This window comes from Pantoea sp. Tr-811, from assembly GCF_011752535.1.
Taxonomy (GTDB): Bacteria; Pseudomonadota; Gammaproteobacteria; order Pseudomonadales; family Pseudomonadaceae; genus Aquipseudomonas.
Window position 1 is genome coordinate 1 of record NZ_VWXJ01000018.1, and the last position, 115,343, is coordinate 115,343.

89 protein-coding genes and 7 tRNA genes (1 of these 96 running past the window's edge) are annotated in these 115,343 nt (G+C 61.2%); 64 read left to right on the plus strand and 32 right to left on the minus strand.

Features of this window, described 5'->3' with window-relative positions; genetic code table 11:
* Positions 1 to 154 precede the first annotated feature (154 nt).
* A complete protein-coding gene (locus F3J44_RS22980) occupies positions 155 to 1,324 on the minus strand; it encodes an MFS transporter (RefSeq protein WP_167276358.1) in 1,170 nt (389 codons plus the stop codon).
* A 111-nt stretch (positions 1,325 to 1,435) separates the two neighbouring features.
* Between F3J44_RS22980 and F3J44_RS22985 the strand changes: the two genes are divergently transcribed.
* Both F3J44_RS22985 and F3J44_RS30140 read left to right on the plus strand, forming a co-directional pair.
* A complete protein-coding gene (locus tag F3J44_RS22985; protein WP_167059710.1) occupies positions 1,436 to 2,329 on the plus strand; it encodes a LysR family transcriptional regulator in 894 nt (297 codons plus the stop codon).
* A gap of 124 nt (positions 2,330 to 2,453) precedes the next feature.
* On the plus strand, positions 2,454 to 2,582 hold the full coding sequence (locus F3J44_RS30140; RefSeq protein ID WP_255431996.1) for a PA1414 family protein: 129 nt from the start codon (positions 2,454 to 2,456) through the stop codon (positions 2,580 to 2,582).
* Between the two features lie 167 nt (positions 2,583 to 2,749).
* Here the strand turns inward: F3J44_RS30140 and F3J44_RS22990 are convergent, their stop codons facing one another.
* Both F3J44_RS22990 and speB read right to left on the minus strand, forming a co-directional pair.
* Complete coding sequence (locus tag F3J44_RS22990) at positions 2,750 to 4,129, minus strand: sodium:solute symporter (RefSeq protein ID WP_167276360.1); 1,380 nt, start codon at positions 4,127 to 4,129, stop codon at positions 2,750 to 2,752.
* A 146-nt stretch (positions 4,130 to 4,275) separates the two neighbouring features.
* Positions 4,276 to 5,226 carry an agmatinase gene (speB, locus tag F3J44_RS22995; protein WP_167059716.1) on the minus strand — a complete coding sequence of 317 codons (951 nt, stop codon included), beginning with the start codon at positions 5,224 to 5,226 and terminating at the stop codon, positions 4,276 to 4,278.
* Between the two features lie 227 nt (positions 5,227 to 5,453).
* Between speB and F3J44_RS23000 the strand changes: the two genes are divergently transcribed.
* The 3 genes from F3J44_RS23000 to F3J44_RS23010 all read left to right on the plus strand — a co-directional run bounded on the left by F3J44_RS23000 (position 5,454) and on the right by F3J44_RS23010 (position 8,885).
* A complete protein-coding gene (locus F3J44_RS23000) occupies positions 5,454 to 6,347 on the plus strand; it encodes a LysR family transcriptional regulator (protein ID WP_167059719.1) in 894 nt (297 codons plus the stop codon).
* Positions 6,348 to 6,480: 133 nt separating this feature from the next.
* Positions 6,481 to 8,040, plus strand: a complete 1,560-nt coding sequence (locus F3J44_RS23005) for a PAS domain-containing methyl-accepting chemotaxis protein (protein WP_205300089.1) — start codon at positions 6,481 to 6,483, stop codon at positions 8,038 to 8,040.
* Positions 8,041 to 8,285: 245 nt separating this feature from the next.
* On the plus strand, positions 8,286 to 8,885 hold the full coding sequence (locus F3J44_RS23010) for a tRNA-uridine aminocarboxypropyltransferase (protein WP_167276363.1): 600 nt from the start codon (positions 8,286 to 8,288) through the stop codon (positions 8,883 to 8,885).
* A gap of 126 nt (positions 8,886 to 9,011) precedes the next feature.
* Here F3J44_RS23010 and F3J44_RS23015 read toward each other — a convergent pair whose 3' ends face one another.
* From F3J44_RS23015 to F3J44_RS23025, 3 genes are all read right to left on the minus strand, one after another.
* On the minus strand, positions 9,012 to 10,364 hold the full coding sequence (locus F3J44_RS23015; RefSeq protein ID WP_167276364.1) for an HlyD family type I secretion periplasmic adaptor subunit: 1,353 nt from the start codon (positions 10,362 to 10,364) through the stop codon (positions 9,012 to 9,014).
* Positions 10,365 to 10,446: 82 nt separating this feature from the next.
* Entirely contained in the window at positions 10,447 to 12,582 is a 2,136-nt protein-coding gene (locus F3J44_RS23020) for a type I secretion system permease/ATPase (protein ID WP_167276547.1), read from the minus strand.
* Between the two features lie 76 nt (positions 12,583 to 12,658).
* Positions 12,659 to 13,966, minus strand: coding sequence for a TolC family outer membrane protein (locus F3J44_RS23025; protein WP_240158489.1), 1,308 nt, complete (start codon positions 13,964 to 13,966; stop codon positions 12,659 to 12,661).
* Positions 13,967 to 14,501: 535 nt separating this feature from the next.
* On the opposite strand from F3J44_RS23025, the gene F3J44_RS23030 reads away from it, so the two are divergent.
* Complete coding sequence (locus F3J44_RS23030) at positions 14,502 to 20,876, plus strand: retention module-containing protein (RefSeq protein WP_167276368.1); 6,375 nt, start codon at positions 14,502 to 14,504, stop codon at positions 20,874 to 20,876.
* 173 nt (positions 20,877 to 21,049) lie between these two features.
* On the opposite strand, the gene F3J44_RS23035 is transcribed toward F3J44_RS23030, so the two are convergent.
* Together F3J44_RS23035 and F3J44_RS23040 are read right to left on the minus strand one after the other, a co-directional pair.
* Positions 21,050 to 21,415, minus strand: coding sequence for a YbaN family protein (locus F3J44_RS23035; protein ID WP_167276370.1), 366 nt, complete (start codon positions 21,413 to 21,415; stop codon positions 21,050 to 21,052).
* Between the two features lie 7 nt (positions 21,416 to 21,422).
* Positions 21,423 to 22,010: a YecA family protein gene (locus F3J44_RS23040; RefSeq protein ID WP_167059747.1), complete on the minus strand. Its 588-nt coding sequence runs from the start codon at positions 22,008 to 22,010 to the stop codon at positions 21,423 to 21,425.
* A 245-nt stretch (positions 22,011 to 22,255) separates the two neighbouring features.
* Between F3J44_RS23040 and recQ the strand changes: the two genes are divergently transcribed.
* Positions 22,256 to 24,403 (plus strand): DNA helicase RecQ, encoded by a 2,148-nt coding sequence (gene recQ, locus F3J44_RS23045; RefSeq protein ID WP_167059752.1) that lies wholly within the window; start codon positions 22,256 to 22,258, stop codon positions 24,401 to 24,403.
* A gap of 139 nt (positions 24,404 to 24,542) precedes the next feature.
* A complete protein-coding gene (locus tag F3J44_RS23050; RefSeq protein WP_167059759.1) occupies positions 24,543 to 24,980 on the plus strand; it encodes a MarR family transcriptional regulator in 438 nt (145 codons plus the stop codon).
* Between the two features lie 164 nt (positions 24,981 to 25,144).
* Here the strand turns inward: F3J44_RS23050 and F3J44_RS23055 are convergent, their stop codons facing one another.
* Complete coding sequence (locus tag F3J44_RS23055) at positions 25,145 to 27,331, minus strand: patatin-like phospholipase family protein (RefSeq protein ID WP_167059783.1); 2,187 nt, start codon at positions 27,329 to 27,331, stop codon at positions 25,145 to 25,147.
* Between the two features lie 68 nt (positions 27,332 to 27,399).
* Here F3J44_RS23055 and F3J44_RS23060 point away from each other — a divergent pair, with 68 nt between their 5' ends.
* Positions 27,400 to 27,681: a SelT/SelW/SelH family protein gene (locus F3J44_RS23060; RefSeq protein WP_167059786.1), complete on the plus strand. Its 282-nt coding sequence runs from the start codon at positions 27,400 to 27,402 to the stop codon at positions 27,679 to 27,681.
* Here F3J44_RS23060 and F3J44_RS23065 read toward each other — a convergent pair whose 3' ends face one another.
* Complete coding sequence (locus F3J44_RS23065; protein WP_167276372.1) at positions 27,682 to 28,566, minus strand: DMT family transporter; 885 nt, start codon at positions 28,564 to 28,566, stop codon at positions 27,682 to 27,684. It lies immediately after the preceding gene.
* 169 nt (positions 28,567 to 28,735) lie between these two features.
* Entirely contained in the window at positions 28,736 to 29,500 is a 765-nt protein-coding gene (locus tag F3J44_RS30260) for an AraC family transcriptional regulator (RefSeq protein ID WP_167276375.1), read from the minus strand.
* Positions 29,501 to 29,625: 125 nt separating this feature from the next.
* Here F3J44_RS30260 and F3J44_RS23075 point away from each other — a divergent pair, with 125 nt between their 5' ends.
* Entirely contained in the window at positions 29,626 to 30,438 is an 813-nt protein-coding gene (locus F3J44_RS23075) for a UDP-2,3-diacylglucosamine diphosphatase (RefSeq protein ID WP_167059795.1), read from the plus strand.
* A gap of 18 nt (positions 30,439 to 30,456) precedes the next feature.
* On the opposite strand, the gene F3J44_RS23080 is transcribed toward F3J44_RS23075, so the two are convergent.
* A complete protein-coding gene (locus tag F3J44_RS23080; RefSeq protein ID WP_167276378.1) occupies positions 30,457 to 30,768 on the minus strand; it encodes a DUF962 domain-containing protein in 312 nt (103 codons plus the stop codon).
* 155 nt (positions 30,769 to 30,923) lie between these two features.
* On the opposite strand from F3J44_RS23080, the gene F3J44_RS23085 reads away from it, so the two are divergent.
* Positions 30,924 to 31,988 (plus strand): AraC family transcriptional regulator, encoded by a 1,065-nt coding sequence (locus tag F3J44_RS23085; RefSeq protein ID WP_167059801.1) that lies wholly within the window; start codon positions 30,924 to 30,926, stop codon positions 31,986 to 31,988.
* On the opposite strand, the gene F3J44_RS23090 is transcribed toward F3J44_RS23085, so the two are convergent.
* Complete coding sequence (locus tag F3J44_RS23090) at positions 31,945 to 33,399, minus strand: TrkH family potassium uptake protein (protein WP_167276380.1); 1,455 nt, start codon at positions 33,397 to 33,399, stop codon at positions 31,945 to 31,947. The genes F3J44_RS23085 and F3J44_RS23090 overlap by 44 nt on opposite strands.
* 102 nt (positions 33,400 to 33,501) lie before the next feature.
* Here F3J44_RS23090 and F3J44_RS23095 point away from each other — a divergent pair, with 102 nt between their 5' ends.
* Complete coding sequence (locus F3J44_RS23095; RefSeq protein WP_167276384.1) at positions 33,502 to 34,059, plus strand: NAD(P)H nitroreductase; 558 nt, start codon at positions 33,502 to 33,504, stop codon at positions 34,057 to 34,059.
* Positions 34,060 to 34,150: 91 nt separating this feature from the next.
* On the opposite strand, the gene F3J44_RS23100 is transcribed toward F3J44_RS23095, so the two are convergent.
* The 5 genes from F3J44_RS23100 to F3J44_RS23120 all read right to left on the minus strand — a co-directional run bounded on the left by F3J44_RS23100 (position 34,151) and on the right by F3J44_RS23120 (position 37,922).
* Positions 34,151 to 35,485: a HAMP domain-containing sensor histidine kinase gene (locus F3J44_RS23100; protein WP_205300091.1), complete on the minus strand. Its 1,335-nt coding sequence runs from the start codon at positions 35,483 to 35,485 to the stop codon at positions 34,151 to 34,153.
* 66 nt (positions 35,486 to 35,551) lie between these two features.
* Entirely contained in the window at positions 35,552 to 35,968 is a 417-nt protein-coding gene (locus F3J44_RS23105; RefSeq protein WP_167059813.1) for a Spy/CpxP family protein refolding chaperone, read from the minus strand.
* A gap of 251 nt (positions 35,969 to 36,219) precedes the next feature.
* Complete coding sequence (locus F3J44_RS23110) at positions 36,220 to 36,897, minus strand: response regulator transcription factor (protein ID WP_167059816.1); 678 nt, start codon at positions 36,895 to 36,897, stop codon at positions 36,220 to 36,222.
* Between the two features lie 130 nt (positions 36,898 to 37,027).
* A complete protein-coding gene (locus F3J44_RS23115; RefSeq protein WP_008091826.1) occupies positions 37,028 to 37,327 on the minus strand; it encodes a YciI family protein in 300 nt (99 codons plus the stop codon).
* Position 37,328: 1 nt separating this feature from the next.
* A complete protein-coding gene (locus F3J44_RS23120; RefSeq protein ID WP_167059819.1) occupies positions 37,329 to 37,922 on the minus strand; it encodes a septation protein A in 594 nt (197 codons plus the stop codon).
* A 67-nt stretch (positions 37,923 to 37,989) separates the two neighbouring features.
* Here F3J44_RS23120 and F3J44_RS23125 point away from each other — a divergent pair, with 67 nt between their 5' ends.
* The 6 genes from F3J44_RS23125 (at position 37,990) to F3J44_RS23150 (ending at position 44,440) form a co-directional block, all read left to right on the plus strand.
* Entirely contained in the window at positions 37,990 to 38,850 is an 861-nt protein-coding gene (locus F3J44_RS23125; RefSeq protein ID WP_167059822.1) for a PHP domain-containing protein, read from the plus strand.
* Between the two features lie 13 nt (positions 38,851 to 38,863).
* Positions 38,864 to 39,493, plus strand: coding sequence for an L-threonylcarbamoyladenylate synthase (locus tag F3J44_RS23130; protein ID WP_167059825.1), 630 nt, complete (start codon positions 38,864 to 38,866; stop codon positions 39,491 to 39,493).
* A 5-nt stretch (positions 39,494 to 39,498) separates the two neighbouring features.
* Positions 39,499 to 40,344, plus strand: a complete 846-nt coding sequence (locus tag F3J44_RS23135) for a ScpA family protein (protein WP_240158495.1) — start codon at positions 39,499 to 39,501, stop codon at positions 40,342 to 40,344.
* Entirely contained in the window at positions 40,331 to 41,071 is a 741-nt protein-coding gene (scpB, locus tag F3J44_RS23140) for an SMC-Scp complex subunit ScpB (RefSeq protein WP_167059831.1), read from the plus strand. The genes F3J44_RS23135 and scpB overlap by 14 nt, the downstream gene beginning before the upstream one ends.
* A 217-nt stretch (positions 41,072 to 41,288) precedes the next feature.
* Entirely contained in the window at positions 41,289 to 42,353 is a 1,065-nt protein-coding gene (gene rluB, locus F3J44_RS23145; protein ID WP_167276390.1) for a 23S rRNA pseudouridine(2605) synthase RluB, read from the plus strand.
* Positions 42,354 to 43,021: 668 nt separating this feature from the next.
* A complete protein-coding gene (locus F3J44_RS23150; protein ID WP_240158490.1) occupies positions 43,022 to 44,440 on the plus strand; it encodes an amino acid permease in 1,419 nt (472 codons plus the stop codon).
* A gap of 156 nt (positions 44,441 to 44,596) precedes the next feature.
* Here the strand turns inward: F3J44_RS23150 and F3J44_RS23155 are convergent, their stop codons facing one another.
* Positions 44,597 to 45,481: a LysR substrate-binding domain-containing protein gene (locus tag F3J44_RS23155; RefSeq protein ID WP_167276392.1), complete on the minus strand. Its 885-nt coding sequence runs from the start codon at positions 45,479 to 45,481 to the stop codon at positions 44,597 to 44,599.
* Positions 45,482 to 45,632: 151 nt separating this feature from the next.
* On the opposite strand from F3J44_RS23155, the gene F3J44_RS23160 reads away from it, so the two are divergent.
* Positions 45,633 to 48,653: an FAD-binding and (Fe-S)-binding domain-containing protein gene (locus F3J44_RS23160; protein ID WP_167059840.1), complete on the plus strand. Its 3,021-nt coding sequence runs from the start codon at positions 45,633 to 45,635 to the stop codon at positions 48,651 to 48,653.
* Positions 48,654 to 48,743: 90 nt separating this feature from the next.
* On the opposite strand, the gene F3J44_RS23165 is transcribed toward F3J44_RS23160, so the two are convergent.
* From F3J44_RS23165 to phhA, 4 genes are all read right to left on the minus strand, one after another.
* Positions 48,744 to 49,940 (minus strand): MFS transporter, encoded by a 1,197-nt coding sequence (locus F3J44_RS23165; protein ID WP_167276395.1) that lies wholly within the window; start codon positions 49,938 to 49,940, stop codon positions 48,744 to 48,746.
* 92 nt (positions 49,941 to 50,032) lie between these two features.
* Positions 50,033 to 54,220, minus strand: a complete 4,188-nt coding sequence (locus tag F3J44_RS23170; RefSeq protein WP_167276398.1) for a deaminase domain-containing protein — start codon at positions 54,218 to 54,220, stop codon at positions 50,033 to 50,035.
* 545 nt (positions 54,221 to 54,765) lie between these two features.
* On the minus strand, positions 54,766 to 55,122 hold the full coding sequence (locus F3J44_RS23175; protein ID WP_167059849.1) for a 4a-hydroxytetrahydrobiopterin dehydratase: 357 nt from the start codon (positions 55,120 to 55,122) through the stop codon (positions 54,766 to 54,768).
* A gap of 38 nt (positions 55,123 to 55,160) precedes the next feature.
* Complete coding sequence (gene phhA / locus F3J44_RS23180; protein ID WP_167059852.1) at positions 55,161 to 55,949, minus strand: phenylalanine 4-monooxygenase; 789 nt, start codon at positions 55,947 to 55,949, stop codon at positions 55,161 to 55,163.
* Between the two features lie 254 nt (positions 55,950 to 56,203).
* Here phhA and F3J44_RS23185 point away from each other — a divergent pair, with 254 nt between their 5' ends.
* Positions 56,204 to 57,763, plus strand: a complete 1,560-nt coding sequence (locus tag F3J44_RS23185) for a sigma-54-dependent transcriptional regulator (protein ID WP_167276400.1) — start codon at positions 56,204 to 56,206, stop codon at positions 57,761 to 57,763.
* Positions 57,764 to 57,902: 139 nt separating this feature from the next.
* Here F3J44_RS23185 and F3J44_RS23190 read toward each other — a convergent pair whose 3' ends face one another.
* Positions 57,903 to 58,157 (minus strand): DUF2790 domain-containing protein, encoded by a 255-nt coding sequence (locus tag F3J44_RS23190; RefSeq protein WP_167059858.1) that lies wholly within the window; start codon positions 58,155 to 58,157, stop codon positions 57,903 to 57,905.
* A 419-nt stretch (positions 58,158 to 58,576) separates the two neighbouring features.
* Here F3J44_RS23190 and acs point away from each other — a divergent pair, with 419 nt between their 5' ends.
* The 22 genes from acs to mgtE all read left to right on the plus strand — a co-directional run bounded on the left by acs (position 58,577) and on the right by mgtE (position 80,547).
* Positions 58,577 to 60,538, plus strand: a complete 1,962-nt coding sequence (acs, locus tag F3J44_RS23195) for an acetate--CoA ligase (RefSeq protein WP_167059861.1) — start codon at positions 58,577 to 58,579, stop codon at positions 60,536 to 60,538.
* Between the two features lie 544 nt (positions 60,539 to 61,082).
* Positions 61,083 to 61,868 carry an ABC transporter substrate-binding protein gene (locus tag F3J44_RS23200; protein ID WP_167059864.1) on the plus strand — a complete coding sequence of 262 codons (786 nt, stop codon included), beginning with the start codon at positions 61,083 to 61,085 and terminating at the stop codon, positions 61,866 to 61,868.
* Positions 61,869 to 61,959: 91 nt separating this feature from the next.
* Positions 61,960 to 62,649 (plus strand): ABC transporter permease, encoded by a 690-nt coding sequence (locus F3J44_RS23205; protein WP_167059867.1) that lies wholly within the window; start codon positions 61,960 to 61,962, stop codon positions 62,647 to 62,649.
* Positions 62,646 to 63,344: an ABC transporter permease gene (locus tag F3J44_RS23210; protein WP_167276403.1), complete on the plus strand. Its 699-nt coding sequence runs from the start codon at positions 62,646 to 62,648 to the stop codon at positions 63,342 to 63,344. Before F3J44_RS23205 ends, F3J44_RS23210 begins: the two co-directional genes overlap by 4 nt.
* 22 nt (positions 63,345 to 63,366) lie before the next feature.
* Positions 63,367 to 64,131: an ABC transporter ATP-binding protein gene (locus tag F3J44_RS23215; RefSeq protein ID WP_167059874.1), complete on the plus strand. Its 765-nt coding sequence runs from the start codon at positions 63,367 to 63,369 to the stop codon at positions 64,129 to 64,131.
* A gap of 101 nt (positions 64,132 to 64,232) precedes the next feature.
* Entirely contained in the window at positions 64,233 to 65,213 is a 981-nt protein-coding gene (gene argR / locus F3J44_RS23220) for a transcriptional regulator ArgR (protein ID WP_167276405.1), read from the plus strand.
* A gap of 388 nt (positions 65,214 to 65,601) precedes the next feature.
* Entirely contained in the window at positions 65,602 to 66,822 is a 1,221-nt protein-coding gene (locus tag F3J44_RS23225; protein WP_167276408.1) for an aspartate aminotransferase family protein, read from the plus strand.
* 138 nt (positions 66,823 to 66,960) lie between these two features.
* The gene (aruF, locus tag F3J44_RS23230; RefSeq protein WP_167059883.1) at positions 66,961 to 67,980 is read left to right on the plus strand and encodes an arginine/ornithine succinyltransferase subunit alpha; all 1,020 of its coding nucleotides are present in this window, start codon (positions 66,961 to 66,963) and stop codon (positions 67,978 to 67,980) included.
* 79 nt (positions 67,981 to 68,059) lie between these two features.
* Positions 68,060 to 69,088: an arginine N-succinyltransferase gene (gene astA, locus F3J44_RS23235; RefSeq protein ID WP_167059886.1), complete on the plus strand. Its 1,029-nt coding sequence runs from the start codon at positions 68,060 to 68,062 to the stop codon at positions 69,086 to 69,088.
* Complete coding sequence (astD, locus tag F3J44_RS23240; protein ID WP_167276410.1) at positions 69,089 to 70,552, plus strand: succinylglutamate-semialdehyde dehydrogenase; 1,464 nt, start codon at positions 69,089 to 69,091, stop codon at positions 70,550 to 70,552.
* 23 nt (positions 70,553 to 70,575) lie between these two features.
* Entirely contained in the window at positions 70,576 to 71,925 is a 1,350-nt protein-coding gene (gene astB / locus F3J44_RS23245) for an N-succinylarginine dihydrolase (protein ID WP_167059892.1), read from the plus strand.
* Positions 71,926 to 71,939: 14 nt separating this feature from the next.
* Complete coding sequence (locus tag F3J44_RS23250) at positions 71,940 to 72,230, plus strand: topoisomerase II (RefSeq protein ID WP_167276413.1); 291 nt, start codon at positions 71,940 to 71,942, stop codon at positions 72,228 to 72,230.
* Positions 72,231 to 72,240: 10 nt separating this feature from the next.
* Positions 72,241 to 73,248 carry a succinylglutamate desuccinylase gene (gene astE, locus F3J44_RS23255; RefSeq protein ID WP_167059898.1) on the plus strand — a complete coding sequence of 336 codons (1,008 nt, stop codon included), beginning with the start codon at positions 72,241 to 72,243 and terminating at the stop codon, positions 73,246 to 73,248.
* Between the two features lie 323 nt (positions 73,249 to 73,571).
* Complete coding sequence (gene alaS, locus F3J44_RS23260; RefSeq protein WP_167059901.1) at positions 73,572 to 76,196, plus strand: alanine--tRNA ligase; 2,625 nt, start codon at positions 73,572 to 73,574, stop codon at positions 76,194 to 76,196.
* Positions 76,197 to 76,281: 85 nt separating this feature from the next.
* Positions 76,282 to 77,517 (plus strand): aspartate kinase, encoded by a 1,236-nt coding sequence (locus tag F3J44_RS23265; RefSeq protein ID WP_167059903.1) that lies wholly within the window; start codon positions 76,282 to 76,284, stop codon positions 77,515 to 77,517.
* A 164-nt stretch (positions 77,518 to 77,681) separates the two neighbouring features.
* Positions 77,682 to 77,870: a carbon storage regulator CsrA gene (gene csrA, locus F3J44_RS23270; RefSeq protein ID WP_003254503.1), complete on the plus strand. Its 189-nt coding sequence runs from the start codon at positions 77,682 to 77,684 to the stop codon at positions 77,868 to 77,870.
* A gap of 72 nt (positions 77,871 to 77,942) precedes the next feature.
* Positions 77,943 to 78,033 (plus strand) — tRNA-Ser (locus F3J44_RS23275).
* Between the two features lie 106 nt (positions 78,034 to 78,139).
* Positions 78,140 to 78,216, plus strand: a tRNA-Arg gene (locus F3J44_RS23280).
* A 73-nt stretch (positions 78,217 to 78,289) separates the two neighbouring features.
* Positions 78,290 to 78,366, plus strand: a tRNA-Arg gene (locus tag F3J44_RS23285).
* 74 nt (positions 78,367 to 78,440) lie between these two features.
* A tRNA-Arg gene (locus F3J44_RS23290) sits at positions 78,441 to 78,517 on the plus strand.
* A gap of 73 nt (positions 78,518 to 78,590) precedes the next feature.
* Positions 78,591 to 78,667: transfer RNA gene (locus F3J44_RS23295), tRNA-Arg, on the plus strand.
* Between the two features lie 437 nt (positions 78,668 to 79,104).
* Positions 79,105 to 80,547: a magnesium transporter gene (gene mgtE, locus F3J44_RS23300; protein ID WP_167059906.1), complete on the plus strand. Its 1,443-nt coding sequence runs from the start codon at positions 79,105 to 79,107 to the stop codon at positions 80,545 to 80,547.
* Positions 80,548 to 80,752: 205 nt separating this feature from the next.
* On the opposite strand, the gene F3J44_RS23305 is transcribed toward mgtE, so the two are convergent.
* Positions 80,753 to 81,079, minus strand: coding sequence for an Arc family DNA-binding protein (locus F3J44_RS23305; protein WP_003254499.1), 327 nt, complete (start codon positions 81,077 to 81,079; stop codon positions 80,753 to 80,755).
* Positions 81,080 to 81,424: 345 nt separating this feature from the next.
* Between F3J44_RS23305 and phnN the strand changes: the two genes are divergently transcribed.
* The 3 genes from phnN to F3J44_RS23320 all read left to right on the plus strand — a co-directional run bounded on the left by phnN (position 81,425) and on the right by F3J44_RS23320 (position 82,387).
* Positions 81,425 to 82,012 (plus strand): phosphonate metabolism protein/1,5-bisphosphokinase (PRPP-forming) PhnN, encoded by a 588-nt coding sequence (gene phnN, locus F3J44_RS23310; protein ID WP_167276416.1) that lies wholly within the window; start codon positions 81,425 to 81,427, stop codon positions 82,010 to 82,012.
* Between the two features lie 118 nt (positions 82,013 to 82,130).
* Positions 82,131 to 82,234, plus strand: a tRNA-Arg gene (locus F3J44_RS23315).
* 81 nt (positions 82,235 to 82,315) lie between these two features.
* Positions 82,316 to 82,387 (plus strand) — tRNA-Arg (locus F3J44_RS23320).
* Between the two features lie 550 nt (positions 82,388 to 82,937).
* Here F3J44_RS23320 and F3J44_RS23325 read toward each other — a convergent pair.
* Complete coding sequence (locus F3J44_RS23325) at positions 82,938 to 83,402, minus strand: helix-turn-helix domain-containing protein (RefSeq protein ID WP_167276418.1); 465 nt, start codon at positions 83,400 to 83,402, stop codon at positions 82,938 to 82,940.
* Positions 83,403 to 84,184: 782 nt separating this feature from the next.
* Between F3J44_RS23325 and F3J44_RS23330 the strand changes: the two genes are divergently transcribed.
* From F3J44_RS23330 to F3J44_RS23375, 10 genes are all read left to right on the plus strand, one after another.
* Positions 84,185 to 84,748: a hypothetical protein gene (locus tag F3J44_RS23330; RefSeq protein WP_167276421.1), complete on the plus strand. Its 564-nt coding sequence runs from the start codon at positions 84,185 to 84,187 to the stop codon at positions 84,746 to 84,748.
* A 79-nt stretch (positions 84,749 to 84,827) separates the two neighbouring features.
* Complete coding sequence (locus F3J44_RS23335) at positions 84,828 to 85,556, plus strand: metallophosphoesterase family protein (protein ID WP_167276423.1); 729 nt, start codon at positions 84,828 to 84,830, stop codon at positions 85,554 to 85,556.
* 57 nt (positions 85,557 to 85,613) lie between these two features.
* Positions 85,614 to 85,985: a hypothetical protein gene (locus tag F3J44_RS23340; protein ID WP_167276426.1), complete on the plus strand. Its 372-nt coding sequence runs from the start codon at positions 85,614 to 85,616 to the stop codon at positions 85,983 to 85,985.
* A gap of 23 nt (positions 85,986 to 86,008) precedes the next feature.
* Entirely contained in the window at positions 86,009 to 86,350 is a 342-nt protein-coding gene (locus F3J44_RS23345; RefSeq protein WP_205300097.1) for a hypothetical protein, read from the plus strand.
* A gap of 63 nt (positions 86,351 to 86,413) precedes the next feature.
* A complete protein-coding gene (locus F3J44_RS23350; RefSeq protein WP_167276428.1) occupies positions 86,414 to 86,698 on the plus strand; it encodes a hypothetical protein in 285 nt (94 codons plus the stop codon).
* Between the two features lie 1,583 nt (positions 86,699 to 88,281).
* Positions 88,282 to 88,983: a hypothetical protein gene (locus F3J44_RS23355; RefSeq protein ID WP_167276431.1), complete on the plus strand. Its 702-nt coding sequence runs from the start codon at positions 88,282 to 88,284 to the stop codon at positions 88,981 to 88,983.
* An 802-nt stretch (positions 88,984 to 89,785) separates the two neighbouring features.
* Positions 89,786 to 91,192 carry an FAD-binding oxidoreductase gene (locus F3J44_RS23360; RefSeq protein WP_167276434.1) on the plus strand — a complete coding sequence of 469 codons (1,407 nt, stop codon included), beginning with the start codon at positions 89,786 to 89,788 and terminating at the stop codon, positions 91,190 to 91,192.
* Positions 91,193 to 91,211: 19 nt separating this feature from the next.
* Complete coding sequence (locus tag F3J44_RS23365) at positions 91,212 to 91,559, plus strand: cupin domain-containing protein (protein ID WP_167276436.1); 348 nt, start codon at positions 91,212 to 91,214, stop codon at positions 91,557 to 91,559.
* A 44-nt stretch (positions 91,560 to 91,603) separates the two neighbouring features.
* Complete coding sequence (locus F3J44_RS23370) at positions 91,604 to 92,965, plus strand: MFS transporter (protein WP_167276440.1); 1,362 nt, start codon at positions 91,604 to 91,606, stop codon at positions 92,963 to 92,965.
* A 141-nt stretch (positions 92,966 to 93,106) separates the two neighbouring features.
* Positions 93,107 to 94,609, plus strand: coding sequence for a PucR family transcriptional regulator (locus F3J44_RS23375; protein WP_167276443.1), 1,503 nt, complete (start codon positions 93,107 to 93,109; stop codon positions 94,607 to 94,609).
* Between the two features lie 511 nt (positions 94,610 to 95,120).
* Here F3J44_RS23375 and F3J44_RS23380 read toward each other — a convergent pair.
* The 5 genes from F3J44_RS23380 to F3J44_RS23400 all read right to left on the minus strand — a co-directional run bounded on the left by F3J44_RS23380 (position 95,121) and on the right by F3J44_RS23400 (position 101,914).
* Entirely contained in the window at positions 95,121 to 97,250 is a 2,130-nt protein-coding gene (locus F3J44_RS23380; RefSeq protein ID WP_167276445.1) for a methyl-accepting chemotaxis protein, read from the minus strand.
* 73 nt (positions 97,251 to 97,323) lie between these two features.
* Entirely contained in the window at positions 97,324 to 97,899 is a 576-nt protein-coding gene (locus tag F3J44_RS23385) for a dimethylsulfonioproprionate lyase family protein (RefSeq protein WP_167276448.1), read from the minus strand.
* Between the two features lie 26 nt (positions 97,900 to 97,925).
* On the minus strand, positions 97,926 to 99,029 hold the full coding sequence (locus F3J44_RS23390) for a polyamine ABC transporter substrate-binding protein (protein WP_167276451.1): 1,104 nt from the start codon (positions 99,027 to 99,029) through the stop codon (positions 97,926 to 97,928).
* Positions 99,030 to 99,484: 455 nt separating this feature from the next.
* Positions 99,485 to 99,844: a cupin domain-containing protein gene (locus F3J44_RS23395; RefSeq protein ID WP_167276453.1), complete on the minus strand. Its 360-nt coding sequence runs from the start codon at positions 99,842 to 99,844 to the stop codon at positions 99,485 to 99,487.
* A 9-nt stretch (positions 99,845 to 99,853) separates the two neighbouring features.
* Positions 99,854 to 101,914 (minus strand): FAD-dependent oxidoreductase, encoded by a 2,061-nt coding sequence (locus tag F3J44_RS23400; protein ID WP_167276456.1) that lies wholly within the window; start codon positions 101,912 to 101,914, stop codon positions 99,854 to 99,856.
* A 1,360-nt stretch (positions 101,915 to 103,274) separates the two neighbouring features.
* Between F3J44_RS23400 and F3J44_RS23405 the strand changes: the two genes are divergently transcribed.
* From F3J44_RS23405 to F3J44_RS23445, 9 genes are all read left to right on the plus strand, one after another.
* Positions 103,275 to 103,823 carry a helix-turn-helix domain-containing protein gene (locus F3J44_RS23405; RefSeq protein WP_167276458.1) on the plus strand — a complete coding sequence of 183 codons (549 nt, stop codon included), beginning with the start codon at positions 103,275 to 103,277 and terminating at the stop codon, positions 103,821 to 103,823.
* 331 nt (positions 103,824 to 104,154) lie between these two features.
* Complete coding sequence (locus tag F3J44_RS23410; RefSeq protein WP_167276461.1) at positions 104,155 to 104,904, plus strand: electron transfer flavoprotein subunit beta/FixA family protein; 750 nt, start codon at positions 104,155 to 104,157, stop codon at positions 104,902 to 104,904.
* Positions 104,904 to 105,833, plus strand: a complete 930-nt coding sequence (locus F3J44_RS23415) for an electron transfer flavoprotein subunit alpha/FixB family protein (RefSeq protein ID WP_167276463.1) — start codon at positions 104,904 to 104,906, stop codon at positions 105,831 to 105,833. The genes F3J44_RS23410 and F3J44_RS23415 overlap by 1 nt, the downstream gene beginning before the upstream one ends.
* Positions 105,834 to 105,910: 77 nt before the next feature.
* Complete coding sequence (locus F3J44_RS23420; protein WP_370526776.1) at positions 105,911 to 107,581, plus strand: electron transfer flavoprotein-ubiquinone oxidoreductase; 1,671 nt, start codon at positions 105,911 to 105,913, stop codon at positions 107,579 to 107,581.
* 32 nt (positions 107,582 to 107,613) lie between these two features.
* Positions 107,614 to 109,038: a gamma-aminobutyraldehyde dehydrogenase gene (locus tag F3J44_RS23425; RefSeq protein ID WP_167276469.1), complete on the plus strand. Its 1,425-nt coding sequence runs from the start codon at positions 107,614 to 107,616 to the stop codon at positions 109,036 to 109,038.
* A 95-nt stretch (positions 109,039 to 109,133) separates the two neighbouring features.
* On the plus strand, positions 109,134 to 110,540 hold the full coding sequence (locus tag F3J44_RS23430) for an APC family permease (RefSeq protein WP_167276472.1): 1,407 nt from the start codon (positions 109,134 to 109,136) through the stop codon (positions 110,538 to 110,540).
* Positions 110,541 to 110,605: 65 nt separating this feature from the next.
* Positions 110,606 to 110,947, plus strand: coding sequence for an ethanolamine utilization protein EutQ (locus tag F3J44_RS23435; protein WP_167276475.1), 342 nt, complete (start codon positions 110,606 to 110,608; stop codon positions 110,945 to 110,947).
* A 37-nt stretch (positions 110,948 to 110,984) separates the two neighbouring features.
* On the plus strand, positions 110,985 to 112,946 hold the full coding sequence (locus F3J44_RS23440) for an FAD-dependent oxidoreductase (protein ID WP_167276477.1): 1,962 nt from the start codon (positions 110,985 to 110,987) through the stop codon (positions 112,944 to 112,946).
* Positions 112,947 to 113,031: 85 nt separating this feature from the next.
* A complete protein-coding gene (locus F3J44_RS23445; RefSeq protein WP_167276479.1) occupies positions 113,032 to 114,393 on the plus strand; it encodes an MFS transporter in 1,362 nt (453 codons plus the stop codon).
* Between the two features lie 291 nt (positions 114,394 to 114,684).
* On the opposite strand, the gene F3J44_RS23450 is transcribed toward F3J44_RS23445, so the two are convergent.
* Positions 114,685 to 115,343, minus strand: the 3' portion of a protein-coding gene (locus tag F3J44_RS23450; protein ID WP_205300099.1) for an MFS transporter. The gene runs 541 nt beyond the window's last position; the window shows 659 of its 1,200 coding nt (coding positions 542–1,200); its start codon lies beyond the right edge, outside the window — the gene reads right to left on this strand; its stop codon occupies positions 114,685 to 114,687.

A 115,343-nucleotide genomic window follows, 5' to 3' on the forward strand; every position in this document is an offset into this window, starting at 1 on the left:
GATGATGGCCAGAAGCGAATAGCTTCCTCGAACAGGCCTGATACATAGATGCAACCGGGTAACCATGTTCAAAAGCAGCTAGACAATGTTGGCGAGTCCATACATAGGAGCGGGCTTGCCCCGCGAAGGGGCCGGCACTGGCAACCTCAAAACCTCAGGCCACCCGGGTGGCCGCCTGGCAACCCTGAATCCCCCGCCCACTCACCAGGACCAGCACCCCCGCCACCCCCAGCCCGGCCGCCGCCAACACCAGCGCCGCTTGCAGGCTGCCACTGTAATGGTTGCTCAACGCCGCCAGCAATGGCCCGCTCAACTGCCCCAGGGCAAAGCACGCGGTCAGCAGCCCGGCATTGCGCTGCGTGGCATGGGGCCCCAGTTCCCGTGAGCGCTGCATCACCAGCATCATGCAGGCCAGGAACGGCCCGCCGCACAGCACCACGCCCAGCGCCAGGCCCACGCCACCGCCCATCAGGCAGGCCAGCACGCCCAGGCCCTGCAACCACAGGGTGGCGGTCAGCCAGGTGGCGGTACTGCCGGCGCGGCGCACGCTCACCAGCACTACGCCCAAGGCTGCCGCCAAGCCGAATGCCGGCCAGAACAGGTCGGCCATCCAGTTGCCGCGAAACTGCTGGCTGGCCATCTGCGACAGAAAGGTGGCCGGCAGAATGTAGCCCACACCGTACAGGCCGTAGACCACGCCCAGGCGGCCTATGCCAACACTGCGGCTCGGGCCTTGTTGCCCGGCAGCGGGCACCACCGCCGGTTGCAGGGCACGGGGCAGCCAGGGGCGCACCGCCAGCAGCATCACCAGTGCTGCAACCGCGTACACCAGCCACAGCGCCGCCGAACCAAGCCCCAGCACGTGGGCGCCCAGGGCCAGCAAGCCGGTGAGGGCAATGCCCAGCCCGGGCCCTGCGAATACCAGTGCGCCGCTGCGTGGGCGACTGTGGGCACTGGCCACCTGCTGGCTCAGGCTGGTGAGCATCACCAGCACCCAGGCACTGGCCACGCCGGTGCCAAAGCGCAACAGCAAATGGCTCCAGAAGCCCTCCACCGCCGCCGATGCCAGGGTCAGCAGCACGCACAGCCACAGCCCGCCATGCAGGCGCACCTGCACCTGGCCAGGCCGCCGGGCATGCATGGCGTCTACCGCGCCAAGGAAGTAACCCAGGTAGTTGGCCGCTGCCACCAGCCCGGCGGCGGTCAGGTCGAACTGGTGTTCGGCGATCAATTGCGGCAATTGCGGGGTGAGGGCGAAGCGGCCGATGCCCATGGCCATCATCAGGGCAACGGCGCTGGCCAGCAGTTGGGCGAGCGGCGACATGAGAACTCTCCTGCGCAGGTGTAAGGGAAGCGATGGATGGCAGGTTAGGGCAGGTTGACTTTCAATAAAATTGAATAATGATGATGAAGTTGTTCTGTTTTGGAGAATATCATGGAGTTCAGCCAACTGCGCATCTTCCAGGCCGTGGCCGAGGAAGGCTCGATCACCCGCGCTGCCGAGCGCCTGCACCGGGTGCCTTCGAACCTGTCGACGCGCCTGCGCCAGCTCGAAGAGCAGCTGGGCGTGGAATTGTTCCTGCGTGAGCGCCAGCGCCTGCAGCTGTCCCCGGCTGGCAAGGTGCTGCTCGATTACGCCAACCGCCTGGCGGCGCTGCGCGATGAAGCGGTGGCGGCGGTACAGGGCGGGCAGCCGGCCGGCGATTTCGTGCTGGGCACCATGTACAGCACCGCCGCCATTCACTTGCCGGCGCTGCTGGCGCGTTACCACCAGCAATACCCGGCGGTGAACCTGCAAGTGCAGGCGGCGCCGAGCGGTGACTTGCTCGAAGGCCTGCTCAGCCACCGCCTGGATGCTGCCCTGATCGACGGGCCGCCCAGCCTGGCTGGCCTGGATGGCGTGCCGTTGTGCGATGAAGTGCTGGTGCTGATTACCAGCCCCGAGCACCCGCCGGTGCGCACGGCCAAGGATGTGGCCGGCAAGGCCGTGTTCACCTTCCGCCAGGGCTGTTCGTACCGCATGCGCCTGGAGGCCTGGTACGCCGATGCGCACACGCCGATGGGGCGGGTGATGGAGATTGAGTCGTACCAGAGCATGCTGGCCTGCGTAATCGCCGGGGCAGGGGTAGCGCTGATGGCACAATCGATGCTCGACAGCCTGCCGGGGCGTGACCGGGTGCGCGCCCACCGCCTGCAGGCGCCGTTCGACCAGGCGGTGACCTGGCTCATGTGGCGCCAGGGCATGCGCGGGGCGAATCTGCAGGCCTGGATCGATATGCAACAAAGCGAAACGATTAACCAATCGTCGGAATACGCCGTTTCCGCTTGATCCGCGTCAAACTAGCCCATATCTGTAGGATTAAGGGCATGCGTAGTACAGGACATCGGGCTATGATCTGTATGAAACATCGCAGGATTGAATTGCCGTGAGGCTGACCCGTCAAGGGGGCATTATGAAAAACCCACTGTTCAACTGGCTCCACGACCTGGCCGTCGCCTTGGGGCTGATTCCACCACCCTTGCAGCCGGTGCCGATCCCGACTGATGAAGAACAGCGCAAGCGCCAGCCGCGCCGCCGCTGATACGCGAAAAGGCCGCAGCATCTGAACAGATGCTGCGGCCTTTTTGATTCTGTTGCTTTTGCAGTGTCTGGGCCGGCCTCTTCGCGGGGCGAGCCCGCTCCTACAGGGATAACGCGCCTTTGTAGGAGCGGGCTTGCCCCGCGAAGAGGCCGGCACAGGTCAGCCGATCAGGCCAGCTTCACCTCACCCACCGGCTTGCGCGACAGCAGGCTCACCAGCACGAAGCTCACCAGGCCAACCGCCAGGCTGTAGTAGATCGGCGTATTGGCATCCAGCCCATCCTTGAACATGAACAGCAGCGCGGTAGCAAAGCCCAGCGACATGCTGGCAATGGCGCCGGCAGTGCTGGCGCGTTTCCAGAAGATCGCACCGATCAGCGGAATCAGCATGCCGCCCACCAGCAGGTTGTAGGCCAGGGTCAGGGCGCTGATCACATCGTTCACCGCCAGGGCGATGCCCAGCACCACCAGGCCGGTGAGCAGGGTGAACAGGCGGTTGATGCCCAGGCTCGACTGCTTGCCGCCACGCAGCTTGGGCAGCAAATCTTCGGTCAGGGTGGTGGAAGACGCCAGCAGGCCGGCGCTGGCCGTGGACATCATGGCGGCCAGTGCCGCGGCCATCAGCAGGCCGCGAATCCCTTCGGGCAGCTGGCCCTTGATCATCTCGGCGAAGGCATTGTTCGGGTTGACCAGGTCCGGCATCAGCACATGCGCGGCCATGCCGATCAGGGCGCAGGCCAGGCCGTACAGCACGCAATACACACCGGCGGTGGTGCCAGCGCGCTGGCAGACCTTATCGTCACGGGCGGTGAACACCCGCTGCCAGATGTCCTGGCCGATCAGGATGCCGAAGAAGTAGATCAGGAAGTAGGTGATGATGGTGTCCCAGCCGATGGTGGTCCAGCTGAAGCTGGAGGCCGGCAGCTTGGCCACCAGCATGTCCCAGCCACCTGCCTTGTACAGGCACACCGGCAACAGGATGAACATCAGGCCAACGGTCTTGATCACGAACTGGACGATGTCGGTAAGGGTCAGCGACCACATGCCGCCGATGGTCGAGTACACCACCACCACGCCGCCACCGAGCAGCAGCGACACCCAGAACGGCAGGTCGAGCAGCACCTGCAGCACGGTGCCCATGGCCAGGGTCGAGGTCACTGCGATCATCAGCGCGTAGGCGAGCATGATCGCCGCGCTGGCCTGGCGGGCCATCGGGTTGTAACGGCGCTCCAGCACCTGGGTAACGGTGAAGATCTTCAGCCGCAGCAGCGGTTTGGCGAGGAACAGGTTGAGGGCGATGATGCCCAGGCCCAGGGCTGCGCAGAGCCAGAAGCCAGAAATGCCGTGGACATAGCCCAGGCGCACGGTGCCAACGGTGGAAGCACCGCCCAGTACGGTGGTGGCCATGGTGCCCATGTACAGGGTCGGGCCCAGGTTGCGCCCGGCCACCAGGTAGTCCTCGTGGGTTTTTGCCCGGCGCATGCCGTACCAGCCCAGCCCGAGCATGCCGGCGGCATAGATCATTACAACGATGATGTCCAAGGCCATTGGGGGTCTCCCGATTATCTTTATTATGGCGAGATCGGCCGCGCGGGCAGTGCACGGTGCCCGGCGGTCTTGTCTTGTGTTGGCGGGCCTCTATGGCCCTCCCTCATGGCTCCTGCCCGGGTGTAGCAATTGGCAAGGCGAAGGCGTCAGCGACGCACCACACCCGGCAGCACGCAGAGCATTTCGAACAACAGGTTGGCACCGAGCAGCGAGGTGTTGCCGGTGGTGTCGTAAGGTGGGGAGACTTCGACCAGGTCACAGCCGATCAGGTCCAGGCCGTGGCAGCCGCGAATGATCTCCATCGCCTGGATGGTGGTCAAGCCGCCGATTTCCGGGGTGCCGGTGCCAGGCGCCCAGGCGGGGTCGATGCCGTCGATGTCGAACGACAGGTACACAGGGCCGCCACCCACTTTTTCCCGCACTTCGGCCATCAGTGGCTCCAGCGACTTGTGCCAGCACTCCTCGGCCTGCACCACGCGAAAGCCCTGGCGGCGGCTCCAGTTGAAGTCGTCGGCGGTGTAGCCCTGGGCGCGCAGGCCGATCTGCACCACGCGGTCGCAGTCGAGCAGGCCTTCTTCCACGGCGCGGCGGAAGGTGGTGCCGTGGGCGATTTTCTCGCCGAACATGTGGTCGTTGACGTCGGCGTGGGCGTCGATGTGCACCAGGCCGATCTTGCCGTGCTTCTTGTGCAGGGCGCGCAGGATCGGCAGGGTGATGGTGTGGTCGCCACCCAGGGTCATCGGGATGATGTTGTGTTCGAGGATTTCGTCGTAGGCTTCTTCGATGATGCGCACGGCGTCGAGCAGGTTGAAGGTGTTGATCGCCACGTCACCGATGTCGGCCACCGACAGCGAGTCGAACGGGGCGGCGCCGGTGGCCATGTTGTAGGGGCGGATCATCACCGATTCGGCGCGGATCTGCCGTGGGCCGAAGCGGGTGCCGGAGCGCAGCGAGGTGCCGATGTCCAATGGCACGCCGATAAACGCGGCATCCAGGCCTTCGGCGCTTTGCAGGTGGGGCAGACGGAGCATGGTGGCGATGCCGCCGAAACGCGGCATTTCGTTGCCGCCCAGTGGTTGGTGGAGAATCTTGTCCACGGTGGGCCTCATCAGTCGGTCGATTGTTCTGGTTGTTCGAACCTGTTCCGCCGCGCGCCTTGAAGTGGGGGTCATGCCGGCGGGCAGGGACATTTCGGCCAAGTCTGCTGAAGGTAGTGCGTAGGAAAAATCGCTACCGGCAAATACTTACTTCAGGAATTTCTGAACTAATGGCCGCAGGAGCAGGTAGACTGCGCGCACTTGCCCCTCCGTGGAACCGTTGCACCATGGCCTCGACCCTGCCCGACCTGAAACTGCTGCGCATCTTCGTCAGCGTGGTGCGCCACCAGGGCTTCGCCAATGCCCAGCGCGAGCTGAACCTGTCGACGTCGGCCATCAGTACCTACATGAGCCAGCTCGAAGGTGCCCTGGGAATCGTGCTGTGCCACCGCGGCCGGGGTGGCTTCAGCCTCACCAGCAAAGGCGAGCTGTTCCACCAGGAAACCCTGCGGCTTTTGGCCGAGCTGGACGGTTTCGAGCAGTACGCGGCGGCGCTCAAGGGCGAATTGCGCGGCACGCTGAACCTTGGCGTGATCGACTCCACCGTCGGCGACCGCGCCTTGCCCCTGGCCGAGGCCATTGGCGCCTACAGCCAGGAACACCCGGCGGTGCACCTGCACCTGTCGGTGTCCAGCCCCTACGAATTGCAACTTGGGGTGCAGGACAACCGCCTGGACCTGGCCATCGGCGCCTTTTCCTCGCGCATGAGCGGCCTTTTGTACCTGCCGCTGTACCGCGAGCAGCACTGGCTGTATTGCAGCAGCCGCCACCCGCTGTTCAGCGAGCGGCGCATCCCCGAGCAGGTGGTGACCCAGCAGCGCATGGTCGGGCGCGGCTACTGGAGCCAGGCCGAATTGGCCCGGCACGGCTTCAAGCACAGCGCGGCGACGGTGGAGAGCATGGAGGCGCAATTGATACTAATTTTGTCTGGCGCCTACATTGGCTACCTGCCCGAGCACTACGCCCAGGCCTGGGTCGACAAAGGCGATTTACGGGTGTTATCGCCGGCAACATTTGGCTATCAGGCACCATTTTCGCTGATCGTGCGCCGTGGCCGCAGCCGCGAACCGTTGATTCAAACCTTCCGCGACCTGCTCAAGAGCCAGCTTAACGTGGGCTAAGGCATGCAGCCCGTCGGAAGGCAGCATTTACGGCGAAAAGCTGACGTCCTGGGTGATGGCGTTCTGCTAAACCTCTACTTGCTTTGATGATTCCCCTTTCATCTAGACAAGCCAGGGACAGCCCAAGATGCGCATGAATTTGCCCGTCACCGAGCACGAGAGAACCTTCTCCGTCGATCAGCGCCTGATCTCCACCACCGACCTCAACAGCCATATCACCTACTGCAACGACGCCTTCGTGGCGATCAGCGGCTTTACCTACGACGAGTTGGTAGGCCAGCCGCACAACCTGGTGCGCCACCCAGACATGCCCCCGTCCGTGTTCGGCCATATGTGGGAAACCATCAAGCAGGGCAAGCCGTGGATGGGGGTGGTGAAGAACCGTTCGAAGAACGGTGATTACTACTGGGTCAGCGCCTACGTCACGGCCATCTACGAGAATGGCCGCATCAGTGGCTACGAGTCGGTGCGCTCGGTGCCCAGCCGCGAGCAGATCCGCCGCGCCGAGGCGCTGTATGCGCGCCTGCGTGCGGGCAAGCCGGCAGTGCCCTGGGTAGCGCGGTTGGTACACAGCCTGGGCTATGGCTGGCCGTTGATCGGCACGGGGCTGCTGTCGGCCGCGGCCGACTTCTGGCTACCGCCCTTTGCCGCGCTGGGCGTGTTGGCGGTGAGCCTGCTGGTGGCCTGGTACTTGATCGAGCTGCGGCGCAACCAGGCGATCCGCCGCACCCTTGGCGAGCACCCCAAGGCGTTCACCAGCCCGTTGGTGGCCCTGACCTACAGCGATAACCCGGGCCTGCAAGGCCAGCTGGACCTGGCGATCCTCAGCGAAGAGGCACGCCTGCAGACCGCCTTGACCCGCCTGGTGGATGCCGGCGTCGGGGTCAAGTCGCGGGCAGCCCAGTCGGCTGACCTTTCCGATGCCCAGGCGCAGATGCTCGACCGCCAGCGCAGCGAAACCGACCAGTCGGCCACGGCCATCGCGCAGATGGCCGCGACCATCCAGCAGGTCACCCACAACGTGCAGAGCACCGCCCACGCCGCCGGTGACGCCGACCAGCTGGCCCAGCAGGGCAGCGAGCTGGCGCAGCAGAGCCTGAAGGCCATGGGCAGCATGAGCGAGGCGGTGAGCGACATCGGCCAGGCGGTCAATGCCCTGGCGGAGCAAACCCAGTCGATTGGCAGCGTGGTGGATGTGATCACCTCGATTGCCGAGCAGACCAACCTGCTGGCGCTGAACGCCGCCATCGAGGCGGCGCGGGCCGGCGAGCAGGGCAGGGGGTTTGCCGTGGTGGCCGATGAAGTGCGGTCGCTGGCCCAGCGCACGCGCTCGTCCACCGATGAAATTCACCACATCATCGCCTCCTTGCGCGCTGGCGCCGAACGCGCGGTGAGCAGCGCCAGCCGTGGCGAGCAGATCTCCCGCGACAGCGTGCACAGTGTCGAGGCGGTGCAGTCGGCGCTGGCCGGCATCGCCCAGGCGGTAAGCCGCATTACTGGAATGAGCCAGCAGATGGCCACGGCTTCGGAGCAGCAGAGCCATGTGGCCGAGGACATCAACCAGCAGATCGTGCGCATTGCCCAGTTGTGCGACCAGACGGCGGGGCAGGCCAAGCAGGGCGCCGAGATCAGCCAGGACCTGGAGCGCATGGCGGAGTACCTGCATAGCCTGGCCGAGCGCTTCAACCGCTAGGGCCAGGTTTGCAGGCCTATTCGCGGGGCTTCAGGTTTGCGCGGTCCCTGTAGGAGCGAGCCTTGCTCGCGATGGGCTGCAAAGCAGCCCCGGCAATACTGGCTGCGAAGCTGAAAACCTGGGGCCGCTACGCGCCCCATCGCGAGCAACGCTCGCTCCTACGATATTGAGTGCCCGCGAATGGCCCACAAAGCAGGTCCAGAATCTCGGCCTGTGGCAAAATCCCTCCGCCAACGGAGACCCCCATGCCCAGACCTCGCTGCGAGCGCTGCCAGCGCCCGCTCGACCATTGCCTTTGCCCACTGATCCCAACGCTCGCCAGCCGCACCCGCGTGGTGCTGCTGCAGCACGCCAGTGAAGCCAGCCACGCCTTGAACACTGCCCGCCTGGCCGCCCTGGGCCTGGTCAATGCCGAGTTGCGCATTGGCGAAGTGTTCGAGGGCCTTGCCGACCTCCTGGCGACGCCAGGCTATCGGCCGGCGCTGCTGTTCCCCGGCGAGCAGGCCAAGGTGCTGGCCGCCTACGGCGAAACCGACGATACCCCGCTGTTGTTGATCGTCCCCGATGGCACCTGGCGCAAGGCACGCAAGCTGTTGTACCTGAACCCGTTGCTAGAGGCATTGCCGCGGGTGACGCTGGCCGACGTGGCACCGTCGCGTTACCGCCTGCGCAAGGCGCCGGAGCCGGGGGCGGTGTCGACCATCGAGGCGGTGGTGCAGGCGTTGAATGTGCTGGAGCAGCCTTTGAATTTCGATGGCCTGTTGCGGCCGTTTGAGGCGTTGATCGAAGGGCAGATCAGGGCGATGGGGGATGAGACCTTCAACCGCAATCACGGTGAAGGTTAAAGACATGTTTTTCGTGTGCCGGCCTCTTCGCGGGCAAGCCCGCTCCCACAGGTACAGCGCAGCATTCAAGGCAGTTCATATCCCTGTAGGAGCGAGCGCAGCTCGCGATAGGGCCGTCACAGGCCATCACCGCTCGCGCAACGCCTCGGTCCGGGCCTTGAGCACCGGCTTGAGCAGGTAATCCAGCACACTCTTCTGCCCGGTGATGATATCCACCGTGGCCACCATCCCCGGGATAATCAGCAACGGCTTGTTATCCCCGCCCAGGTGGTTCTTCTCGGTACGCACCTGAATCAGGTAGAACGCATTGCCCTTGTCATCGGTGACGGTGTCGGCGCCAATCAGCTCCAGCTTGGCCTTCAGCCCGCCGTAGATGGTGTAGTCATAGGCACTGAACTTGACCATCGCCGGCTGCCCCGGGTGCAGGAACGCCACGTCTTGCGGGCGCACCTTGGCTTCGATCAGCAGGTTGTCCTCGATCGGCACGATTTCCACCAGGTCGCTGCCCGGCTGCACCACGCCGCCGATGGTGTTCACCTTCAGCAGCTTGACGATGCCACGCACCGGCGACACCACCGTGGTGCGGTTGACCCGGTCGTCGATGGCGATGCTGGTGGCGGTGATCTTCGACAGCTCCGTGCGCTTGTCGTTGAGCTCCTTGGCGGCGTCGGAACGAAAGCCCGCGTCGGACTCCTGGATCTTGCTCCTGATCTCGGCCACCGCCGCCTCGGCGCGGGGAATGGCCAGGCTGGTGGCGTTGAGCTGGCCACGGGCCTCCACGGTACGCTGCTTGAGGCGCAGGATTTCCACCGGCGAGATGGCGCCCTTGCTCACCAGCGGCGCCGACATGTCGGTTTCCTGTTGAAGCAGGGCCACGGCCGAGCGGTACTGCTCGACCTTGGAACGAAACTCGGCCAGTTCCTGGGTTTTTTGCCGCAGCTGTTCGTTGAGGGTCTGCTTCTCGCTGGCCAGGCGCCGTTGGCGCGAGTCGTACAAGGCCTGCTCGTCCTCGGCCACCTGGGGCGCCTTGGCACGCACTTCCTCCGACAGCACGAACGGGCGCCCCTCGGCCTCGGCAGACAGGCGCTCGACCTGCGCGGTCAGGGCGTAGCGGTCGGCTTCGCTCTCGCCTTTGTTGGACTTGAAGCGGGTGTCGTCCAGGCGCAGCAGGGTGGCGCCTTTTTCCACCATCTGCCCTTCGCGCACGAAAATCTCGGTGACGATGCCGCCCTCAAGGTTCTGCACCACCTGCACCTTGCTCGACGGAATCGCCTTGCCTTCGCCCACGGTCACTTCGTCGAGCACCGCCAGGTTGGCCCAGACCAGCGCCACCAGCAGCAACGCCGCCGCCAGCCACACGGTCAGGCGCGACAGGCGCGGCGAGTCCTGCAAGGTGGCGCCGGCCAACTCCGGCATGTAGTCGCGCTCGGCACGTTTGTCGGTGCCGTGGGGGCCGCGGATGTTCTGGCTCAGGGACATGTCCTACCTCGCTTGAGTCATGGACCTCGCTCAATTTCCAACAGCTGGCGCAATCCCTGTGGGAGCGGGCTTGTGTGTTGGCCTACAAAGCGGCGCCAATGCGCCCTTTGCGCAGGGCATCGATGACCGAGTCCTTGGCCCCGTCTGCCACCACCTTGCCGTTGTCCAGCACCACCAGCCGGTCCACCAGGCTGAGCATCGACGTGCGGTGGGTGACCAGCAGCAACGTCTTGCCCGGCACCCAGGCCAGCAGGCGTTGGCGCAGTTGCTCCTCGCTGCTGTTGTCCATGTGGCTGGTGGGTTCGTCGAGGATCATGATCGGCGGCTCCAGCAACAGCGCCCGAGCCATCAGCACCGCCTGGCGCTGGCCACCGGACAGCAACTGGCCGCGCTCGCCCACCGGGCGGTCGAAGCCTTGCGGGTGCTGGCGCGCCAGTTCGCTGACCCCGGTCAGTTCGGCCACCTCCAGCATGCGTGCATCGCTGATGTGGCGTGCACCGAGGGTGAGGTTGTCGCGCAGGCTGCCGGCCAGCAGCGGCAGGTCGTGGGCAACGTAGCCCAACTGGCTGCGCAGGTCGGCGATGTCCAGTTGGCGCAGGTCGAGGTTGTCCAGCAGCACCTGGCCTTCATCGGGGTGATGAAAGCCCATCAGCAGCCGGCCCAGCGTGCTCTTGCCCGAGCCGCTGCGGCCGATGATGCCGATGCGCTCGCCTGGCTTGATGCTCAGGTTCACATCGTGCAGGGCCGGGGTGGTCTGGCCCGAGTAGCGGAAGGTCACGTGGCTCAGCGCCACCCCGCCCTTGAGGGTGGTGTGCTCCAGCGCCTGCTGGTCGGCCTGGCGCTCCTGGGGCAGGGCCATCAGGGCGTCGGTGCTGCGCATGGTCAACTGTGCCTGCTGGTAGCGGGTGATCAGCCCGGCGATCTGCCCGAGCGGGGCCAGCACCCGGCTGCCGAGCATGTAGCTGGCCACCAGGGCGCCGACGCTGAGGTTGCCGGCAATGATGCTGTACACCCCGGCGACGATGGTGGCCATGCCGCAGAACTGCTGGATGAACAGCGTGCCGTTGCTGGCCAGCGAGGACAGGTTGCGGGCATGGGCGTCGAGGCGGGCGATGGCGCCGTTGGTATGCTCCCACTGGTACTGGCGCTCGCTCTCGGCGCCGCAGGCCTTGAGGGTTTCCAGGCCGCCGAGGGTTTCGATCAGCAGCGCCTGGCGCACCGCGCCCAGGCTCAGGCTTTTCTGCACGGTGTCGCGCAGGCGTGCCTGGATGAACAGGGCAAAGCCCACCGCCACCGGGAAGGCGAGCAGCGGAATCAGCACCAGCCAGCCGCCAAGCAGGCCGATCACCAGCAGCATCAAGGCCACGAAGGGCAGGTCGATGATGCTGGTCAGGGTTACCGCGGTGAGGAATTCGCGCAGGCCCTGGAAGTCGTGGATGCTCTGGGCGAAGCCGCCGATGGTGGCCGGCTTGGCCTTCATCGCCATGCCGGTGATGCGTTCGAACAGGGTGGCGGAGAGAATCAGGTCGGTCTTCTTCCCGGCCTGGTCCAGCAGGTGTGCGCGGACCATGCGCAGCACCAGCTCGAAGGCGGTGCCCAGGAACAGCCCGGCCACCAGCACCCACAGGGTCGACAGCGCCTGGTTGGGCACCACCCGGTCGTAGGTCTGCATGACGAACAGCGGCACCATCAGGCCCAGCAGGTTGATCAACAGGCTGGCCAGCAAGGCATCGCCGTAAAGCTTGCGGGAATGGCGCAGGGTATCGCGAAACCAGGCGTTGACCCGTGGCAGCAGCGGTGAACGCAGGTCTTCCAGGGTATGCCGGGGGCGGGCAAACAGGGCATGGCCGCTGTAGGCCTGTTGCAGGGCCTCGCGCTCCACCCACTGCTCACCGCCTTCGGCTTCGCTGGGCAGAATCAGCGCCCGGCCATCCTCGCCCCAGCGCTGCAGCACGGCGCTGCGGCCATTGCCGAGCAACAGCAGCACCGGCAGGTTGAGCGGCGAGATGTCGTCCAGCGCGCGTTCCAGCACCCGGCCTTGCAGGCCGGCGCGGGCCGCCGCCCTTGGCAGCAGGTCGGCGCCCAGGCGCTGGCGGGCCAGCGGCAGGCCGCTGCACAGGCTGGCCCGGCTGGCCGGGCGCCCATGCAGGTGACACAGAATCAGCAAACCATCGAGCAGCGGGTCCTCGACATCGGAGCGCGGTTGCGCACTTTGCATACTGGTCACGTTGGCCTACTCCCGTCGCGGTGGATGGAGTGAGTTACCGGACGTACGTGCCTTGGGTGCCTATCGGTCAGCGCATCTCGGGCAGTTTCGCCTGGTTACGAACTTCGCTTTGGGCAACGGCTTCCGGCGGCAGCGAAATGTGCTGCTTGGTCAGCAGTTCACCCATGTTGGCCAACACCCGGTACATCGAGAACTCCTCGGTGTAGCGCACCTCGGCGTAACGGCGGTTGGCGTTGTACAGCTCGTTTTCACTGTCGAGCACGTCGAGCAGGGTACGTTGGCCGAGGCCGAACTGGTCCTGGTAGGCGGCGCGCACGCGCTGGGTGGTTTCGGCGTATTCACGCGCGGTCGGGGTTTGCTTGCGCGCGTTGTTCATGGCGTTCCAGGACAGGCTGAGGTTCTCGTTCAGCTCGCGCAGGGCATTGTTGCGAATGTCCATGGCCTGGTTGATCTTGTGCGCGTCGGACTGCAGGCGAGCCTTGTCACTGCCACCGCGGAACAGGTTGTAGTTGAGCTCCACGCCAGCCTGCCAGTCGTTGTTGGCATGGCCTTTCTGACCGCTGAGGTTGTTGTCGGCGCCGGTGGCCAGCACTGCGTCGAGGCGCGGGTAGAAGGCCGACTTGGCCACTTCGTACTGCTGCTCGGCGGCATTGATGTCGGCTTGGGCCGACTTCAGGTAGGGGTTGTTTTCCAGCATGCCTTGGCGTGCGTCGGCGATACCTTCAGGTACTTCACCCTTGATCGTCACCGGGGTTTCCAGTTCGTCGGGCATGCGCCCGATGACGCTGAAGAAGTTGGCCTCGGCATCGGCCAGGTCGACTTCGGCGGTGTCGAGGTTGTTTTCCGCCAGGGCGCGACGGGCGCTGGACTGGTCAAGGTCGGCGGTGCTGCCCACGCCGCGCTCGCTGCGCAGGCCGATCTGGTCGTTGACCCGCAGGTGGGCTTGCAGGTTGTTCTTGGCCAGGGTCACCAGTTCACGGCGCTTGAGCACTTCCAGGTACACCTCCACCGCACGCAGGGCGACGGTTTCGGCCGTGGCCTGGGTGTAGTAGGCGCGCGAGTTGGCGATCGCCTGGGTACGGCCCACTTCATTGGGGGTGTTGAAGCCGTCGAACAGCATCTGCCGCAGGCGCAGCTCCGACTGGGTGTAGTTGAGGGTTTCCTTGTTGTGGTTGCGCGTACCGTCGGCGTTCAGGCCCCGAGTGTTGAGGTTGTCGGAGCGTTGACGGCCGTAACCTGCGATCAGGTCGACGGTGGGGTAGTACCCGCCACGGGCGAATTTCACATCCTCGTCGGCCGACAGTCGGTTGTTACGGCTGGCGCTGATTTCTGGATGGTGGTCCACGGCGTTCTGGACGGCTTCGTTGAGTGACATCGCCTGCGCGTTGGCGCACGCGAAAGCCAACAGCATTGCACTGGTGATGGGGTTTAAAACGCGCATCGGTTACTTCTCCCTGGTCACAAAATTGTCCTGCTTATTCGTCAATTAAATGACGTTATTCTTGAGTCTAACCGTATCAAGTTTGTAACAGTTGAGCTAAGAACATTTAAGGCGCGAGCTAAGACGATTTTTTCATAAGTCATATGCGAAAAAAAACTTATGCGGTCTAACGAAAGCAAGACATTGTTTCATTCAAGTGAATTGCCAAGCCGCTGTATTGCAAGCTTCGCAAGCACTTTAGCGAGTTCCACAGTTTTTTTCAGCTATGACGCGGGACGGTTAGGTAAACGTACTATTTGGCGACAAAAAATTGGCGACTCACGGGTGGCCAATTCAAATCAGGAACTTTCGCCAAATGCAGTGCCTGAGAGAACGAATCTCACCGTTGAGACAGCCGAACTCTTTGCCCTGAACCGCCCCTGGCCAGTCATTGGCTGAATTGCCAATCGGTGAGGGGAGGCGTGCGCGCATGGCTAAGTTAATCGGTGTGGTCAGCAAGGTGATCGGGCAAGTGTTCGCCGTTGGCAGCGATGGCAGCCGGCGGCCACTGATCGAGGGCGACCGGCTGTATGCCGGCGAACAACTGGAAACCGCCGCGACAGGGGCCGTGGCAGTTCGCCTGCAGAACGGCGGTGAGCTGACCCTGGGGCGCGACAGCAGCCAGCTGCTGAGCGCGGACCTGCTCGGCCACCCGGCCCACCCTGGGCATGAGGTGGCGCCCAGCGACAACCAACTGAGTGATGTCGAGCGCATCCAGCGGGCGATCGCCAGCGGTGACGACCCAAGCCGCTCTGCCGAGCCGACGGCGGCCGGGGCCGCCAACGGCAACGCGACCGGGGCACTGGGCGGCGGCCACAGTTTCGTGCTGCTGAGCGAAGTGGGGGCGCGGGTCGATCCGCACATCGGCTTCCCCACGGCGGGCTTCAACGGCATTCCCGAATTTGCCCAGCGTGAAGTGGGTGCGTTGAGTACCGCCCTGGATAACGGCAACCCCGATGCGCCCAATGGCGGCAACGTGCCCGATGGCGGTACGCCCCCCGAACAGCCCCAGCCACCGATACCGGTCAACAACCCGGTTACCCTGATCGGCCTGGACCTGAGCCCTGCCGAAATCAGCCTGAACGAGGCCAACCTGCCCCTGGGCTCGGCCAGCGACCCCGCTGCGCTGACCCAGCGTGGCAGCTTCACCGTGGTGGCGCAGGATGGCGTGTTCAACCTCAACGTTGGCGGTATCAACGTGGTCACCGGTGGCGTGGTGACCGGTGTTGGCCAGTCGATCACCACCGGGCTGGGCAACACGTTGACAGTCACCGGTTACAATCCCGCCACCGGCGAGGTGAGCTACAGCTACACCCTGACCGACGCCGGGCAGCATATCGAAAACGATGGTGCCAAGACCCTCAGCGAACAACTGGTGGTGCGCGTCAGCGACAGCAACGGCGACGTGGCCCAGGGCTCGCTGGACGTGGTGATCCATGACGATGCCCCCACGGCGGTGAATGACACCAACCCCGTGGCGGCGACCGAGCAGCACACCGAACTGACCGGCAACGTGCTGACCAACGATGTGCAAGGCGCCGATCGCGTGGCCGGTGGCCCCGTGCTCGCCGGCACCTTCACCGGCACCTACGGCACCCTGGTATTGGCAACCGATGGTTCCTACACCTACACCCTCAACAGCGACGGCGCCGCCTTCAAGAACCTCGGCGGTGGTGGCAGTGGCGAGGAGCATTTCACCTACACCATCAAGGACGCCGACGGTGATACCAGCAGCGCAACCTTGACCCTGAACATCAGTAACCTCGACGACCCGGTGACCCTCGACGGCCTGGGCAAGCAGGGCGGCGAACTGACTGTCTACGAAAAACACCTGGCTGACGGCTCCGCGCCGGATGCCACGGCACTGACCCAGCAAGGCACCTTCAAGGTCACCGCCGCCGATGGCTTGCAAACCCTTACCGTGGGCGGCATCAGCGTGGTGAGCGGTGGCGTGTCGGCAGGCTTGCCGCAGTCGACGGTGACCCCCCAAGGCAACACCCTGACCATTCTCGGCTTTGATCCCGCTACAGGCACCGTCACCTACAGCTACACCCTGACGGGCAGCGAAAGCCACCCGAACGGCGACGGCAGCAACGTCATCAGCGAGCACTTCGAGGTGGTGGCCAAGGACATCGACGGCAGTACCGCCAGCGGCAGCCTGGATGTGAATATCGTCGATGACGTGCCCAAGGCGGTGGACGACAGCAATGCCGTCACGGCCACCGAGCAGCACACCGAACTGACCGGCAACGTGCTGACCAACGATGTGCAAGGCGCCGATCGCGTGGCCGGTGGCCCCGTGCTCGCCGGCACCTTCACCGGCACCTACGGCACCCTGGTATTGGCAACCGATGGTTCCTACACCTACACCCTCAACAGCGACGGCGCCGCCTTCAAGAACCTCGGCGGTGGTGGCAGTGGCGAGGAGCATTTCACCTACACCATCAAGGACGCCGACGGTGATACCAGCAGCGCAACCTTGACCCTCAACGTCAGCAACCTCGACGACCCGGTGACCCTCGACGGCCTGGCCCAGCAGGGCGGCGAGCTGACCGTCTACGAGAAAAACCTGGCCGCAGGTTCCTCGCCCGATGCAGCGGCGCTGACCCAGCAAGGCACCTTCAAGGTCACCGCCGCCGATGGCCTGCAAACCCTTAGCGTGGGCGGCATCAGCGTGGTGAGCGGTGGCGTGGCGGCAGGCTTCCCGCAGTCGACGGTGACCCCCGAAGGCAATACTCTGACCATTCTCGGCTTTGATCCCGCCACAGGCACCGTCACCTACAGCTACACCCTGACAGGCAGCGAAAGCCACCCGAACGGCGACGGCAGCAACGTCATCAGCGAGCACTTCGAGGTGGTGGCCAAGGACATCGACGGCAGCACCGCCAGCGGCAGCCTGGATGTGAACATCGTCGACGACGTGCCCCAGGCGGTGGCCGACTACACCGGCGTTGCCAAGGGCGACGTGGTGCGCGGCAACGTGATGTACAACGACGTGGTTGGTGCCGATGTGCGCAGCGACGGCAACTACGTGGTTGGCGTGCGCGCCGGCAGCGACACCTCCACCTCGGCCATCGGCCAGCTCAACACCCAGGTGCAGGGCCAGTACGGCTACCTGACCATCGATGCCCAAGGCAACGCCGAATACCACTCCAACCCTAATGTCGTGGCGCCGCAGGATGCCGTGGACAGCTTCGTCTACACCATTCGCGATGCCGATGGCGATGAAAGCACCACCACGGTCAACATCACCGTGCACAACTCGCTGATGGCCTGCCAGGACCGTGATGTCACGGTCTACGAGAAGGCGCTGGCGACCGGCAGCGATCCCGACTCGCCTGCCGAAACCGCCAGCGGCACCCTGGCAGATTCGGCCAGGGGCGGGGTCGGCACCCTGACCTTCAGCCTGGTCGGCGATGCCACGGGCCAGTATGGCCAGCTGCACCTGAACCCGGACGGCACCTACACCTACACGCTGACCTCGCCGGCCAACTCCTCGCCCCACGCCAATGACGGCGCCAACACGGTCACTGAAACCTTCACCTACCAAGTGCAGGATTCGCTCGGCAACACCACCACCAGCACGCTGGTCGTCAGCATCGTCGACGATGTGCCCCACGCCAACGCCGACTACGTCAGCGTTGGCAAGGGTGACGTGGTGCGCGGCAACGTGATGTACAACGACGTGGTGGGCGCCGACACGCTCAGCGACGGCCATTACGTGGTGGGTGTGCGCGCCGGCAGCGATACCTCCAGCTCGGCCATCGGCCAGCTGAACACCCAGGTGCAAGGCCAGTACGGCTACCTGACCATCGATGCCCAGGGCAATGCCGAATACCACGCCAGCCCCGACGTGGCGTCGCCCCGCGATGCCATCGACAGCTTCGTCTACACCATCCGCGATGCCGATGGCGATGAAAGCACCACCACCATCACCATCAGCGTGCATGACCCGCGCCTGGAAGCGTGCGAAAGCCCCACGCTGACGGTGTTCGAGAAAGCCCTGGACCTGCACAAGGACGGTAGCGACCTGGCAGCCGGCACCGTCACCGGCAGCGACCCCAGCTCGACCGGTGAAACCGCCTCCGGCACCCTGGTGGGCTCGGTGGTGGGTGGGGTAGGGGCGTTGACCTACAGCCTGGTGGGCGATGCCGTGGGCCACTACGGCCAGATCAGCATCAACCCCGATGGCACCTACACCTACACCCTGACCTCGCCCGCCAACACCCCCGGCGCGGATTCGGCCATCGAGTATTTCACCTACCAGGCCACCGACACCCACGGCAACAGCGTCACCAACAGCATTGCCATCACCATCGTCGACGATGTTCCCCAGGCGGTGTGCGCCGAGCGCAGCATCAGCCCGGGCCAGGTGGATACCAACATCCTGCTGGTGATCGACGTGTCCAGCAGCATGGCCTCGGCCTCTGGCGTGCCGGGCCTGACCCGCCTGGACCTGGCCAAGCAGGCGATCAGCGCGCTGCTCGACAAGTACGACGACATGGGCGACATCAAGGTGCAGATCGTCACCTTTGGCACCGGCGCGCAGGTGCAGGCAGCGCAGTGGCTGACCATCGACCAGGCCAAGGCCATCGTCAGTGGCTTGCACGCCAGCGGGGTGACCCACTACGACGCCGCCACCACTGCCGCGCAGACGGCGTACGCCGAGGATGGCAAGCTGGCGGGTGCGCAGAACGTCAGTTACTTCTTCTCCGATGGCGCGCCCACCAACGGCCACGCGATCAGCGGGGCGCGCGAAACCAGCTGGGAATCCTTCCTCGACAGCAATGGCATCAAGTCCTACGCCATCGGCCTGGGCAAGGATGTCAACGAGGGCAACCTCAACCCGCTGGCCTATGACGGCACCACCCACACCGATACCGATTCGGTGGTGGTCACCGACCTCAGCCAGCTCAATGGCGTGCTCTCGGGCACCGTGCTGGGTGCGTCGATCACCGGCAGCCTCATGAGCGGCGGCACATTCGGTGCCGACGGCGGTTTCATCAAGGTGCTGTTGGTGGATGGCACCAGCTACACCTACGACCCGAAAGCCAATGCCGGGCAGGGCGGCTACCAGGCCAGTGGCGGCGTGGACAAGGCCAGCTTCGACACCACCGGCAACACCCTCACCATCAAGACCAGCCTGGGCGGCAGCCTGGTGGTCGACATGGACAACGGCGACTTCACCTACACCGGGCCCAAGAGCAGCGACAGCAACCAGGTTGAACGCTTCGGCTTCACGGTCAGTGACAACGACGGTGACACCAGCAGCGCCAGCCTGGTGGTGCGGGTCAACGCCAACAACGCGCCGGTGGCCGTGGCCGATCACATCATCACCAACATCAGCGGCCCTGCAAGCATCAGCGTGGCGGCCGACGTGCTGCTGGCCAATGACAGCGATGCCGACCATGACCGCCTGAATGCCTCGCCCATCACCTTCACTACCCACTACGCCGACGACAAGGCCGCCGACTTCACCCGTGGCGGTGCGATCAAGAGCATCGTGTTCGACGGCCATGGCAACACCCTCGACAACCAGTTCAAGGCCCTTGACCGCAGCGCCTTCACCACCACCACCGGCACCATGACCGCGGCGCTGATGGTGCTGGGTTACCTGGGCAACGTCACCACCGCCAATGCCAACGGTGAGGATGTGATCACCGTCAGCCTGCGCAAGGGCGAAACCCTGCAGCTGGACCACGACCGCCCCGCGGGCAACCTGGGCCTTGAGTGGAAGGACGACCACGGCAACTACCAGCCAATTGCCGATGGCGGCAGCTTCACGGCCAGCCACGATGGGGTGTACAGCATCCATGTGACCAACCAGGTCGACCCCATCGGCAACAGCAAGGCCGCAGAAAACTACAAGCTGAGCCTGGTGCTGGACTACAGCAATGCGGTCAACGAAGTGCACCAGGCCAGCTACACGGTCACCGATGGCCACGGCGGCAGTGCCACCGGCATCGCAGACATCAGCTACCAGTCCGGCCAGACCCTCAACGGCACCTCAGGCGCTGATGTGTTGATGGCCAACAACGCCGACACCGTGCTCAACGGCGGGGATGGCAACGACGTGCTGGTGGCGGGGGCGGGCAACAACCAGCTGTATGGCGGCAATGGCGATGATTTGCTGATCGGCGGCCCTGGCAATGACCTGCTCGATGGCGGTGCTGGCAACGATACCGCCAGCTACAAGGCGGCCACCGCAGGGGTCACGGTCGACCTGAGCATCAGCGGGCCGCAGCATACCGGCGGCGCTGGGGTCGATACCTTGGTCAGCATCGAGAACCTGATCGGCTCGGACTACAACGACACCTTGATCGGCAATGCCGGCGACAATGTGCTCAATGGCGGCCTGGGCAATGACGTGCTCAAGGGCGGTGATGGCAACGACATCCTCATCGGCGGGCCGGGCGACGACACCCTGACCGGTGGCAATGGCAACGACACCTTCGTCTGGCAGAAGGGCGATACCGGGCATGACACGGTCACCGACTTCACTCCGGGCAGCGACCACCTGGACCTGTCGCAACTGTTGCAGGGAGAGAATGCCACGGCGGCGTCGCTGGACGACTACCTGCACTTCAAGGTCAGTGGCACGGGTAGCCAGGTGGTGTCGACCATCGAGGTCAGCAGCGTCGCCGGTGCGGCGCCGACCCAGACCATCGACCTGGCCGGGGTCGACCTGGCCCAGCATTACGGGGTGACGGCAGGGGCGGGCGGGGTGATTGCGGCGGGGCACGATACCGCGACCATCATCAACGGCATGATCAATGACCATTCGTTGAAGGTGGATACGGTCTGAGTGGCCATCAGGCACCCCTCTCCAGGCCTACGCCGCCCTGGTAGGAGCGAGCGTAGCTCGCGATGGGGCGCGTAGCGGCCCCAGGGTTTCAGCTTCGCGGTTCATGATGCCGGGGCTGCTTTGCAGCCCATCGCGAGCTGCGCTCGCTCCTACGGGGGGCAGTGTCCGTGCTTTTAACCCGGCCTGCGCAGGGTTTTCTGCTTGAGGATGTAGGCGCTGACCAGCACCGCGCTGGTGAGCATGAACACCCTGGCCCAGAACAGCGGCACCAGGTAGCACGACAGCCCGATGCTCGCCCACATCAGGCCGATGGCATACACCTTGCCCTTGAGGGGAATGCCCTCGCCACTGAGGTAATCACGTATCCACGGCCCGAGCCTGGGGTGGTTGACCAGCCAGTGGTGAAAGCGCGGCGAACTGCGGGCAAAGCAGGCGGCCGCCAGCAACAGGAACGGGGTGGTGGGCAACACCGGCAGGAAGATCCCCAACACCCCCAGCGCAACGCTGAGCCAGCCGATGGCCAGCAGCAGGTAGCGCACCGCTGGCTCAGTGGTGGCGTGGCTTGAGCAGCGCCGGCTTCTCGTCTGGAGCGTGCAGCAGCAGGAACAGCGCGCTCAGCGCCTCTGGAATCTGCACGATCATGTCGTCCTGCAGGTTGGCGTTGCTGGCGATGTCGGCGAATTCAGGCTGCTCGTCGAACAGGCCGGAACCTACCATGATCGGCAGCAGCATCTCGCTGACTTCTTCCTCGGCGTTCTCGAACCAGGCCTCTTCACGCAGGAACACGCCCTCCATGAAGCCGATGCACCAGCCGCGCAGGTCGGAATCGTCCGGCTCGTCGGTCAGGTCCAGCTCGCAGGGCAGGTCGAATTCCTCGTCGCTGGCCAGCTGGCGGGCGATGTGGCCCTTGAGTGCCACCAGGGTCGCTTCGATTTCGGTGCGCTGGGCATCGCTTGCGTAATGGGGTTCTTCGGCGAACAGCGCGTCGATCCATTCACGCTCGGGCACCTCCTCCGAGCAGATCGACAGCGCGGTCAGGTAGCCGTGGGCGGCGACGTAGTCCAGCGCTTCTTCGTGCAGCTCATCGGCGTCGAGGAAGGCTTGCAGGCGGGTCAGTTGCTCGGCGAAGGACATTACAGGGCTACCTTGGGGAATAAACGATAATGAATTCTAGCACCAAGCGGACGCCAGCGGGGCAAAGGGAACGTCTGTCACCGGGCATCCTGCGCGGCGCGGCACTGGGGTATACTCCGGCGTTTTTCATCCAGGGGCGGCGCTTGCCGGCCCGCTGGCAAAAGCCGCTTACGCTTTAGGCGTGTGCGGGGCGGTCTTTTCGTCCAGCCTGTGTCCAGGATGGTACGGCGATTTTGGAGTTGCACATGCTCGAACAGGCTCAGCGCGTTCTCAAGGATATCTTCGGCTACGACAGTTTCCGTGGGCGCCAGGCTGCGATCATCGAATGCGTTGCCAATGGCGGCGATGCGCTGGTGCTGATGCCCACCGGCGGCGGCAAGTCGCTGTGTTTCCAGGTGCCGGGGCTGCTGCGCCCGGGCCTGACCGTGGTGGTGTCGCCGCTGATCGCGCTGATGGACGACCAGGTCGCCACCCTGGATGAACTGGGTGTGGCTGCCGCAGCGCTGAACTCCACCCTCACTGCCGAGCAGCAGCGCGACCTGGCGGGGCGCCTGCGCCGGGGCGAGGTGAAAATGCTCTACCTGGCCCCCGAGCGCCTGGTGCAGCCGCGCATGCTGGATTTCTTGCGCGACCTCGACATTTCCCTGTTCGCCATCGACGAAGCCCACTGCGTGTCGCAATGGGGCCACGACTTCCGCCCGGAATACCTGCAGTTGGGCCAGCTCGCCGAGCTGTTCCCGCACGTGCCGCGCATCGCCCTGACCGCCACCGCCGACATGCGCACCCGCGAGGAAATCGTCCAGCGCCTGCACCTGCAGGGCGCCGAACGCTTCCTGTCGAGCTTCGACCGGCCGAATATCTTCTACCGCATCGTGCCCAAGGAATCGCCACGCAAGCAGTTGATGGCATTTCTTGGCGAGCGCCGCGGCAACGCCGGCATCGTCTATTGCCTGTCGCGCAAGAAGGTCGATGAAACCGCCGCGTTTCTCTGCGACCAAGGCTTCCCGGCGCTGCCGTACCACGCCGGCCTTGCCGCTGAAACCCGCGCCGCCAACCAGCACCGCTTCCTCAACGAAGAAGGGCTGATCATGGTCGCCACCATTGCCTTTGGCATGGGCATCGACAAACCCAACGTGCGCTTCGTCGCCCACCTCGACCTGCCCAAGTCGCTGGAAGCCTACTACCAGGAAACTGGCCGTGCCGGCCGTGACGGCCTGCCTTCGGATGCCTGGATGGCCTACGGCCTGCAGGACATGGTGATGCTCAAGCAGATGCTGCAGAACTCCGAGGGCGACGAGCGCCACAAGCGCATCGAGCAGCACAAGCTCGATGCCATGCTGGCGCTGTGCGAGGAAACCCGCTGCCGTCGCCAGTCGCTGCTGGCCTACTTCGACGAAACCCTCGAACAACCCTGCGGGCACTGCGACAACTGCGTTGACCAGGTGCAAACCTGGGACGCCACCGAGCCTGCACGCCAGGCCCTGTCGGCGGTGTTCCGCACCGGCCAGCGCTATGGCGTCGGCCACCTGGTCGATGTGCTGCTGGGCAAGGACACCGAGAAGGTGCGCAACTTCGGCCACGAAAAACTCTCGGTGTTCGGCGTTGGCAAGGCGCTGGCCGAGGCCGAGTGGCGCTCGCTGTTCCGCCAGTTGGTGGCACGCGGCCTGGTGGACATCGACCTGGAAGGCTACGGCGGCCTGCGCCTGTCCGACAGCTGCCGGCCGTTGCTGCGCGGCGAGGTGAACCTGCAGTTGCGCCGCGACCTCAAGCCACAAACCGTGGCCAAGTCGTCCTCCAGCAGCGGTGGCAGCCCGGCCAGCCAACTGGTGCGCGGCGAAGAGCGCGAGCTGTGGGAGGCGCTGCGCACCTTGCGGCGCAAGTTGGCCGAGGAGCACAGCGTGCCGCCTTATGTCATCTTCCCCGACTCGACCCTGCTGGAGATGCTGCGCAGCCAGCCGACCAGCCTCAGCGACATGGCCCAGGTCAGCGGCGTGGGGGCGCGCAAGCTGGAGCGCTATGGCCAGGCCTTCCTCGAAGTACTCAACGGCGCCGGCGGCACCGAGGAGGCGCCGAAGGTGGTGCTCGACCTGCGCCACGAGCTGGTCAGCCTGGCCCGTGCCGGCATGACCCCGGCGCAAATCGCCGGCCAGCTCAATTGCAGCGAGAAGAATGTCTACAGCCTGTTGGCCGAAGCCCTTGGCCGCCAGGAACTGAGCCTGGAGCAGGCGCTGGATCTGCCCGAAGACCTGTTGATGGAAGTGCAGGACGCCTTCCTGGACGGCGAGGGCGAGCTGCCGCCGGTGTCGGCCATTGCCCCGCTGTTCGCTGGTCGGGTGCCGGAAGGCGTGCTGTATTGCGTGCGCGCGGCCTTGGCGGCGGAGTTCGAACTCTGATCGAAGCCATTTCGGGCAAGCGCTGGCCGTTGTCATCCTTTTTGACGATTATCGGACGTTTCCGGGGCTGGCAGCCTTGCTTGAAGGGCTGGAGCATGGTTAGCTAACTAATAATTAGTTCTATTCAATTGAGTTGCTTATGCCCTTGACCGACAACCAACACCGCTTCGGCATGCAGCTGGCCCAGATGTCCCGGGGCTGGCGCGCCGAGCTGGACCGCCGCCTGGCCGGGCTCAACCTGTCCCAGGCGCGTTGGCTGGTGTTGCTGCACCTGGCCCGCTTCGACGAGGCGCCGACCCAGCGTGAGCTGGCGCAGAGCGTGGGTGTCGAGGGCCCAACCCTGGCGCGTTTGCTCGACAGCCTGGAGAGCCAGGGGCTGGTGCGGCGCCAGGCGGTGCTGGAAGACCGTCGGGCGAAGAAAATTCAGCTGTGCCCACCGGCCAAGCCGCTGATCGAGCAGATCGAAACCATCGCCAATGCCTTGCGCCTGGAGCTGTTCACCGGGGTGGACGAGGCAGACCTGGAAGTGTGCATGCGCGTGCATGCCAAGATTCTCGCCAACCTCGAGAAGACCTGAAGCATCCGTTGGCGGTGCCCCGGTAGGAGCGAGCAGAGCTCGCGATGGGGCGTGCAGCGGCCCCGGGCTTTCAGCCTCGCAGCACATGATGCCGGGGCTGCTTTGCAGCCCATCGCGAGCTCTGCTCGCTCCTACCCGCCCATCTCCTGCCCGGAGCGCGCGAGCTAGAAGGTATGCCCCAGGTTCAGGTACACCGCATGCTCATGGGCACTGTTGGCCCCATAGCTGAGGTTCAACGGCCCCAGCGGCGTCTCCAACCCCAGGAATACGCTGGCTGCGTTGATATAGCCACTGTCGAATTCGTTGTCGTTGTTCCACGCCCGCCCACGCTCCAGCGAGCCGCCGATGTAAAGCGGGAAGTCCAGCGGCAGGTACGCCCGTGGCGTCAGCCGCCGGTAGTACACCATCCGCACCAGGCTGATGTTCTGCCCTGACACCGAGTCCTGGCGGAACCCCGACAGCTCCCGCGCGCCCCCCATCACGAAGCTCGATGTCACCACTTCGGAGTCGTCCAGCGTGCGCCCGTAGCGCCCGCCGAGCACGAAGGTGTCCGGCCCGCTGCTCAGGGCCTTGTCCAGGTTCAGCAGCCACTGGCGGTATTGCTGGTCGGAATCCAGCGACTTGTCGTACTTGCGCAGGGTCAGGCTGATGTCTTCGCCGCTGTGGGGGAAGTACACGTTATCGAAGGTGTCGTAGGAGTACTTCAGCTCATAAAAGCCCTCGTTGAAGCTCACGCTGGGCGCGTTCTGGTCGCCAATGCGCACATCGGCCTTGCCCCAGGCCTTGCCCACGCCCAGGCGCACTTCGCCGTAGGTGCTGATCTGCCGGCCCACGTTAAGGCCGAAGCCGTAGCGTTCCAGGCGGTACTCGGCGATGGGGTCGTTGTCCAGGGTGGCCTCGATGTTCTGCGAGCCGAAGTCCAGGTAGGGGGCAATGAAGTAGCGCGAGCCAACGTCCAGCGGCTGGTAGAACTCGCTGTACAGCTCCTGCTGGTCGCCAATCTGGGCGCGGGTCAGCCATTCGGCGCCCAGGCGGTTGATGCCGTTGACCCGGTAGCTGGCGCCGAGGTTGAAGGCGCTGTCGCCGCGCAGGTCATCGGACAGATTCAGCCCCAGGCGCAGGTAATCGGTGCCGCCGCGCTTGCCGCGGGCGTTGATCACCAGGGTGTTGTCGTCGCCCTTGTGCACCACGCGGTATTGCACCCGGTCGAAGTAGTCCAGGCCGTACAGGGTGCCCATGTCGGTTTGCAGGCGGTCGAGCAGCAGGGGTTCGCCGATCGGCTGGCGGATGTAGTAGCGGATCACATCGTCGCTGACCTTGGAGTCGTTTTCGATGCGGATCGCGGTGATCACCGGCGTGCGCTGGCGGGGTGATCGCGCCACGGCCAGGCTGGCGTCGCCCTCGGGCTGGCGCAGCGCGGCCAGGCGTGGGCCGAGCAGTTGGGTGGCACGGTAACCGGCGTCGATCATGTCCTGGGCCCGGCCAAAGTCGGTGACGCCGAAGGCGGCAAGCTGCGGCTGGATGAGGATATCGTCGCGCTGGAGGCTGGCCAGTTGCTCCTCGGAGTTGCGCCGGGTCATCAGGGTGATCGATTGGTTGAGCACATCCACCACGGTGGCCAGCTGCTTGCGGTCGCGCAGCGGCGTGCCGATGTCTACCACGATGGCCAGGTCGACGCCCATGTCGCGGGCCACGTCCAGGGGGATATTGTCGGTCATGCCGCCGTCCACCAGCAGCCGGCCATCGAGCTCCACCGGGGCGAACACTGCCGGGATTGACATGCTGGCGCGGATCACCTGGGGCAGGTGGCCGCGGCGGAACACCACTTTTTCGCCACTGGCGATGTCGGTGGCCACGGCGCGGAAGGGGATGGGCAGCTTGTCGAAGTCGCGGGTGTCAGCGGTATGGGCCAGTTTGCTTTCCAGCAGTAGTGCCAGGTTTTGGCCTTGGATCACCCCCAGTGGCAGGCCGAGGCTGCCGTCATCGCGAAAGCTCAGCTTCTGCTTGACCAGAAAATCACGGTCGTCCTGCTTGCGGCGAAACGGCACGTCCTTGCGCGGCGGGGCATCGGACAGCGCCTGTTGCCAGTCCAGGGTGGTGGCGAGGGTTTGCAGCTCCTCGACACTGTAGCCCGAGGCATACAGCCCGCCGATCACCGCGCCCATGCTGGTGCCGGCGATGGCATCGACGCGCACCCCCTGCTCCTCCAGGGCCTTGAGCACGCCAATGTGCGCCAGGCCCCTGGCGGCGCCGCCAGACAACACCAGGCCGACCTTGGGCCGCTTGGCCTCGGCGGCAAGTACGGGGAAGCAGAGCAGCGTGATGAGAAAGCAGAACAGCAGGCGGCGCATCGTGAGTCTCAAACCGAAGGCGAAAGACCGCTAGTATAAGCGGCCCCTCACCTGGAGATGCTTCAGCCATGGCCCACAGCAAGCCCGAAATTGTCATCACCTATTGCACCCAGTGCCAGTGGCTGCTGCGCGCCGCCTGGCTGGCCCAGGAACTACTCAGCACCTTTGCCGACGACCTGGGGCGGGTGGCGCTGGTGCCGGGCACCGGCGGCGTCTTCCACATCAGTTGCGACGGCGTGCAGATCTGGGAGCGCAAGGCCGACGGCGGTTTTCCCGAGGCCAAGGCACTCAAGCAGCGGGTGCGCGACCAGATCGACCCGCAGCGCGACCTGGGCCACAACGACCGTTGATCAGGCGCCCTCAGCTACGGCCTTCGGCGCAGGTTCCGCGCCCAGGCGGCTGGACAGCACGATGGCAAAGATGATCAGCGCGCCGCCCAGCAGCATGCGCAGGGTCGGGGTTTCGGCGAACACCAGCCAGGCCACGGCAATCCCGTAGACCGGCTCCATGCCGAACACCACCGCTGCCGTGCGCGCCTTGATCACCGCCAGGCTGGCGACGAACAGGCTGTGGGCGACGCCGGTGCAGAAGATGCCGAGCAGGGCAATCCACAGCCAGTCCATGGCCGCCACCTGGCCCAGGCCTGGCGCTGCGAATGGCAACAGGCACAGGCCGACCACCAGGTTTTGCCACAGCGCCGCCTGCACCGCCGGCAGGCGCCCGGAGCCGGCGCGGTTGGTCAGTGACAGCAGCGAGAACAACAGCCCCGAGAGCAGCGCCCAGAGCAGGCCACCGGTGGCCTGGCTGGCCAGGTCGAATGCCGGGGTGACCAGCACCAGGCCGATGCTGACCAGCAGCACCAGGACGGCTTCGTTGCGGCGGATGCATTCACGGAACAGCAGGCCTTCGAGGATGACGGTGAAGGCCGGGAAGCTGGCGAAGCCGAGGGTGGCAATGGCCACGCCACCGACCTTCACGGCAATGAAGAAGCTGACCCAGTGCCCGGCCAGCAGCACGCCACCAAGCAGCAGGCGGCGCACGTCGCGGCTGCTCAAGCGTTGCCAGCCGGGGCCGGTGAGGCTGGCGAACAGAGCCAGGGCGAGCACGGCGAACGCGGCGCGGCCGAAAACGATGATGGCTGGGCTGGCGCTGGCGGCGAGCTTGCCGAAAACGCCGGTCAGGCCGAAGAACAGCGCGCCGATGTGCAGGGCGCCGAGGGCGGTGCGGTGGTTCATTGCAAGTCCTTGATCGTGGCTGGCCTTGCCGGCCCTTTCGCGGGGCAAGCCCGCGCCTACAAACGCCCCGCGAAAACGGATCCCTGTAGGAGCGGGCTTGCCCCGCGAAAGGGCCGGCACAGGCGCAGTGTAAACCCTCAGTCAGCCCCTTTCTGTCGCCATCCTGCCGTCAGTTATCGCCAGACTCGCGCCGCAAGCCCAAGGGAGAGCACCCAAACGCCCGCAACATCGCCGCCGAAAACGCACTCTGCGAGCCATACCCCACCTGCGCCGCAATCTCCCCCATCGGCAAGCGCGTCTGTTCCACCAGCCGCCGCGCCTTGAGCAACCGCCGCTGGCGTATATAGTCCATCGGTGTCATGCCGCATTCAGCGCTGAAGCGCGCATGCAGCCGGGTGGCGGACAACCCGGCAATCCGCGCCAGGTCGGCCACCTGCAGCGGGTGCGCGGCATGCCGCTCGATGTGCGCATCGAACGCGGCATACGGCAAGCGCGGGCTGGGGGAAACCTGCGCCGCAGCCGTGGGGTTGAGGCTGGCCAGCAGCAATACCGCGCCTTGCCGGGCGATCAGCGGGTCGTCCATGGGGCTTGCCGCCAGCCAGTCCACCAGTTGCTGCTGGCGGTGATCCAGGCCAATCGCGCCCGCTTGGTCGAGCAGCCGCCGGCTGGCCTCGGCATGGGCACCCAGTTGCTCGTGCAGCCAATGCTCGCCCGGCACATCCAGCACCAGGCAATCGCTGCCGGCATCGCTGCCGCAGGTGTGGTGGGCGCTGGCAGGCACCACGATCAGGCCCTGGCGGTCGAGCCGGGCGCCCCGGCCCTGCACCTCGAAGTCCAGCCGCCCACGCAGGCCGAACACCAGTTGCGGGTGTTCGTGGCTGTGGGCGATCAGGTCGTCGCGGTAGTGACGCAAGGAAAGTATCGGGCCGGCCATGGGGTGTCCTCGTGGGCTGCCTACCATTGTGCCCCATCGCGTGCGCGCCATCACTCGTCACATGGCTGCCACCAACCTGTCATCTGCGCCTGCCAGTCTCCAGCAAACAGCGCCGGAGCCCGCCCATGACCCATGCCGAACTCTCACGCCCGTCGCGCAAGCAGCGCGTGCGCACTCTGTGGATTTCCGACGTGCACCTGGGCACCCGGGACTGCCAGGCCGAACACCTGTCGCAGTTCCTCAAGGGCTACCAGGCCGACCGCGTCTACCTGGTGGGCGACATCATCGATGGCTGGAAGCTGCGCGGGGGTATTTACTGGCCGCAAGCGCACACCAACGTGATCCGCCGCCTGCTGACCATGAGCAAGCGCGGCACCGAAGTGATCTACGTCACCGGCAACCACGACGAGTTCCTGCGCCGCTACTCGAAGCTGATCCTGGGCAACATCCAGCTGGTGGACGAGGCCGAGCACCTGACCGCCGACGGGCGCCGGCTGCTGGTAATCCACGGCGACCAGTTCGACGTGATCACCCGCTACCACCGCTGGCTGGCGTTTCTGGGCGACCGCGCCTACGAATTCACCCTGGTGCTCAACCGCTGGCTCAACCATTGGCGTGCCCGCTATGGCTACGGTTACTGGTCGCTGTCGGCGTACCTCAAGCACAAGGTCAAGGGCGCGGTGAACTTCATCAGCGACTTCGAGGACGCCATTGCCCACGAGTGCACCCGGCGCGGCTTTCACGGCGTGGTGTGCGGGCACATTCACCACGCCGAAATCCGCCAGGTAGGGGAGGTGGAATACCTCAATTGCGGCGATTGGGTGGAATCGTGCACGGCGCTGATCGAGCACTGGGACGGCAGCATCGAGCTGTACCGCCTGGCCGATGCCCAGGCACGCCAGGCCGAGCAGGCAGCAGCCGTGCGCGAACCCGCCTGAGCAGGCGCAGGCCGCGGCCTACAGGCTTATCCTGCCCAGCAGAATGTCGCGGAACATGGCGAAATCACCGACCAGGCTGTACCAGGGATGGCTGAAGGTGGCCGGTCGGTTCTTCTCGAAAAAGAAATGCCCCACCCAGGCGAAGCCGTACCCGCACACCGGCACCGCCAGCAGCAACCACCACTTGCCACTGCCCAAGGTGTAGCCCAGCAAGGCAATCACCAGGCTGGTGCCGATGAAGTGCAGGCGCCGGCAGGTCGGGTTGTTGTGTTCTCCCAGGTAGTACGGATAGAACTCGGCGAAACTGCGAAACGGCGCGGCGGGGGTCATGGGCAGTGCTCCGGGTTGATCGCTCTTGTACAGGATACACGGCATGGAGCCTGAATCGAGTCTAGAGTCATTGGCGGTGCCGGCCAGTGACAATGGGCGCCAAATGAGTATCCTTGAGGTTCACCGCACGAAGCGGTCAGCATAAGAAGTCTGTCATGAGTGAAAGAACCACCTCAGCCAGCTGGGCATCAGGGATTGTCAAGGCGCTGGAACTGGAAGGGCTCGATTGCCCGGCCATGTTCAAGCAGCTGGGCCTGGACTTCGCAGCGCTGGATGACCCGGATGCGCGCTTCCCGCAAGACTCGATGACGCGCCTGTGGCAACTGGCGGTCGAGCTGTCGGGCAACGAGGCGATTGGCCTGAACATGGCGCGGGTGGTACGCCCGGCATCGTTCCATGTGGTCGGCTATGCCTTGATGTCCAGCCGCACCCTGGCCGAAGGTTTCGAGCGCCTGGTGCGCTACCAGCGCATCATTGCCGAAAGCTCCGACTTAAGCTTCGTGCTCGGTGCCGAAGGTTATTCGCTGATCCTGACCGTGCACGGCGATCACCTGCCACCTACCCGGCACAGTGCCGAAGCCTCGCTGGCCTGCGCCCTGGCCCTGTGCAAATGGCTCAGCGGCCGGCCGGTGCAGCCGCGCCGGGTGCTGGTGCAGGGGCCGCAGCCCAAGGACGTGGAGCCCTACAAGGTCGCCTTTCATTCACCCCTGGTGTTCGATGCGCCGCACGATGCGCTGCTGTTCGAGCGGGCCGACATGGAGGCGCCGCTGCCCACCGCCAACGAAGCCATGGCCATCCTGCATGACCGTTTTGCTGGCGAGTACCTGGCGCGGTTTTCCGAAAGCCGGGTGACCCACCGGGTGCGCCAGGTGCTGTGCCGCATCCTGCCCCAGGGCGAGCCCAAGCGGGAAACCCTGGCCCAGGCCCTGCACCTGTCCCAGCGCACCTTGCAGCGCCGGCTGCAGGAGGAGGGCACGAGCTTCCAGGCGCTGCTCGACGATACCCGCCGCGAGCTTGCCGAACAGTACCTGGCGCAGCCTGGCATGACGTTGCTGGAAACCGCCTACCTGCTGGGTTTTGCCGACCCTAGCAACTTCTACCGGGCGTTTCGCCGCTGGTTCGACGAAACCCCCAGCGAATACCGCGCCCGCCGCCTGGGCGCGGAGCCTGCCGAGGTCAGTGGCGCCAAAACGCCGGCATGCACAACACCAGCACCGTGATGATTTCCAGGCGGCCCAGCAGCATGCCGGCCGCCAGCACCCACTTGGCCGCATCGGGCAATGTCGAGTAGTTGCCCGATGGTCCGACCACCTCGCCCAGCCCAGGGCCGACGCCAGACACCGTGCCGGCCGCGCCGGTGAGTGCGGTCATCCAGTCCACGCCCAGCAGCGACAGCAGCAGGGCCATCACGCAGATGGTGATGGCGAAGAAGAAGGAAAAGGTCAGGATCGAGCGCACGATCTCTTCGTCGAGGCGGTGGCCGTTGTACTTCTGCTTGATCACCGCGCGGGGGTGGATTAGCTGGTTGAGGCTGGCCTTGAGCAGGATGTAGGCCACCTGGAAGCGGAAAATCTTGATGCCGCCTGCGGTGGAGCCGGAGCAGCCGCCGACGAAGCCCAGGTAGAAGAACAGCATCAGCGAGAAATTGCCCCACAGGCTGTAGTCACCCAGGGCGAAGCCGGTGGTGGTGACCACCGAGGTAACGTTCAGTGCCACGTGGCGCAGGGCGTCGAGCCAATGCAGGTTGGTGGTGTACCAGTACCAGGTGCCCAGCACGATCCAGGTCACCACCAGCATGCCCAGCAGGCCCTGCACCTGCTGGTCGCGGATCAGTGCCTTGCGGTTGCCGCGCAGGGTGGCCACGTACAGGGTGAACGGCAGGCTGCCGAGGATCATCACCACCACCGCCACCCAGTGCACGGCGGGAATGTCCCATTTGGCCAGCGACTGGTCGGAGGTCGAGAAGCCCCCGGTGGAGATGGCCGACATGGCGTGGTTGATGGCATCGAACGGGCTCATGCCGGCCCACCAGAAGGCCAGGGCGCCGAAGATCGAGAAACCGACATACACGCCGACGATCGACTTGGCGACCATGTGCGAGCGCGGCATGACCTTTTCCGAGCGGTCCGATGACTCGGTCTGGAACAGGCGCATGCCACCGATGCGCAGCAGCGGCAGAATCGCCACCGCCATGGCGATGAAGCCGATGCCGCCGAGCCAGTGCAGCATCGAGCGCCACATCAGGATGCCCGGTGACATGGTGTCCAGGCCGCTGAGCACCGTGGCGCCGGTGGCGGTGATGCCAGACATGCTTTCGAAGAAGGCGTCGGTGTAGCTGATGTGCTGGGTCAGCAGGAAGGGCAGGGCGGCGAACACGCACACCACCACCCAGCTGCTGACCGTCAGCAAGTACATGTCGCGGGGGCGCAGGTGCACGTGCTCGGGGCGCCCGGGAATCACCAGGGCCAGGCCAGCGATGAAGGTGATCAGGCTTGACCAGAGAAACGACGGCATGTCGCCGGTGCGTTCGAAGATCACCAAGGTCGCCATGGGCACGGCCATGCCGACGGCCAGGGTTATCAGGAAGATGCCGATGATGAAACCAATGATCCTTAAGGTCGGCAACGCCATGTGATCTGCTCTGACTCGAAACGGAAGGGCGCCATTCTACCTATGGGTCTGGTGATGTAAACGCTAGAATGGCCGCACATTTACCTGCCAGGAGGGTAGCCGATGGAGGCTCTCGACGCATTGCTCAACCGTGTTTCCGTGCCACGCCTGACCGAACCTGCACCCAACGACGCCCAGCGCGAGGCGCTGTTCCAGGCCGCCTTGCGGGCGCCGGACCACGGCCAGTTGCGGCCGTGGCGTTTCCTGACCATCGAGGGCCAGGGGCGCGAGAAGCTCGGTGAGCTGTTCGCCCAGGCGCTGCAGCACAAGGGTGACGCCACCCCGGCGGCGCTGGACAAGGCACGCGCCATGCCGCTGCGTGCGCCGCTGCTGATCGTGGTGATCGCCAAGCTGCAGGACCATTACAAGGTGCCCAAGTCCGAGCAGCGCCTGGCGGCCGGCTGCGCGGCCCATGGCATTCTGATTGCGGCGCATGCCCAGGGCATCGGCGCGGTATGGCGCACTGGCGATATGGCCTTCGATGCCCATGTGCACCAGGGGTTGGGGCTTTCGGAGAACGAGGAGTTGACCGGCTACCTGTACCTCGGCACGCCGATGGCCGAGCCACGTACGGCGCCGATTCTGGAAACGGCTGAGTACGTCAGCGCCTGGGGCGAATAACGCGCAGGCTTCTTCGCGGGCAAGCCCGCTCCCACAGGGCACTGTAGGAGCGGGCTTGCCCCGCGAAAGGGCCGGCAAACCCAATATCACCTCAACTGCCCGTCGCCACCACCAGCGGCAACTCCAAGCGGGCCACGAACCCACCCTGCGGATGGTTCTCCAGCTGCAGGCTGCCGCCATGGCGTTCGGCGGCCTTGCGCGCAATCGCCAGCCCCAGCCCATGCCCGGCCGCTTCCTGCCCCGGCGCCCGGAAGAACGGCTCGCCCAGCTGCGCCAAGTGTTCCGGCGCCGCCCCCGGCCCATGGTCGCGCACACTCAGCACAACCTTGTCCTGCTCACGCAGCGCGCCAATCTCCAGTGGTTGACCCACCGGGTTGAAGCGCAGCGCATTGCGTACCAGGTTATCCACGGCCCGTTCAATCAGCGTTGGCCAGCCCTGCAGGGTCAGCCCCGGCTGTGCTTCGAGTTTCACCTCCTGTTCCGGCGCACTGAGCTGGGCGTCCTTGCGCACGCTGCCCAGCAGCGCGTTGAGGTCGACCGTTTCGGCGTGGGCCTGCTCGGCATCGACCCGGGCCAGGGTGAGGATTTCGCTGATCAGGTCCTCCAGGCGGTCGCACTCACGGGTCAGGCGCGGCCACAGGGCCTGGCGCTGCTCGGCTTCGGCACGCTCGGCCAAGGCCAGGGCGATGCGCAGGCGCGCCAGGGGCGAGCGCAACTCGTGGGACACGTCGCGCAGCAACTGGCGCTGGCTGCCGATCAGGCTCTGCAGGCGTGCGCCCATCTTGTTGAAGTCCTTGGCCAGCACGCCGAATTCGTCGCGGCGCACCGCCAGGCGGGCCAGGCTGTTCTGCTGGTAGCTGGCCTGGCCGAGGTCGTGCACTGCGCTGCGCAGGCGGCTGAGCGGGCGGGTGATGGACAGGGTCACCAACAAGCTGAACAGGGTCAGCACCACCAGGGCGATCCCCAGCGCACTAAGCGGCCAGAGCAGGCTTTCACGGTGCCAGGCCTCCAGTTCAGGGTGCGGGATGCGGTAGATCAGCAGGTAGGTTTCGCCGCTGTCGGGGCTGGTGTATTCCTCGGTCAGGCGGCGCCAGGGCAAGCGGCGTTCATCGTTGTGCTGGCGCGCTTCGAACGCTGCGGCACGGCGCGGGAAGGTGCCGGGCACCAAGGCCTCGCCGCTGTCGTCGAGCACCTGCACGTCGATCTTGTAACGCTGCTTGCGCCGTTCGAGGAAGGCCTGCGCCGAGTCCAGCCCTTCCTGCTCGTAATGCTTGGCCCAGTGGCTGGCCAGGGTGTTGAGGCCCGGGTGGCGGCTGAGGATCCAGGCGTCCTGGTTGAGCATGTGGCCCAGCAGGATCGACAGGCCGGCAACCAGGGTGATGGCCAGCCAGAAGCTCGCCAGGATGCGCCAGAACAGAGAACGCAAGAGCACCTCCTGTAAAACGGGAAAAGCCCGGCCCGCGCGAGGCGGGCCGGGCATTGTGCGGGAAGCTTACTGGGCCTTGGCGGCTTTTGCAGCTTTCCAGGCTTGGAACTCTTTCCATTCAGCCCTGCGGGCTTCGCGTTCCTTTTGCAGCTCGTCGAACTTCTTCTGCTGGTCAGGCTTGAGCAGGGCGCGTACCTGGCTGTCGGTCTTGTCGTGGCTGGCCTTGAGTTCGTCCTTCATGGCTTTCTGGTCGGCTGCCGGCAGCTTGTTCAGGTAGTGTTCGGTGATGTCGCGGCGTTGCTTCATCTGCTCGCCCATCAGCTTGCCGATCTGCTGGCGCTGGTCGCGGCTCAGGTCCAGTTGGGCGAAAGGCGCATCACCGCGGTGATGCGGGCCGTCGTGACGCGGGCCGCCTTCAGGCATGGCCATGGCCACGGTCGGCAGGGCGGCGGCGAACATCAGGGCGATAAGGGTCTTGCGCATGGTGTCTCTCCTGTCATGGGCCGGTGTTTACCGGATGAGCTCAGTCTAGGGAGATAGAGGTCAAGCGCAGTCAGCCGAGGGTAAAGGCAGGGTAAAGATGCAGGCTACTTTCTCCACCCCGCCCTGCAGGCTGCGATCCCTTGTAGGAGCGGGCTTGCCCCGCGAACACCGGCGTAGCCGGTGCCATGAACCGCGTCGCCTGCTTCGCGGGTCAAGCCCGCTCCTACAGAGTCCGGGTAAGGGCGCAAGCTTCAGAGGCTGTAGTAGTACCCACGGCTGCGCAGCGCCACGATCCGTGCCCGGCCATCGGCATGCGGGCCGATTTTCTTGCGCAGGTTGCTGACATGCATGTCCAGGCTGCGGTCGTACAGGGTCAGCTTGCGGCCCAGGCCGATCTGCGCTAGCTCCTGCTTGTCCAGCGGCTCGCCTGGCTGACGCAGCAGCGCTTCGAGGATGCGGCTTTCCGACAGGGTGAGGCTCATTTCGCGGCCATCGATGCTGACCACGCCACGCACCGGGCTGAACGCCAGGTCGCCGATCTCCAGCTGGGTGGTGGTGGCCGTCGGGTGGCTGCGGCGCAGCACGGCGCGCAGGCGGGCGGTGAGCTCGCGCGGGTCGCAGGGCTTGGCCAGGTAGTCGTCGGCGCCCAGCTCCAGGCCCAGGATCCGGTCCAGCGGCTCGCCGCGGGCCGACAGCATCAGCACGGGCAGCTCGGCATGCTCGCTGCGCAGTTGCTTGAGCAATTCCAGGCCGCTGCCATCGGGCAGCATCACGTCCAGCACCACCGCTGCCGGGGCCTGTTCGGCCAACGCCTGACGCGCGCTCTGGCCGTCGTGGCAGGCGCGTACGATAAACCCTTCCTGGGTCAGCCAGCTGCCGAGCAGCTCGCAAAGTTCCTGGTCATCATCAATCAGTAACAGCTCGCTCATGACTCACTCAATTCAAATCGACGGCGTCTGACGCGCGCGCCAGTGGCAAAGATACCGCAGGTTGAGGACGGACGTGCAATTTGAGCGGAGCAGGCCGCGCCGCCCCTTCTGCGGGCGGCGCGGTTGCAGGTCAGGGCAGGACTTGCTTGAAGGGTTTGACGATGACCTTGTCGTACACGCCCGCGGCAATGTACGGGTCGGCGTCGGCCCAGGCCTGGGCGGCGGCCAGGGAGTCGAACTCGGCAACGATCAGGCTGCCGCTGAAGCCGGCTTCACCAGGGTCGTTGCTGTCGATGGCCGGGTGCGGGCCGGCCAGCACCACGCGGCCTTCAGCCTTGAGCTGCTGCAGGCGCTCGATGTGCGCCGGGCGTGCGGCCAGGCGTTTTTCCAGGGAGTTCGCGACGTCGCTGGCAATAATGGCGTAGAGCATGTCAATCCTTGGGTTTGGAGGTGGAAGGGTCATCGTGCAGGTGGCGCGACAGGTACACACCCTGTGCCACCAGGAAGATCACGGTCATGCCCAGGCTGCCGAACACCTTGAAGTCCACCCAGAAGTCCTGGAAGGTGAAGGCAACGAACAGGTTGGCCGCGCCGCAGAAGATGAAAAAGGCGATCCAGGCCAGGTTCAGGCGGGCCCAGACGGCATCGGGCAGGGTCAGGGCGTGGCCCATGATGCGCTTGATCAGCACCCGGTCGCCGATGAAGTGGCTGCCGGCGAACGCCAGGGCGAACAGCCAGTTGACCACCGGCGCTTTCCATTTCAGGAAGGTTTCGCTGTGGAAGGCCAGGGTCAGGCCGCCGAACACCAGGCAGGCGACCAAGGTCAGCCACTGGCCTTTCTCCAGCTTGCGCTGGCGCAGGAACAGCACGCCGTAGACCACCAGCGAGCTTGCGATCAGCATGGCGGTGGCGCTGTAGATACCGCCGAATTCGAAGCTGTGGCCCGCCACGTCCAGCGGGCGTGGGTCGAGTTTGTAGACGATGAAGAACAGCAGCAGCGGGATGAAATCGATGAATTGTTTCACAATGGCAGCCAGAATCGGGATGTGACGGCATAATAACAAACATCGATTCCAGCGAAAGCGCTCCTCCATGAATGTTGATCTGCACTGTCACAGCACGGCCTCCGACGGCGCCCTGGCGCCTACGGACCTGGTCGCCCGGGCCCATGAGCACGGGGTGCAAACCTTGGCGCTGACCGACCACGACACCCTCGAAGGCCTGCCCGAGGCGCGCCAGGCGTGCCAGGCGCGTGGCATGCGCTGGGTCAGTGGGGTGGAATTGTCGTGCACCTGGGGCGGCGCCACCATCCATGTCCTGGGCTACGATTTCCCGCTCGATGCGCCGCCGCTGCTCGATGCCATCGCCTCGTTGCACCGGGGCCGCTGGCTGCGTGCCGAGGAAATCGACAAACGGTTGGCGGCCAAGGGTATGCCCGGCGCCCTGAACGGCGCCCGCGCCGTGCAACAGGAACTCGGCGACAGCGGCAACGCCCCGGCGCGCCCGCATTTTGCCGAGTTCATGGTGCGCGCAGGCTACGTCAAGGACCGCGGCGAGGCCTTTCGCAAGTGGTTGGGCGCCGGCAAGCTGGGCGACGTCAAGCTGCACTGGCCAACCCTTGAGGAAACTGTCGCCACCCTGCGCCAGTCCAACGCCTGGGTGAGCCTGGCGCATCCAATGCATTACGACCTGACCCGCAGCAAGCGCAGGCGGCTGATTGCCGACTATATTCAGGCAGGCGGGCAGGCACTTGAGGTGGTCAACGGGATGATGCCGGCCGAGCAGGTGGGCACGATGTCCATCCTTACCCGTGAGTTCGGCCTGCTGGCAAGCGCTGGCAGCGATTTCCACGGCCCCGGCACCTGGGGCGAGATCGGTGCCTACCGGCCATTGCCCGAGGACCTGCCACCTCTGTGGCGTCGATTCCGTCATGAACAGCCTATGGCGCTATGAACAGGATGACTTCGTGAGCCAATTTTTCCAGATTCATCCGGAAAACCCACAACCGCGGCTGATCCGCCAGGCGGTGGACATCATCCGCAAGGGCGGTGTGGTGGTCTACCCAACCGATTCGGCCTACGCCCTGGGTTGCCAGATTGGCGACAAGGCGGCGGTGGAACGGGTGCGGCGCCTGCGCGGGCTGGACAAGACCCACAACTTCACCCTGATGTGCTGCGACATGTCGCAGCTGGGGTTGTATGCCAAGGTCGACACCGGCACCTTCCGCCTGCTCAAGGCCCATGTGCCCGGCCCCTATACCTTCATCCTCAACGGCACCCGCGAAGTGCCGCGCCTGCTGCTGCATGAAAAGCGCCGCACCATCGGCCTGCGCGTGCCGGACCACGCCATCACCCTGGCGCTGCTGGCCGAGCTGGGCGAGCCGCTGATGAGCGTGAGCCTGATCCTGCCGGGCGACAGCGAGCCGATGACCGACCCATACGAAATTCGCGAGCGCCTGGAGCACCATGTGGACCTGGTGATCGACGGCGGCTTCGGCGACCTCAAGGCCTCGACCATCATCGACCTGTCCGGCGACCAGCCCGAGCTGATTCGCGAAGGCTGCGGCGACCCGACGCCGTTCATGGCCAACGTGTGAGCCAGCTGGACGTCCCCGAGGCGCCGGCCGAGCAGGCCGCTTCGCCCCAACAGTTGCAGCTGGCGCTGGTCTACGGCGAAGCCCTGACCGAAATGCCGGTGGACCTGTACATTCCGCCGGATGCCCTGGAGGTGATCCTCGAAGCCTTCGAGGGCCCGCTGGACCTGCTGCTGTACCTGATCCGCAAGCAGAACATCGACATCCTCGATATCCCGGTGGCGGAAATCACCCGCCAGTACATGGGCTACGTCGAGCTGATGAAGAGCGTGCGCCTGGAACTGGCTGCCGAGTACCTGGTGATGGCCGCGATGCTGGCCGAGATCAAGTCGCGCATGCTGCTGCCGCGTTCGGCCGAGGTGGAGGAAGAGGAGGGCGACCCGCGCGCCGAGCTGATCCGCCGCCTGCAGGAATATGAACGGTTCAAGGCCGCCGCCGAGGGCATCGACGCGTTGCCACGGGTTGGCCGGGAGGTCGTGGTGCCGCGCCTGGAAGCGCCCCAGGCCAAGGTGCGCAAGCTGTTGCCCCAGGTCAGCCTGGAGGAGCTGTTGGTGTCCATGGCCGAGGTGATGCGCCGCAACGACCTGTTCGAAAGCCACCAGATCACCCGCGAGACGTTATCGACCCGCGAGCGCATGGGCGATGTGCTGGAACGCCTCAAGGGCGGTGCCTTCGTGCCCTTCGTCGCGTTGTTCGCGCCCGAGGAAGGCAAGCTGGGCGTGGTGGTGACCTTCATGGCGATTCTTGAGCTGGTGAAGGAATCGCTGGTCGAACTGGTGCAGAATGCGCCCTTTGCGCCCATCCACGTGCGGCTGCGCCCCGAGTCTGTCGAAGAACCTGATGAACCTGAATGAACCCCGCGACCTGGCGTCGCTGATCGAGGCGTTTTTGCTCGCCTCGGGCAAGCCGCAATCCCTGGAGCGCCTGTACGAGCTGTTCGAGGAGGCCGAGCGCCCTGAGCCCAAGGTATTCAAGAAGGCCCTGGAGGTGCTGGGCAAGTCCTGCGCGGGCCGTGCCTTCGAGCTCAAGGAGGTGGCCAGCGGTTACCGCCTGCAGATCCGCGAGAGCTTCGCGCCCTGGGTAGGCCGGCTGTGGGAGGAACGCCCGCAGCGCTATTCCCGCGCGCTGTTGGAAACCATGGCGCTGATCGCCTACCGCCAGCCCATCACCCGTGGCGAGATCGAGGATGTGCGCGGCGTGGCGGTCAACAGCAACATCATCAAGACCCTGATGGAGCGCGAGTGGATTCGCGTGGTGGGCCACCGCGAGGTGCCCGGCCGCCCGGCGATGTTCGCCACCACCAAGGCGTTTCTCGACCACTTCAACCTCAAGAGCCTGGACGAACTGCCGGCGCTGGCCGAGTTGCGCGAGATGGAACCGGAGCCGCTGCTCGACCCGGACGATGCCCCGGTTCCGGCGCACCTGCAGGCCCTGGCCGACGCCAGCCTCGGGCAGGAGGAAGCAGTGGCTGAGCCGAAGGAAGAAACCAGCTTCCGCAGCCTGCTGGTGGAACTGGACCAGATGGAGGAGGGGTTGAAGACCGATTTCGATGATTTGCGTGAGCAAGAGCCAGAGGTTTGATTGCGCCTACGGGAACGGCGCAGGCCCGGTAGGAGTAAAGCTCGCGAAAGGGCCGGCCCTGCCCACCCATCACCATTAGGCAGAATTCACCCGCAAATCCCACAAAACCCTCTACCCTGCAGTGCGTTCCCCCACCGAACCGCGTATGATGCGCGGCCTTTTGGCACGCTCGTCGCCAGAATCCGATTTTTTCATGCCTACACCGGGAGGTGCCCAGATGAATGAGCAAGACCTGCAAGCAACCGAAATCACCCCGCCAGCCGGCGAAAAACTGCAAAAAGTGCTGGCCCGTATCGGCGTCGGCTCGCGCCGTGACGTCGAGGCCTGGATCAGCCAGGGCCGCATCAAGGTCAACGGCGTAGAGGCCACCCTGGGCCTGCGCGTCGACCTGCACGACGCCATCACCGTCGACGGCAAGCTGATCAAGCGCGAAGAGGCCGCCGAGGCCACCCGCCGGGTAATCATGTACAACAAGCCCGACGGCGAAATCTGCACCCGCGACGACCCGGAAGGCCGCCCGACCGTGTTCGACCGCCTGCCACGCCCGAAGGAAGGCCGCTGGATCAACATCGGCCGCCTGGACATCAACACCACTGGCCTGCTGCTGTTCACCACCGACGGTGAACTGGCCAACCGCCTGATGCACCCGTCCTACGAAATGGACCGTGAATACGCCGTGCGCGTACGCGGTGAGGTCGATGACGAGATGATCGAGCGCCTCAAGCAGGGCGTGATGCTTGAAGACGGCCCGGCCAAGTTCACCGACATCCAGAAGGCGCCCGGTGGCGAAGGCTTCAACCACTGGTACCACTGTGTGGTGATGGAAGGCCGTAACCGCGAAGTACGCCGCCTGTGGGAGTCCCAGGGCATGGTGGTCAGCCGCCTGAAGCGTGTGCGCTTCGGCCCGGTGTTCCTCAACTCCGACCTGCCGATGGGCCGCTGGCGCGAAATGAGCCAGAACGAAATCGACATCCTGGCCGCTGAGGTGGGCTTGCAGCCGGTGGCGTTGCCGGCCATGAACCTCAAGGCCAAGGACAAGATGGAGCGCCTGCAGCGCAAGTCGACCCGGCCGATGGGGCGCAACGAGCGCGTGCGCAGCCTGCGCCCGGCCCATGAAGCCGGTGCCGCCGAGCGCCCTGCGCGTCAGCCGCGCGAAGAGGCACCGCGCAAGGGTAGCCGTGGCAGCGCCGTGGCCGAACGCCCAAGCGAGATGCGCAAGCGCCCCGCCAAGCCAGACGGTGACAAGCCGGCAGGCCGTGGCCGCGGCAAGCCGCGTGGCTGATCGCCCGGCGTAAGCCAGAAAAAACCAGACTTCGGTCTGGTTTTTTTATGCCCGCCCCCCCTGTAGGAGCGGCCTGGTGCCGCGAATGGGCCGCAAAGCGGCCCCAACCTATTGAACAAAAAGAATTTTTCGGACGACTGGCAAGTTCTCGAACCACTCTGTAAAGAAATTTATACACAAGCCCCCGATTTCCCCCGCCAATCCCGATTTTTCCGATTCGCGTAAACAAAACTTGCCGCCCCGCCGCCCGCCAGCGCCCGCCGCCGCACCCACCCCATCTTGCCCAAACCCCCGTACCACGGTGTTATAGCCGCCATTGCCACGTGCAAAAGCCCGACCGCAGAGCCGGGCCTATAGAACAACAAATGGAGGCGCCATGTACGCCGATCAGCTCGCCTTCAAAGGCACCTACCACAGGACCGCTGCGTTTTTTCCCGAGGAAACGATGCAACGCGTTGACGCCTGCGCGTTTGCAGGGGTATACAGTGCGCCGCGTTTTACCTGTGACCCCCTTGCGTACCGCGCACTCTTGCCTGTTCCCGGTTGATCCGCCCCGGCGCCACCCGTTGGTAAGAAACCCAAGGTAACCACCTTGCCCATTCCGCTGCGCCACGAGCGCGGTGGGTCCGATTCCGTCACAGATAAAAACAATGCAGGTGACTTCGTTCATGAGTGGACAAAACATGCCTTCAGGCGAGCTCAAGCGCGGCTTGAAGAACCGTCATATCCAGTTGATCGCCCTCGGTGGCGCGATTGGTACCGGCCTGTTCCTCGGCTCGGCAGGCGTGATGAAATCCGCCGGCCCGTCGATGATCCTCGGCTACGCCATCTGCGGCTTCATCGCCTTCCTGATCATGCGCCAGCTCGGCGAGATGATCGTCGAAGAGCCGGTGGCCGGCTCCTTCAGCCACTTCGCGCACAAGTACTGGGGCGGCTTCGCAGGCTTCCTGTCGGGCTGGAACTGCTGGGTGCTGTATATCCTGGTGGGCATGTCGGAGCTGTCGGCGGTGGGCAAGTACGTGCATTACTGGTGGCCGGAGATCCCTACCTGGGTCACGGCGGCAGCGTTCTTCCTGCTGATCAATGCCATCAACCTGATGAACGTGAAGTTCTTCGGTGAGGCCGAGTTCTGGTTCGCCATCATCAAGGTCGCGGCAGTGGTCGGCATGATCGGCCTGGGCGCCTACCTGCTGACCAGCGGCCACGGCGGCCCGGATGCCTCGATCAGCAACCTGTGGAGCCACGGCGGCTTCTTCCCCCACGGCGTCAGCGGGCTGGTGATGGCCCTGGCATTCATCATGTTCTCCTTCGGCGGCCTGGAAATGCTCGGTTTCACCGCTGCCGAGGCCGACAAGCCGAAAACCGTGATCCCCAAGGCGATCAACCAGGTCATCTACCGCATCCTGATCTTCTATGTGGGCGCCCTGGTGGTGCTGTTGTCGCTGACCCCGTGGGACAGCCTGGTGGCCAGCATCGATGCCTCCGGCGGCAGCTACGGCAGTAGCCCGTTCGTTCAGGTGTTCTCGCTGCTGGGCAGCGATGTGGCCGCCAACCTGCTGAACTTCGTGGTGCTGACCGCCGCGCTGTCGGTGTACAACAGCGGCACTTACTGCAACGCCCGCATGCTGCTGGGCATGGCCGAACAGGGTGATGCCCCGGCCGCGTTGGCCAAGGTCGACCGCCGCGGCGTACCGGTGCGCTCGATTCTGGTATCGGCTGCCGTGACCCTGATCGCGGTGCTTCTCAACTACCTGATGCCGGCCAATGCGCTGGAGCTGTTGATGTCGTTGGTGGTCGCTACCCTGGTGATCAACTGGGCGATGATCAGCTACTCGCACCTGAAATTCCGCCAGCACCTCGACCGCACCGGGCAGAAGCCGTTGTTCAAGGCGCTGCTGTACCCCTATGGCAACTATCTGGTACTGGCCTTCGTGGTGCTGATCCTGGGCATCATGCTGATGATTCCGGGTATCCAGGTGTCGGTGTACGCGATGCCAGTGTGGCTGGTGGCGATGTGGGTGGCCTACTGGCTCAAGGGCAAGCGCGGCGCCCAGGCCAACGGCGCGGCTGGTTCTGTCGCCAAATAAGTCGTCGCTGATTGAAGAAACCCGATGCCAGGGGACTGGCATCGGGTTTTTTGTTGCCTGTGCCGGCCCTTTCGCGGGGCAAGCCCGCTCCTACAAAAAAACGCGATGCGCAACCTGTAGGAGCGGGCTTGCCCCGCGAAAGGGCCGGCACAGGTGTCAAATCTGCTCCAGCAACCAACTACGAAACGCTCGCAGCGATGGCAGCGCCTCGTTGCGCGGCGGATAGATCAAGTAATAACTGCGCTGGCTGGCAAACGCCGCCCCCGGGCTGAACAGCTCGCCCTTGGCCAGCTCCTCTTCCACCAGAATCCTCGGCACCAGCCCGATGCCGATACCGGCCCGTACCGCCTGGATCAGGTGCGAGGTCAACTCGAAGCTCGGCCCCAGGCGCATGGCCCGGTGCGGCAGGCCGTGGTGGGAAAACCACTCGCCCCAGGCATGCGGGTTGTTGGCCACGTTCAGCAGCACCTCTTCGCTGATGCGCGTCGGCGCCCAGCCCTGGGCATCGGCACTGGCTTGCGGCGGCAAGATCACCAGCAGTTCCTCGGCGTGCAGCCGGTGGCAGATCAGCCCTGGCAAGTCATGGCTGGCCACACCGATGGCGGCATCGATCTCGCTGGTGTCGAAGTTGATCGCTTCGATGCGCGAGTGGATATGCACCAGCATTCCCGGGTGCGCGCCATAGAACGCATGCAGGCGTGGCAGCAGCCACTTCGAGCCAAAGGTGGGCAGGGTGGCCAGGCGCAGGGTGCCGACCCCGGACTGGTAGGCCAGGGCCTGCAGCGTGGCGCTGCGGATGCGCCCCAGGGCCTCGCTCAGCTCGCGCTGATACAGCCGGCCGACGTCGGTCAGCTGCACCTGGCGGCCTTCGCGGCGGAACAGGGTCAGGCCCAGTTGCTGCTCCAGCGCCTGCACCTGGCGGCTGACCGCGCTCTGGGTCAACGACAGCTCGGCGGCGGCGCGGGTGTAGCTTTCATGCCGGGCGGCGGCCTCGAAAGCCAGCAGCAGTGACATGGACGGTGTCAGGTGGCGGTAATTCATTCATAAAAGTCATTGATAGCGGCAGGATTATCCGTTTGCGCCTGGGGCGAAACTACAGGAACATTGGCCTACACGTCACCCCCGTGCAAGCTACCCATGCCAGGGCGACAGGATTTCCGTGAATTAGCCCATATCAAGAGGCCATCCTTCGATGATCGCCCAGCTGTCGACCCTTGCGCCGAGCGCCAACTACCCCGAATTCCTCGAAGCCCTGCGCAACAGCGGCTTCCGCGGCCAGATCAGCGCCGACTACGGCACCCGCACGGTGCTGGCCACCGACAACTCGATCTACCAGCGCCTGCCCCAGGCCGCAGTGTTCCCGCTGGACGCCGACGATGTGGCGCGGGTCGCCACGCTGATGGGCGAGCCCCGCTTCAAGGCGGTCAAGCTGACCCCCCGCGGCGGCGGCACCGGCACCAATGGCCAGTCGCTGACCGACGGTATCGTCGTCGACCTGTCGCGGCACATGAACAAGATCCTCGAAATCAACGTCGAGGAGCGCTGGGTGCGTGTGCAGGCCGGTACCGTCAAGGACCAGCTCAACGCCGCGCTCAAGCCCCATGGCCTGTTCTTCGCCCCCGAGCTGTCCACCTCCAACCGCGCCACCGTTGGCGGGATGATCAACACCGACGCCAGTGGCCAGGGCAGCTGCACCTACGGCAAAACCCGCGACCACGTGCTGGAGCTGCACAGCGTGCTGCTCGGTGGCGAGCGCCTGCACAGCCTGCCGGTGGACGATGCCGCGCTGGAGCAGGCCTGCGCCGCCCCTGGCCGGGTGGGTGAGGTGTACCGCATGGCCCGGGAGATTCAGGAAACCCAGGCCGAGCTGATCGAAAGCACCTTTCCCAAGCTCAACCGCTGCCTGACCGGCTACGACCTGGCGCACCTGCGCGACGAGCAGGGCCGCTTCAACCTCAACAGCGTGCTGTGCGGCGCCGAAGGCTCGCTGGGCTACGTGGTCGAGGCCAAGCTCAATGTGCTGCCGATTCCGAAGTACGCGGTGCTGGTCAACGTGCGCTACACCAGCTTCATGGATGCCCTGCGCGATGCCAACGCACTGATGGCGCTCAAGCCACTGTCGATCGAGACGGTGGACTCCAAGGTGCTGATGCTGGCGATGAAAGACATCGTCTGGCACAGCGTGGCCGAATACTTCCCGGCCGACCCCGAGCGCCCGACCCTGGGCATCAACCTGGTGGAGTTCTGTGGTGACGAGCCAGCCGAGGTCAATGCGCGGGTGCAGGGGTTCATCGATCACCTGCAACGCGACACCAGCGTCGAGCGCCTGGGCCACACCCTGGCCGAGGGCGCCGAGGCGGTGACCCGCGTCTACACCATGCGCAAGCGCTCGGTGGGCCTGCTGGGCAACGTCGAGGGTGAAGTGCGCCCGCAGCCGTTCGTCGAAGACACCGCCGTGCCGCCTGAACAGTTGGCCGACTACATCGCCGACTTCCGCGCGCTGCTCGACGGTTATGGCCTGGCCTACGGCATGTTCGGCCACGTCGATGCCGGTGTGCTGCACGTGCGCCCGGCGCTGGACATGAAAGACCCGGCCCAGGCCGCGTTGGTCAAGCCGATTTCCGACGCCGTGGCGGCGCTGACCAAAAGCTACGGCGGCCTGCTGTGGGGTGAGCACGGCAAGGGCCTGCGTTCGGAGTACGTGCCGGAGTACTTCGGTGAGCTGTACCCGGCATTGCAGCGCCTCAAGGGCGCCTTCGACCCCCACAACCAGCTCAACCCCGGCAAGATCTGCACCCCGCCAGACAGCGCCGAAGGCCTGACCAAGGTCGATGGGGTGACCCTGCGCGGCGACCTCGACCGCACCATCGATGAGCGCGTGTGGCAGGACTTCCCCAGCGCCGTGCACTGCAACGGCAACGGCGCCTGCTACAACTACGACCCCAACGACGCCATGTGCCCGTCGTGGAAGGCCACCCGCGAGCGCCAGCATTCGCCCAAGGGCCGTGCCTCGCTGATGCGCGAATGGCTGCGCCTGCAGGGTGAAGCCAATATCGACGTGCTGGCGGCGGCGCGCAACAAGGTGTCGTGGCTCAAGGGCCTGCCGGCGCGGCTGCGCAACAACCGGGCGCGCAGCCAGGGCCAGGAAGATTTCTCCCATGAAGTGTACGACGCCATGGCCGGCTGCCTGGCGTGCAAGTCGTGCGCCGGGCAGTGCCCGATCAAGGTCAACGTGCCGGACTTCCGCTCGCGCTTCCTGGAGCTGTACCACGGCCGTTACCAGCGCCCGCTGCGCGATTACCTGATTGGCTCGCTGGAGTTCACCATCCCGTACCTGGCCCATGCGCCGGGGCTGTACAACGCGGTGATGGGCTCGAAGTGGGTCAGCCGGTTGCTGGCCGACAAGGTCGGCATGGTCGACAGCCCGCTGATCAGCCGCTTCAACTTCCAGTCCACCCTGACCCGCTGCCGCGTCGGCGTGGCCAGCGTGCCGGCCCTGCGCGAGCTGACCCCGGCCCAGCGCGAGCGCAGTATCGTGCTGGTGCAGGATGCGTTTACCCGCTACTTCGAGACGCCGCTGTTGGCGGCGTTCATCGAGCTGGCCCATCGCCTGGGCCATCGGGTGTTCCTCGCCCCCTACAGCGCCAACGGCAAGCCGCTGCACGTGCAGGGCTTCCTCGGCGCCTTCGCCAAGGCGGCGATTCGCAACGCTACCCAGCTCAAGGCCCTGGCCGACTGCGGCGTGCCGCTGGTGGGCCTGGACCCGGCAATGACCCTGGTGTACCGCCAGGAGTACCAGAAGGTACCGGGCCTGGAAGGCTGCCCACAGGTGCAGTTGCCCCAGGAGTGGCTGATGAATGTGCTGCCCGAGCAGGCTGCTGCTGCATCGGGCAGCTTCCGCCTGATGGCCCACTGCACCGAGAAGACCAACGTGCCGGCCAGCACCAAGCAGTGGGAGCAGGTGTTCGCTCGCCTGGGCCTGAAGCTGGTGACCGAGGCGACCGGGTGCTGCGGCATGTCCGGAACCTACGGGCATGAGGCGCGCAACCAGGCGACTTCGCGGACCATCTTCGAGCAGTCGTGGGCCACCAAGCTGGACAAGGAAGGTGAGGCGTTGGCGACCGGTTATTCCTGCCGCAGCCAGGTCAAGCGCATGACCGAACGGCAGATGCGCCATCCGTTGGAAGTGGTGTTGCAGTACGCCAGGCGCTGAAGCCCTATCGCGAGCTTCGCTCCTACCAGGGTTACGCAGTCCCCCGTAGGAGCGAGCAACGCTCGCGATGAGGCCGGTGCAGCCCGCGCATCATTCGGTTGGCCTGCGCCGGTGCTTAGCCTGCCGATACAGGTACAGGCTCAACCCCAACCCACAACACGCCGCCGCTGCCGCGAACAGAAACATCGAGGCAAACCCAAACCCCGATGCCACCGCCCCCACCAGCGGCCCGGTGATCCCCAGCGACAAGTCGATGAACAGCGAGTACGCCCCCACCGCCGCCCCGCGGTTGGCCGCCGATACCTGGTTCACCGCCTCCACCCCCAGCGCCGGGAACACCAACGAGAACCCGAACCCGCTCAGCGCCGCGCCCGCCAGGGCCAGTTCGGCATTGGGCGCCAGCCACAGCATCAGCAGCCCCACGGTTTCCACCGACAGGCAGGCAATCGCCACGCGGAACCCGCCAATGCGGTTGATCAGGTTGCCGAACAACAGGCGTGCACAAATGAAGCTGGCGCCGAACAGGCTCAGGGTCAGCGCTGCGTTCGCCCAGCCGCGGCTGGCGTAGTACAGGGTGATGAAGGTGGCGATGGTGCCGAAGCCGATGGAGCCCAGGGCCAGCCCCGACCCGTGCGGGAACACCTTGCCCAGTACCTGCATGAACGGCAGGCGCTTGCCGCTGACGATGGGCGCCGCCCGTTTCGGCCAGGCCAGCAGCAACCCCAGGCCACACAGCGCCAGGATGCTCACGCCCATGCTCCACAGCCCCAGGCCCTTGACCATCAGCACCCCCAGCGGGGCGCCAATGGCCAGTGCGCCATAGCTGGCGATGCCGTTCCAGGAAATGACCTTGGCCGTGTGCTCGGCACCGACTCGGCCGATGCCCCAGCCGATCGAGCCGGAGCCGACCAGGCTCTCGGCACTGCCCAGCACCAGCCGGCCGACCAGCAAGCAGGCCAGGCTGACCCAGGGCAGGTGGGTGAGGAAGGCGCAGGCCAGCATGAACACGCCGCTCAGGCCGCAGCCGAGCAGGCCATACATCACGGCCTTCTTGCTGCCGAGGTTGTCGATGATGCGGCTGGCAGTGGGGCGGCTGAGCAGGGTGGCCAGGTACTGCACGCTGATCACCAGCCCCGCGATCACGGCGCTGAAGCCCAGGTCGTTGTGCACGTAGCCGGGCAGTACGGCCAGGGGAATGCCGATGTTCAGGTAGCCGATGAAGGTGAACAGGACGATGGAGACGACTTGCCCGGTGATGGCAAGGTTGGTGGGCGTGCGTGCTGGCATTGCGGGGTCCATTGCTGCGGTAAGGCTGGCGGTAAGAGCCGCCATCTTAACCACAGCATGGCCGTTTGCGGGTGAACCTTTTCAGCCAGGGGTCAAACCGGGTACTCAAGCATCCAGGTCACACTGAAGCTGGCGTGTGGGTAATCCAGCCGCAAGCGCGGCAGGACGAAGCCCCCACACGAGCGGCAGGCATCGAGCAGGGTGAATACCTCGATGCGCTGCACCTCGTCGCGGCGCTCAAGCAGGCTGCGGTTCAGCGCGGCCGCAATATGCCGTTCGGCATCGAGGTGGCGCTGGTGGTGGCGTATCGACAGGAAGTCCGCACGGCGCAGGGTGGTCAGCTCGCTGAACCGAGGGTCTGATGGCCGCCCCACGTTCTGCTGGCGTGCATCGATATAGCGCACGGCGCCAGAGGCGTTGGCCTCGGGCACGACTTCCAATGCGCGCCTGCCAGGCGTGCCGGACAAGGCGAAGAACACCACGCGGCTCTGGTCCTTCAGGGTGACGCTGGCGAAGGCCAGGTTGGCGGGGTAAAGATGCTGGCGCAGGGCCTGAAGGGCGCCGTCATCGAGTCGCTCCAGCCCGGCCATGGGGGTGTAGGCCGAGCGGCTGCCTTGGGCCGGTAGCAAGTGGTCGAGAATTTCCAGTACCCGCTGGCGCGCCGGGGGGCTGGCGTCGTTGAATTGCAACCAGTGCGGGATGATCTCCTTGTTCAAGCCGATCACGCCCCGCCTGGCAAGCCCGGCCAGGGCGTCCTGGGCCGAGTTCTGGGTCAGGATGTTGGCTGCGTAATCCGGGATCAGTTCCTCTTGCACGGAGTCGAAAAACGCTTGGTACTCCGAGGGTAGGTAGGGGGCGAATGCCCGCCGCTGGGCGATCCAGTCGCGCAGCAACTGGGCCAAGTTGTCGATATCGCGCTGCAAGTCAGGGTGCTCGGCCACGATGCGGTAGGTTTCGCTGATCTCCAGGTATTTCTCGATGGCGTGCTCGTCGGTAATCCTCTGCAGCCTGCGGCGAAGCGCCCGGGGTGGTTGTGGCAGCCTGTGCGGCTGTGCTGGGGCGTCCAGCAAGCGCACTTGCCACGCCCAGGGCTGGTAAGGCGCGCCATAGAACACCCCCAGGTCGGCCTCGACCACCAGCCACTGCTCATCTTGCCAATCGATTAGCGCACCGCGCAGGGTGCGGCGATCCGGGATGGTGCGTGCCAGCCCGCCCAGGCGCACTGGCGGGCAGTGCTCGGTGACTGTCCTGACGTACTCGGCTGGCATGTCTAGCGGTAGGCCGAAACGCAGTTCAGGCGATGGGTCGACCACGATGTGCCGGTGGTAAACAGGCGGGGAGAGGATACCCAGGCGCAACTGGGCCTGCTCGACTGGCAAGGGCTTCACGCCTTTGGGGGTGCCAGGCGCGTGAACCAGTACCTTGCCTTCGCGCACCATCACCTGCGCCCAGGTATCGAAGCGCGTGTTCTGTGGCCTGTAGCGTATCGGTGCCGGTTCGATTCGAATGGTCTGGAAGGCCTGGCTGACCTTTTGCCCGAAGCGCGGCGTGCCAGCATCATGGGGTGGCGGTGAAAAGCTCAAGGCGATGCGTGCTTGTTGGTCGGGGTAGGGCACCGGCACCACGGTGGCGGACTGGCCCAGCAGCGGTTCATGGGCCAGGCGGCGTGCCAGCCCGGTGCTGTTCGCAGACGGGAGGCGATAGGCCGCGCCCTGCACGATCATGTCCAGCGTATGGTCGTCACGGGGAATCAGCGTGGACGACCCAGGCAGGTTCCAGGCCGCTGATGCTTCATCGCCGGGTATCCGTTCGAGCAGCAGGGCATCGGGCGTCTGGCCCGGCAGTGCCTTGCGCTGCACCGTCAGTTCCCCGGCCTGTGGCGTTACCTGGGCCAATTCAGGCGCGCTGTGCCAGCGCCTGGGGCTTGTGGGCGGCGCGTTGAAACTCGTCGGTACCGGTACGTTGCTCCAGCGCCGGGCGGCGCGAATGGCACTCAGGCGCGAGCTGGCGGCGCTTTGGCCGAGGACGCCGGGCAGCCTGGCCAATGCCTTGAACTTGCGCCCGCCCAGCGAAATGACCGACCCTTTCAAGGTGGCGATATCCATGATGCACGCTGCGGCATCGATTTCACTGTCTGGCGCTATGCAGTCAAGGCCGGGAACCAGGTTGGCGAACACGCGCTGCAGGTAGCGCCAGAGGCTGACCGACTGGCGTTCAGCGAGGAATTGCTCATGCGGGGTGGCACCTTTGCCCAGGGCATGCAGCAGCTCGCGGTTGCCCAGGGCGATGGCGCTGGCGTAAAACCGGGCAAGGGCGCCGAGGCGGTCTTGCGTGGGGGCTTCGCCAATGGGGTGCAGGCGGGGAAAGTCTGCGGCCAGCCAGGGCAGTGCTGTTTGGTTGTAGTCGCTGTAGTGCAGTGTCAGTCGCTCGGCCAGGCCCTGTGGCGAGGTATCGGCAACGGTGTGGGTTCGCCATGCCATGCGTTCCGGGAACAGCTCGTAGAGCGTGTCGCCGGCATGGATTACCAAGCCTTGGGTGGCCGTCTGCTGCCGCCAGTCGGCTTCGGGGCTGGAGCCATAGTCTGGTCGCCCGTGCGCGCCGATGTAGACGGGCCAGGTTACCGCGTAGGCTGCCCAGGCGGTATCGCGCAGTTGCTCGTGCAGGTCCTGCGGCAAGTGGCTCAGGCAGCGCTGCAGGGTGGTTTGGTAGACGGTGATGGCGCGTGCTTCCCAGGTGCTGAATGCCGACTCGTACCAGGCGCTTGGGTCTGGCAGCCGGTCGATGTGAGCGTAGCCGGCGCCGTGGTCGAGGTACCTGAGCAGGTGCAGGTGGTTGTCCACATCGCGCGAGTCGGGGTCGATGCGGACCTGGAGCAGTTGGCGGCGGGCTTCTTCGAAGCGGTCGGGCAGGTCGTCCAGGCTCACCACATCCCTGATTGCCAGGTAGCGGTGCAGGGCCAGTTGCCATTGCTGGTCCGACCAGGGCGGGGGCTGCTCGAACCCGCCACGCAGCGGCGCCCATACGCCAAGGGCCTGGCGCAGAGCCTGCTCGGGAACCGGGTCATCGGTTGCGGGTAGTGAGTACAGCACTTGCTCTGCGTTGTCGAAGGTCATTGGCTGCTGGCGCGCCTGCACAATCAGCGCACCTTGGTGGATTGCCATCCAGCGCAGATCGGGTTCGAGGGTGAAGTCGGCTGGGCAATCAGCCAGTAGCAGCTCGGGGGCGAAACGGCGCATCAGCAGCTCGCCGGCCAGTGCCGCCAACGCGGGGGTGCAATCGAGGCTGGCCTGGAGGCTGTTGAGCAGGTCGAGGCGGATGTCCTCGATCGCCAAGCCGGCATGCTCGGGGCTGAACAGGTCGAAGTCCTTGATGAACCCTGGCTGGCGCGCTTCGGGCGGGTAGAGCACATCGATCAACGCCTGTTCGGCCAGGGCGCGCACGTCCGACCCGGCCGCCCATTCTGCGGCGTCGGCCAATTGCTTGGCCCATTGGCTGAACGCAGCCCCCTGCAGCAGGGCATCGAGCGCCTGGGTCGCTGGCGCGTTCAATGCCGCGCCCGGCAGCAACACCTTGCCGTGCTGGTTGGGCGTCGCGCCTGCCTGCCGCTCCCGCGTGGTCGGCCGGCGATAGCGCGTGCCTTGTGCGTAGGCATCTGCGCCCAGGGTGTTGAACAGCCGCACGGCCTGGTGTTCGTCGTGGGCGGCAGGCAACAGGTGGGCGACCAGCGTTGGCAGTGTCAGGTAGTCGTCCAGTGCCAGGGGGGAGGCCGGTGCCCGGGGCGGTAGCTCGACCAGGGGCAGGCGCGGGTACAGCAATATGGCAGCGGCCAGGAAGCAGTCGCGGCGGCTTGCGCAGGCCTGGCGGGCCCAGAGTGACTGGGCAAGGCTGCAGCTGGCATAGGGCTGGGTGAGGGTGGGGCCTTCGGCCAGCCCTGCGATCAATGTGCTGTCGGCAGCGGCGATGACGGTACTGGCCAGCTTGGCGTGCAGGCGTGCCACCAGTTCTGGGGGCGCCAGGCTATCGACGGGGCGCTGCAGAATACGGTTGAAATGCTCGCGCGCCGCTTCGCTGGCAAAGGCGTCAGTCAGTTGCTGGCGCAGGGTGTGATCGCGCAGGTCGGTGGGGAACAGGGCGTCCAACCCCAGCGCTTGGTCAAAATGCCGGCTGAGCGAGGTTTGCAGGGTTAGCGGGCCGGACACTGCGCTATGCAGGCGCACGCTTTCGATGTCCAGGGCCTTTATTCGGGCCAACAGTGGGGTGGGGTCTGTGCTGGGTGACATGGCTCAACCTCTCGATGTGTGGAGGCATGAGTCTGTCGAGGGCTGAGCCGCGCAGGTGGTAGCAGGTTGTTGCGCAGGCGCTGATCGGGACGGTGTGAAAACGCGATGACGGCGGTGGCCCGCAGGTCAGCCGTTTTCACACAGTCGCAGGGATTGCGCAGTTATTCCTGGTCAGCGCTGGATTGATCGTCGCCATCCTCGACGCCAGGCGTCGGTTCGGAGTGGGCAGCAACGGTTGGCTCTTCTGGGTTCAGGCTTGGGAAGGGAAGATTCGGGATTTCATGCATCTCGTCGTTCCTCGCAAGTGTGAGTGAAAAGTCTGCGCCAGGCGCGTTCGGGGCTTCGAAAAGCTCGGGCAGGATACACAAGTCTGGATGACAGTTTGTATTTTTTCCCGGTCGCCTGTCGGTTTTGCGGGCGGATACCGGACGCATAGAGGCACCGCATGCGCGGTGCATCGCGAGCTTTGCTCGCTCCTACGAAAGGGTCGCACACCCCCGGTAGGAGCGAGCACAGCTCGCGATGCGTGCGCTCAGGCAATGCAGTTACTTGCGCCCTTCAGCGCCCTCGGCCACCTTGTCGGTACGTGCGCACATGATGAAATCGTTGCGGTGCAGGCCCTTGATCGAGTGGCTCCACCAGGTCACGGTGACCTTGCCCCATTCGGTCAGCAAGCCAGGGTGATGGCCTTCGGCCTCGGCGATTTCACCGATGGCGTTGGTGAATGCCAGGGCATGCTTGAAGTTCTTGAACAGGAACACGCGCTCAAGCTCCATATGGCCGTCGCGGACTTCGATGTTCCAGTCCGGGATTTCGCGGATCAGCTCGGCCAGTTCATCGTCGGTGACTTTCGGCGCGTCGGCGCGGCAGGCTTCGCAGTGGGCTTGGTTCAAGGCATTCATGGTGGGTTTTCCCGTTCGAGTTGTTATCGGCAAGGTGCTCAGGCAGCGGCCTTGGGTGGAAATTTCGGTGCGTGCAGCCCCAGCTGCATGGCCTGGTGGACCATGGCCATGATGTCTTCGTGGGCCAGGTCGAACAGGCGCTTCATGTTCGGCAGCACGAAGTACACCGGCTGCAGGATGTCGATGCGGTACGGCGTGCGCATGGCCTCGACCGGGTCGAAGGCCTGGTGCTCAGGCGCGGCCGACAGGCTGTAGACGGTTTCCTTCGGCGAGGAGAGGATGCCGCCGCCGTAGATCTTGCGTCCCTGGGCGGTTTCCATCAGGCCGAACTCGATGGTCATCCAGTACAGACGCGCCAGATACACCCGTTGTTCCTTGGTCGCGGCTAGGCCGAGCTTGCCATAGGTGTGGGTGAATTCGGCGAAGAACGGGTTGGTCAGCAGTGGGCAGTGGCCGAAGATCTCGTGGAAGATGTCCGGTTCCTGCAGGTAGTCCAGTTCTTCTGGGGTGCGGATGAACGTCGCCACCGGGAAGCGCTTGCTGGCGAGCAGTTCGAAGAAGGTTTGGAAGGGGATCAGCGCCGGCACCCGGGCGACTTGCCAGCCGGTGGTTGCGCCCAGCACCTTGTTCACCTCGCCCAGCTGCGGGATGCGGTCATGGGGCAGCTTGAGCTGGTCGATGCCGTCGAGGTATTCCTGGCACGCACGGCCTTCGATGACCTTCAGCTGGCGGGTAATCAGCGTGTTCCACACCGCATGCTCTTGCTGCGGGTAGTCGATAAAACCATGCGCATCGGGCTCGCGTGCCACGTACTGCGTCTGTTTCATGTGGCTCTCCTGGTGAGGGCTTTCTTGTTATGTCCACGACATGCATCAGAAATAGCCCTTCACGGGAGCATTTGCACGGGGGTGACAGGGTAGCCGGGTGCTTGATTTCGGTATTTTTGTAACGATAATTTTACAAAAGCGGCCGGGTATCGGAAAATTCGCCTCGTCAGGCGGGCAAAACCTGTGTTTTTGTCAGCTTATCTTTACGACTTTTCTGCGGATAGTTGAAAAACTTCGCCGCTTCGAGAGCTTCCATGCGCATCAAAGTGCACTGCCAGAACCGCATCGGCATTCTTCGCGACATCCTCAACTTGCTGGTGGAGTACGGCATCAACGTGCTGCGCGGCGAAGTCGGCGGCGACCATGGCAACGCCATCTACCTGCACTGCCCGAACCTGATCAACCTGCAGTTCCAGGCGCTGCGGCCCAAGTTCGAGGCGATTGCCGGGGTGTTTGGCGTCAAGCGGGTAGGGCTGATGCCCAGCGAACGCCGGCACATGGAACTGAACGCCTTGCTCGGCGCACTGGACTTTCCGGTGCTGTCGATCGACATGGGCGGCAGCATCGTTGCCGCCAACCGCACCGCTGCGCAGCTGCTCGGGGTGCGGGTGGATGAAGTGCCGGGCATGCCGCTGGCGCGCTACGTGGAAGACTTCGACCTGCCGGAGCTGGTGCGGGCCAACAAGTCACGCATCAACGGCCTGCGCATCAAGGTCAAGGGCGATGTGTTCCTGGCCGACATCGCGCCCTTGCAATCCGAGCATGACGACAGCGAAGCCCTGGCCGGCGCCGTACTGACCTTGCACCGAGCCGACCGTATCGGTGAGCGTATCTACAACGTGCGCAAGCAGGAGCTGCGCGGCTTCGACAGCATCTTCCAAAGCTCGCGGGTGATGGCTGCGGTGGTGCGCGAGGCACGGCGGATGGCGCCGCTGGATGCGCCCTTGCTGATCGAGGGCGAAACCGGCACTGGCAAGGAGCTGTTGGCCCGCGCCTGCCACCTGGCCAGCCCCCGTGGCCAGGCGCCGCTGATGGCACTCAATTGCGCCGGCCTGCCGGAGTCGATGGCGGAAACCGAACTGTTCGGCTATGGCCCCGGTGCCTTCGAGGGCGCGCGTGCCGAGGGCAAGCTGGGGCTGCTGGAGCTGACTGCCGGTGGCACGCTGTTCCTCGATGGGGTGGGGGAGATGAGCCCGCGCCTGCAGGTGAAATTGCTGCGCTTCCTGCAGGACGGGTGCTTTCGCCGTGTAGGCAGCGATGAAGAGGTGTACCTGGATGTGCGGGTGATCTGCGCCACCCAGGTGGACCTGTCCGAGCTCTGCGCCCATGGCGAGTTTCGCCAGGACCTGTACCACCGGCTCAACGTGCTGTCGTTGCACATACCGCCGCTGCGTGAGTGCATGGACGGCCTTGAAGGCCTGGTGCAGCACTTTCTTGACCAGGCCAGCCGGCAAATCGGCTGCGCCCTGCCGCGCCTGGCGCCGGCGGCGATGGACAAACTTGGCCACTACCATTGGCCGGGCAATGTACGGCAACTGGAAAACGTATTGTTCCAGGCCGTTTCTTTATGCGAAGGCGGGGTGGTGAAAAGCGAACATATACGCCTGCCGGATTATGGCGTGCGGCAACCGTTGGGCGAGTTTTCCCTGGACGGTGACCTGGCGCAGATTGTTGGGCGTTTTGAAAAGGCGGTGTTGGAAAGCCTGATGGGCGAGTTTCCAAGTAGCCGGGCCTTGGGGAAAAGATTAGGGGTTTCGCATACTACCATTGCCAACAAGTTGCGGGATTATTCCCTGGGCAAGTCGGCGGATTAAGTAAGGTTGTTTTTAAATTGTTAGTTGGGTGTGAACTTCTTCGCGGGGCAAGCCCGCTCCTACAGGTGCAGCGCGACGCCATTGCGTAGGGGCGGGCTTGCCATTGCGAATGGGGCCACGGGGGCCCCGTTCACTGGGCTCAACCGTTGGAGCAGCCGTTCCCCATCACGCGGTATTCGAGAATGTGCTTCTGACCCTTGGAGTCTTCATAGGTCATGCGCGCTGGCACCACTTCGCAGACATTGGGCACTTCGCTCATGGAAATGACGCGGGCGATGTCCAGGTGCTGCGAGTAACTGTACTGTTCAACCGGAATCTGCTCGACATCGTTTGCCTCGGCGGCCATGGCCGCGCTGCAAAGACCGCCAAGTACCAATACCAGTAAAGCTTTCATTTTCTATTTACCTGTCTAAGGTCGTGAGGGGGCACGCGGCGCTTGTGGCGCCGCGGGTACAGCTTCAGTTCAACTAGCCAAATAAGAGGGGGATTAACGTTTGCCTTCGTGGGGGCTGTTTCCAGTGGTTAATCGCCTTGCCGTTGCTGGCGAGGTGAATCTTATGCCTGGGCAACTAAAGGAAACAGACTGCGTTTTGATAAAGTTTTTTCGCCTTTTGCCAGAATCTGTAACAATCCCCCGGCAAAATCCCCTGCCTTTTTCCTTCGCCAGGCCGCCGGCTGCGGGCTAGAGCCTTTGCCGTGTGTTGCGTGAAGATTTGCCCCGCGCGCTACTACCATCGTCGAATGGCTTTTGCCGCTCTGGTACAGTTACAAACGGTTCCATACAAAAACAACTATTACACCGAGGTAACACAGATGAGTGCGGCTCCACTGTATCCCGTTCGTCCCGAGGTTGCGGCCACTACCCTGACCGACGAGGCCACCTACAAGGCCATGTACCAGCAATCGGTGATCAACCCGGACGGCTTCTGGCGCGAGCAGGCCCAGCGCATCGACTGGATCAAGCCATTCACCAAGGTCAAGCAGACGTCCTTCGACGACCACCACGTCGACATCAAGTGGTTCGCGGACGGCACCCTGAACGTGTCCTCCAACTGCCTGGACCGTCACCTGGAAGAACGTGGCGACCAGTTGGCCATCATCTGGGAAGGCGATGACCCTTCCGAACACCGCAATATCACCTACCGCGAGCTGCACGAGCAGGTTTGCAAGTTCGCCAACGCCCTGCGTGGCCAGGACGTGCACCGTGGCGACGTGGTCACCATCTACATGCCGATGATTCCCGAAGCCGTGGTGGCCATGCTGGCCTGTGCGCGCATCGGCGCGATCCATTCGGTGGTGTTCGGCGGCTTCTCGCCCGAAGCCCTGGCCGGGCGCATCATCGACTGCAAGTCCAAGGTGGTGATCACCGCCGACGAGGGCGTGCGAGGCGGGCGCCGTACCCCGCTGAAGGCCAACGTCGACCTGGCGCTGACCAACCCGGAAACCAACAGCGTGCAGAAGATCATCGTGTGCAAGCGCACCGGTGGCGACATCGCCTGGCACCAGCACCGCGACATCTGGTACGAAGACCTGATGAAGGTTGCTTCCAGCCACTGCGCGCCGAAGGAAATGGGCGCCGAAGAGGCGCTGTTCATCCTTTATACCTCCGGCTCCACCGGCAAGCCCAAGGGCGTGCTGCACACCACCGGCGGCTACCTGGTGTACGCCGCGCTGACCCATGAGCGCGTCTTCGACTACCGCCCGGGCGAGGTGTACTGGTGCACCGCCGACGTTGGTTGGGTCACCGGCCACAGCTACATCGTCTACGGCCCGCTGGCCAATGGCGCCACCACCGTGCTGTTCGAAGGCGTGCCGAACTACCCGGACATCACCCGCGTGTCGAAAATCGTCGACAAGCACAAGGTCAATATCCTCTATACCGCGCCCACTGCCATCCGCGCGATGATGGCCGAAGGCCAAGCTGCTGTTGCAGGCGCCGACGGCTCCAGCCTGCGCCTGCTGGGTTCGGTGGGCGAGCCGATCAACCCGGAGGCGTGGAACTGGTACTACAAGACCGTGGGCAAGGAACGCTGCCCGATCGTCGACACCTGGTGGCAGACCGAAACCGGCGGCATCCTGATCAGCCCGCTGCCGGGCGCAACCGGGCTCAAGCCAGGCTCGGCGACCCGCCCGTTCTTCGGCGTGGTGCCTGCGCTGGTGGACAACCTGGGTAACCTGATCGAAGGGGCCGCCGAGGGCAACCTGGTGATCCTCGACTCCTGGCCAGGCCAGTCGCGTTCGCTGTACGGCGACCACGACCGTTTCGTCGACACCTACTTCAAGACCTTCCGTGGCATGTACTTCACCGGCGACGGTGCGCGCCGCGACGAAGACGGCTACTACTGGATCACTGGCCGTGTGGATGACGTGCTGAACGTGTCGGGCCACCGCATGGGGACCGCCGAGATCGAGAGCGCCATGGTCGCCCACGCGAAGGTGGCCGAGGCGGCCGTGGTGGGTGTGCCGCACGACATCAAGGGGCAGGGTATCTATGTGTACGTCACCCTCAATGCCGGCACCGAGCCGAGCGAGCAACTGCGCCTTGAGTTGAAGAACTGGGTGCGCAAGGAGATCGGCCCGATTGCTTCGCCGGATGTGATCCAGTGGGCGCCGGGGCTGCCGAAAACCCGCTCGGGCAAGATCATGCGGCGGATCCTGCGCAAGATCGCCACGGCCGAGTACGATGCATTGGGTGATATCTCGACCCTGGCCGACCCAGGGGTGGTGCAGCACCTGATCGACACCCACAAGGCGATGCACCTGGCTTCGGCCTGATCGCTGCGCAAATGAGCGCCGCGTGCGGCGCATCGCGAGCGTTGCTCGCTCCTACCGGGATTGTGCAGGGCTGGTAGAAGCGAGCGACGCTCGCGATGCGTCACGCGCGGCGCTTGGCTGTTACCCGACATTCATCGGTAACTGTTCTGTCACCGATTACGCACAAGGTCGGGGCGCAAGGAAACAGTTCTGCGCCATTGTAGTGCGATTTTTCACCTTTTCTTGTAAGGCGGCACGCTACACTTGCCGGATTACAAGGCTTTGCCAATAATAGGCCCGCTAATTGCTAGGTCTATAGGTTATTTCCCTTGAGCTCTTGCATGTTTTGCAAAAGCTGTCAACATCGCCCGCCGCGATTTCAAGCGCTTCTGTAAGTAGTTGTCGCTTTGAAGAAATATCGACTACCGGGCTGTCGTTAAAATGCCACTCACTCGCTCGTGGTCTGCGACCTTGGTCGAACCTGCGCGGCTCGCGTTGTACCCATTCGCATATCGGGCAGCTGTTACCCCTGCCTCGTATTGCCCCGTACCGATGGAGTTACCTGATGAAGAAGCTCGCACTGCTTGGCGCCCTGGCGCTTTCCGTGTTTTCCCTGGTATCCCAGGCCGATGAAAAGCCGTTGAAAATCGGCATCGAAGCCGCTTACCCACCCTTCGCCTTCAAGCAGCCGGACGGCAGCATCGCCGGTTTCGACTACGACATCGGCAATGCCCTGTGTGAAGAGATGAAGGCCAAGTGTACCTGGGTGGAGCAGGAGTTCGACGGCCTGATCCCGGCACTGAAAGTGCGCAAGATCGACGCCATCCTGTCGTCCATGTCGATCACCGACGACCGCAAGAAGTCGGTCGACTTCACCAAGCGCTACTACCTGACCCCGGCGCGCCTGGTGATGAAGGAAGGTACCGCCGTCAGCGCAAGCCTCGACGAACTCAAGGGCAAGAAGATCGGTGTGCAGCGCGGTTCGATCCACGACCGTTTCGCCAAGGAAGTGCTGGCACCCAAAGGCGCCACCGTCGTTCCCTACGGCACCCAGAACGAAATCTACCTGGATGTCGCCGCCGGCCGCCTGGACGGCACCGTGGCCGACGCCACCCTGCTCGAAGACGGTTTCCTGAAAACCGACGCCGGCAAGGGCTTCGCCTTCGTTGGCCCATCGTTCACCGACGTGAAGTACTTCGGTGACGGCGTTGGCATTGCCGTGCGCAAGGGCGACGACGCCAACCGCGAGCGCATCAACAAGGCCATCGACGCCATCCGCGCCAACGGCAAGTACAAAGAAATCGAGAAGAAGTACTTCAACTTCGACATCTACGGTCCAGACTCGAACTAAGACGTCGAGTTTCACCTGTGCAATGGTGCAAACAGCAGAAGCTCTGAGGTTTGCACCATTTTTCATTCCCAAGCCCTGAGGAATCCCAATCATGTTGAAAGGCTATGGGGCAGTCATCCTCGACGGGGCGTGGCTGACGCTGCAGCTCGCCCTGTCGTCGATGGCCCTGGCCATTGTCCTCGGCCTGATCGGCGTGGCGCTGCGCTTGTCGCCGGTGCGCTGGCTGGCCTGGCTGGGGGATCTGTATTCCACGGTGATTCGTGGCATCCCCGACCTGGTCCTGATCCTGCTGATCTTCTACGGCGGCCAGGACCTCATCAACCGGGTGGCACCGCTGCTCGGCTATGACGACTACATCGACCTGAACCCGCTGGTGGCCGGTATCGGCACGCTGGGCTTCATTTTCGGCGCGTACCTGTCGGAAACCTTCCGCGGTGCGTTCCTCGGTATTCCCAAGGGCCAGGCCGAAGCCGGCGTGGCCTATGGCATGAGCGCGCGCCAGGTGTTCTTCCGCATCCAGGTGCCGCAGATGATTCGCCTGGCCATCCCGGGCTTCACCAACAACTGGCTGGTGTTGACCAAGGCCACGGCACTGATTTCGGTGGTCGGCCTGCAGGACATGATGTTCAAGGCCAAGCAGGCCGCCGACGCCACCCGCGAACCCTTCACCTTCTTCCTGGCAGTGGCCGCGCTGTACCTGGTGCTGACCAGTATCTCGCTGCTGGCGCTGAAGTATCTGGAACGCCGCTACTCGGTGGGCGTCAAGGTGGCTGAACTATGATCTTCGACTACAACGTCGTCTGGGAGGCCATGCCGCTGTACCTTGGCGGCCTGCTGACCACCCTCAAGCTGCTGGCGCTGTCGCTGCTGTTCGGCCTGCTGGCGGCCATTCCGCTGGGCCTGATGCGCGTGTCCAAGCGGCCGCTGGTGAACGTGTCGGCGTGGCTCTACACCTACGTCATCCGCGGCACGCCGATGCTGGTGCAGCTGTTCCTGATCTACTACGGCCTGGCCCAGTTCGAGGTGGTGCGCGAAAGTATCTTCTGGCCGTGGCTGTCCAGCGCAACCTTCTGCGCCTGCCTGGCCTTTGCCATCAACACCAGTGCCTACACCGCGGAAATCATCGCCGGCAGCCTCAAGGCCACGCCCCATGGCGAGATCGAGGCGGCCAAGGCCATGGGCATGTCGCGCATGAAGATGTACCGCCGCATCCTGTTGCCATCGGCCTTGCGCCGGGCACTGCCGCAGTACAGCAACGAAGTGATCATGATGCTGCAGACCACCAGCCTGGCGTCGATCGTCACCTTGATCGACATCACCGGTGCCGCACGCACGGTCAACGCCCAGTACTACCTGCCTTTCGAGGCCTATATCACGGCGGGCGTGTTCTACCTGTGCCTGACCTTCATCCTCGTGCGCCTGTTCAAGATGGCCGAACGCCGCTGGCTCGGCTACCTGGCGCCGCGCAAGCACTGAACGCTCTGTGAGAACCGACAGCATGTACAAACTCGAAGTCCAAGACCTGCACAAGCGCTATGGCAGCCATGAAGTGCTCAAGGGCGTGTCCCTGGCGGCCAAGGCGGGCGATGTGATCAGCATCATCGGCTCCAGCGGTTCGGGCAAGTCGACCTTCCTGCGCTGCATCAACCTGCTGGAGCAGCCGCACGCAGGAAAGATTCTGCTCAACAACGAAGAACTCAAGTTGCTGCCTGGCAAGGACGGCGCGCTCAAGGCGGCCGACCCGCGCCAACTGCAACGCATGCGTTCGCGGCTGTCGATGGTGTTCCAGCACTTCAACCTGTGGTCGCACATGACGGCGCTGGAAAACATCATCGAGGCACCGGTGCATGTGCTGGGCGTCAACAAGAAGGAAGCCCTGGAAAAGGCCGAGCATTACCTGAACAAGGTGGGCGTGGCGCACCGCAAGGACGCCTTCCCTGGCCATATGTCGGGCGGCGAGCAACAACGTGTGGCAATTGCCCGGGCCCTGGCCATGGAGCCAGAGGTTATGCTGTTCGACGAACCGACGTCGGCATTGGACCCGGAGCTGGTGGGTGATGTGCTCAAGGTCATGCAGGCCTTGGCCCAGGAAGGCCGGACCATGGTCGTGGTAACCCACGAAATGGGCTTTGCCCGTGAAGTGTCGAACCAGCTGGTGTTCCTGCACAAGGGCCTGGTGGAGGAAACCGGCTGCCCGCGTGAGGTGCTGGCCAACCCGCAATCGGAACGGCTCAAGCAGTTCCTTTCCGGCAGCCTGAAGTAAAAGGCTGCACCTTTGCACCAAAGTAGGGCATGCTGCGCAGCGAGCGCCGCATGCCCTGGCGCCACAGACTCGAACGATCCCAAGGTTTCGGACCGCACCCTATGACCACCCAGCGAATCGGTTTTCTCATCTGGCCAAGCACCAAGCCTTTGACCCTGGCGCTGGCGGAGGAAGTGTTGCAGGTGGCCCAGCACGTGCACCCCGAGGTGGTCTACGAGCTGGCTTTCCTGCAGGCAGAGCCGGCCGAGGAGGGCGCCTGGCGTTTGCCGGGCGAGCCGTGGAGCGGGCGCCTGGAAGGGTGCCACAAGCTGTTTCTGCTGGCCGACGACCTGCCCCAGGCGGTGGGTTCGTCGCTGGCGGCGGCGCTCAAGCAGCTGGCGCGCAGCGGTTGCATGATCGGTGGCCTGTCCGCCGGCGTGTATCCCTTGGCGATGCTCGGCCTGCTCGATGGCTACCGTGCGGCGGTGCACTGGCGTTGGCAGGACGACTTCGCCGAGCGCTTCCCCAAGGTGATTGCCACCAGCCACCTGTTCGACTGGGACCGTGATCGCCTCACCGCGTGTGGCGGTATGGCCGTCACCGACCTGTTGCTGGCGGTGCTGGCCCGTGACCATGGGGCGGAACTGGCCGGTGCGGTGTCCGAGGAGCTGGTGGTCGAGCGGATTCGCGAAGGGGGCGAGCGTCAGCGCATTCCGTTGCAGAACCGGCTGGGCTCCAGCCATCCGAAGCTGACCCAGGCGGTGCTGTTGATGGAAGCCAACATCGAGGAGCCGCTGACCACCGACGAGATCGCCCAGCATGTGTGCGTATCGCGCCGGCAACTGGAGCGTATCTTCAAGCAGTACCTGAACCGCGTGCCGAGCCAGTATTACCTGGAGCTGCGGCTGAACAAGGCGCGGCAGATGCTGATGCAGACCAGCAAGTCGATCATCCAGATCGGCTTGTCGTGCGGGTTCTCCTCGGGGCCGCATTTTTCCAGTGCCTACCGCAACTTCTTCGGCGCCACGCCGCGGGAAGACCGCAACCAGCGGCGCAGCAGCAGCCCGTTCGAGTTGAGCTCGGCGCCGGCTGAGAAGGGCTGAGATTCTGTTGGGGCCGGGGTGTATGCCTTGGGATTGATGGTGGCGCGGATACCGAGCGCCGCCCGCGCGGCGCATTGTAGGAGCGGGCTTGCCCCGCGAAGCGCCGCGGGAGCGGCGCTCGATCTCCCAGGCGCCACAAAAATCTCGACATACCCCCGCGTCTGACCAATCCCCCTCAATCCTTGTGCACACCCGTTCACCCAGCCCCCTCTCTCCCGTACACTGCGCGATTGCGACAGTGTTTGTCGCATTGCCGAAAGCCTTGGTAAAACTGGGTTTTGCGCTGTAACAAGTTGTCGCTTGGCCGCAAGGACAGGCGTGGATCAGTCCTTACAATCCCCCCATCGCTCGCCAATTCCAGGCCAGCGTTCCTCTTCAGGAGACTCAGATGTCCGTTGAGCAAGCCCCGGTGCAACGTGCCGATTTCGACCAGGTCATGGTTCCCAACTATTCTCCGGCGGCCTTCATTCCTGTGCGAGGCGAGGGCTCCCGCGTTTGGGACCAGTCCGGTCGCGAACTCATCGACTTTGCCGGCGGCATCGCGGTGAACGCCCTGGGCCATTGCCACCCGGCGCTGGTCAAGGCCCTGACCGAACAGGCCAACACCCTCTGGCACGTGTCCAACGTCTTCACCAACGAGCCGGCCCTGCGCCTGGCCCACAAGCTGGTTGACGCCACCTTTGCCGACCGCGCGTTCTTCTGCAACTCCGGCGCCGAGTCCAACGAGGCCGCCTTCAAGCTGGCCCGCCGCGTTGCCCACGACCGCTTCGGCCCCGAGAAGCATGAAATCATCGCCACCGTGAACAGCTTCCACGGCCGTACCCTGTTCACCGTCAGCGTCGGTGGCCAGCCGAAGTATTCCGACGGCTTCGGCCCGAAGATCACCGGCATCAGCCATGTGCCGTACAACGACTTGGAAGCGCTGAAGGCGCAGATTTCCGACAAGACCTGCGCCGTGGTGATCGAGCCGATCCAGGGCGAGAGCGGTGTGGTGCCGGCCGACAAGGCCTACCTGGAAGGCGCGCGCAAGCTGTGTGACGAGCACAACGCCCTGCTGATCTTCGATGAAGTGCAAACCGGCGTTGGCCGTACCGGCTCGCTGTACGCCTACCAGCACTTCGGCGTAACCCCCGATATCCTCACCAGCGCCAAGAGCCTGGGCGGCGGCTTCCCGATCGGCGCCATGTTGACCACCAGCGAGCTGGCCAAGCACCTGGCAGTTGGCACCCACGGCACCACCTACGGTGGCAACCCACTGGGCTGCGCCGTTGCCTGCGCAGTGCTGGATGTGGTCAACACGCCAGAAACCCTGGCCGGTATCAAGGCCAAGCACGAGCGCTTCAAAACCCGCCTGGAAAAGATCGGCCAGCAATATGGCCTGTTCACCCAGGTGCGTGGCGTCGGCCTGCTGATCGGCTGTGTGCTGAGCGACGCCTGGCATGGCAAGGCCAAGGACGTGCTCAATGCTGCTGAAAAAGAAGGTGTGATGGTGCTGCAGGCTGGCCCCGATGTGGTCCGCTTCGCCCCAAGCCTGGTGGTGGAAGACGCCGACATCGACGAAGGCCTGAACCGCTTCGAACGCGCCGTGGCGCAACTGACCCAGGCCTGATTCGCCTGCGGTCCCTTCACCGGCCGCGCCTGGACAAGGCGCGCTGCCGGTGAACCCCGAATTCCAGTGCGGGCGCCAGCGTGCCCGCCGTTTTTCCGTGCCGTCACGAATGGCCCGTTTTTCCAAAGGAGTGACACCATGCTGGTGATGCGCCCCGCGCAAATGGCTGACCTGAACGAAGTGCAGCGCATGGCTGCCGACAGCCCCGTTGGTGTCACCTCGCTGCCGGACGATGCCGCCCGCCTGGGCGACAAGATTGCCGCCTCGGAAACCTCCTTCGCCGCCGAAGTCAGCTTCAATGGCGAAGAGAGCTACTTCTTCGTGCTGGAGGACAGCGACACCGGCAAGCTCGTTGGCTGCTCGGCCATTGTCGCCTCGGCCGGCTATTCCGAGCCGTTCTACAGCTTTCGCAATGAAACCTTCGTGCACGCCTCGCGCGAGCTGAAGATCCACAACAAAATCCACGTGCTGTCGCTGTGCCATGACCTCACCGGCAACAGCCTGCTCACCAGCTTCTATGTGCTGCCGGAGCTGGTCAACAGCGGCTGGGCCGAGCTCAACTCGCGTGGGCGCCTGCTGTTCATGGCGGCGCACCCCGAGCGCTTTGCCGATTCGGTGGTGACCGAAATCGTCGGCTTCAGCGACGAGCAGGGCGAGTCGCCGTTCTGGGATGCCATCGGCCGCAACTTCTTCGACCTCAACTACGCCGATGCCGAACGCCTGTGCGGGCTCAAGAGCCGCACCTTCCTTGCCGAGCTGATGCCGCATTACCCGATCTACGTGCCACTGCTGCCCGACGAGGCCCAGGAGGCCATGGGCCAGGTGCACCCGCGGGCGCAGATCACGTTCGACATCCTGATGCGCGAAGGCTTCGAGACCGAGCACTACATCGACATCTTCGATGGCGGGCCAACCCTGCATGCCCGTGCCTCGGGTATTCGCTCGATTGCCCAGAGCCGCGTGGTGCCGGTGAAAGTGGACGACACCCCGGTCAAGGGCGGGCGCCCGTACCTGGTGTGCAACGGCCAGTTGCAGGATTACCGCGCCGTGCTGCTGGAGTTGGACTGGGTGCCGGGCAAGCCGGTCATCCTGAGCAGCCAGGCGGCCGATGCCCTGGGGGTTGGCGAAGGCGCCAGCGTGCGCCTGGTCGCTGCCTGAGCCACGCCGCGCCAGGAACAGCGCTTGGCGAGTATAGAGAGTCATGCGGCCGGCATTGGCCGCCGCACAAGGAGATAGCATGATCGTCCGTCCCGTACGCAGCAGCGATTTACCCGCGCTGATCGAATTGGCACGCAGCACCGGCACCACCGGCCTGACCACCTTGCCGGCCAACGAGCAGCGCCTGGGCCACCGTGTTGGCTGGGCCGAGAAAAGCTTCCGTGGCGAGGCCGAGCGCGGCGACACCGACTACTTGTTCGTGCTGGAAAACGACGAAGGGCTGGTGGTGGGCATCAGTGCCATCGCGGGCGCCGTCGGCCTGCGCGAGCCCTGGTACAACTACCGGGTTGGCCTCACCGTCAGCGCCTCGCAGGAACTGAACATCTACCGCGAGATCCCGACCCTGTTCCTGGCCAACGACCTGACCGGCAACTCCGAGCTGTGCTCGTTGTTCCTGCGCAGCGACTACCGCTCCGGGCTCAATGGCCGCCTGCTGTCCCGCGCGCGCATGCTGTTCATTGCCGAGTTCCCCGAGCTGTTTGGCAAGAAGATTATCGCCGAGATGCGCGGCATGTCCGACGAGCACGGCCGCTCGCCGTTCTGGGAATGCCTGGGCCGGCACTTCTTCAAGATGGAGTTCAGCCAGGCCGACTACCTCACCGGTGTGGGCAACAAGTCGTTCATCGCCGAGCTGATGCCCAAGTTCCCGCTGTACACCTGCTTCCTGTCCGAGGATGCGCGCAATGTCATCGGCCGCGTGCACACCGACACCGAGCCTGCGCTGGCGATGCTCAAGCAGGAAGGCTTCAACTACCAGGGCTACGTCGACATCTTCGACGCAGGCCCGGCCATCGAGTGCGAAACCTCGAAGATCCGTGCGGTGCGCGACAGCCAGACCCTGGTGCTGGCCGTGGGCACGCCAGGCGATGACGCCACCCCTTACATCATTCACAACCGCAAGCGTGACGACTGCCGCATCACCGCAGCGCCAGCGCGCCTGGCCGCGGGCACCCTGGTGGTCGACCCGCTGACCGCCAAGCGCCTGCGCATGGGCGCTGGCGACAACGTGCGCGCCGTGCCGCTGTCGGCCAGCCGGGAGGCCTCGTAAATGACCACGCATTACATTGGCGGCCAGTGGCAGGCCGGCCAGGGCGAAGCCCTGGAATCGCTCAATCCGGTCAGCCAGGCCGTGGTGTGGGCCGGGCAGGGCGCTGATGCCGGCCAGGTCGAGGCTGCCGTGAAGGCGGCGCGCCAGGCCTTTCCAGCCTGGGCGCAACTGAGCCTGGAGGCGCGCATCGACGTGCTGGAGCGGTTCGCCGACCAGCTGCGCCAGCATGCCGAGGCGCTGGCCCACTGCATTGGTGAAGAAACCGGCAAGCCGTTGTGGGAGTCGGCCACGGAAGTGACCAGCATGGTCAACAAAGTGGCGATCTCGGTGCAGGCCTACCGCGAGCGCACGGGTGAGAAAAGTGGCCCGCTGGCCGACGCTACCGCTGTGCTGCGGCACAAGCCCCACGGTGTGGTGGCGGTGTTCGGCCCGTACAACTTCCCCGGCCACCTGCCCAACGGGCATATCGTGCCGGCGCTGCTGGCAGGCAACTGCGTCGTGTTCAAGCCCAGCGAGTTGACCCCCAAGGTTGCCGAGCTGACCGTCAACTGCTGGGTTGCCGCCGGCTTGCCGCCAGGCGTGCTGAACCTGCTGCAGGGGGCGCGCGAAACAGGCGTGGCGCTGGCCGCCAACCCTGGCATCGATGGCCTGTTCTTCACTGGCTCCAGCCGCACCGGCAACCTGCTGCACCAGCAGTTCGCGGGCCGCCCGGACAAAATCCTCGCCCTGGAAATGGGCGGCAACAACCCGCTGCTGGTGGATGAGGTCAAGGACCTGGACGCGGCGGTGTACACCATCATCCAGTCGGCGTTCATTTCCGCCGGCCAGCGCTGCACCTGTGCGCGCCGCCTGCTGGTGCCGCAGGGCGCCTGGGGCGACGCGCTGCTGGCGCGCCTGGTCGAGGTGTGCAAGGCCATCACGGTCGGCGCTTTCGATGCCCAGCCGGCACCGTTCATGGGGTCGGTGATTTCCCTGCAGGCGGCGCGGGCATTGCTCGCGGCCCAGGCCGAGCTGGTTGCCAAGGGGGCGCTGACGCTGCTGGAAATGACCCAGCCGCAGGCTGACGCCGCGCTGCTTACCCCGGGCATCGTGGATGTGACGGCGGTGGCCGAGCGCCCGGATGAAGAGTTCTTCGGCCCGCTGCTGCAGGTGATTCGCTACGCCGACTTCGATGCCGCCATCGACGAGGCCAACAATACCCAGTACGGCCTGGCTGCCGGCCTGTTGTCCGACTCCCGCGCACGCTACCAGTACTTCTGGCTGCGCAGCCGTGCCGGCATCGTCAACTGGAACAAGCAACTCACCGGTGCCGCCAGCAGTGCCCCGTTTGGCGGTGTCGGCGCCAGTGGCAACCACCGCGCCAGCGCCTACTACGCCGCTGACTACTGCGCGTACCCCGTGGCTTCGCTGGAGACCGCCAGCCTTGCCCTGCCGGCGACCCTGACGCCGGGCGTCACCCTATAACAACAGGTCACGGAGCCTAGCCGATGAAATCCTATGAAGTGAATTTTGATGGCCTGGTGGGGCCAACCCACAACTACGGCGGCCTGTCCTACGGCAACGTGGCATCGCAGAGCAACAGCCAGCAAGGTTCGAACCCTCGGGAAGCGGCGCGCCAGGGCCTGGCGAAGATGAAAGCGCTGGCCGACATGGGCTTCAAGCAAGGCGTGCTGGCGCCCCAGGAGCGCCCTGACGTGGCCGCCCTGCGCCGCCTGGGCTTTGCCGGCAGCGACGCCGAGGTGATCCAGCGCGCGGCCAGGGAAGCCATGCCGCTGCTGGTGGCTAGCTGCTCGGCATCGAGCATGTGGGTGGCCAATGCCGCCACGGTCAGCCCCAGTGCCGATACCGCCGATGGTCGCGTGCATTTCACCGCCGCCAACCTCAACTGCAAGTACCACCGCAGCATCGAGCACCCGACCACCAGCCGTGTGCTGGCGGCCATGTTCAACAATGAGCAACACTTTGCCCACCACCCGGCGCTGCCAGCTGTGGCACAGTTCGGTGACGAGGGCGCGGCCAACCACACGCGCTTTTGCCGCGCCTATGGCGAGCCCGGCGTCGAGTTCTTCGTGTATGGCCGTAGCGCCTTCGACAGCCGCTACCCGGCGCCGCAGAAGTACCCGGCCCGCCAGACCCTGGAAGCCTCGCAGGCCGTTGCCCGGCTGCACGGGCTGAGCGAGGGGGGCGTGGTCTACGCTCAACAGAACCCGGCGGTAATCGACCAGGGCGTGTTCCATAACGATGTGATTTCGGTAGGCAATGGCGAGGTGCTGTTCTACCACGAGGATGCCTTCCTCGACACCGATACGGTGCTGGGCCAACTGCAGGCTAAACTGGCCAGCAAGGGCGGCAACTTCCAGGCCATTCGCGTGCCGCGGGCGGCGGTTGCGGTAGAGGACGCCGTGCGTTCCTACCTGTTCAACAGCCAGTTGCTCAGCCGTGAGGACGGCTCGATGTTGCTGGTGGTGCCGGAAGAGTGCCGTAACAACGAGCGGGTCTGGGCGTACCTGGGCCAGCTTACCGCCCAGGGCGGCGCGGTGAAGGAGGTCAAGGTGTTCGACCTCAAGCAGAGCATGCAGAACGGCGGTGGCCCGGCTTGCCTGCGCTTGCGCGTGGCCTTGAAGGAAACGGAACTGGCGGCGGTCAACGAAGGCGTTATCATGACCGCCACGCTGTACGACACCCTGCTGCAGTGGGTCGACAAGCATTACCGCGACCGCCTCGGCGAAGCCGACCTTGCCGACCCGCAGTTGCTGGTGGAGTGCCGTACGGCACTGGATGAGTTGACCCAGATCCTCAAGCTGGGTTCGGTCTATCCGTTCCAACGCCAACCTTGAAGAGAGACTTTGCAATGACCGACGCCCTGCGCCTTATCCTGGAAGATGAAGACGGTACCCAACTGGAAACCTCCTGCACCCGCTTTGCCGTAGTTTGGCAAGGCAAGGAAGTGTGGATTCAGCAGGACGGCCGTGGCCAGCTGCTGATCGGCGTGGATGTCGAGGAAGGCGACACCGAGTACGCCAACCTGCTGCTGCGCCCGATGGCCACCAACCTGGTCAGCCTGCAGCTGGAAATGGAACCGGCCGAAGCCGGTGAAGATGACGACCACGTCCACGGCCCCGACTGCGGCCACCACCACTAAGGAAGCGCCTATGCTCGCCCTTGGCAAATTGCTTGAGCTGACCCTCACCGATCACGAACCGGCCGAGAAGACCCAAGTGACACCCAAGGGCGTGCGCCTGCGCTGGCTGGGCGAGGGCGCCCTGGAAGTTCGCCCCGCCGAAGCCGAGGACTGCGGGCTCGACCTGCTGTTGTCGGCGGGCATCCATGGCAATGAGACGGCGCCGATCGAATTGCTCGAACGGCTGCTGCACGGCGTGGCCAATGGCAAGATCAAGCCCAGGGCGCGGGTGCTGTTCCTGTTCGGCAACCCGGCGGCGATCCGCAAGGGCGAGCGTTACATCGAACAGGACATCAACCGCCTGTTCAATGGCCGCCACGAGCTGTCCAGTGGTTTCGAGGCGCTGCGTGCTGCAGAACTGGAGCAGTTCGCCCGGGTGTTTTTCAGCAAGCCCGAGCGCACCCGCCTGCACTACGACCTGCATACCGCCATCCGTGGCTCGAAGATCGAGCAGTTCGCCTTGTACCCCTACAAGGAGGGGCGCCAGCATTCGCGCCGTGAGCTGGCACGCCTGGCGGCAGCCGGCATGGAGGCGGTGCTGCTGCAAAGCAAGTCGTCGATCACCTTCAGTGCCTTCACCTATGAACAACTCGGCGCCGAGGCCTTTACCCTGGAGCTGGGCAAGGCGCGGCCATTCGGGCAGAACGAGCAGGTCAACCTCGACCGCCTGGAGCTGCGCCTGATCCAGATCATCGAGGGCACCGAGCCCGAGCCCGAAGCCTCGCTCGATGGCTTGAAGCTGTTCAGCGTGGCCCGCGAGATCATCAAGCACAGCGACAGCTTCCACCTGCACCTGCCAGCGGACATCGAGAACTTCTCCGAGCTGAGCAAGGGTTACCTGCTGGCCGAAGACCTGGCGGAAATGCGCTGGGTGGTGGAGGAGGAGGGCGCGCGGATCATCTTCCCCAACCCCAAGGTCAAGAATGGCCTGCGGGCGGGTATCCTGATCGTGCCCGATTCAGGCCAGCGCCTGGCCTAGCCAGCAGCCGCGCTGAACGGGTAGGAGCGAGCGTAGCTCGCGATGCGCCGCTGCGCGGCGCTCGCCCATGAAAACCTTTTAATTCACCGTCTGTTCCATTTTCCCTTCCCTTGGGCGGTAATGGGCTTGCCAGTGGCGAAAGGCAGCATTTAGCATCCGTTCATGTCGTTTTCGTTTGCAAGCGCCCCAAAAGCCGTCCAAACGACGCTATCTATCGCATAAACACACTGCACCTTGCTTGCAGGACCGATATAATGCGGCCCTTTGCCGTCGTTTCGTCGACGTGTTTGCCCCCAAGGGCCGCCGTTTCCGTGGAAGAACCTATGAAAAGCGCAGAAATCCGTGAAGCCTTCCTTCGCTTCTTCGAAGAGCAGGGACATACCCGAGTCGCCTCCAGTTCGCTGATCCCGAACAACGACCCGACCCTGCTGTTCACCAACGCAGGCATGAACCAGTTCAAGGACTGCTTCCTGGGTGCCGAGAAGCGCGCCTACACCCGTGCCGCCAGTAGCCAGAAGTGCGTGCGCGCCGGCGGCAAGCACAATGACCTGGAAAACGTCGGCTACACCGCGCGCCACCATACGTTCTTCGAAATGCTGGGCAACTTCAGCTTCGGCGACTATTTCAAGCGCGACGCGATCACCTTCGCCTGGACCTTCCTGACCTCCGACAAGTGGCTGAACCTGCCCAAGGAAAAGCTCTGGGTCACCGTCTACGCCAGCGACGACGAAGCCTACGACATCTGGACCAAGGAAGTCGGCGTGCCAGCCGAGCGCATGGTGCGCATCGGTGACAACAAAGGCGCCCCGTACGCCTCCGACAACTTCTGGACCATGGGTGACACCGGCCCATGCGGCCCTTGCACCGAGATCTTCTACGACCACGGCGCCGACATCTGGGGCGGCCCACCCGGCTCGCCAGAAGAAGACGGCGACCGCTACATCGAGATCTGGAACAACGTCTTCATGCAGTTCAACCGTACTGCCGACGGCGTGCTACACCCGCTGCCAGCACCGTCGGTGGACACCGGCATGGGCCTTGAGCGCATCAGTGCGGTCATGCAGCACGTGCACTCGAACTACGAGATCGACCTGTTCCAGAACCTGCTGGGCGCCGCGGCCAAGGCCATCGGTTGCAGCAATGATGGCCAGGCTTCGCTGAAAGTGGTCGCCGACCACATCCGCTCCTGCGGCTTCCTGATTGCCGACGGCGTGCTGCCGTCCAACGAAGGCCGTGGCTACGTGCTGCGCCGCATCATTCGCCGCGCTTGCCGCCACGGCAACAAACTGGGCGCCAAGGGCAGCTTCTTCCACCAGATCGTCGCCGCCCTGGCCGCCGAGATGGGCGAGGCCTTCCCCGAGCTGAAGAGCCAGCAAGCGCACATCGAGCGCGTGCTCAAGGCCGAGGAAGAGCAGTTCGCCAAGACCCTGGAGCAGGGCCTGCGCATCCTTGAGCAGGACCTGGCCCAGCTCAAGGGCGACGTGGTTCCGGGCGACGTGGTGTTCAAGCTGTACGACACCTACGGCTTCCCCATGGACCTGACTGCCGACATCGCCCGCGAGCGCGAGCTGACCATCGACGAAGCCGGCTTCGAGCGTGAAATGGAAGCCCAGCGCGAGCGTGCCCGTTCCGCCAGCGCCTTCGGCATGGACTACAACAGCCTGGTCAAGGTCGACACCGCCACCGAATTCCTGGGTTACGACGCCACCGAAGGCCAGGGCAAGATCATCGCCCTGTACAAGGACGGCCAGTCCGTCGACCAGCTGGGTGAAGGCGAGCAGGGCGTGGTGGTGCTCGACCGCACCCCGTTCTACGCCGAGTCCGGCGGCCAGGTGGGCGACACCGGTTTCCTGCAGGCGGGCGCTGCGCGCTTCGACGTGCGCGACACCACCAAGACTGGCGGTGCCTTCCTGCACCACGGCGTGGTCGCCAGCGGTGCGCTGGTGATCGGCTCGCCGGTCCAGGCCAAGGTCGATGCCGACGTGCAGCACGCCACCTCGCTGAACCACTCCGCGACTCACCTGCTGCACGAAGCGCTGCGCCAGGTGCTGGGCGAGCACGTTCAGCAGAAGGGCTCGCTGGTCGACAGCCAGCGCCTGCGTTTCGACTTCAGCCACTTCGAGGCGGTGAAGCCAGAGCAGATCAAGGCCCTGGAAGACATCGTCAACCGTGAAGTGCGCAAGAACACCCCGGTTGAAACCGAACTGACCGACATCGAAACCGCCAAGGCCAAGGGCGCCATGGCGCTGTTCGGCGAGAAGTATGGCGATACCGTGCGCGTACTGAGCATGGGCGGTGATTTCTCCGTTGAGCTGTGCGGCGGTATCCACGCCAAGCGCACCGGCGATATCAGCCTGTTCAAGATCATCAGCGAAGGCGGCGTGGCCTCGGGTGTGCGCCGTATCGAAGCGGTCACCGGTGCTGCTGCACTGGCCTACCTGAACGCTGCCGAAGAGCAGGTCAAGGAAGCCGCGCAGCTGGTCAAGGGTAACCGCGACAACCTGATCGACAAGCTGTCGGCTGTGCTTGAGCGCAACCGCCAGCTGGAAAAGCAGCTTGAACAGCTGCAGGCCAAGGCCGCCAGCGCCGCCGGGGATGATCTCTCCAACGCGGCCGTTGAGGTCAAGGGTGCCAAGGTGCTTGCCGCCCGCCTGGATGGGCAGGATGGCAAGGCCCTGCTGGCCCTGGTCGATCAGCTGAAGAACAAGCTCGGCCACGCAGTGATCCTGCTGGGCAGTGAGCATGAGGGCAAGGTCGTGCTGGTGGCCGGCGTGACCAAGGACCTCTCCAGCCAACTCAAGGCTGGTGACCTGATGAAACAAGCCGCTGCGGCAGTGGGTGGCAAGGGCGGTGGCCGTCCGGACATGGCCCAGGGCGGTGGCGTCGACGTCGCCGCGCTGGACCAGGCCCTGGCGCTGGCCGTGCCGTTCGCAGAGCAGGGACTTTGAGATGAGGGGGCGGGTGGTCTAGTCATCCGCCCCGTCATGTTGGATGGTTTTTTTGAGGCCCTGTATGGGCTGAGGCACCATTGAAATGGCGTTGATCGTACAGAAATTTGGCGGCACCTCTGTCGGTTCCATCGAGCGGATCGAGCAGGTAGCCGAAAAGGTCAAGAAACACCGTGAGGCGGGCGACGACCTGGTGATCGTGCTGTCGGCCATGAGCGGTGAAACCAATCGCCTGATCGACCTGGCCAAGCAGATTACCGATCAGCCGGTTCCTCGCGAACTGGATGTGATCGTGTCGACGGGTGAGCAGGTCACCATCGCGCTGCTGACCATGGCCTTGATCAAGCGCGGTGTGCCAGCGGTGTCCTACACCGGTAACCAGGTGCGCATCCTCACCGACAGCGCGCACAACAAGGCGCGCATCCTGCAAATCGACGACCAGAAGATTCGCGCCGACCTCAAGGAAGGCCGGGTGGTCGTGGTTGCCGGTTTCCAGGGCGTCGACGAGCACGGCAGCATCACCACCCTTGGCCGTGGTGGCTCCGACACCACCGGCGTTGCCCTGGCGGCCGCGCTGAAGGCTGACGAGTGCCAGATCTACACCGATGTCGATGGCGTCTACACCACCGACCCGCGCGTTGTGCCGCAGGCCCGCCGCCTGGAGAAGATCACCTTCGAAGAGATGCTGGAAATGGCCAGCCTCGGTTCCAAGGTGCTGCAGATCCGCTCGGTGGAGTTCGCCGGCAAGTACAACGTTCCGCTGCGCGTGCTGCACAGCTTCAAAGAGGGTCCAGGTACCCTCATTACCATTGATGAAGAGGAATCCATGGAACAGCCGATCATTTCCGGTATCGCCTTCAACCGTGATGAAGCCAAGCTGACCATTCGCGGCGTGCCGGACACCCCGGGCGTTGCCTTCAAGATCCTCGGCCCGATCAGCGCCGCCAACATCGAAGTGGACATGATCGTGCAGAATGTCGCGCACGATAACACCACCGACTTCACCTTCACCGTACACCGCAACGAGTACGAGAAGGCGTTCAGCGTGCTGGAAAACACCGCGCGCGAGATCGGTGCCCGTGAAGTGATCGGCGACACCAAGATCGCCAAGGTGTCGATCGTCGGCGTTGGCATGCGCTCCCACGCCGGTGTTGCCAGCCGCATGTTCGAAGCCCTGGCCAAGGAGAGCATCAACATCCAGATGATCTCCACGTCCGAGATCAAGGTCTCGGTGGTGATCGAGGAGAAGTACCTGGAACTGGCCGTGCGTGCGCTGCACACCGCGTTCGAGCTCGACGCCCCTGCCCGACAGGGCGAATAAGGCGTTGCCGGGAGGGCGCGGCAAGGCCGCGCCCTTCGCGTTTCTGGCTGCCACGCAGGCCCTGTCCTGTCGGCGGGGTGGCCAAGGGCCCTGGGGCGTCGTCCGCGCCCCAGGGCTGTCATCCAAAGACTGTTACCCCTGAATGTTCGTGTAAGGAGAAAGCTATGTTGATTCTGACTCGCCGGTGCGCCGAGAGCCTGATCATTGGAGACGGCGAGATCACCGTGACGGTGCTTGGCGTCAAGGGAAACCAGGTGCGTATTGGCGTCAGCGCCCCTAAGGAAGTGGCCGTTCACCGCGAGGAAATCTACCTGCGGATCAAGAAAGAGAAGGACGAGGAGCCAAGCCTTTAATTTTTTTGAAGTTTTTTTCAAAAAAAGGGTTGCAAACGAGGAAGAGCTTCTTTAATATTCGCCTCGTGTTGCGGTGAGGTGGCCGAGTGGCCGAAGGCGCTCCCCTGCTAAGGGAGTATACCTCATAAGGGTATCGGGGGTTCGAATCCCCCCTTCACCGCCATTATTTGCTTAGGTCGCTGTAAACGGTAAGAACGCTAAGTCGTTGAATTTAAACGAAAAAGTTCTTGCAAAAATGTTTCAGCGGTCTATTATGCGCGGCAAGACACGGACTCATAGCTCAGCTGGATAGAGTACTCGGCTACGAACCGAGCGGTCGCAGGTTCGAATCCTGCTGAGTCCGCCACTTTTGAAGTGGCTTTGCTTACAAAGCTGCTTCAAGCCCACCAGTGGTAATCTGGTCTAAAACTACCAACCACGGACTCATAGCTCAGCTGGATAGAGTACTCGGCTACGAACCGAGCGGTCGCAGGTTCGAATCCTGCTGAGTCCGCCACTTTTTGAAGTGGTTTTGCTTGCAAAGCTGCTTCAAGCGCACCAGTGGTAACCTGGTCTAAAACTACCAACCACGGACTCATAGCTCAGCTGGATAGAGTACTCGGCTACGAACCGAGCGGTCGCAGGTTCGAATCCTGCTGAGTCCGCCACTTTTGAAGTGGCTTTGCTTACAAGGCTGCTTCAAGCCCACCAGTGGTAACCTGGTCTAAAATTACCAACCACGGACTCATAGCTCAGCTGGATAGAGTACTCGGCTACGAACCGAGCGGTCGCAGGTTCGAATCCTGCTGAGTCCGCCATACATCAAGAAGCCCGCTCATTTGAGCGGGCTTTTTGTTTTTTCGGCCCGCTGAATTGTTGCCGATCTCCATCTAAGCTCTCCTGTATGAACCATGGCGCGGCCGGGTGTCGCGAAAGGGGTGCAAGGCGGCTGGCGAGCAATCCAGCGCCGCAAATGCACCCAGGCACATGCAAATGTGCTTCAAACGCGAAACGCACCGTCGCACTGATGGCTTCGAGCGTTGTCCTAGCTTTATGACGCAAACGCTTGTTCTGGCCAAAATTTTAAGCGATCTGACAGCTTAGGCAGTGTATGATTGCGCCCGTCAGCCCCGCCGGGGCTTGTGGAATACCACCATGGACTTACCCAGTAGTTACTCCCTAACAAGATTCATACAGCCAGATCTGACCGATTGATTCTCCCGGCGTGCTCCGCTGCTGGGAGTGGAGTACGCCTATGACCGAAGTAGAAGTAAAGAAAGCCCAAGACAGCCTGCAGGATCGCCTGGCCCAGGTGGTCGAACTGCTGCAGCGTCAACGTGTGGTGGAAGACCTGACGCACCGTCAGGAAGGGCAGCACAACGACCTGGTGGAAAACCTGGTCCACCGGCAGAACCTCGTCGAGCTGCAACGCAAGCTCGATGACCTGCACCCCGCCGATATCGCCTACATCCTCGAAGCCTTGCCCCTGGAAGACCGCCTGACGGTCTGGCAGCTGGTGCGCTCGGACCGCGACGGCGACATCCTCCTCGAAGTTTCCGACGCTGTGCGCCAGTCGCTGATCGCCGACATGGACGATCACGAGCTGCTGGCCGCCGCCAAGGAAATGGACGCCGACGAACTTGCTGACCTGGCCCCCGAGCTGCCGCGAGACGTCGTCCACGAGCTGATGGAAAGCCTCGATGCCCAGCAGCGTGAGCGCGTGCGCTCGGCGCTGAGCTACGACGAGGAGCAAGTGGGTGCATTGATGGACTTCGAGATGGTGACCATCCGCGAGGATGTCAGCCTGGAAGTGGTCTTGCGCTACCTGCGCCGCCTCAAGGAGCTGCCCAACCACACCGACAAGCTGTTCGTGGTCGACTACGGCGGCATCCTCAAAGGTGTGCTACCGATCAAGCGCCTGTTGGTTAACGACCCGGAGAAGAAGGTGGCAGAGGTCATGGCGACCGACCCTGTGTCTTTCCACCCCGAGGAAGATGCCTACGACGCGGCCCAGGCGTTCGAGCGTTACGACCTGGTATCGGCGCCGGTAGTGGACAAGAGCGAGCGCCTGATCGGCCGTTTGACCATTGACGAGATGGTCGACCTGATCCGTGAGGAGAGCGAGAGCGAAGTGCTCAACATGGCGGGCCTGCGCGAGGAGGAAGATATTTTCGCCTCGGTCTGGCGTTCGCTGCGCAACCGTTGGGCGTGGCTGGCCATCAACCTGATTACCGCCTTCGTGGCGTCGCGGGTGATTGGCCTGTTCGAAGGCTCGATCGAGAAGCTGGTGGCCCTGGCGGCGCTGATGCCGATCGTGGCGGGCATTGGCGGCAACTCCGGCAACCAGACCATCACCATGATCGTTCGCGCCATGGCGCTGGACCAAGTGTCACCAGGCAACACCAGCCGGCTGATGCGCAAGGAGCTGGCGGTTTCGCTGCTCAATGGCCTGATCTGGGGCGGTGTGATCGGTATCGTGGCGTACCTGCTGTACGGCAGCTGGTCGCTGGGTGTGGTAATGACCGCGGCGATGACCTTGAACCTGCTGTTGGCCGCGTTCATGGGCGTATTCATCCCGATGACGCTGATGCGCCTTGGCCGCGACCCGGCCATGGGCTCGAGCGTGATGATTACCGCGGTGACCGACAGCGGCGGCTTCTTCATCTTCCTGGGGCTGGCGACGCTGTTCCTGCTCTGATACGCCACGCTCCTATGGAATATAACTATCTGGCTTAAATGGTATTTCTGTAGGAGCGGGCTTGCCCCGCGAAGCAGGCACCGCGGTGCATGGCGCCGGCTACGCCGGTGTTCGCGGGTCAAGCCCGCTCCTACAGAGGGGCTGGATCAGCGCAACGAAAAAAGCCAGCTTACGCTGGCTTTTTCGTGTTTGCTTGCTACCGACCTCAGGAGGCGTCGGCGGCCATTTCCACATCGTGAGCGATGAGGGCCACCAGCGCGTTCTGCTGGCGGTGGGACAGTTGGCGGAAGCGCTGCAGCAGCTCGCGCTCGTGCAGTGAAAGCTCCGGGCTGTCCAGGCGCATGCTCAGCTCGTCACCCAGCGCGCCTTCCTGGATAAGGCTCTGCTCCAGGCGTGCGATGATTTCGGAGTTCATGCTGCGGTGGTGGTTGCGCGCTACCTCGGCAATGCGCTCACGCATTCCGTCTGGCAGGCGGACGACGAATTTGTCTGCGGTGCGGCTGGAATAAATAGCCTGTTTCATTGGGCGCATATAAATTGACCGGTTTTTGGTTCAGGGGAAAGCGGTTCTCAAATTGGCCGCACGGGATGGAGCTACGACCGTGGCGACGACAAAATGTTCAACCGTCATCAAAATATTGGTGTCATCTTGCCTCAGGTCGCCGTTTCCTTGGCGTCAATTCTGTGACAAATAGTGAGTGGGATAAAGGCTTTTTGCCAGTACCAATTATCAGAAATGAGCACTGGTTTGAAAAGTTTTACTCCAGTCACACCATTTTCACCGTCAGACCTTTGCCGTCAAAAACCTGTAAAACGCAGCAAAGCGCTAAGAAAACACCTAGAATGCGCGGGTTTCCTTTCATAGAGCATAGTGGCTATGCAACATGACGCAAGCACTGGAGGCGACACCGCTGGTCGCCTGGTATTCCTGATAGGACCGTCCGGTTCGGGAAAAGATTCCCTGATCGACGCCGCCCGTGGGCCATTGGCCGAGGCGGGGGTGGAAATTGCCCGGCGTGTGATTACCCGCTCTGCCGAAGCCAAGGGCGAAGCGGCCCACGGCGTTACGGCGCAGGGCTTCGAGCAGCTGCGCGCAGAGGGTGCCTTTGCCATGCATTGGCGGGCCAATGGCCTGGACTATGGCATCCTGGCCCTGGTCGACCAGTGGCTTGCCCAAGGCCATAGCGTGCTGGTCAATGGCTCGCGCGCTTACCTGCCCGAGGCTCGCCGGCGTTATCCCAACCTGTTGGCGGTGTGCCTGGAAGTCGAAACCGCCGTGCTGCGTGAGCGGCTGCTGGCCCGCGGGCGGGAAACACCGCAGGAAGTCGATCAGCGCCTGGCGCGCAATGCCAGGCTCCAGGGCGAAGCCGACGGGGCGGTGCACCGGCTGGACAACTCCGGGGCGCTGGACGAGGCGGTGGCGGCGCTGCTGGCGTTGCTGCGCAAGGAAGGGGTGATCCATTAACGGGTTCAGAAATGCCCTACGTGCAAAAAGCCCGATTGAAGCATGACAAACGGCAGTGCGCTGGTTAACATGCTCGCCATCCAGCCGTGCAACGCTCGTTGCTCATTCTTTTCGTCTCAGTAGCTCAATTGGATAGAGCATCCCCCTCCTAAGGGGAAGGTTGCAGGTTCTTATCTGGGGTGGGGTGTAGTCTCCTATTGGGATGCCTGTATCGTTCCTCCACGCAGTCAAGGGGAGGGTATAGGGATGTGCGGCTTTCCTATCTATTTGTTTTTCCGTAATATGTGCTGCTCAGCTTGTCGTGTCTCCTTAGTTTAATGGATAGAACGAGCCCCTCCTAAGGGCTAAGTGCAGGTTCGATTCCTGCAGGGGACGATTCCATCAAGGTCTTGCGCTCACACCGATCCAGGTGCGCTTCTCACTACTCCCAGAACCTAAGCGCTGCCTAGCTCTACTGTGAGCCGGTTGAGATCTAGGTTTCGCATACCCCATCTCATTAACAGTCCTCGTTCGGCACTTGCAGCGGAACTCTCGGATTCGTTGAGCCATAGCTACCCATAGAAGTCGTCGCTAGGCGTTCAAAGCACAGCCCTGACAAGCCTAAAGCACCTAATCTCTTGCGCCTATCGCTCGCACTTCTCAGCGCTTCAAGCGGAAGATGTTCGGCCGCGCCAGATTCGTTGCACCGTCGAAGCTGATGTTCCGTTTGCTGCAACTGTCTCTTTCTGAATCAATCCTTGTTCGCGGCGCCGCAGGACTGTCTGAAGCTTGTCGGCGGCGAGGCTCCGGCCAGTCTGTTGAGGTTTTTCTGCCTGGCTGGGCTGAGGGGAGATAGTTGACTTCAAGCAATTGATGTCTTTCGTTTGCCTCTAGGCTCTGTGGAGCCAAGTGCACTGGCGGCCCTCAAGGCGGCTTACCCAACGCGTCAGGATTTCGACCAGTATCTATGCACAGTCGATGTCGGAAGGCCTAGCTCGCGGGCTGCTTCAGCCTGCGTTTTGCCCTGCTGCTTCAAAGTTTGCACTGCACTTACGCGCTCAGCATCTGCCTTGGTGCCGCGTGCTCTTTTCGCGAGAGTGCCACCTGGCAGATTTGCCTTGATGATCTCCAGAGCTCCCGATGCGACGAGTTCTTTGAGTTCATGTTGAGCCCGCTCAAGCTCCATTTCTGGTGACTTTTGGTCTCGCACTGCCAGGCACAATCCGAGAAGAGTCAACACGCTGATGCCCAAAGACTCGGACAGTTTGAGCAGGGTAGGCAGGGTCGCTTGGGCATCGCCCCGCTCAATCATGCTCAGATGCTTAGGATTTATCGTGCTTGAGAGAGCTTCGTAACGAGCCCCTTTCAATTGGCGGATCACCCGTAGCGTCGCGGCTAGCTCTTCCTTCACGTTTTGCATCTCAAAAGGAAGGATAGAGCCATAGACCGTTTATCCCACCAAACATCGTCCGTTGCGGTTGGTGGGACAAATCCTTATGATGGCCCTTCGGTGCATGGCGCGCCGGCCATCTTGCGATGGACGCCAAGTAGCCTCTGGTATGGGGCTGCGCGTGAAACCGTCCTGGTGGGCTTGGATAGGGCCAGGTCAGGCTTGGACTAGGGTTTGAAACCGTGTTTGTTACCTATAGCAATGACCTCCAGGGACAGTTCAGAGCCCCGGAGGCTACGCGGATGCTTTGGCGATCCGTAGACATCAGTCGATGTGAGTATTCATTCCTCATCGAAGGGATGGGCATAGAGGATGGATGCATAGGGCCAATTGCCCATTTGGTAAATGATGTCCCTACAGTGCAAATGATGCAGACGGCTGAGCTAGGTAATTTCCTCAGCGTCAGCAAGATCCACATCATCACTCCTTCTGAAAAAAATGGTCGCGGGTCGTACGCAATGGAGCTGCTATCCGAGATCCGGATACAAGCCGGCACGGAGTCTAGGCCGGTGTACGAATTCATCACCCAGGGTGGGGAGGTTTACTCCAGTGCGAGGCAAGCAAGGTCGCCCGTGAGCGCCTGAGCTCGAAGACACTTTCCGCCTGCTCATGGGGATGATTTAGGGAACAGACTGTTTCAGGTCTGTTTTTCGTTTATCGCGCAGCTGATCCAGCGCATCGACGCACACTGCTTTCGAGGCGGTGGGGAAGCTTGCGCGCTGTAAAAATTGCAGGAGCAGATTTTGTTCAAGTTTGATTGCAGGCAGGTCACCGGGGTGATCGAAACCCTCCATGTCTCGAGCACGGAGCAGGGCACGGTAACGGCCTACATGGTCATCGATGGGCAGGTGCTTCCCAAGGTGCTGCTACCAGGGAAAATCTATGAAGAGCTCGACAAGGGGCAGCGAGTGACCTTGTACGGCATCTTCACCAAGAAGAAGGACAAGATGGAGAACCAGGCGGTCATCTACGCGATGAAGACTCCTGCTGGCAGGCTGGTAGCGGCAAGGCAGTACCAAGTAAAGGTGCCGATCATGATCATCCTCGCTGCGTTTCCGCTGATGCTGGTCGCTTTCATCGCTGGGTGTGTGATCTTTCCATATCCAATCGTCTGGCTTACTGGGCATGAGACAGCTGCCTATGTCATGCCTGCGACCATCAAGTCGGCTGTGGTGCTTTCGGTGCTGTCCGGACTCTTCATGATCGGGTGCGCAATCAACTTCATCCGGAAGAGCAACGACCCAGAGGGCTGGGCGCCGATCGGTATTGCCGAGCTTTCTCAGCGCTTCAGTAAAGCCTTCAAGTAATTGTTTGTAGCCAGGCCTCCACTCCGTTGGAGGCACTGGATTAGCGATTAGCCTGCCGATACGGAGACCAGGCGATACGATGAGAATTACGGTCTACTCAGATCTCCATCTGGAGTTCATCGACTTCCAACCTCCAGCCACAGATGCTGATTTGGTCATCCTGGCCGGCGACATCTCTGTGCGTGGTCGGGGAGTGGCGTGGACGAACGATACCTTCGAATGTCCGGTGATCTACGTCTGCGGGAACCACGAGTTTTACAAGGGCCACATAGACCGGACGTTCACCAAAATGCGCGACGCGGCTGCTGAGCATGTGCACATCTTGGATAACCAGATCCTCATCATCGGTAACACGCGCTTTCTGGTCGCGACAGCCTGGACGGATTACACCGCCACTGGCGACTACAAGACTGCGATGAGGGTGTGTGCCGAGTGGATGACCGACTTCAAGAGGATCCGGATCGGGGAGGGGTACAGCAAGCTTCGACCTGTGGATCTCATTGCTCGAAACATCGCCACTCGAGAGTTCCTAGCGACAGAGCTGGCAAAGGATTTCGATGGCAAGACCGTCGTAGTTACGCATCATTGCCCCATCCAGGATGTCGCCGGCGATGGTCATGATGGGCATCTTGGCGCGGCGTACTTCAACCAATGGCACGACCTGGTTGCTCAAGCTGATGTCTGGGTTTTTGGTCACACGCATCAGGCGGTCGACACGGTCATTTCCGGCTGCCGACTCGTATCGAACCCTAGAGGCTATCCAGGCGAGCGCACCGGCTTCTCGCCGGATTTCACCATCGAGATTTAAATTGCCGTGGGACGCTGTGCGAGCGACGAACACCAGCGGCAGAAGTAGGGATAACGAATGTCAGACGAAGTCGTCATCGAATATCACGTCAAAGAGTTCTCGGATTTCCAGATCAAGCGAATCGCTTGCGCCATGGTGCAGAAGTATCCGGTGCCGATCACTGCCTACCTGAGCGATGTGTTCATCTCGTCAGAGTGCGCCGCAGGAATCGTCTTTGGCCACAACGATCCAGGGCCCTACGAGCAGCATGCGGACGGGCACATTCTGCAGACCGCACCGATCTACGAATTGCGAAAGTTCGGACGGTTTTGGGTGGCGTTCACGAAAAGCGGCAACTACGTACTGGCCACATTCAAGCGAGGCTTGGGGAGGAGAAGTTTGAGGGCGCTTATTGCCAGTGCTGACAAACCAGATTCGCCAGCTGCTTGATGGAGCCACCTAGGAGGATGCACATGGTTAAACAACGAGCACCGCTTTCCACATCCAAGATCATCGATGCCTCGCCATCGGCCATGCCCAGCACGGTAGCCAAGGCGATGCAGATCGATTTCGATTTGGAGGTCACGGCGTACTTGTCTTCGGTTGAGTATGGGCCGAATGAGCTCTTCCTGAGAGGAGTAGTCTTCGGTGACCAGGAGCGGCGTTTTGATGATGGCGATCCCATTCGCACTTCCAACATCGTGACTTACGAAGAGCTCAAGGGATACGTATTCGCGCGCACCCTCAACAGCACATACGTTGTCTGCGACTGGGCAGCAGATGGTGCGAGAGGGGGCTCGAAGGCTCAGCACTAGCAATGTCAGCTGAGCTTTTGCTCTGGTGATTCACCAACTGGCAGCGGCGAGGGGGAATAGCAGATGAAGGTCGTTAGCGAGACCGATCCAGGTACCGTCACAGATGTCATCTGCGACATGTGTGGAGACTCAACACGCGTTGCGGCCGGCGAGCTGCAGTTCGGGACGATGCATGCGTCATGGGGAGAGGGCTCATCACATCGCGGTGAGACGTACGAGCTCCACCTGTGCGAGAACTGCTTTTTCGTCCAGGTATCAACCATGCAGCGCACGCGTTGGATCGGCGTGATGTTTGAGGACGACGGTGATGACATCTTGAAAAATCAGGCTTACGGTCGCGTTGGGTAACACTGCGCCTCATATGATAAGAAATGATACATACAACCTGAGATGAATGGCTGGCCGATCAGCTATGGACTGCGGCGTTTTTGGCAGCAAAACAATTTAGCACGCGGGACTGTGAATTGGGACAGCCGACGTGGAGGAGGTCAGTTGGTCGTGACGACATTCACAGAGCTTTCATCTAACTGCTTAGCTCGGATCGCCTAGTTGCTTCGCCCAAAAGCCAGAATTAAATCACCGTCCCATAAAAATCCGGTGAGCGTTTTATCGTGAAAAAGGTTTGTCGGGGCAAAGAAAACCAGAGTTTAGTAGTTCTCCTATGCTACAGCCTGTGCCGCTCGAGACGTGTCATCGACAAGCTTGGTCATAGTGACGGTCTTCAGGAATCTTTTGAATAAAATTGGCCATGACTTACCTTTCCCATCGCTCGCCTTGAACACGAAACTCAAGAGCTTTTTTGGTCTGCTAGTGGTAGTTGCGACCTACGCAGATGATGTTGCGCAGTGGGCGCGGCAGTAGCGCTTCGACCTTCGCGTCGGGAACCTAGAAGGACTCGTCACGCAGACATGGCAGCAACTGCTCCTTTGCGTTTCGTCGAACCAGTTCCAGCACACCATCCTCCTTGTGATTTTTCCGGCAACGTGCCAGCAGAGCATGTGCCCGAAAACCTGATGCATCTCTTCAATTCCAAGGATGCCCTTTCCAAGGGGGCGCATCCATGTTTGCAAGGGAATCGGCTTAGACATTTTCCATCAGAGGAATATTCGTACCATGCGTAAGTGGTTCTTCCATAAGAGAGGTGTAGTCGCAGTTTGTAGTGAACCTTGACCCACGGATCGTAAAGTGGATTGCCGTCCTTCAGGGGCAGTGGTTGTGGATTCACGAAAAGGTGGGTGAGGTTCATATGGGCCTGTGAGAATCCTTTGTTGAGTTGGCGCGCGTGAAACGAAAGCCTCGCTTCTCCAGCAGTTTAGTGCCTATTGCGCGAGGTTTAAATGCCTCTAGGCTTCTACCCCTTGGGATGACGGGCCCTTTAAGACACAAAGCGTTACTAATTTTTTTAATGGCGATGGGATGCCGGGCTTAGGCTTTGCAAGTGGCGAAATTCAAAGGCCTGGAACCCGGTTAAGATCAGTGCCGGCTTTCGGTATAGAGGCTCGGAATTACTCAGCCTATTGCGAACCAACAGCCGGTAAGATAGCCTGTTGCAGTTAGTATTCGAGGTTTAGTTTTGCATTTATATGCTGGGCCACCGCTGTATCTTCATTGATTGGAACGCAATGTTCGGCCCGGTAACGATTTGGCTTTTCTCTTGCTGACCTGGCGATCGTGACCTTCGTTAGTCCAAGATGTCGTTCCCCAACTTGCTGGAGGGTGCGATGATAATTATCGACCTACAATTGATGGTAATGGGGTTCCTCGGTTTGAGGGGCTTTAGCTATGCCTGTGAGTATTCTCCTCCCCCCGCGGCATGAGAAATCTGCGTTTCTCAAACTCTCTGTGTCCTGAAAATATGTTAATGGTGCAAATCATCGCGCTCTGTCGCGATGCCCCTCAATAGCCTCGGTTATTGGGTGATGGAGGCTCGTATGAAAAAAATTGTTCTGACTCGCAAACAAGTTTTCGGGTATTGCGCGGTTTCAGTCTGTGTCCAGCTGGCTATCTTGAGTATCTGGGTGGCCACGGTGGCTGAGGCTCAAATTGAGGCTCTTGAGCTCGCCGTGCTTTTGATTGCCGGAAGCATGCTGGCAAGTTTGGCAACGTTGATTTTCCTGGTGCGTCGCGAATCTTTCACGGGGTGTATCATCGAAGAAATACCAGCGTCTCGCTTGGCCTCCAATGCGATCATGAGTATATGCGCAGAGTCCAGAACGCTTGTAAGCGCTGCCACCTTGATGCATCACCAGGAGTTTATCTATGCGTGGCATGACCAATTAGAACCGTCATCGTTAGCGGCACTAAAGTCGTTTGATGCACTTTCTCATTGCAGTTTCAAAAGCTCGCAGCAGCTGAATAAAGCCCATTCGGTTAGATATCACTATGAGCGACTCTTGGCAGCGGGTAGAGCCTATGCAGCGGTGTCTCGACACCTTGCTAAACCTAGGTTCGCCAAGTTGGTGGAGTCTGATGAGCTGGAAAATGTTTTGAGCTGCGTGCGAGATCACTGGCGCACCAAGCTGCAGGCGCGTTACGCAAACGTATCATCCGCAATATCCAACTATCACGGAACAAGTCTCGTCCAACTCAAAACCAAGGAGGCTGGAAAGGACGTTAATGTTGCGGAGGTCTGAGATGAGCGGTGCGATCATTGATGTTCTGTATGTGTCGGGCTGCATCTCGTATGTAGTAATGGCCGTCTGGTTTTTCACGAGAAATGAACGTGACGGCTTGTGACGGCGACGACTCAATCAGTCCTGGCGAAAGTGGATGAGCGTCGCAACCACTCTGTATGCAGTTAAGCAGTGTTTAGCGAAACGAAGACGTGGAAGGGGTACCCGTCAATACGCTGGATAAGAGTTTGGGCTAGGATTGGCCCACTGCAGCGTCACTCTTTTGATTGGTGTCGAAAATCAGGCCTATTTCGGTGACTCTCATTAGAGTCGCGGCACTTTCTTCGTGGGCGTATCACGCGCGGAGCGACGGCGCGTGGTCACGACGGCACGTCGCCGGGAAAATCTCAGGCAAATAGCTAGCTGGAGGGTGATTCGAACGCCGCAATCAGAGTTCCTGGGCTACGCGAATCTCTGGAAGAACCGCCCTCCGACGCAGGCGTGAGGAAGGTGCTACCAAGAGCTGTTCATGGTTGCCGTTAACCGCCCACCTGAGCCGAGAGGCCGCCCTCGCGCTGCACAGTAACCCGGGCGGCCCGCTAGGTTTGAGCCATGGTTACTTCGTCCGAGATCAGCGGGACGGGCAAATGCTGCGGAGCCCGTGCCCTGAAAGCTCTTTCTAATGCTGGGCAAGGACGGCAAAGGCTGCGCTCCACTTCGTGCGATCTTATAAGTCCGATCTTCGCGATTCCTAATTACGACCAATAGGCTATGCCCCCAGGCAACGTGAAACTGTGCAAAACAACACAGTGGAACTCCTCCCATGCGCCTGGCCTCTTCTCGCCCTCTGACGCGTAGCTACTGGCTGCAGAGTCTGCAGGAAAACCTACAACCCACATTGGCTCTGGAAGGTGAACACGACGCCGACGTCGCTATCATTGGCGGTGGTTTCGTGGGGCTGTGGACGGCGCTCACCCTCAAGGAGCGCGACCCCAATATCAACGTTGTGGTACTGGAGCAGGATATTTGTGGTGGCGGGGCCTCCGGACGAAACGGCGGATTTGTCATGTCCTGGTGGCCCAAGATCGGCTCCCTGCTGAGCTTCTGTACCAAGGAGCAAGCACTGTTCTTGGCGCATGCTGCCGAACACGCCATCACTGAGTTGGGCGAGTTCTGTGAGCAGCATCAGATTGATGCGCACTATGTGCGTAGAGGCTGGCTCTGGACGGCGACAACGCCGGCTCATATTGATAGCTGGAACAGTACGCTTGAATCGTGTGCTCGACTTGGCGCTGCCCCCTTCGAACGCCTGACAAAGGATGCTGTTGCGCAGATGTCTGGCTCTGACGTGCACTTGGCTGGGGTTTTCGAGCGCAGCAACGCTACCGTTCAACCGGGTGCCCTGGTTCGCGGAATGCGAGCAGTAGCCCTTCAGGCCGGTATTCGTATTTTCGAACAAACGCCTGTCGGTAGTATTGAACCGGGCAATCCCGTACGCCTCGTCTGCACCAAAGGCCACGTGAGTGCCCGTTCAGTGGTGCTCGCCAACAATGCCTGGGCGGCGTCGGTTCCCGAATTGGCCAAGCTCATTGTTCCGGTAAATAGCTCCATCGTGGTGAGTGAGCCGATTCCATCGCGGCTAGAACAAATAGGGTGGACAGGGCAGCAATCGATTACCGACTCGCAGTTGATGGTGGACTACTACCGCACCACGCGAGATGGACGCATCGCGTTTGGCAAAGGTACAGGGGCACTGGCTTATGGTTCGCAAATCGACGAGACCTTCAGCAGCCACCCAGAGAGCATCGCATTGACGGAAGCTGACTTCCGTCGCACGTATCCGAGCCTGGCTTCCACCCCGATTACAAGCGCCTGGTCAGGCCCCATTGATCGCACCTACGACAGCCTTCCGGTGTTCGGCACCTTGGGCGGCAGCCCGAACATCCATTACGGAATCGGGTGGAGCGGTAATGGCGTGGGCCCTAGCCGACTCGGTGGCCGGATCCTTGCCAGCCTGGCCCTCGGGGTCAAAGACGAGTGGAGCACGTGCCCATTGGTCGGGCGCAGTTGCAAGACATTCCCCCCAGAACCTTTCCGCTACTGGGGCGGTAGCGTCGTCAGAAATGCCGTTATTCGCAAAGAGCGCGCTGAGATGAGCGGTGCTCGACCCTCCGCTATTGACCGAATGCTGGCAGGGCTTGCTCCCGCCGGCCTTGAAGACAAAGCCTGACCATACAGGAGCCAACGACATGACCCCGATCATTAAACGCCTTGCAGCCGACACCAGGTTCTCGGTTTCCACCCCAGTCGCCCAACCACTGGGTGATTTGGTTTCCCAAACCCGTGTTGCCCTTGATGATGTCATTGAAGACCCACGTTTCTCGCTGGGCATTTGGGAGTGCACCCCAGGTGCCTGGAGGCGTCAGGTTCTCCAGGCTGAATACAGCTACTTCATTAGCGGGAAAGGTATTTTCACGCCTGACGAAGGGGAGGCCATTCATTTCGAGGCGGGCGACGCCGTTTACTTCCCGCCGAACACTACAGGCGTGTGGCAAATCGAGGAAACCGTGACCAAGCACTACTTCATCGTCGGCTGACCGGCCTTCGCACCTCCCATAATTTCAATAAGAAAGGTCGCTATATGAGCGTGTTCGACATCATCGAGAATTCGCCCGTCTCCAAGTTTCATCGCAAGCTTCTTCTTGCCTGCTGCGGTGGCCCTTTCCTCGACGGATACATCCTCAGCCTGATTGGCATTGCCTTGATCGGTTTCGCCCATGACATCCCGGCATCGCCCGTTGAGACTGGTCTCATCGGCGCTGCTTCGTTGTTGGGCATTTTCTTCGGCGCCACAGTGTTCGGAGCCGTCACCGACCGGATTGGTCGAGAGACCATGTACGCCCTGGATTTGACGGTGCTCATCGTCGCCTGCGGTCTGAGCGCTTTCGTGACTGATGCCTGGCAGCTCATTGCACTGCGTTTCGTTATCGGCTTGGCTGTGGGCGCTGATTACCCGATCGCAACCTCGCTGCTCACTGAGTTCACGCCTTCGAAACGCCGTGGTTTCATGATTGGACTTTCCGGTCTTGCCTGGTCGGTCGGCGCGATGACGGCGTTCGTAGTGGGCTACCTGGTTGTGAAGTTCAGTGGCGATCACAGCTTGTGGCGCTGGATGCTGTTTAGTGGTGCTGTGGTCGGTCTGATCGTCGTCATCATGCGCCGTGGCATTCCTGAGTCGCCGCGCTGGCTGGCCAGCAAGGGGCGTGTTAAGGAAGCGGAAGAGGTCATTCGCCAGGTCTACGGCAAGTCGGTGAAGATCACCCAGCACGACATTGATCAACTCAATGACGGTGGTCGTCCTCGCTCCATGCTGGCCGACCTGAAAATGATTTCTTCGGGCGGTTACCTGAAGCGCACCATCATGTGCGGCGTACTCTACTTTGCTCAGATTACCCCTCAGTACGTGCTCTACACCTTCGGCGGCATGATCCTGATTTCCGCCGGTATCAAAGGCGCAAACGCGTCGACTTTGGGAGAGCTTCTGATCGCCACGCTGTTTGCCATTGGTGTCATACCGGCGCTTAAACTCGTGGAAACCTGGGGGCGCCGCCCTATGGTGTTGGTGCCATTCGCGTTGATGGCGATTCCGTTATTCGCACTGGGTCTGTGGGCGGACGCACCGGCCTGGTTCATTATCGGCGCCTTTGCGTTCTATGCCTTCGTTTCGGGCGGGCCGAGCATCCTGGAGTGGATCTACCCCAATGAGCTGTTCCCGACTTCTGTGCGGGCCACTGCGGTCGGTGTGGCTGTAGGTTTCAGTCGGATCGGTGCAGCGACAGGTACATACCTGACGCCAATTGGCATCGAGTCTATTGGTCTGCAAGCGACATTGATGATTGGCGCAGGGATTACGTTGCTAGCGTTCTTCGTGTGCCTGGCCTGGGCACCGGAGACCAAGGGGCGATCTCTTCAACAATCAGCGTCGTTGAGCATGGCAACTTGATTGAACGCTCCAAGCACAGTTCTGGCTCGACGCCCAATAGGCGTCGCTGCTAGGGTGGGATCTGAGTCCGGCGGGGTTGGTGGCAGCTTGTCACCAGCCTCGCTGGGCGTTTCTGCATCTTCAGCCTGGCAGAGCATGACCATGTCTTTCAGCATTCAGGACATCATCGACAACGTATCGCTGCGCACCCGGTTGCTGACTGGCATTGAGGGTACGCAGCGAACCCTGCGCTGGGCCCATGTATGTGAGCTGGCAGACCCAAGCGAATGGTTGGGTGAGGGTGATTTGCTGATGACAACGGGCATCGGTATACCCCGTGATGGTGAGCAGCAAAGGGCATACGTGACGCGACTATCCGACGCCAAACTAGCAGGCATGATGATCGGGGAGAACATGCAGGCGCCCGAGGACATCTCAGCCCTTCAGGATCAGGCATCCCTCCTGGGTTTTCCGGTGTTGATCACCCATTACTCCGTGCCCTTTTCCGCCGTTACGAAAGCCATTCTGGACGCCAGGCAGCAAACCGAAGATCAACGTCGCCGTGCAGTTGTGCGGCTCTATGAGAGCGCCCGGATCGGGTTGCGTCATCTTGGCTTGAATGGGTTGTTGCTGAGGCTTTCTGCAGACGTTTCAGCTGAGCTCTATCTGTTCGATACGCGCAGCTTGTGCCCCTGGCAAGAGGGGCTGGCGCCCTTGCCGGAGCGGTGGCGCGAAGTGCTCAGTTCGCGTGCACGGCTCACCTACGATCTGACACGCTGTCATGACGGTGATAGCGAAGCATTGGTGATGGCGCTGCCGGCGCTCCCGGAATGCGCGTTGCTTGCCACGGGTGGCCAGTTGCTGGATTACGGCATTCTTCACCATATTGCTTCGGTGCTGGCAATCGAGCTGGAGCGTCTCCAAAGTGAGCACGAGCGTACGCTGCGATTGGGCTCTGAGCTGGTAGACGATCTTCTGAATATGAGACTGACTGAGCGAGCAGCGCAGGAGCGTCTTGAGCAGTTGGGTTGTCCGCCAGGTTGCTCGCATCTGGTACTTGCTCGGTTAGATCAAGCCGCTCCGGTTGATTGGCAACTGGAGTTGAGTCGGCTGCGCGTGAAAATGTTGGCCAGGCAGGCCGGTGATGAGCTGGTAATCTTGGTGGCCGACCCGGCCTCAAGCGAGGCGCTCCAAACGGTGTTGGGGTGTTGTTTAGGTGTCAGTGGTGTCCTCAGTGAGGGGCTCAGGGCACCTGAGGCGCTACGAGAGGCTCGTCTTGCACTCGCACACTCTACCGAAGCTCGCAAAGTCGTCGACTATGCCAACGCATTGGATGAAGCATTCTGGCTACCCAGCGATCTGGAGCAAGCCAGCCGAATGTATCGTCGAGTCATTGGTAGCCTGGCCGATTACGACGCGCAGAATGGTAGCCATCTCATCCACACGTTGCGGGTGTTTTTGGAGCAAAACCGTTCTTGGCAAAAATCTGCGCAGATGCTGAATGTGCATAAGCAGACATTGATCTACCGCGTACGTCGGATTGAGGAGATAACCGGTCGATCATTGGACGATACGGAAGGGGTAGTGGCGTTGTGGATCGCGTTGCGCTCGATGGACATTGCAGTCGATGTCCAAATGGGCGCCACGAACCCAACCCCAGGCTAGGGCACTAGAGCTAATTCGATCGGAAACTCCATGCCTGTTAGGGCCTAATCGCTCGGTTATAAACCGATTTCGATCTGCTCGTTAACCAGGCTAACGACGATCAGGGCTGATTGGATATGTCTGCTGTTTCCAGTGCCGCTTCGCGGAAACGCTGGTTTCCTGTCGCCTGCTCACCTCAGCCGGCGCAATGCCTTCGTCTATCAGTGTCCGACTCAGGAGATCGCAGGTGGTAGTTATGAAGGTCATAAGGGCGCGGCGGATGTAAGCCAATGGCCATAACCTGTTGGCTCAAGCTGACGTTTTGATTTTTTGGCCACCCTCACTAGGCAATGGGTGTGAGTTGCCTTGAGGACGCTTCGCTGAAGGCGATAGAAGATCAGCTCCATATCTATGCCTATAAGCCGCAGCGCAAAAAAGAGTCCGCCTTGGTCTCAGCTATTGTGGATTGAGAATCCTGGGGCAGAGTGCCCCAAGGGATACTCAAGGGATTGCATTTGTAGGGGCAGGTTGTTCAGACCTTGAAGACATTCATAAGGCCATGCTGTTTTTCAGCCAACGTCGACAGTTCGATGCTCGCGAGGGAGACATCCCCTGCATTTTTTGCGACGTAGTTTGCGGCTGATCCAATGTTGCTCACGTTCAGGTTGATTTCCTCTGCCACAGAGCTTTGTTCCTCAGCGGCACTGGCAATTTGCGCATTCATGTCGCTAATAACCGTTACCGCTTGCGCTATGATTTCCAGTGCTTTCTGAGCTTCTTCGGACTGCCGAAGCGTAACATCCGTGCGGGTTTTACTCTGCGTCATGACTTCTACCACTTGCTGGGTTCCTTGCTGCAGTTGCGAGATCATGGCTTGGATCTCGTCAGTCGCTTTTCGGGTTCGTTGGGCCAAGTGCCTCACCTCATCTGCTACCACCGCGAATCCTCGACCCTGTTCCCCAGCTCGTGCGGCTTCGATTGCAGCGTTAAGCGCCAGGAGATTTGTCTGTTCTGCGATGCCGCTGATGGTTACCAGGATGGCGCTGATGCTTTCGCTTTCATTTGCCAGAAGCTCGACCACCTGGGCGGCCTTTTGGATTTCAAAGGCAAGCTGAGCGCTGGCCTCTGCTGCGGAATGAACGATGCGCTTTCCATCTGCAGCTGCCTCATCTGCGTGATTAGCAGCTTGGGCGGCTAGGCTAGCGTTACGCGCAACATCTTGGGCTGTCGCGGTCATCTCATGCACTGCCGTGGCCACAAGTTCAATCTCGGCGAGCTGCTTTTGCACCTCAGAGCTTGTCTGAGCGGCAATGTTGGCGGTGCTCTGAGAGGAGTTGCGCAGCCCGCTGACAGATGAGGTGACTTGGTGAATCGTTGATTGAAGTTTGGATAAGAACGCGTTGAATCCGTCTGCAATCGCTCTGAGCTCGTCGTTTCTGCTGGAAACCAGGCGGCGAGTCAGATCCCCTTCGCCTTGGGCAATGTCATCGAGCATTGCGACCATTTGGCGCATTGGTCGCGCGATGCCAAAGCTGATCAACCAGATGACCCCCAGGCCGGCCAGCGAGACTGTCAGCCCTACCAGAATCATTCCCCAGATGTCGTTTGCTCGCCTTCCACTCAGCTGGCTCTCTAGTTTATGCAGGTCAGCCATCACCACATCGACAGGCAGGTCGAGCACAAGCAGCCAAGGTTTGGAGCCCTCTACGCTGAAGGGCTGCAACAGATAGATACGACCGTTCTCTCGATCAATCTTGAAGACACCGTCGTCAGTCATCTCCATTTGAACAAGATCTTGCAGGGTGCCGCTGAGCACTTCGCGGCTATCCCCACCCAAAATCTTGTCGTCTGCACTGAACCCGACGATGCGCAGGTTGCTGGACAGTAAAGCGACCTTGCCAGCGCCACCGTAGAGTTCCTGGTTAGCTTGTAAAATGAGGCGTTGGATAAACGCCAGCGATAGACTCGCGCCTGCCACACCTAGGAAATGCCCGTCAGAGATGATGGGGGCATTGAAGCTGGACATCAGGGTCGGCTTACCTGAAACATCATATGGTGCCGGATCGATTGCGCAGGGGGAGAGACTTTCTCGTGGACACAAGTAATACTCACCTTCGCGTACGCCAGTAGGGAGCATCTTCTGGCTTTCGAGCTCGTCGCCGAGTGTAGCAAGCTGAGGTTGTCCGAAGGAGTCGCGGTACCACCAGGGGGTAAATCTCCCTAAATTCTTCGAATCTACTTCAGAGGTGCCAAACTTTTTCTGATCGAAGGCACCCGGCTCCCACGCGGTATACAGATCTATGAGCTCTGGATTTTCGAGCAAAATTTTGTGGGTAACGTTGGTCATCTCCTTTCGCAATCTTTGATTGGATGCAGGCTGATCGTCGTTATTTGTACTTAGCGAAGAATTGGTCTGAGCGACCGTTTTAGCAATCATCATAGGGTATGCGAGTTCAGCTTGAACTTGCGCTACTTTCGCGAGAGCCAGCGATCTAAGTCGGTATTTTGTGGACTCTTCTAGGAGTTTTTTAGTGCTGTTTTCTACAAGAATCTGAGTTTCGGATCCTGCATGAAGTGCATACATGACTAGAGCGGCAGCAACGGCGAGCACACTTACCCCGGCCAGCATCGCTACGGAATGCTGAATGGATTTAAACTTCATTTAAACTCCAGTTGAATAATGAATAGTAGAGTTAGGCTGATCCGGGAGCAAAGTACGGGTCGCCGTACATGAGTCAGAGTGCTAGAAGGGGCGTGCCGGCAGAGCGCATCGAATGGAGTGAATTTGATGGGTTGTGAACAGTTCCTCCGACTCCCGGGGCGAACCAGTTTTGGTTTGGTTGCCACCATTCGCTTTCCGATAACGCAATGTAGAGTTCCTCCGGTCTATGTCGATGTTTGGGATACATAGTATGAGGGTGCATCACCGTAACGCCGAGCATAAGGTCTTCGCAAGTTGCCAGTCCCCTCTCTCCAAAAATTATGGCGTTGAAATGATTCTTATGAAACTCTGGGTCGTCGACGGTGTTCGGCTTTTTGTACCAGTCCAGCTCATGTGCGATCACTGAAATGTAACTTGCCATCAGCCTGATATTTTCAGGGGCGCTGGCCAGTTGTTTTCTTGCTGATTCAATGGTCGCTTTGGTCGCCCAAAAGTTTTGGTTTTCGAGTCTGCTGTCCTTGATAGGTTTGCTACTTAAGCGGGCAGTGTTGAGTTGTAGTGATTGAGTGGCGTTCGGCGTCGCCTTACGCAGATGCGCGTCAATGAGTTCCAGAAGGCGCGTCAGTTCGAATTTGAAATCCATGTTCATCATCGCCTCTTTATGAGAGCCACTCCTTACTTGCCGCTTTTGATCTTGTTCCAAGCCCTAGTCTGAAGGCGGTTGATTGAGGGAGGCTGGATTTTAGCCACCACCAACCGTGCCATGGTCTGAGCATCAGGGTAAATTGCAGTGTCGTCCAGGATTTCTGGAGCGATGAATTGCTTGGCGTCGGGCACCGCATTTGGAAAGTGAACGTAATTGGTAATAGCCGCCATGTTTTTAGGCTCTATCACGTAGTTTATGAAAGCTTCCGCATTATCCGTGTTTTTAGCATCCGCCGGCACGGCCAGCATGTCGACACTGAGCTTGGCGCCTTCTTTAGGGACTATAAACTTTACCTGCACGCCATTGCGAGCTTCCTGGGCCCGCGAGTTGATCATGCCAGCGTCTCCGGAATAGCCTATTGCGATACAAATGTTCCCATTAGCAAGATCTGACACATGTTTGGAAGAATTGAAGTAGGTAACATAAGGCGCAATCTTGCTCAGCAGGTTCTCAGCTGCTTTGAAGTCATCTGATTTTGAAGTGTTAGGATCTAGTCCGAGATAGATCAAGGCCGATGTGATGACTTCGTCAGGCGAGTCTAGGAAGGCAACGCCGCATTTTGAGAGTTTTTTTACTGTTTCTATGTCAAAAACCGCTGACCAAGAGTCAATTTCGCTGCTGTCGATTTGCGCACTGACTTTCTGTGGGTTGTAAATCAGGCCTGTTGATGCCCACAGATAGGGCACGCCATAATTGTTGCCAGGGTCACTGGATTCCAGTTTTTTGAGAAATTCCGGATCAAGGTATTTAAAATTCGGAATTTTGGCTTTATCTAGTTTTCTATAGACGCCAGCTTGGATGTGGCGGGCTAAGAATTGGTTTGACGGCACGACAACATCGTAGCCGGTGTTTCCCGAGAGAAGCTTGCCTTCCAGCGTTTCATTGGTATCAAAAACATCGTATACAATATTGATCCCTGTGCTCTTCTCAAACGACTGCTTTATATCCGGATCAATGTAGTCGCCCCAGTTGTAAACGTTCACGACCTTCGTCGTGTTCGTCTGCGCCACTGCAACAGGCTGTTGAGCAAGAATAGCAGTAACTATAGCGAGGCTAGTCAACGCATTTTTCATCTTTCGTCTCCTTCTATATCTCATCGTTGCTATGTACCTAGCGCGCGATAAGTGATAAGCAAAGAATGACAACGCAGAAGTTAGCTCACATCATCTTGGCGTGCCTGGATGATCCGAGGAGGTGTGCTGACGCGGAAGAGATCAATGAAAGAGAAGGAGTGTCCCTGTTCCAGTCGAGCGTTGATACTGGCGCTGAAGCGGGGAGCCTAGTCGTTAAAGCGAGGTAGTTATTGAGAAGATCAGACTTCATGAGTCTTTCCTCTGGCTGGGGCCTTTGCCTCTTTTTATGCCCTCACTGTGGAACGAGGCGTGAAAAAAATCAAGAATTATCATGAATAAAATATGAAATTTTCACGGCGGAGAAGGGAGGTGACGACGAATGGTCACCCCCCAGCTGCCAGCACCCAGGCTCTGAGGCATGCATGGGTGTAGGAGCCGCGTTGCGCGGCCCAGTCTTAGGCGATGACGAACAGCTTTTTCACAGTGCCAATGTTTTCCCAGACACCGCTGAAACCGGCGGGAATTACAAAGGATTCACCCGGGCCGTAATGAACAGAGTTCCCATGGTCGTCGGTCAGTCGCACATGCCCTTCGAGGATGTGGCAGAACTCATCCTGCTCTGAGGCGAAGCTCTCGCGGCACGCTCCTGCTTCCCACTCGCCCGAGATGAAGCCACGTTGCTCGTTAGAAAAATGCAACCAAGTGGCAGATCTGTATTCGCCGGAGAGCACTTTCTCATGGCTTACAGTCTCATGAGCGGGCTCAACGCCGGAGCGGGAGAAGGAGACAACATCCTCAATTTGTTTAATATTCATTTCTACATCTCACGACTGGACAATGATTCTTTCACGACGGAATGCGATAGCTTCTTCGCTTTCCTCAAGTTCCCGTGCAGCCAGATGACCGCTGTACACCGCGCTGGCAATGATTCCTGGCGCAAAGCAGTCGCCAATAGCTCTCACCGTTTTGATGCCGGCTTCGTTTAGGGCGTCCTGGTTAGCGTTGAGCTCCAGATACAGCCCCTCATTGGGTGTCCGTTCGGTGACGAAAACCACTGCGTTGCCAGGTACGTGAGTTTCCTTGCCGGTGTAGGTGCACGCACTTGTGACCCCATTTTCGGTAAGGCCCGTCAAGGTTCGACAGGTAATGATGTCGACGCCAAGTTCCATGAGTCTTACCTGAGTACGACGTTGCTCCCATGTGAAATAAGACCATGGAGAGACGACGTTGGAAGGGGTGACCACGCGGACTTTGCAACCTTGCTTGGCCAGCAGCTCAGAAATTACGCCACCCATGTAATAGGTGTCGTCATCAAACACCACGACCTCACCGGTGGGTAGGTGGCCACGCATGATGTCGTCCGGTGTAAAGACGGGAATAGATCCGAGCCCAGGCAACGGCTGATAGTGGGAGCGTCCCACGCCATCGTTTCTCCAGGTAGCGCCAGTTGCCAGCAAGATGTGCTGGAAACCAAAGCCTAGGACGTCCTCAGCAGAGAGTGGGCTATCGCGGTAGATATCTACGTTGGTCGACTTCAGCAGTTGTTGGATCCTGTAATCGGCCACGCGACGCCATTCTGCCAGGCCTGGCAACGCGCCTTCCTTCATTACCCGACCACCCAATTCGGTGGAGGCTTCCGCCAACGCGACGGTATATCCTCGCTCACCCAGCGCACGGGCAGCCTCCAAGCCGGCAGGGCCGGCTCCAACGACAAGCACCGCGTCATCGGATTTTTTCGGATTCATACGTTCAGGGTGCCAGCCCCGGCGCCACTCCTCACCCATGGTAGGGTTCTGGGTGCAGCGGATTGGTACGCCATTCTGATCCGATGAAACACAGATATTGCAGCCGATGCACTCACGAATGTCTTCGAGGCGGTTTTCTTTGATCTTGTTAGGCAGGAATGGGTCTGCGATCGATGGGCGTGCAGCCCCAATTAGGTCGATGACACCAGATTTAACCAACCGAACCATGGTGTCTGGTGAGGTAAACCGGCCTACGCCAACCACTGGCTTGCTGGTCACTCGCTTCACGAAGGAGATGTAGGGCTCCTGGCTTCCTTCTTGAGCAAAGCGCGAAGGTGACGAGTCGTTCTCCCAATCACTGACATTTACATCCCAGAGGTCAGGAATCTCGGCGAGCATCTCAACGATCTCACGTCCTTCAACATCGAAGCGGATACCACCGTCTCCGAGCAATTCTTCGACCGAGAACCGCAGCGCTACGGCGCAAGTGTCACCTACGGCGTCTTTGGTATCCTCCAACACTTCTCGAAGGAGCCGCACGCGGTTTTCAAGCGAGCCGCCGTATTGGTCTGTACGTGTGTTGTAGCGTGGAAGGAGAAACTGCTGCAGGATCGATAGATTGTGCGCCGCGTACACATAGATGATGTTGAATCCGGCTTTCTTTGCCCGCAATGCGGCATTGCGGTGCCAGGTGCGGAACTCTTTGATGTCGCGAAGCGACATCCCACGGGCCTGGATCGGCTCTTCCAATACGATGGAACGATGGGACGGAGCCAGAGGCGGCATGCGCGAGTCTTGGTTGCCGAAGGCGAGACCGAGGTGTGCTAGCTCAATGCCGGCTAAGGCACCGTGAGCATGGACTGCCTTGGTCATGGCCGCGATAGCGGGGATATCGCCATCGTCCCAGAGCCTTCCTTCAGCGTAGGGGCCTTGGTCAGACGTTGGGTGAATGTCGGTGATTTCTGTGCAGATCGATCCCCAGCCACCTTCCGCTTTTATGCCTCGCATTGCAGCCAGCATATTTGGACGAACATGCCCCATTCCATTGCAATGAGGTACTTGGAAGAAGCGGTTTGGGGCAGTTACTGGGCCGATTTTTACGGGTTCGAAAAGGAGGGCGTATCGCGGATCTGTCATCATGGCTGGGAACCTCAGGGTGGCAGGAGCTGCACGCTCCTCACGTTGTTATGGCGCCACTGTGAAACCCGTCGTGAAAAAAATCAAGAATTTTCATGAAGGGTGGTGCCGTTTTTTCACGAGCGGTAAGCAACCCAGCTTTTCACGAACGAGCTGCGTTCCGCACAAGCGCTGACCCAATCAGTGGCCGGACGCGTTGTGCATCAGTCGAGTGAAACGATCTTGCTTGGGGATATGAGGCGAGGAGGGTAGTTTGGCCAAGATGGCTTTACGCCGACTTAGTGGGCGGATTGTCTTTCAAGCCTTTGATGTACTGGATGAACTGTGGGTCGTCACCTTCTAGTAGACTATCCAATCGATCGGAAAAATCGTCTCTATTGCACCACTGACGCATGTAATTCTCCCACGCTGCCCATCTTCTAACTTGTTGCTTAGACATTCTTCTCGAACAAGACAAAATGTACGCTTGTTCGAATAGAGACATCAGGAGCTCGAATAGCGCTCTTAACCGCTCTTCTTGGTCTGCGGTGAGTTCGATTTTTCTATCAGGGCTTAACAGTCTAAGGTCAGAATTTTTTAAAATTAGTACCAAAAACTCGTTATAGCTAGAGGTGAGGCTCTCGTAGATTGCTCGGTCTTCGTCTTCACGAGCTCTTGTGCGCTGCATCCAATATAAGAAAATAGCGAATGGGAGTCCAAGTACGGTCACGATCGCGCTCATCGTGGCGAGAGCTTCTATCATATCCAAGGCACCTCAGTTTGATCGCCCGAGATCATCGGAGGATCAAGTTGGCTAAGTTTTTGAGAGGGGGATTCGTCGTAATCTTCGCGTCTGAGGCATTTGCAATGCCTACGTCCGGTGCCTGTGGCCATAACCGTAACTAGGCCGCGAGCATCAATAGATCATGATCCGCAGTCCACGAAAGCATTGATCTTCTATCTACCTTTTCCTTGATCGCTGATGATCCCTCCATGGACTGAGCGTTCTGTAATGTCCAGTTCTTCCTCCGCGATTGAATGTGTTCATGCGCTGTAATGCCCCCAGCGGATCTACGTTGGTGAATGGCCTTGGGAACCTGCGAGCCAGCGGGCATCAAGAGCTTGACGATTTTGCTTCAGTCCTCCTGACGGCCTCCTATCAATGCGGCAGCGCTCAGGTGGCATCAGGCTCCATCAAAGGCGGCCTTCACTCTGAAATTCCTGCTGAAAAAAATCAAGAATGTTCATGAAATCAGCAGGTGGTTTTTCAGCTCTGGCAGTTCATGTATTGTTTGCTGTCGAGAGAAAATTTCGACTTTTTGGGCTTCCGGGCTGGAAAATGCCCCCGACTACAGCGCCCTAACCTCGTCCTATGGAGCTTGTAATGAACGATCATGTCGCAGGTCTTAGGATCAAATACCTGCGTAAAAAAAAGGGTCTCAGCCTGCAGCGGGTTGCAGATCACATTGGCCGCTCAGTGGGCTTTGTATCCCAAATCGAAAGAGGGATTTCTCGGCCTAGCATAGAAGACATAGGCGCTATCGCTGAGCTCCTGGAGGTCGACTATCTGAGCTTCTTCACAACCGAGGAAGAGCAGCCTTCGCACCGTTTTTTTGTAAAAAAATCTGAACGCTCTGTCCTGGATTACCGAGGTGGGATCTCCGACGAGCTGCTGTCACCTAGCATTTCTGGCAAATTTCACATGCTCATGACCGAGGTCGCACCAGGTGCAAAATCCAGCGATGACCAGATGAAGGATTTAGGCGAGCAGGGAGGGCTGTTGCTGGAAGGTGAGCTTGAGTTCACGGTTGACGGCGAAACCTTCACGGTCGCTAGCGGCGACAGTTTCCAATTCGTGTCAGCTACCCCACATAGCTATATCAATCGCGGCAATAAACCAGCAAGGATTGTGTGGGTATTTTCGCTCCGTTAGGCGATTCCACGGCCCAAAGCATCGTCGTTGGTTGCGTTTTTTCACGAAACTGACCCGAGACAAAACGCCGCAGTTTCGCCTTTTCATCATGTAAATGTCTGATATTAAAGGATTTTCTTAAAATCCGACGAACGTAATTTTGAAATGCCTTGCCTAGCCCGTGAAAAAATGAGTAAATTTTCACGGCGCTTCTGTCGAGCCTCCTGACCAGCTTCCCCCTTCTGGACGTTGCTGGTTCCTTCGACAGTCCCGTCAGTAGATTGCCGTCTCCCTCCGCAGTGAGGGGAGAAGCCGGCGTTGCTGAAACCAGAGCACGCAAGGTAATAACAAGATGAAAGTATTGGTAGCTGTAAAGCGGGTCGTTGACTTCAACGTGAAAGTGCGTGTCAAACCGGACGACTCGGGCGTTGATCTGACCAACGTCAAGATGGCGATGAATCCATTCTGCGAGATCGCGGTGGAAGAAGCTGTGCGTTTGAAAGAGAAGGGTGTCGCTTCGGAGATCGTAGTCGTGACGATCGGCCCCAATGCTGCTCAGGAGCAGGTTCGCACCGCTCTGGCGCTTGGTGCTGACTCGGGCATCTTGGTCGAAACTCCCGAAGACGTTTCTTCCTTGGCAGTGGCGAAGCTGCTCAAGGCGGTAGTCGACAAAGAGCAGCCCCAGTTGGTAATTATCGGGAAGCAAGCAATTGACACCGATAACAATCAAACAGGTCAGATGCTGGGCGCTTTGACCGGTTATCCTCAAGGTACCTTCGCGTCCAAGGTCGACCTGGCTGCCGATAAAGTCAATGTCACTCGGGAAGTCGACGGTGGTTTGCAGACAGTTTCGCTGACCCTGCCGGCGATCGTCACTACTGATTTGCGCTTGAACGAGCCTCGATATGCATCTCTGCCTAGCATCATGAAGGCGAAGAAGAAGCCATTGGAAATTGTCACTCCCGAAGCTCTGGGTGTATCGACCGCTTCGACAGTTACCACCATTAAAGTTGAGTCTCCGGCGACGCGCACTGCGGGGATCAAGGTGAAATCTGTTGCTGAACTGGTTGAGAAACTGAAAAACGAAGCGAAGGTGATTTGATGGCTATCCTGATTGTTGCAGAACACAACGACGGTAGCCTCGCTGCTGCCACTCTCAACGCAGTCACAGCCGCTCGCCAGATCGGTGGTGATATTCACATTCTGGTTGCAGGCCAAGGTGTAGGTTCGGTGGCCGAAGCTGCGGCTCAGGTAGAAGGCGTTGCAAAGGTACTGGTAGCAGATGCCGCGCATTTTGCGTACCAGTTGCCGGAGAATGTCGCCCCCCTCATTGCTGAAATGGCGAAGCAATACTCTCACGTCATTGCACCTGCCACCACTAACGGTAAAAACTGCCTGCCGCGTGCGGCTGCGCTGCTGGACGTGGATCAAATCTCCGAAATCACCGCAGTAGTAAGCGCCGATACTTTCAAGCGACCGATCTACGCAGGTAATGCGATTGCTACGGTGCAATCGAACGCGACGATCAAAGTTATCACCGTGCGTACGACTGGCTTTGATGCCGCGCCTGCCCTGGGCGGTAACGCTGCCTTGGAAATCGTTGGCGTAGGTGTCGACTCAGGGAAGTCGGCCTTCGTTGGTGAGGAACTTGCCAAGTCCGAGCGTCCTGACCTGACCTCGGCAAAAGTGGTCATCTCTGGTGGTCGCGGTTTGCAGAATGGCGAGAACTTCAAGCTTCTTTACGCTGTAGCTGACAAACTCGGCGCTGCTGTTGGTGCTTCTCGCGCTGCAGTGGATGCAGGCTATGTAGCCAATGATATGCAGGTTGGCCAAACCGGTAAGATTGTTGCTCCGCAACTTTATATCGCGGTTGGTATCTCGGGTGCGATCCAGCATTTGGCTGGTATGAAAGACTCCAAAGTCATTGTTGCTATCAACAAGGACGAAGAAGCACCTATCTTCCAAGTGGCTGACTATGGTCTGGTCGGCGACCTGTTCGAATTGATGCCTGAGCTGGAAAAAGCGATTTAAAAAGGATTGATTACGTTCTAAACGTTTTTCGAACCCTCATTTATAGCCGGTTCGCCGGCTTTTTTTACGCCACTCTTATAAGAAAGTCTGATGCTATGCGTGAATTTATGGAATATGACGTCGTCATTGTTGGCGCCGGCCCGTCTGGTCTTTCTGCGGCTTGCCGTTTAAAAAAGCAAGCAGCTGAAACTGGCCAGGAGATTAGCGTCTGTGTGGTGGAAAAGGGCTCTGAAGTTGGGGCTCATATCCTGTCTGGCGCAGTCTTTGAGCCGCGTGCGCTGATGGAGCTATTTCCTGATTGGGAAGAGCTAGGCGCGCCACTCCATACGCCAGTAATTCGCGACGACATTTTTCTTTTAAAAAATGCTGAAGACGCCCTGAAGGTTCCGGGTTTCCTGGTTCCGAAAACAATGCATAACGAAGGAAATTACATAATTTCCTTAGGCAACCTTTGCCGTTGGCTTGCGCAGCAAGCCGAGGGTCTGGGAGTGGAAATCTACCCTGGCTTCGCCGCGCAGGAAGCACTCATCGATGAGTTTGGTGTTGTTTACGGCGTGCTTACAGGTGACCTTGGTGTAGACAGAGAGGGGAACCAGAAAGAGGGTGTCTTTACGCCGGGCATGGAGCTGCGGGCCAAGTACACGCTCTTTGCCGAAGGATGCCGTGGGCATATCGGGAAGCAACTGATCAAGCGTTTTCAGCTAGACGCCACCGCCGATCCTCAGCACTATGGTATCGGCATTAAAGAGATCTGGGACATCGATCCGGCCAAGCATCAACCGGGCCTGGTGATCCATACTGCTGGTTGGCCGTTGGATGATGCCAATCCAGGCGGCTCGTTCCTGTACCACCTTGAGAACAACCAGGTGGTGGTCGGCCTCATTGTTGATCTGGCCTATAGCAATCCTTACCTGTCGCCGTTTGATGAATTTCAGCGTTACAAGCATCATCCGGTAATCAAGCAGCATCTTGAGGGCGGCAAACGTGTCGCTTACGGTGCTCGCGCAATCTCCAAGGGTGGTTTGAATTCGCTCCCTGAAATGGTATTCCCTGGCGGCGCTCTGATTGGCTGCGATCTGGGAACACTCAATGCTGCCAAGATCAAGGGCAGTCATACCGCGATGAAATCCGGGATGCTGGCGGCTGATGCGATTGTAGCTGCACTTCAGAATCCGTCCGATGACGCCAAGGTCTTGACCGGCTACGTTGACTCCTTCAAATCAAGCTGGTTGTACGATGAGTTGTTCAAAAGTCGTAACTTCAGCGCCTCTTTGCATAAGTTTGGCCTGAAGGTTGGTGGCGCCTTAAACTTTATTGATCAAAATATTTTTGGTGGGAAACTGCCCTTTACGCTGCATGATACTAAGCCTGATCATGCATGTATGAAATTGGCATCCGAGTCGGATCGTATTGAATATCCGAAGCCCGACGGAAAAATCAGTTTTGACAAGCTGTCCTCGGTCTTCCTCTCAAATACCAATCATGAGGAAGATCAACCAGTCCATTTGAGGTTGACTGATCCGAGCATCCCGATCGGCTCGAATCTGCCAAAGTTTGATGAGCCTGCACAACGTTACTGCCCTGCGGGAGTGTACGAAGTGGTGCAAATGGATGACGGTAATAAGCGTTTTCAAATCAACGCTCAGAACTGTGTTCACTGCAAAACATGCGATATCAAGGATCCGGCGCAGAATATTTCCTGGATTACGCCTGAGGGTGCCGGCGGCCCTAACTACGCCAACATGTAATTCCAACTACAAACAATAAGCTGGTGAATAAAATGCAAACGAAGCTTCTTATAAACGGTCAGTTGGTCTCGGGGCTTGGTGAGTCTCAGCCGGTATTGAATCCCTCGACCGGTGAGGTCGTCGTGATGATTCCTGAGGCTACCCCTGATCAGGTTGATGGAGCAGTGGAGGCAGCTCACCAAGCGTTTGACAGTTGGTCTCAGGCATCTCCAAAGGATCGTTCGACGCTGTTGCTCAAGATTGCAGACGTCGTTGATCAGCACGCTGAAGAGCTTGCCCGGCTGGAGTCTATTAACTGCGGCAAACCCTTCAATGCGGTGCTAAATGACGAATTGCCCGGTATCTCCGACGTGTTTCGCTACTTCGCAGGTGCGGCGCGTTGCTTGACGGGCACGGCAGCTGGCGAATATCTGCCTGGCCACACGTCAATGATTCGACGAGATTCGATCGGTGTGATCGCTTCGATCGCTCCCTGGAACTATCCACTCATGATGGTTGCCTGGAAGATCGCTCCTGCTTTGGTAGCGGGGAACACTGTTGTTCTGAAGCCTTCCGAACAGACGCCATTGACCGCTCTGCGTCTGGCCGAGCTGATCGCGTCGATCCTACCGCCTGGTGTTTTGAACATAGTTTTTGGGCGTGGCTCTTCGGTTGGCTCCCCGCTTACCAATCACCCGCTTGTACGAATGGTTTCACTTACTGGATCGGTCGCAACGGGCGCCAGGATCATTTCTAGCACCAGCGGTGACGTCAAACGCATGCACATGGAGCTGGGCGGCAAAGCTCCGGTCATTATCTTTGACGACGCGGACATCGATGCTGCGGTAGAGGGTATCCGCACATTCGGTTTCTATAACGCAGGCCAGGATTGCTGCGCAGCAACGCGGCTCTATGTCCAAGAAGGTATCTACGATCAGTTTCTGGAGAAGCTGACGGAAGCTGTCGGCACCCTGAAACATGGTCTTCAAGATGACGAAGGCGTGGAGTTGGGGCCGTTGATCACTGCCCAACATCTGGAGCACGTCAAAGGTTTTGTTGAGCGTGCTGCAGCTCAGCCGCACATTCGCGTCACCACCGGTGGTAAAGCTGTAGAAGGGCCAGGTTTCTTCTTCCAGCCTACCATCATCGCAGACGCTAAACAGGATGATGAAATTGTTCAACGCGAAGTATTCGGGCCGGTTGTCTCGTTAACGAAATTTACCACTGAGGCTGAGGTTCTGAACTGGGCTAATGATTCTAACTACGGGCTTGCCTCGTCAGTTTGGACTAATGACCTTGGGCGTGCGCATCGCCTTTCGTCGCGGCTGCAGTATGGCTGCACTTGGGTCAACACTCACTTCATGTTGATCAGTGAAATGCCACACGGCGGGCAGAAACATTCCGGTTATGGCAAGGATCTGTCTATGTACGGTCTTGAAGACTACACCGCTGTACGCCACGTGATGATCAAGCACTGATTTAGTCCAGATGGCACACACGGATGTGTGTCATCAGCAGTGCGATTAAGAAATGGAAACCCGTAGCTCTGATATAAAAACAAGAGGGTTCATTTGTGACTAACCAAACAGCCTTATCCGAAAGTAATTTTCTTGATTCCGATTCTGGCAGTGAAGTCAAAAAAACCGAGTCATTGTTCCGCGTGACCATGCTCGGCCTTTCTGGGCAGCAATTGGTTCCTAGCGCGGCGATGGCTGCAGGTGCATTGCCTCTTTATGCCGGGAATGGATCTTGGTTGGCAATGCTTCTCGCCCTGGTCGCAGCGCTTTTCATGTCGCTGGCTACAAACGTGTTCGCACGAAAGTACGTCGTTACTGGTTCGTTGGTGTCTTACGTGGGGCTCGCGCTTGGTCGCTTGCCACAGCGGGTAGTCGCTGCCTCGTATCTAACAGGTTTCCTGATTGTCTGCGCTTCATTGTCTACATCCGTAGTGATGTTCAGCAGCAGCTTCCTGCATAGCGTTGGAGTGTCCTTTGCAGCCGCTAATTGGTTCCAGGCTGTCTCGGCAATTTCTATATCTGTCATGGCAGGCGCGCTGACCTGGCGAGGACTGGACGCCTCTATTTCGGTAACTGCCTGGTTGTCGTTCCTCTCGGCGCCCCTAGTTATAATCGTCGGTGTCGCAGCTGCCATGAACGGTGGAGTGGATATTGTCAGCCAATTGACGCTCGAAGGCGTCTCGTTGCGTAGCCTGGTTGAAGGCACCATCGTAGGTCTCGCCTACTTCGTAGGTTGCGATGCGTTGGCAGCACTTGCAGCTGAGACTGATAATCCCAAGAAGAACGTTCCAAAACTACTGCGCAATGTCTTGCTCATCACCGGCTTCGCGTTCATTGGTTTGATCATGCTGAGCTGCCATTTGATGAATGGCCAAATGGACGCGCTCAATGCAGGTGAGTCTCCTACTTCGATTTTAGCGACGATCGCAGGCATGCCTTACCTGCAAAAGCCTATTGACCTTCTGCTTGCTGCGGCAGCATTTGCCAGCTTGGTAGCATTCCTTAACTACGGAAGCCGCGTGTTCGCTACTTCCGCGAGCGAACGCTTCCTGCCAGCCGTTTTTTCCAGTGTTCACCCAGTCTATGGATCGCCCACTGCTGCGACTATTTTGATGGCCGCATCCGCCGCCGTAATCCCGCTGGCTCTACAGATCTTCGCTGGTGCGCCGCCTCTGCTGTCGGCCAACTACTTGGCCACGCTTTTCTCGCTTTTCTGGATTGTGCCTTATGTCTTGCTCAGCATTGGTGCGATTAAGGAGCTTATTGCATCAAACGAACATAATGTTCTCAATGTCGTATCGATCGCTCTTGGCGGTCTAACGTTTGGTACGATTCTGGTTTATTACTTTGCTATTCAAGCTGAAGGCGTGTTCGGCTGGCTTCCACATATTATGGTGGGAATGACGGCGGTCGCTTACCTAATTATTGTGGCGCTTGAGCGTAAGCGCCCCGGAAAAATTTAAGAAACACTTGAGCAGGGTGAAGTCTTGCTCAATTCAACGTGCACTTTGTTATGAGAGGCCTGATAATGTCTAAACATATCCACTTCAAGAACCAGGCTATGGTCTTTTCCCCTTATGGTGGTGAGCCCGTTGAGCGGGCGTCCATTTGTCGCTTGGTGGGAACTAAGGAAAGTGAGACCATCGGTGCAGGCATCGCTTTTTTTGATGGCGCTTCGATCCCTTGGACGGTTCTTTATGATGAAGTGATCGTTGTCCTAGAGGGAGAGTTTGACCTTTCCATTGGTGATGAAGTCATTCATGCTCAAGCCGGGGATGTTATTTGGGTTCCTGAGAAAAGTCCGCTCGTTTATTCTGGTAAAAAAGCAAAAGTATTCTATGCGCTTTATCCAGTGACCTGGCAGGGCTGATAGAAGTCGTACCGTTTTAGCCTATAGGTATAAGAATATGCTTTCCCAGAATAGCGCCTACAAGAACCTCTTCTCGCCGTTTGAAATACGTGGCAAGCGTTTGAAGAATCGTATTATGTCCACAGGACATGATACCTCGATGCCTACCGACAATTTGATCAATGATCAATTTGTTGCTTATCACCAAGCGCGAGCGGAGGGTGGCGCAGGGCTGATCATTCTCCAAGTAGCAGGTGTGCACGAAAGTGCGCGTTACACCTCCCACGTATTGATGGCCACCGATGATGAGTGTATTCCAGGTTACCGTCGTGTTGCTGACATCTGCCACGCTAACGGGACTATGGTTTTCTCACAGATCTTTCACCCTGGTAGAGAGATCATGGAGTCCAGCGAAGGGCCGTTGGCTGTCGCCTATTCCGCATCCTCGACCCCCAACGAGCGCTTCCATGTCATGCCGCGAGCTCTCGATCAGAAAATGATCGACGAGATCGTGCGGGGCTATGGTGAGGCGGCCCAGCGCCTCGAAGCAGCAGGCATTGATGGCGTTGAAATCGTAGCAAGCCACGGTTATCTCCCGTCACAGTTTTTAAATCCCCGGGTCAATCGGAGAACAGACGATTACAACGGCGACATCAGTAAGCGAGTACGTTTCATCGAGGAGATCATTCAGGCAGTCAGGAGCCGTACCGGCGAAAATTTTGTTGTCGGGATGCGTATTTCTGCTGAAGAGCTTGATCTTGAAGGCCTCACAGAAGACGAGTCGCTTGAAGCTGCTCAATTGCTTCAAGATCGTCTGGATTACCTCCACATTGTCGCAGGTACCTCTGCTACGTTGGGGGGCGCGGTGCACATCGTTCCGCCAATGGCCATTGAGGCCGCGTATTTGGCAAAGAATGCTGGACTGTTCAAGTCCAAGCTATCAATTCCGCTTTTCGTGACGGGACGTATCAACGCTCCACAAGAAGCAGAGCTGATCGTTGCGCGCGGTCAGGCAGATGTCTGCGGGATGACCCGCGCTTTGATCTGCGACCCGGAGATGCCGAACAAGACTTACCAGGATAAGGCTGATGATGTTCGCGCCTGCATTGCTTGCAATCAGGCGTGCATTGGACACTTTCATAAAGGGTTCCCAATCTCGTGCATCCAGCGACCCGAAACGGGGCGTGAGATCAAGTATGGTAAGGTCACGCCAGCAGCAGTTAGCAAGAAGGTCATGGTTGTCGGGGGAGGCCCCGCCGGTATGAAGGCAGCGGTAATTGCCGCGCAACGTGGTCATGACGTGACCCTCTTCGAGGCGACGTCGCAGCTGGGTGGGCAAGTCTTGCTAGCCCAATTGCTGCCTCGCCGAACCGAGTTCGGGGGAGCAAGCACCAACCTGCAGCGCGAAATGGAACTGGCCGGTGTCAAAGTTCAGAAGAACGTGCGTGTCACTCCTCAGTTGGTTGTGGACTTTGCACCTGATGCCATCGTAGTTGCAACGGGCGCGACACCGTACATCCCGCAATATGAAGCGGGAGGCGAGCTTCAAGTCGTTGATGCTTGGCAAGTGCTGCGCAATGAAGTGAAGGTCGGTCGATCCGTTGTGGTAGTTGACTGGCGGTGTGACTGGATTGGGCCTGGTATTGCGGAAATCTTGATCCGCGCGGGTCACAATGTTCAATTGGCTGTGAACGGTACTAATGTGGGAGAAACTCTCCCATTATACGTACGAGATAACTTGGTCGGTGAGATGCACAAGTTGCAGATTCCGGTGACGACCTATGCTCGACTTTATGGCTGTGACGACACCACCGTTTACATGCAGCATACCGCTAGCGGTGAGCCGATCATGTTCGAGGATGTTGACACGTTAGTGCTCTGTACTGGCCATCAGCCGGTCGACGATCTTGTCGATCAACTTGATCCTAAAATTGAAGTGTTCCGAGCCGGCGACTGCCTCGCTCCCCGAACTGCCGAAGAAGCTATTTATGAAGGCATGAAGGTCGGCTGGGAGATCTAAGGGTTCTGCGCTTTGCCCGCAACCTCACCAGTTGTGGGCTTTTTTTTGTTTCAGCGACGTCTAATAATCACAACAAGGGCACAGCATGAGCGTATTTGATGTAATTGAAAACTCACCAGTATCCAAGTTTCATCGCAAGCTTCTTCTTGCCTGCTGCGGTGGCCCTTTCCTCGACGGATACATCCTCAGCCTGATTGGCATTGCCTTGATCGGTTTCGCCCATGACATCCCGGCATCACCCGTTGAGACTGGTCTCATCGGTGCCGCTTCGTTGTTGGGCATTTTCTTCGGCGCCACAGTGTTCGGAGCCGTCACCGACCGGATTGGTCGAGAGACCATGTACGCCCTGGATTTGACGGTGCTCATCGTCGCCTGCGGTCTGAGCGCTTTCGTGACTGATGCCTGGCAGCTCATTGCACTGCGTTTCGTTATCGGCTTGGCTGTGGGCGCTGATTACCCGATCGCAACCTCGCTGCTCACTGAGTTCACGCCTTCGAAACGCCGTGGTTTCATGATTGGACTTTCCGGTCTTGCCTGGTCGGTCGGCGCGATGACGGCGTTCGTAGTGGGCTACCTGGTTGTGAAGTTCAGTGGCGATCACAGCTTGTGGCGCTGGATGCTGTTTAGTGGTGCTGTGGTCGGTCTGATCGTCGTCATCATGCGCCGTGGCATTCCTGAGTCGCCGCGCTGGCTGGCCAGCAAGGGGCGTGTTAAGGAAGCGGAAGAGGTCATTCGCCAGGTCTACGGCAAGTCGGTGAAGATCACCCAGCACGACATTGATCAACTCAATGACGGTGGTCGTCCTCGCTCCATGCTGGCCGACCTGAAAATGATTTCTTCGGGCGGTTACCTGAAGCGCACCATCATGTGCGGCGTACTCTACTTTGCTCAGATTACCCCTCAGTACGTGCTCTACACCTTCGGCGGCATGATCCTGATTTCCGCCGGTATCAAAGGCGCAAACGCGTCGACTTTGGGAGAGCTTCTGATCGCCACGCTGTTTGCCATTGGTGTCATACCGGCGCTTAAACTCGTGGAAACCTGGGGGCGCCGCCCTATGGTGTTGGTGCCATTCGCGTTGATGGCGATTCCGTTATTCGCACTGGGTCTGTGGGCGGACGCACCGGCCTGGTTCATTATCGGCGCCTTTGCGTTCTATGCCTTCGTTTCGGGCGGGCCGAGCATCCTGGAGTGGATCTACCCCAATGAGCTGTTCCCGACTTCTGTGCGGGCCACTGCGGTCGGTGTGGCTGTAGGTTTCAGTCGGATCGGTGCAGCGACAGGTACATACCTGACGCCAATTGGCATCGAGTCTATTGGTCTGCAAGCGACATTGATGATTGGCGCAGGGATTACGTTGCTAGCGTTCTTCGTGTGCCTGGCCTGGGCACCGGAGACCAAGGGGCGATCTCTTCAACAATCAGCGTCGTTGAGCATGGCAACTTGATTGAACGCTCCAAGCACAGTTCTGGCTCGACGCCCAATAGGCGTCGCTGCTAGGGTGGGATCTGAGTCCGGCGGGGTTGGTGGCAGCTTGTCACCAGCCTCGCTGGGCGTTTCTGCATCTTCAGCCTGGCAGAGCATGACCATGTCTTTCAGCATTCAGGACATCATCGGTAACGTATCGTTGCGCATCTGATTATTTGGCGGAATGTAGGGCCCGCTGCAGGTTCAGTTGCGATGATCACCCTCATCTCAAGCAGATCCGCCTCTAGTCAACTTCTCGCTGATAGCGCAATTAGCTCTCTGTGTTTTGGAGCTTAGCAACTGCTTCGCTGGATCGCTTTTCCAGGGCCCAAGCTACGCCGTAAATCAAAGAGCCTACTAGCGCCATAGCTGCGCCAACGTATCCAGTTGAAGTCCAGCCCCAGCCTGCGTTGATAGCCAAGCCACAGATCCATGGCCCTAAGGCATTGGCGAAGTTAAGTGCGGCATGATTGGACGCAGCGACCAAGGACTGACCGTGCTTGCTGACGTCCATGAGCCTCATTTGCAGCGCTGGCGTCAGCGCGACCATGCAACCCAGCATGAGCGCGCCAAAGGTGATGCCTGCCGGTGTCGAGGAAAGGAGAGGAAAAGCAAACAACGCGACGACGCTGAAAATCATCACCTGGTTAACGGCAAAGAACTTGTATCTGTCATAGAGCCAGCCACCGGCCAGGTTGCCTATCATGGTGCCTACACCAAATACCGCAAGCATGGGAGCAATCCAGTTTGCGCTCAAATGGGTCACATGTAGGATGGTCGGAGCGAGGTAGCTGTATACCCCGAACATTCCGGAGAAACCGATAGCGCCTATCGCGAGGGCCAGCCAAACCTGCGTGCTCTTGAACGATGCAATTTCCGCCCGAAAGTCCAGCCGAGGTTCCTTCTCGACCTCAGGTGCATGACGGCACA

Excerpts from the sequence above, each read along its gene's own strand:
- F3J44_RS23405 (WP_167276458.1), top strand. The coding sequence starts at position 103,275 with ATGAACGATCATGTCGCAGGTCTTAGGATCAAATACCTGCGTAAAAAA.
- F3J44_RS23410 (WP_167276461.1), top strand. The coding sequence starts at position 104,155 with ATGAAAGTATTGGTAGCTGTAAAGCGGGTCGTTGACTTCAACGTGAAA.
- astE (WP_167059898.1), top strand. The coding sequence starts at position 72,241 with ATGCTCGCCCTTGGCAAATTGCTTGAGCTGACCCTCACCGATCACGAA.
- alaS (WP_167059901.1), top strand. The coding sequence starts at position 73,572 with ATGAAAAGCGCAGAAATCCGTGAAGCCTTCCTTCGCTTCTTCGAAGAG.
- csrA (WP_003254503.1), top strand. The coding sequence starts at position 77,682 with ATGTTGATTCTGACTCGCCGGTGCGCCGAGAGCCTGATCATTGGAGAC.
- F3J44_RS23210 (WP_167276403.1), top strand. The coding sequence starts at position 62,646 with ATGATCTTCGACTACAACGTCGTCTGGGAGGCCATGCCGCTGTACCTT.
- astB (WP_167059892.1), top strand. The coding sequence starts at position 70,576 with ATGAAATCCTATGAAGTGAATTTTGATGGCCTGGTGGGGCCAACCCAC.
- F3J44_RS23095 (WP_167276384.1), top strand. The coding sequence starts at position 33,502 with ATGGAGGCTCTCGACGCATTGCTCAACCGTGTTTCCGTGCCACGCCTG.
- F3J44_RS23200 (WP_167059864.1), top strand. The coding sequence starts at position 61,083 with ATGAAGAAGCTCGCACTGCTTGGCGCCCTGGCGCTTTCCGTGTTTTCC.
- F3J44_RS23160 (WP_167059840.1), top strand. The coding sequence starts at position 45,633 with ATGATCGCCCAGCTGTCGACCCTTGCGCCGAGCGCCAACTACCCCGAA.
- F3J44_RS23020 (WP_167276547.1), bottom strand. The coding sequence starts at position 12,582 with ATGCAAAGTGCGCAACCGCGCTCCGATGTCGAGGACCCGCTGCTCGAT.
- F3J44_RS23265 (WP_167059903.1), top strand. The coding sequence starts at position 76,282 with ATGGCGTTGATCGTACAGAAATTTGGCGGCACCTCTGTCGGTTCCATC.
- F3J44_RS23400 (WP_167276456.1), bottom strand. The coding sequence starts at position 101,914 with ATGATGACAGATCCGCGATACGCCCTCCTTTTCGAACCCGTAAAAATC.
- F3J44_RS23440 (WP_167276477.1), top strand. The coding sequence starts at position 110,985 with ATGCTTTCCCAGAATAGCGCCTACAAGAACCTCTTCTCGCCGTTTGAA.
- rluB (WP_167276390.1), top strand. The coding sequence starts at position 41,289 with ATGAATGAGCAAGACCTGCAAGCAACCGAAATCACCCCGCCAGCCGGC.
- F3J44_RS23025 (WP_240158489.1), bottom strand. The coding sequence starts at position 13,966 with ATGTCACTCAACGAAGCCGTCCAGAACGCCGTGGACCACCATCCAGAA.
- F3J44_RS23435 (WP_167276475.1), top strand. The coding sequence starts at position 110,606 with ATGTCTAAACATATCCACTTCAAGAACCAGGCTATGGTCTTTTCCCCT.
- F3J44_RS23090 (WP_167276380.1), bottom strand. The coding sequence starts at position 33,399 with ATGGCGTTGCCGACCTTAAGGATCATTGGTTTCATCATCGGCATCTTC.
- F3J44_RS23425 (WP_167276469.1), top strand. The coding sequence starts at position 107,614 with ATGCAAACGAAGCTTCTTATAAACGGTCAGTTGGTCTCGGGGCTTGGT.
- F3J44_RS23335 (WP_167276423.1), top strand. The coding sequence starts at position 84,828 with ATGAGAATTACGGTCTACTCAGATCTCCATCTGGAGTTCATCGACTTC.
- F3J44_RS23055 (WP_167059783.1), bottom strand. The coding sequence starts at position 27,331 with ATGCGCCGCCTGCTGTTCTGCTTTCTCATCACGCTGCTCTGCTTCCCC.
- F3J44_RS23005 (WP_205300089.1), top strand. The coding sequence starts at position 6,481 with ATGAATTTGCCCGTCACCGAGCACGAGAGAACCTTCTCCGTCGATCAG.
- F3J44_RS23385 (WP_167276448.1), bottom strand. The coding sequence starts at position 97,899 with ATGAACATGGATTTCAAATTCGAACTGACGCGCCTTCTGGAACTCATT.
- F3J44_RS23225 (WP_167276408.1), top strand. The coding sequence starts at position 65,602 with ATGTCCGTTGAGCAAGCCCCGGTGCAACGTGCCGATTTCGACCAGGTC.
- F3J44_RS23155 (WP_167276392.1), bottom strand. The coding sequence starts at position 45,481 with ATGAATTACCGCCACCTGACACCGTCCATGTCACTGCTGCTGGCTTTC.
- F3J44_RS23065 (WP_167276372.1), bottom strand. The coding sequence starts at position 28,566 with ATGAACCACCGCACCGCCCTCGGCGCCCTGCACATCGGCGCGCTGTTC.
- F3J44_RS23190 (WP_167059858.1), bottom strand. The coding sequence starts at position 58,157 with ATGAAAGCTTTACTGGTATTGGTACTTGGCGGTCTTTGCAGCGCGGCC.
- F3J44_RS23345 (WP_205300097.1), top strand. The coding sequence starts at position 86,009 with ATGGTTAAACAACGAGCACCGCTTTCCACATCCAAGATCATCGATGCC.
- F3J44_RS23105 (WP_167059813.1), bottom strand. The coding sequence starts at position 35,968 with ATGCGCAAGACCCTTATCGCCCTGATGTTCGCCGCCGCCCTGCCGACC.
- F3J44_RS23150 (WP_240158490.1), top strand. The coding sequence starts at position 43,022 with ATGAGTGGACAAAACATGCCTTCAGGCGAGCTCAAGCGCGGCTTGAAG.
- F3J44_RS23445 (WP_167276479.1), top strand. The coding sequence starts at position 113,032 with ATGAGCGTATTTGATGTAATTGAAAACTCACCAGTATCCAAGTTTCAT.
- F3J44_RS23060 (WP_167059786.1), top strand. The coding sequence starts at position 27,400 with ATGGCCCACAGCAAGCCCGAAATTGTCATCACCTATTGCACCCAGTGC.
- F3J44_RS30260 (WP_167276375.1), bottom strand. The coding sequence starts at position 29,500 with ATGGCCGGCCCGATACTTTCCTTGCGTCACTACCGCGACGACCTGATC.
- F3J44_RS23380 (WP_167276445.1), bottom strand. The coding sequence starts at position 97,250 with ATGAAGTTTAAATCCATTCAGCATTCCGTAGCGATGCTGGCCGGGGTA.
- F3J44_RS23040 (WP_167059747.1), bottom strand. The coding sequence starts at position 22,010 with ATGTCCTTCGCCGAGCAACTGACCCGCCTGCAAGCCTTCCTCGACGCC.
- F3J44_RS23085 (WP_167059801.1), top strand. The coding sequence starts at position 30,924 with ATGAGTGAAAGAACCACCTCAGCCAGCTGGGCATCAGGGATTGTCAAG.
- F3J44_RS23215 (WP_167059874.1), top strand. The coding sequence starts at position 63,367 with ATGTACAAACTCGAAGTCCAAGACCTGCACAAGCGCTATGGCAGCCAT.
- scpB (WP_167059831.1), top strand. The coding sequence starts at position 40,331 with ATGAACCTGAATGAACCCCGCGACCTGGCGTCGCTGATCGAGGCGTTT.
- astA (WP_167059886.1), top strand. The coding sequence starts at position 68,060 with ATGATCGTCCGTCCCGTACGCAGCAGCGATTTACCCGCGCTGATCGAA.
- F3J44_RS23175 (WP_167059849.1), bottom strand. The coding sequence starts at position 55,122 with ATGAATGCCTTGAACCAAGCCCACTGCGAAGCCTGCCGCGCCGACGCG.
- F3J44_RS23075 (WP_167059795.1), top strand. The coding sequence starts at position 29,626 with ATGACCCATGCCGAACTCTCACGCCCGTCGCGCAAGCAGCGCGTGCGC.
- F3J44_RS23340 (WP_167276426.1), top strand. The coding sequence starts at position 85,614 with ATGTCAGACGAAGTCGTCATCGAATATCACGTCAAAGAGTTCTCGGAT.
- F3J44_RS22990 (WP_167276360.1), bottom strand. The coding sequence starts at position 4,129 with ATGGCCTTGGACATCATCGTTGTAATGATCTATGCCGCCGGCATGCTC.
- F3J44_RS30140 (WP_255431996.1), top strand. The coding sequence starts at position 2,454 with ATGAAAAACCCACTGTTCAACTGGCTCCACGACCTGGCCGTCGCCTTG.
- phnN (WP_167276416.1), top strand. The coding sequence starts at position 81,425 with ATGCAACATGACGCAAGCACTGGAGGCGACACCGCTGGTCGCCTGGTA.
- F3J44_RS23125 (WP_167059822.1), top strand. The coding sequence starts at position 37,990 with ATGAATGTTGATCTGCACTGTCACAGCACGGCCTCCGACGGCGCCCTG.
- F3J44_RS23030 (WP_167276368.1), top strand. The coding sequence starts at position 14,502 with ATGGCTAAGTTAATCGGTGTGGTCAGCAAGGTGATCGGGCAAGTGTTC.
- F3J44_RS23010 (WP_167276363.1), top strand. The coding sequence starts at position 8,286 with ATGCCCAGACCTCGCTGCGAGCGCTGCCAGCGCCCGCTCGACCATTGC.
- astD (WP_167276410.1), top strand. The coding sequence starts at position 69,089 with ATGACCACGCATTACATTGGCGGCCAGTGGCAGGCCGGCCAGGGCGAA.
- F3J44_RS23355 (WP_167276431.1), top strand. The coding sequence starts at position 88,282 with ATGAAAAAAATTGTTCTGACTCGCAAACAAGTTTTCGGGTATTGCGCG.
- F3J44_RS23110 (WP_167059816.1), bottom strand. The coding sequence starts at position 36,897 with ATGAGCGAGCTGTTACTGATTGATGATGACCAGGAACTTTGCGAGCTG.
- F3J44_RS23395 (WP_167276453.1), bottom strand. The coding sequence starts at position 99,844 with ATGAATATTAAACAAATTGAGGATGTTGTCTCCTTCTCCCGCTCCGGC.
- F3J44_RS23250 (WP_167276413.1), top strand. The coding sequence starts at position 71,940 with ATGACCGACGCCCTGCGCCTTATCCTGGAAGATGAAGACGGTACCCAA.
- F3J44_RS23360 (WP_167276434.1), top strand. The coding sequence starts at position 89,786 with ATGCGCCTGGCCTCTTCTCGCCCTCTGACGCGTAGCTACTGGCTGCAG.
- F3J44_RS23165 (WP_167276395.1), bottom strand. The coding sequence starts at position 49,940 with ATGCCAGCACGCACGCCCACCAACCTTGCCATCACCGGGCAAGTCGTC.
- F3J44_RS23370 (WP_167276440.1), top strand. The coding sequence starts at position 91,604 with ATGAGCGTGTTCGACATCATCGAGAATTCGCCCGTCTCCAAGTTTCAT.
- F3J44_RS23185 (WP_167276400.1), top strand. The coding sequence starts at position 56,204 with ATGCGCATCAAAGTGCACTGCCAGAACCGCATCGGCATTCTTCGCGAC.
- phhA (WP_167059852.1), bottom strand. The coding sequence starts at position 55,949 with ATGAAACAGACGCAGTACGTGGCACGCGAGCCCGATGCGCATGGTTTT.
- argR (WP_167276405.1), top strand. The coding sequence starts at position 64,233 with ATGACCACCCAGCGAATCGGTTTTCTCATCTGGCCAAGCACCAAGCCT.
- recQ (WP_167059752.1), top strand. The coding sequence starts at position 22,256 with ATGCTCGAACAGGCTCAGCGCGTTCTCAAGGATATCTTCGGCTACGAC.
- F3J44_RS22980 (WP_167276358.1), bottom strand. The coding sequence starts at position 1,324 with ATGTCGCCGCTCGCCCAACTGCTGGCCAGCGCCGTTGCCCTGATGATG.
- F3J44_RS23390 (WP_167276451.1), bottom strand. The coding sequence starts at position 99,029 with ATGAAAAATGCGTTGACTAGCCTCGCTATAGTTACTGCTATTCTTGCT.
- F3J44_RS22985 (WP_167059710.1), top strand. The coding sequence starts at position 1,436 with ATGGAGTTCAGCCAACTGCGCATCTTCCAGGCCGTGGCCGAGGAAGGC.
- F3J44_RS23415 (WP_167276463.1), top strand. The coding sequence starts at position 104,904 with ATGGCTATCCTGATTGTTGCAGAACACAACGACGGTAGCCTCGCTGCT.
- F3J44_RS23015 (WP_167276364.1), bottom strand. The coding sequence starts at position 10,364 with ATGTCCCTGAGCCAGAACATCCGCGGCCCCCACGGCACCGACAAACGT.
- acs (WP_167059861.1), top strand. The coding sequence starts at position 58,577 with ATGAGTGCGGCTCCACTGTATCCCGTTCGTCCCGAGGTTGCGGCCACT.
- F3J44_RS23115 (WP_008091826.1), bottom strand. The coding sequence starts at position 37,327 with ATGCTCTACGCCATTATTGCCAGCGACGTCGCGAACTCCCTGGAAAAA.
- F3J44_RS23365 (WP_167276436.1), top strand. The coding sequence starts at position 91,212 with ATGACCCCGATCATTAAACGCCTTGCAGCCGACACCAGGTTCTCGGTT.
- F3J44_RS23170 (WP_167276398.1), bottom strand. The coding sequence starts at position 54,220 with ATGTCACCCAGCACAGACCCCACCCCACTGTTGGCCCGAATAAAGGCC.
- F3J44_RS23080 (WP_167276378.1), bottom strand. The coding sequence starts at position 30,768 with ATGACCCCCGCCGCGCCGTTTCGCAGTTTCGCCGAGTTCTATCCGTAC.
- aruF (WP_167059883.1), top strand. The coding sequence starts at position 66,961 with ATGCTGGTGATGCGCCCCGCGCAAATGGCTGACCTGAACGAAGTGCAG.
- F3J44_RS23350 (WP_167276428.1), top strand. The coding sequence starts at position 86,414 with ATGAAGGTCGTTAGCGAGACCGATCCAGGTACCGTCACAGATGTCATC.
- F3J44_RS23050 (WP_167059759.1), top strand. The coding sequence starts at position 24,543 with ATGCCCTTGACCGACAACCAACACCGCTTCGGCATGCAGCTGGCCCAG.
- mgtE (WP_167059906.1), top strand. The coding sequence starts at position 79,105 with ATGACCGAAGTAGAAGTAAAGAAAGCCCAAGACAGCCTGCAGGATCGC.
- F3J44_RS23205 (WP_167059867.1), top strand. The coding sequence starts at position 61,960 with ATGTTGAAAGGCTATGGGGCAGTCATCCTCGACGGGGCGTGGCTGACG.
- F3J44_RS23375 (WP_167276443.1), top strand. The coding sequence starts at position 93,107 with ATGTCTTTCAGCATTCAGGACATCATCGACAACGTATCGCTGCGCACC.
- F3J44_RS23305 (WP_003254499.1), bottom strand. The coding sequence starts at position 81,079 with ATGCGCCCAATGAAACAGGCTATTTATTCCAGCCGCACCGCAGACAAA.
- F3J44_RS23000 (WP_167059719.1), top strand. The coding sequence starts at position 5,454 with ATGGCCTCGACCCTGCCCGACCTGAAACTGCTGCGCATCTTCGTCAGC.